The organism is Vibrio sp. M260112, from assembly GCF_036533775.1.
Lineage (GTDB): Bacteria > Pseudomonadota > Gammaproteobacteria > Enterobacterales > Vibrionaceae > Vibrio.
In genome coordinates this window covers 1-115,343 of sequence record NZ_JATABH010000005.1, presented here as the reverse complement: position 1 = coordinate 115,343, position 115,343 = coordinate 1, and the positions used below count along the sequence as shown (strand labels likewise).

The 115,343-nt window shown below is 45.4% G+C and carries 104 protein-coding genes and 1 pseudogene (1 of these 105 running past the window's edge); 85 read left to right on the top strand and 20 right to left on the bottom strand.

The genetic code is table 11. The features are described 5' to 3' along the window. The 12 genes from fliH to flhB all read left to right on the top strand — a co-directional run. Window positions 1-297, top strand: the 3' end of a protein-coding gene (gene fliH, locus QTN95_RS04000) for a flagellar assembly protein FliH (RefSeq protein WP_331416426.1). The gene continues 504 nt to the left of window position 1, outside the view; 297 of the gene's 801 nt are visible here — the last part of the coding sequence; the start codon falls outside the window, past its left edge; the stop codon is at window positions 295-297. Beyond that, window positions 297-1,619, top strand: a complete 1,323-nt coding sequence (gene fliI, locus QTN95_RS03995; RefSeq protein WP_331416425.1) for a flagellar protein export ATPase FliI — start codon at window positions 297-299, stop codon at window positions 1,617-1,619. The genes fliH and fliI overlap by 1 nt, the downstream gene beginning before the upstream one ends. 5 nt (window positions 1,620-1,624) lie before the next feature. Next, complete coding sequence (fliJ, locus tag QTN95_RS03990; RefSeq protein ID WP_138973746.1) at window positions 1,625-2,065, top strand: flagellar export protein FliJ; 441 nt, start codon at window positions 1,625-1,627, stop codon at window positions 2,063-2,065. Between the two features lie 143 nt (window positions 2,066-2,208). Next, window positions 2,209-4,239, top strand: coding sequence for a flagellar hook-length control protein FliK (locus tag QTN95_RS03985; protein ID WP_331416424.1), 2,031 nt, complete (start codon window positions 2,209-2,211; stop codon window positions 4,237-4,239). A 35-nt stretch (window positions 4,240-4,274) separates the two neighbouring features. Continuing rightward, entirely contained in the window at window positions 4,275-4,772 is a 498-nt protein-coding gene (gene fliL, locus QTN95_RS03980) for a flagellar basal body-associated protein FliL (RefSeq protein WP_331416423.1), read from the top strand. Between the two features lie 7 nt (window positions 4,773-4,779). Then, on the top strand, window positions 4,780-5,829 hold the full coding sequence (gene fliM / locus QTN95_RS03975) for a flagellar motor switch protein FliM (RefSeq protein ID WP_331416422.1): 1,050 nt from the start codon (window positions 4,780-4,782) through the stop codon (window positions 5,827-5,829). Between the two features lie 21 nt (window positions 5,830-5,850). Further along, on the top strand, window positions 5,851-6,261 hold the full coding sequence (fliN, locus tag QTN95_RS03970; protein WP_331416421.1) for a flagellar motor switch protein FliN: 411 nt from the start codon (window positions 5,851-5,853) through the stop codon (window positions 6,259-6,261). A gap of 13 nt (window positions 6,262-6,274) precedes the next feature. Beyond that, a complete protein-coding gene (gene fliO / locus QTN95_RS03965) occupies window positions 6,275-6,679 on the top strand; it encodes a flagellar biosynthetic protein FliO (RefSeq protein WP_331416420.1) in 405 nt (134 codons plus the stop codon). Further along, a complete protein-coding gene (gene fliP / locus QTN95_RS03960; protein WP_331416419.1) occupies window positions 6,663-7,538 on the top strand; it encodes a flagellar type III secretion system pore protein FliP in 876 nt (291 codons plus the stop codon). The genes fliO and fliP overlap by 17 nt, the downstream gene beginning before the upstream one ends. 13 nt (window positions 7,539-7,551) lie before the next feature. Continuing rightward, the gene (fliQ, locus tag QTN95_RS03955) at window positions 7,552-7,821 is read left to right on the top strand and encodes a flagellar biosynthesis protein FliQ (protein ID WP_138973753.1); all 270 of its coding nucleotides are present in this window, start codon (window positions 7,552-7,554) and stop codon (window positions 7,819-7,821) included. A gap of 8 nt (window positions 7,822-7,829) precedes the next feature. Beyond that, on the top strand, window positions 7,830-8,612 hold the full coding sequence (gene fliR, locus QTN95_RS03950) for a flagellar biosynthetic protein FliR (protein ID WP_331416418.1): 783 nt from the start codon (window positions 7,830-7,832) through the stop codon (window positions 8,610-8,612). Window positions 8,613-8,620: 8 nt separating this feature from the next. After that, complete coding sequence (flhB, locus tag QTN95_RS03945) at window positions 8,621-9,751, top strand: flagellar biosynthesis protein FlhB (RefSeq protein ID WP_331416417.1); 1,131 nt, start codon at window positions 8,621-8,623, stop codon at window positions 9,749-9,751. 18 nt (window positions 9,752-9,769) lie between these two features. Here the strand turns inward: flhB and smrB are convergent, their stop codons facing one another. After that, the gene (gene smrB / locus QTN95_RS03940) at window positions 9,770-10,300 is read right to left on the bottom strand and encodes an endonuclease SmrB (protein ID WP_331416416.1); all 531 of its coding nucleotides are present in this window, start codon (window positions 10,298-10,300) and stop codon (window positions 9,770-9,772) included. Between the two features lie 63 nt (window positions 10,301-10,363). Here smrB and prmB point away from each other — a divergent pair, with 63 nt between their 5' ends. Then, on the top strand, window positions 10,364-11,296 hold the full coding sequence (gene prmB, locus QTN95_RS03935) for a 50S ribosomal protein L3 N(5)-glutamine methyltransferase (RefSeq protein ID WP_138973757.1): 933 nt from the start codon (window positions 10,364-10,366) through the stop codon (window positions 11,294-11,296). A gap of 188 nt (window positions 11,297-11,484) precedes the next feature. Continuing rightward, window positions 11,485-12,570 carry a chorismate synthase gene (gene aroC, locus QTN95_RS03930; protein WP_331416415.1) on the top strand — a complete coding sequence of 362 codons (1,086 nt, stop codon included), beginning with the start codon at window positions 11,485-11,487 and terminating at the stop codon, window positions 12,568-12,570. A gap of 109 nt (window positions 12,571-12,679) precedes the next feature. Here the strand turns inward: aroC and QTN95_RS03925 are convergent, their stop codons facing one another. Further along, window positions 12,680-13,303, bottom strand: coding sequence for a trimeric intracellular cation channel family protein (locus QTN95_RS03925; protein ID WP_138973759.1), 624 nt, complete (start codon window positions 13,301-13,303; stop codon window positions 12,680-12,682). A gap of 220 nt (window positions 13,304-13,523) precedes the next feature. Between QTN95_RS03925 and QTN95_RS03920 the strand changes: the two genes are divergently transcribed. Next, window positions 13,524-14,054 (top strand): elongation factor P hydroxylase, encoded by a 531-nt coding sequence (locus tag QTN95_RS03920; RefSeq protein WP_331416414.1) that lies wholly within the window; start codon window positions 13,524-13,526, stop codon window positions 14,052-14,054. A gap of 7 nt (window positions 14,055-14,061) precedes the next feature. On the opposite strand, the gene QTN95_RS03915 is transcribed toward QTN95_RS03920, so the two are convergent. From QTN95_RS03915 to QTN95_RS03905, 3 genes are read right to left on the bottom strand one after another with little or no spacing between them, the layout of a single operon-like run. Beyond that, window positions 14,062-14,379, bottom strand: a complete 318-nt coding sequence (locus QTN95_RS03915) for a hypothetical protein (RefSeq protein ID WP_331416413.1) — start codon at window positions 14,377-14,379, stop codon at window positions 14,062-14,064. Continuing rightward, window positions 14,369-14,692, bottom strand: a complete 324-nt coding sequence (locus QTN95_RS03910; protein WP_331416412.1) for a DUF6923 family protein — start codon at window positions 14,690-14,692, stop codon at window positions 14,369-14,371. Before QTN95_RS03910 ends, QTN95_RS03915 begins: the two co-directional genes overlap by 11 nt. Before the next feature lie 23 nt (window positions 14,693-14,715). Next, complete coding sequence (locus QTN95_RS03905) at window positions 14,716-15,096, bottom strand: hypothetical protein (RefSeq protein WP_331416411.1); 381 nt, start codon at window positions 15,094-15,096, stop codon at window positions 14,716-14,718. 112 nt (window positions 15,097-15,208) lie between these two features. Between QTN95_RS03905 and QTN95_RS03900 the strand changes: the two genes are divergently transcribed. After that, a complete protein-coding gene (locus QTN95_RS03900) occupies window positions 15,209-15,472 on the top strand; it encodes a YfcL family protein (RefSeq protein WP_138973761.1) in 264 nt (87 codons plus the stop codon). Between the two features lie 135 nt (window positions 15,473-15,607). Further along, window positions 15,608-16,132 carry an NADPH-dependent FMN reductase gene (locus QTN95_RS03895; RefSeq protein WP_331416410.1) on the top strand — a complete coding sequence of 175 codons (525 nt, stop codon included), beginning with the start codon at window positions 15,608-15,610 and terminating at the stop codon, window positions 16,130-16,132. Between the two features lie 65 nt (window positions 16,133-16,197). Here the strand turns inward: QTN95_RS03895 and mnmC are convergent, their stop codons facing one another. After that, entirely contained in the window at window positions 16,198-18,216 is a 2,019-nt protein-coding gene (gene mnmC / locus QTN95_RS03890; RefSeq protein WP_331416409.1) for a bifunctional tRNA (5-methylaminomethyl-2-thiouridine)(34)-methyltransferase MnmD/FAD-dependent 5-carboxymethylaminomethyl-2-thiouridine(34) oxidoreductase MnmC, read from the bottom strand. Window positions 18,217-18,345: 129 nt separating this feature from the next. On the opposite strand from mnmC, the gene fabB reads away from it, so the two are divergent. The 10 genes from fabB to purF all read left to right on the top strand — a co-directional run bounded on the left by fabB (window position 18,346) and on the right by purF (window position 32,879). Further along, window positions 18,346-19,557 carry a beta-ketoacyl-ACP synthase I gene (fabB, locus tag QTN95_RS03885; RefSeq protein WP_331416408.1) on the top strand — a complete coding sequence of 404 codons (1,212 nt, stop codon included), beginning with the start codon at window positions 18,346-18,348 and terminating at the stop codon, window positions 19,555-19,557. A gap of 264 nt (window positions 19,558-19,821) precedes the next feature. Then, window positions 19,822-20,955 (top strand): 4-phosphoerythronate dehydrogenase, encoded by a 1,134-nt coding sequence (locus QTN95_RS03880; RefSeq protein WP_331416407.1) that lies wholly within the window; start codon window positions 19,822-19,824, stop codon window positions 20,953-20,955. Beyond that, window positions 20,952-21,965, top strand: coding sequence for an aspartate-semialdehyde dehydrogenase (locus QTN95_RS03875; RefSeq protein ID WP_138973766.1), 1,014 nt, complete (start codon window positions 20,952-20,954; stop codon window positions 21,963-21,965). Before QTN95_RS03880 ends, QTN95_RS03875 begins: the two co-directional genes overlap by 4 nt. 201 nt (window positions 21,966-22,166) lie before the next feature. Then, on the top strand, window positions 22,167-26,930 hold the full coding sequence (locus QTN95_RS03870) for a FimV/HubP family polar landmark protein (protein ID WP_331416406.1): 4,764 nt from the start codon (window positions 22,167-22,169) through the stop codon (window positions 26,928-26,930). Between the two features lie 97 nt (window positions 26,931-27,027). Continuing rightward, window positions 27,028-27,822, top strand: coding sequence for a tRNA pseudouridine(38-40) synthase TruA (gene truA, locus QTN95_RS03865; RefSeq protein WP_331416405.1), 795 nt, complete (start codon window positions 27,028-27,030; stop codon window positions 27,820-27,822). A gap of 175 nt (window positions 27,823-27,997) precedes the next feature. After that, window positions 27,998-28,924, top strand: a complete 927-nt coding sequence (gene accD, locus QTN95_RS03860) for an acetyl-CoA carboxylase, carboxyltransferase subunit beta (RefSeq protein WP_138973769.1) — start codon at window positions 27,998-28,000, stop codon at window positions 28,922-28,924. 44 nt (window positions 28,925-28,968) lie between these two features. Further along, a complete protein-coding gene (gene folC / locus QTN95_RS03855; RefSeq protein ID WP_331416404.1) occupies window positions 28,969-30,234 on the top strand; it encodes a bifunctional tetrahydrofolate synthase/dihydrofolate synthase in 1,266 nt (421 codons plus the stop codon). Beyond that, window positions 30,235-30,774: an SPOR domain-containing protein gene (locus QTN95_RS03850; RefSeq protein ID WP_138973771.1), complete on the top strand. Its 540-nt coding sequence runs from the start codon at window positions 30,235-30,237 to the stop codon at window positions 30,772-30,774. It begins immediately after the preceding gene. A gap of 63 nt (window positions 30,775-30,837) precedes the next feature. After that, window positions 30,838-31,329: a CvpA family protein gene (locus tag QTN95_RS03845; RefSeq protein ID WP_138973772.1), complete on the top strand. Its 492-nt coding sequence runs from the start codon at window positions 30,838-30,840 to the stop codon at window positions 31,327-31,329. 35 nt (window positions 31,330-31,364) lie between these two features. Continuing rightward, window positions 31,365-32,879 (top strand): amidophosphoribosyltransferase, encoded by a 1,515-nt coding sequence (purF, locus tag QTN95_RS03840; protein WP_331416403.1) that lies wholly within the window; start codon window positions 31,365-31,367, stop codon window positions 32,877-32,879. Between the two features lie 127 nt (window positions 32,880-33,006). Here purF and znuB read toward each other — a convergent pair whose 3' ends face one another. Further along, window positions 33,007-33,792 (bottom strand): zinc ABC transporter permease subunit ZnuB, encoded by a 786-nt coding sequence (znuB, locus tag QTN95_RS03835; RefSeq protein ID WP_138973774.1) that lies wholly within the window; start codon window positions 33,790-33,792, stop codon window positions 33,007-33,009. Next, on the bottom strand, window positions 33,785-34,570 hold the full coding sequence (znuC, locus tag QTN95_RS03830) for a zinc ABC transporter ATP-binding protein ZnuC (RefSeq protein ID WP_331416402.1): 786 nt from the start codon (window positions 34,568-34,570) through the stop codon (window positions 33,785-33,787). Before znuC ends, znuB begins: the two co-directional genes overlap by 8 nt. 81 nt (window positions 34,571-34,651) lie before the next feature. On the opposite strand from znuC, the gene znuA reads away from it, so the two are divergent. From znuA to QTN95_RS03805, 5 genes are all read left to right on the top strand, one after another. Beyond that, window positions 34,652-35,530 (top strand): zinc ABC transporter substrate-binding protein ZnuA, encoded by an 879-nt coding sequence (znuA, locus tag QTN95_RS03825; protein ID WP_331416401.1) that lies wholly within the window; start codon window positions 34,652-34,654, stop codon window positions 35,528-35,530. 205 nt (window positions 35,531-35,735) lie between these two features. Beyond that, window positions 35,736-39,038, top strand: coding sequence for a helix-turn-helix domain-containing protein (locus QTN95_RS03820; RefSeq protein ID WP_331416400.1), 3,303 nt, complete (start codon window positions 35,736-35,738; stop codon window positions 39,036-39,038). A 513-nt stretch (window positions 39,039-39,551) separates the two neighbouring features. Next, a complete protein-coding gene (locus QTN95_RS03815) occupies window positions 39,552-39,779 on the top strand; it encodes a FeoA family protein (protein ID WP_138973777.1) in 228 nt (75 codons plus the stop codon). After that, window positions 39,779-42,055: a Fe(2+) transporter permease subunit FeoB gene (feoB, locus tag QTN95_RS03810; protein WP_331416454.1), complete on the top strand. Its 2,277-nt coding sequence runs from the start codon at window positions 39,779-39,781 to the stop codon at window positions 42,053-42,055. Before QTN95_RS03815 ends, feoB begins: the two co-directional genes overlap by 1 nt. Beyond that, entirely contained in the window at window positions 42,052-42,282 is a 231-nt protein-coding gene (locus QTN95_RS03805; RefSeq protein WP_331416399.1) for a FeoC-like transcriptional regulator, read from the top strand. Before feoB ends, QTN95_RS03805 begins: the two co-directional genes overlap by 4 nt. A 70-nt stretch (window positions 42,283-42,352) precedes the next feature. On the opposite strand, the gene QTN95_RS03800 is transcribed toward QTN95_RS03805, so the two are convergent. Beyond that, on the bottom strand, window positions 42,353-42,781 hold the full coding sequence (locus tag QTN95_RS03800; protein ID WP_331416398.1) for an HIT family protein: 429 nt from the start codon (window positions 42,779-42,781) through the stop codon (window positions 42,353-42,355). A 146-nt stretch (window positions 42,782-42,927) separates the two neighbouring features. Next, entirely contained in the window at window positions 42,928-44,661 is a 1,734-nt protein-coding gene (argS, locus tag QTN95_RS03795; protein ID WP_331416397.1) for an arginine--tRNA ligase, read from the bottom strand. 245 nt (window positions 44,662-44,906) lie between these two features. Between argS and QTN95_RS03790 the strand changes: the two genes are divergently transcribed. Further along, window positions 44,907-45,506 carry a VOC family protein gene (locus QTN95_RS03790; RefSeq protein ID WP_331416396.1) on the top strand — a complete coding sequence of 200 codons (600 nt, stop codon included), beginning with the start codon at window positions 44,907-44,909 and terminating at the stop codon, window positions 45,504-45,506. Here the strand turns inward: QTN95_RS03790 and QTN95_RS03785 are convergent. Further along, a complete protein-coding gene (locus QTN95_RS03785; protein ID WP_331416395.1) occupies window positions 45,498-48,272 on the bottom strand; it encodes an insulinase family protein in 2,775 nt (924 codons plus the stop codon). The two genes, QTN95_RS03790 and QTN95_RS03785, sit on opposite strands and share 9 nt — an antisense overlap. 312 nt (window positions 48,273-48,584) lie before the next feature. Between QTN95_RS03785 and sixA the strand changes: the two genes are divergently transcribed. The 23 genes from sixA (at window position 48,585) to QTN95_RS03670 (ending at window position 69,870) form a co-directional block, all read left to right on the top strand. Beyond that, on the top strand, window positions 48,585-49,049 hold the full coding sequence (gene sixA, locus QTN95_RS03780; RefSeq protein WP_331416394.1) for a phosphohistidine phosphatase SixA: 465 nt from the start codon (window positions 48,585-48,587) through the stop codon (window positions 49,047-49,049). A gap of 191 nt (window positions 49,050-49,240) precedes the next feature. Further along, window positions 49,241-51,334: a flagellar biosynthesis protein FlhA gene (gene flhA, locus QTN95_RS03775; protein WP_331416393.1), complete on the top strand. Its 2,094-nt coding sequence runs from the start codon at window positions 49,241-49,243 to the stop codon at window positions 51,332-51,334. Between the two features lie 29 nt (window positions 51,335-51,363). Next, on the top strand, window positions 51,364-52,839 hold the full coding sequence (flhF, locus tag QTN95_RS03770; protein WP_331416392.1) for a flagellar biosynthesis protein FlhF: 1,476 nt from the start codon (window positions 51,364-51,366) through the stop codon (window positions 52,837-52,839). 13 nt (window positions 52,840-52,852) lie between these two features. Then, the gene (locus tag QTN95_RS03765; RefSeq protein WP_269377827.1) at window positions 52,853-53,740 is read left to right on the top strand and encodes a MinD/ParA family protein; all 888 of its coding nucleotides are present in this window, start codon (window positions 52,853-52,855) and stop codon (window positions 53,738-53,740) included. Further along, the gene (locus tag QTN95_RS03760) at window positions 53,733-54,467 is read left to right on the top strand and encodes an RNA polymerase sigma factor FliA (RefSeq protein WP_331416391.1); all 735 of its coding nucleotides are present in this window, start codon (window positions 53,733-53,735) and stop codon (window positions 54,465-54,467) included. The genes QTN95_RS03765 and QTN95_RS03760 overlap by 8 nt, the downstream gene beginning before the upstream one ends. Window positions 54,468-54,512: 45 nt before the next feature. Then, window positions 54,513-54,881: a chemotaxis response regulator CheY gene (cheY, locus tag QTN95_RS03755; protein WP_006879571.1), complete on the top strand. Its 369-nt coding sequence runs from the start codon at window positions 54,513-54,515 to the stop codon at window positions 54,879-54,881. Between the two features lie 39 nt (window positions 54,882-54,920). Further along, complete coding sequence (locus tag QTN95_RS03750; RefSeq protein WP_331416390.1) at window positions 54,921-55,640, top strand: protein phosphatase CheZ; 720 nt, start codon at window positions 54,921-54,923, stop codon at window positions 55,638-55,640. A gap of 9 nt (window positions 55,641-55,649) precedes the next feature. Further along, window positions 55,650-57,851 carry a chemotaxis protein CheA gene (locus QTN95_RS03745; protein ID WP_331416389.1) on the top strand — a complete coding sequence of 734 codons (2,202 nt, stop codon included), beginning with the start codon at window positions 55,650-55,652 and terminating at the stop codon, window positions 57,849-57,851. Window positions 57,852-57,875: 24 nt separating this feature from the next. Continuing rightward, window positions 57,876-58,994 (top strand): protein-glutamate methylesterase/protein-glutamine glutaminase, encoded by a 1,119-nt coding sequence (locus QTN95_RS03740; protein ID WP_331416388.1) that lies wholly within the window; start codon window positions 57,876-57,878, stop codon window positions 58,992-58,994. Between the two features lie 9 nt (window positions 58,995-59,003). After that, complete coding sequence (locus QTN95_RS03735; protein WP_138973790.1) at window positions 59,004-59,780, top strand: ParA family protein; 777 nt, start codon at window positions 59,004-59,006, stop codon at window positions 59,778-59,780. Then, window positions 59,773-60,780 (top strand): chemotaxis protein CheW, encoded by a 1,008-nt coding sequence (locus QTN95_RS03730; protein ID WP_331416387.1) that lies wholly within the window; start codon window positions 59,773-59,775, stop codon window positions 60,778-60,780. Before QTN95_RS03735 ends, QTN95_RS03730 begins: the two co-directional genes overlap by 8 nt. A 37-nt stretch (window positions 60,781-60,817) precedes the next feature. Then, the gene (locus QTN95_RS03725) at window positions 60,818-61,312 is read left to right on the top strand and encodes a chemotaxis protein CheW (RefSeq protein ID WP_004413313.1); all 495 of its coding nucleotides are present in this window, start codon (window positions 60,818-60,820) and stop codon (window positions 61,310-61,312) included. Next, a complete protein-coding gene (locus QTN95_RS03720) occupies window positions 61,312-61,806 on the top strand; it encodes a DUF2802 domain-containing protein (RefSeq protein ID WP_331416386.1) in 495 nt (164 codons plus the stop codon). The genes QTN95_RS03725 and QTN95_RS03720 overlap by 1 nt, the downstream gene beginning before the upstream one ends. A 193-nt stretch (window positions 61,807-61,999) precedes the next feature. Beyond that, window positions 62,000-62,620: a cytochrome c biogenesis heme-transporting ATPase CcmA gene (ccmA, locus tag QTN95_RS03715; protein ID WP_331416385.1), complete on the top strand. Its 621-nt coding sequence runs from the start codon at window positions 62,000-62,002 to the stop codon at window positions 62,618-62,620. Window positions 62,621-62,622: 2 nt separating this feature from the next. Then, the gene (gene ccmB, locus QTN95_RS03710) at window positions 62,623-63,291 is read left to right on the top strand and encodes a heme exporter protein CcmB (RefSeq protein WP_331416384.1); all 669 of its coding nucleotides are present in this window, start codon (window positions 62,623-62,625) and stop codon (window positions 63,289-63,291) included. A 102-nt stretch (window positions 63,292-63,393) separates the two neighbouring features. After that, window positions 63,394-64,146 (top strand): heme ABC transporter permease, encoded by a 753-nt coding sequence (locus QTN95_RS03705; RefSeq protein ID WP_331416383.1) that lies wholly within the window; start codon window positions 63,394-63,396, stop codon window positions 64,144-64,146. A 2-nt stretch (window positions 64,147-64,148) separates the two neighbouring features. Further along, complete coding sequence (gene ccmD, locus QTN95_RS03700; protein ID WP_331416382.1) at window positions 64,149-64,355, top strand: heme exporter protein CcmD; 207 nt, start codon at window positions 64,149-64,151, stop codon at window positions 64,353-64,355. Then, entirely contained in the window at window positions 64,352-64,837 is a 486-nt protein-coding gene (ccmE, locus tag QTN95_RS03695) for a cytochrome c maturation protein CcmE (protein ID WP_269377811.1), read from the top strand. The genes ccmD and ccmE overlap by 4 nt, the downstream gene beginning before the upstream one ends. After that, a complete protein-coding gene (locus tag QTN95_RS03690) occupies window positions 64,834-66,792 on the top strand; it encodes a heme lyase CcmF/NrfE family subunit (protein ID WP_331416381.1) in 1,959 nt (652 codons plus the stop codon). The genes ccmE and QTN95_RS03690 overlap by 4 nt, the downstream gene beginning before the upstream one ends. Continuing rightward, window positions 66,792-67,346: a DsbE family thiol:disulfide interchange protein gene (locus QTN95_RS03685; RefSeq protein WP_331416380.1), complete on the top strand. Its 555-nt coding sequence runs from the start codon at window positions 66,792-66,794 to the stop codon at window positions 67,344-67,346. Before QTN95_RS03690 ends, QTN95_RS03685 begins: the two co-directional genes overlap by 1 nt. Beyond that, window positions 67,343-67,825 carry a cytochrome c-type biogenesis protein gene (locus QTN95_RS03680; protein WP_331416379.1) on the top strand — a complete coding sequence of 161 codons (483 nt, stop codon included), beginning with the start codon at window positions 67,343-67,345 and terminating at the stop codon, window positions 67,823-67,825. The genes QTN95_RS03685 and QTN95_RS03680 overlap by 4 nt, the downstream gene beginning before the upstream one ends. Then, window positions 67,825-69,042 (top strand): c-type cytochrome biogenesis protein CcmI, encoded by a 1,218-nt coding sequence (gene ccmI / locus QTN95_RS03675; protein ID WP_331416378.1) that lies wholly within the window; start codon window positions 67,825-67,827, stop codon window positions 69,040-69,042. Before QTN95_RS03680 ends, ccmI begins: the two co-directional genes overlap by 1 nt. A 66-nt stretch (window positions 69,043-69,108) precedes the next feature. Further along, a complete protein-coding gene (locus tag QTN95_RS03670) occupies window positions 69,109-69,870 on the top strand; it encodes an MlaA family lipoprotein (protein ID WP_331416377.1) in 762 nt (253 codons plus the stop codon). A gap of 71 nt (window positions 69,871-69,941) precedes the next feature. On the opposite strand, the gene QTN95_RS03665 is transcribed toward QTN95_RS03670, so the two are convergent. The 4 genes from QTN95_RS03665 to QTN95_RS03650 all read right to left on the bottom strand — a co-directional run bounded on the left by QTN95_RS03665 (window position 69,942) and on the right by QTN95_RS03650 (window position 74,436). Next, window positions 69,942-71,249, bottom strand: coding sequence for an outer membrane protein transport protein (locus QTN95_RS03665; protein WP_331416376.1), 1,308 nt, complete (start codon window positions 71,247-71,249; stop codon window positions 69,942-69,944). A gap of 317 nt (window positions 71,250-71,566) precedes the next feature. Continuing rightward, a complete protein-coding gene (locus QTN95_RS03660; protein ID WP_331416375.1) occupies window positions 71,567-72,874 on the bottom strand; it encodes an outer membrane protein transport protein in 1,308 nt (435 codons plus the stop codon). Between the two features lie 265 nt (window positions 72,875-73,139). Then, on the bottom strand, window positions 73,140-73,868 hold the full coding sequence (locus tag QTN95_RS03655; protein WP_331416374.1) for a DUF3379 domain-containing protein: 729 nt from the start codon (window positions 73,866-73,868) through the stop codon (window positions 73,140-73,142). Further along, window positions 73,861-74,436: a sigma-70 family RNA polymerase sigma factor gene (locus tag QTN95_RS03650; protein ID WP_269377902.1), complete on the bottom strand. Its 576-nt coding sequence runs from the start codon at window positions 74,434-74,436 to the stop codon at window positions 73,861-73,863. Before QTN95_RS03650 ends, QTN95_RS03655 begins: the two co-directional genes overlap by 8 nt. 599 nt (window positions 74,437-75,035) lie before the next feature. Between QTN95_RS03650 and fadI the strand changes: the two genes are divergently transcribed. From fadI to QTN95_RS03635, 3 genes are all read left to right on the top strand, one after another. Continuing rightward, the gene (fadI, locus tag QTN95_RS03645; protein WP_331416373.1) at window positions 75,036-76,343 is read left to right on the top strand and encodes an acetyl-CoA C-acyltransferase FadI; all 1,308 of its coding nucleotides are present in this window, start codon (window positions 75,036-75,038) and stop codon (window positions 76,341-76,343) included. Continuing rightward, window positions 76,343-78,463 carry a fatty acid oxidation complex subunit alpha FadJ gene (gene fadJ / locus QTN95_RS03640; protein WP_331416372.1) on the top strand — a complete coding sequence of 707 codons (2,121 nt, stop codon included), beginning with the start codon at window positions 76,343-76,345 and terminating at the stop codon, window positions 78,461-78,463. The genes fadI and fadJ overlap by 1 nt, the downstream gene beginning before the upstream one ends. A gap of 101 nt (window positions 78,464-78,564) precedes the next feature. Next, on the top strand, window positions 78,565-79,113 hold the full coding sequence (locus tag QTN95_RS03635; RefSeq protein ID WP_138970999.1) for an NAD(P)H nitroreductase: 549 nt from the start codon (window positions 78,565-78,567) through the stop codon (window positions 79,111-79,113). A gap of 42 nt (window positions 79,114-79,155) precedes the next feature. Here QTN95_RS03635 and QTN95_RS03630 read toward each other — a convergent pair whose 3' ends face one another. After that, window positions 79,156-80,031, bottom strand: coding sequence for a LysR family transcriptional regulator (locus tag QTN95_RS03630; RefSeq protein ID WP_331416371.1), 876 nt, complete (start codon window positions 80,029-80,031; stop codon window positions 79,156-79,158). Window positions 80,032-80,276: 245 nt separating this feature from the next. On the opposite strand from QTN95_RS03630, the gene QTN95_RS03625 reads away from it, so the two are divergent. The 6 genes from QTN95_RS03625 to recR all read left to right on the top strand — a co-directional run bounded on the left by QTN95_RS03625 (window position 80,277) and on the right by recR (window position 85,966). Further along, window positions 80,277-81,377 (top strand): response regulator, encoded by a 1,101-nt coding sequence (locus tag QTN95_RS03625; protein ID WP_331416370.1) that lies wholly within the window; start codon window positions 80,277-80,279, stop codon window positions 81,375-81,377. Between the two features lie 346 nt (window positions 81,378-81,723). Next, the gene (locus tag QTN95_RS03620; RefSeq protein WP_138971003.1) at window positions 81,724-82,080 is read left to right on the top strand and encodes a YbaN family protein; all 357 of its coding nucleotides are present in this window, start codon (window positions 81,724-81,726) and stop codon (window positions 82,078-82,080) included. 173 nt (window positions 82,081-82,253) lie between these two features. Beyond that, window positions 82,254-82,799: an adenine phosphoribosyltransferase gene (gene apt / locus QTN95_RS03615; RefSeq protein ID WP_138971004.1), complete on the top strand. Its 546-nt coding sequence runs from the start codon at window positions 82,254-82,256 to the stop codon at window positions 82,797-82,799. Between the two features lie 29 nt (window positions 82,800-82,828). Next, window positions 82,829-84,946 carry a DNA polymerase III subunit gamma/tau gene (gene dnaX / locus QTN95_RS03610; RefSeq protein WP_331416369.1) on the top strand — a complete coding sequence of 706 codons (2,118 nt, stop codon included), beginning with the start codon at window positions 82,829-82,831 and terminating at the stop codon, window positions 84,944-84,946. 74 nt (window positions 84,947-85,020) lie between these two features. Next, the gene (locus tag QTN95_RS03605) at window positions 85,021-85,350 is read left to right on the top strand and encodes a YbaB/EbfC family nucleoid-associated protein (RefSeq protein ID WP_138971007.1); all 330 of its coding nucleotides are present in this window, start codon (window positions 85,021-85,023) and stop codon (window positions 85,348-85,350) included. 16 nt (window positions 85,351-85,366) lie between these two features. After that, complete coding sequence (gene recR, locus QTN95_RS03600; protein WP_331416368.1) at window positions 85,367-85,966, top strand: recombination mediator RecR; 600 nt, start codon at window positions 85,367-85,369, stop codon at window positions 85,964-85,966. Between the two features lie 56 nt (window positions 85,967-86,022). On the opposite strand, the gene aqpZ is transcribed toward recR, so the two are convergent. Continuing rightward, window positions 86,023-86,715 (bottom strand): aquaporin Z, encoded by a 693-nt coding sequence (aqpZ, locus tag QTN95_RS03595; RefSeq protein WP_331416367.1) that lies wholly within the window; start codon window positions 86,713-86,715, stop codon window positions 86,023-86,025. A gap of 210 nt (window positions 86,716-86,925) precedes the next feature. After that, the gene (locus QTN95_RS03590) at window positions 86,926-87,174 is read right to left on the bottom strand and encodes a YkgJ family cysteine cluster protein (protein WP_331416366.1); all 249 of its coding nucleotides are present in this window, start codon (window positions 87,172-87,174) and stop codon (window positions 86,926-86,928) included. Between the two features lie 714 nt (window positions 87,175-87,888). Between QTN95_RS03590 and QTN95_RS03585 the strand changes: the two genes are divergently transcribed. The 17 genes from QTN95_RS03585 (at window position 87,889) to QTN95_RS03505 (ending at window position 110,169) form a co-directional block, all read left to right on the top strand. Then, entirely contained in the window at window positions 87,889-88,896 is a 1,008-nt protein-coding gene (locus QTN95_RS03585) for a sel1 repeat family protein (RefSeq protein ID WP_331416365.1), read from the top strand. A 246-nt stretch (window positions 88,897-89,142) separates the two neighbouring features. After that, the gene (gene tssB / locus QTN95_RS03580) at window positions 89,143-89,640 is read left to right on the top strand and encodes a type VI secretion system contractile sheath small subunit (RefSeq protein ID WP_138971014.1); all 498 of its coding nucleotides are present in this window, start codon (window positions 89,143-89,145) and stop codon (window positions 89,638-89,640) included. A 49-nt stretch (window positions 89,641-89,689) separates the two neighbouring features. After that, a complete protein-coding gene (gene tssC, locus QTN95_RS03575) occupies window positions 89,690-91,165 on the top strand; it encodes a type VI secretion system contractile sheath large subunit (protein WP_331416453.1) in 1,476 nt (491 codons plus the stop codon). A 5-nt stretch (window positions 91,166-91,170) separates the two neighbouring features. Continuing rightward, entirely contained in the window at window positions 91,171-91,608 is a 438-nt protein-coding gene (gene tssE, locus QTN95_RS03570) for a type VI secretion system baseplate subunit TssE (protein ID WP_331416364.1), read from the top strand. Window positions 91,609-91,613: 5 nt separating this feature from the next. Next, entirely contained in the window at window positions 91,614-93,383 is a 1,770-nt protein-coding gene (gene tssF, locus QTN95_RS03565) for a type VI secretion system baseplate subunit TssF (RefSeq protein ID WP_331416363.1), read from the top strand. Next, a complete protein-coding gene (gene tssG, locus QTN95_RS03560; protein ID WP_331416362.1) occupies window positions 93,347-94,363 on the top strand; it encodes a type VI secretion system baseplate subunit TssG in 1,017 nt (338 codons plus the stop codon). Before tssF ends, tssG begins: the two co-directional genes overlap by 37 nt. A 2-nt stretch (window positions 94,364-94,365) precedes the next feature. After that, on the top strand, window positions 94,366-95,850 hold the full coding sequence (gene tagH, locus QTN95_RS03555; protein ID WP_331416452.1) for a type VI secretion system-associated FHA domain protein TagH: 1,485 nt from the start codon (window positions 94,366-94,368) through the stop codon (window positions 95,848-95,850). Between the two features lie 2 nt (window positions 95,851-95,852). Next, window positions 95,853-96,332, top strand: a complete 480-nt coding sequence (tssJ, locus tag QTN95_RS03550; RefSeq protein ID WP_331416361.1) for a type VI secretion system lipoprotein TssJ — start codon at window positions 95,853-95,855, stop codon at window positions 96,330-96,332. Window positions 96,333-96,337: 5 nt separating this feature from the next. Further along, window positions 96,338-97,672, top strand: coding sequence for a type VI secretion system baseplate subunit TssK (gene tssK / locus QTN95_RS03545; RefSeq protein ID WP_138971022.1), 1,335 nt, complete (start codon window positions 96,338-96,340; stop codon window positions 97,670-97,672). Window positions 97,673-97,675: 3 nt separating this feature from the next. Beyond that, entirely contained in the window at window positions 97,676-98,449 is a 774-nt protein-coding gene (icmH, locus tag QTN95_RS03540; RefSeq protein ID WP_331416360.1) for a type IVB secretion system protein IcmH/DotU, read from the top strand. A gap of 113 nt (window positions 98,450-98,562) precedes the next feature. Continuing rightward, entirely contained in the window at window positions 98,563-101,082 is a 2,520-nt protein-coding gene (gene tssH, locus QTN95_RS03535) for a type VI secretion system ATPase TssH (RefSeq protein WP_443088848.1), read from the top strand. A 2-nt stretch (window positions 101,083-101,084) separates the two neighbouring features. Further along, window positions 101,085-102,680: a sigma-54 interaction domain-containing protein gene (locus QTN95_RS03530; RefSeq protein WP_331416358.1), complete on the top strand. Its 1,596-nt coding sequence runs from the start codon at window positions 101,085-101,087 to the stop codon at window positions 102,678-102,680. Beyond that, window positions 102,677-103,321, top strand: a complete 645-nt coding sequence (gene vasI / locus QTN95_RS03525) for a type VI secretion system-associated protein VasI (RefSeq protein WP_331416357.1) — start codon at window positions 102,677-102,679, stop codon at window positions 103,319-103,321. The genes QTN95_RS03530 and vasI overlap by 4 nt, the downstream gene beginning before the upstream one ends. Window positions 103,322-103,323: 2 nt before the next feature. Further along, window positions 103,324-104,739 (top strand): type VI secretion system protein TssA, encoded by a 1,416-nt coding sequence (gene tssA / locus QTN95_RS03520; protein ID WP_331416356.1) that lies wholly within the window; start codon window positions 103,324-103,326, stop codon window positions 104,737-104,739. Window positions 104,740-104,799: 60 nt separating this feature from the next. After that, the gene (gene tssM, locus QTN95_RS03515; RefSeq protein WP_331416451.1) at window positions 104,800-108,297 is read left to right on the top strand and encodes a type VI secretion system membrane subunit TssM; all 3,498 of its coding nucleotides are present in this window, start codon (window positions 104,800-104,802) and stop codon (window positions 108,295-108,297) included. 52 nt (window positions 108,298-108,349) lie between these two features. Next, complete coding sequence (locus QTN95_RS03510; protein ID WP_331416355.1) at window positions 108,350-109,606, top strand: type VI secretion system ImpA family N-terminal domain-containing protein; 1,257 nt, start codon at window positions 108,350-108,352, stop codon at window positions 109,604-109,606. Window positions 109,607-109,731: 125 nt separating this feature from the next. Continuing rightward, on the top strand, window positions 109,732-110,169 hold the full coding sequence (locus QTN95_RS03505) for a YcgN family cysteine cluster protein (protein WP_331416354.1): 438 nt from the start codon (window positions 109,732-109,734) through the stop codon (window positions 110,167-110,169). Window positions 110,170-110,228: 59 nt separating this feature from the next. Here the strand turns inward: QTN95_RS03505 and QTN95_RS03500 are convergent. After that, window positions 110,229-110,514: pseudogene (locus QTN95_RS03500) on the bottom strand (PAAR domain-containing protein). A gap of 455 nt (window positions 110,515-110,969) precedes the next feature. Here QTN95_RS03500 and QTN95_RS03490 point away from each other — a divergent pair. The 3 genes from QTN95_RS03490 (at window position 110,970) to QTN95_RS03480 (ending at window position 114,272) form a co-directional block, all read left to right on the top strand. Continuing rightward, a complete protein-coding gene (locus QTN95_RS03490; RefSeq protein WP_331416353.1) occupies window positions 110,970-111,560 on the top strand; it encodes a response regulator transcription factor in 591 nt (196 codons plus the stop codon). Window positions 111,561-111,691: 131 nt separating this feature from the next. Beyond that, entirely contained in the window at window positions 111,692-112,039 is a 348-nt protein-coding gene (locus tag QTN95_RS03485; protein ID WP_331416352.1) for a hypothetical protein, read from the top strand. Window positions 112,040-112,565: 526 nt separating this feature from the next. Beyond that, the gene (locus QTN95_RS03480) at window positions 112,566-114,272 is read left to right on the top strand and encodes a hypothetical protein (RefSeq protein ID WP_331416351.1); all 1,707 of its coding nucleotides are present in this window, start codon (window positions 112,566-112,568) and stop codon (window positions 114,270-114,272) included. Window positions 114,273-114,369: 97 nt separating this feature from the next. On the opposite strand, the gene QTN95_RS03475 is transcribed toward QTN95_RS03480, so the two are convergent. Continuing rightward, on the bottom strand, window positions 114,370-115,086 hold the full coding sequence (locus QTN95_RS03475) for a sugar isomerase domain-containing protein (protein WP_331416350.1): 717 nt from the start codon (window positions 115,084-115,086) through the stop codon (window positions 114,370-114,372). Between the last annotated feature and the right edge of the window lie 257 nt (window positions 115,087-115,343).

The following is a 115,343-nucleotide window of genomic DNA, read 5'->3' as shown; positions in this document are numbered from 1 at the left end:
CAGACTAATCCTCAGGTCATCCTCGATACCATTAAGCAATCGGTAGAATCTCTACCGATATCTGGCCATGCCATCACCTTAAAACTCCACCCAGATGATGTCGATATCATTCGTTCTTCTTACGGAGAGGAACAACTGAGTTTTCGCAATTGGACTTTAATGAGCGAACCTGCTCTCAATCGTGGTGATGTTCAGATTGAGGCTGGGGAGTCGAGTGTTAATTATCGTCTTGAAGATCGCATTCGCAGCGTAATTCAAAGCTTCTGTGGGGTGAATCGCCACCAAGGTGGTGAGTAGTGCTGGCTCTTGCAGAACGCCTATCTCAATACAAAACCAAAGGTCTGACTTGTCGTCCGGTTGCGTCAGGTAAGTTGGTGCGAGTGGTTGGCCTGACGCTGGAAGCTACCGGATGCAGAGCGCCAATTGGGAGCATATGTAAAGTTGAGACCATGCACGGCGAAATGGAAGCCGAGGTAGTGGGCTTCTCAGGTGACAATCTCTTCTTGATGCCTAGCGAGCAGATCACAGGTGTGCTCCCTGGTGCTAAAGTGACACCGATGACGAGCGAAACGGGTCTGCCAGTTGGGATGGAGTTGCTCGGTCGGGTTATTGACGGCGTAGGTAACCCACTGGATGGTTTAGGGCCGATCTACACCGAAAAACGCGCCTCCTTCAATGCGGATCCCATTAACCCATTAGCACGTAAACCGATTTCTGAACCTCTTGATGTCGGCATCAAAGCCATTAATGGATTACTCACCGTTGGTAAAGGCCAGCGTATCGGTCTATTTGCAGGTTCCGGTGTCGGTAAGTCGGTGACACTAGGCATGATGACGCGAGGCACAACGGCTCAAGTTGTCGTCGTGGGCTTGATTGGTGAGCGTGGACGAGAAGTTAAAGAATTCATCGAAGAAATCCTCGGTGTCGATGGTCGACAGCGCTCTGTCGTTGTCGCCGCACCAGCCGACTCGTCTCCACTAATGCGTTTGAAAGGGTGTCAGACCGCGCTAACCATTGCTGAGTACTTTCGTGATCAGGGCTTAGACGTCCTGTTGCTGATGGACTCACTAACCCGTTTCGCGCAGGCACAACGTGAAATCGCTTTATCGGTAGGAGAACCTCCGGCAACCAAAGGTTATCCGCCTTCCGTGTTTGCCAAATTACCTGCTTTGGTAGAGCGAGCGGGTAACGGTAGTCCGGAGCAAGGCTCGATTACCGCATTCTTTACCGTTCTGACCGAAGGGGACGACTTGCAAGATCCAATCGCAGACGCCTCACGAGCCATTTTGGATGGTCACGTGGTGTTGTCGCGTGAGATGGCGGACGCAGGGCACTACCCCGCGATTGATGTTGAAAAATCGGTCAGTCGAGTAATGCCACAGATCACCTCCGAAGAACATGTCCTAATGTCGAAAGCGGTGCGCCAAGTTCTCTCTATCTGTCGTAAGAATCAAGACCTAGTATCGATTGGTGCATACAAGCTGGGTACCGATCCGGCGATTGATGGTGCGTTCACTCTCAAGCCTAAGCTTGATATTTACTTGCAACAAACAATGAAAGAGACCGTACCTTATGACATGTGTATCAATATGCTACGTGGTCTGCTGCAGGGTGATTAACGCTTATGGATAATGCACTGGAGTTTTTGTTAGAGCAGGCCAAAGAGCGCGAAAACCAAGCAGTATTGGCGTTAAACCAAGCTCGCAATGAGCTTGAAAGCTACTATCAGCAGCTCGAGCAAATTGAAAAGTATCGCCTTGATTACTGTCAGCAGTTGGTTGACCGTGGACAACAAGGTTTGACCGCTAGTCAGTACTCGCATTTAAACCGTTTTTTAACCACTTTAGATGAGACCTTGTCTAAGCAGAAGCAAGCCGAGTCGCATTTCAAAGGCCAGGTTAATAACTGCGAGCATAACTGGTTAGAGAGCCGAAAGCAGCGTCGTTCATACGAGTGGCTTATTGAGAAAAAACAAACCGAAAAGCAGCGTCTGCAAAATATCAGGGAGCAAAAGCAGATGGATGAATTTTCTACCCTTCAGTACTCACGTCGAATTTCTAACTAACCTCTCACTTCTGTGAGCGAAGTCATTCTTTGATTATCGTTGGCGTGTTTCTTGCAAATATCTATTCCAACTTGTATGCAATGAATCGGCGTCTTTGCCGCGTAGAGCCTTCTCGGCGTGAAGCAACTGAGAGTGAACCTGGTATGAATATCAATTTATCATCGGTATCGGAAAGTCCAAAAGTGACTAAGACCACCACTGACGGTGGTGACGCGAGTGTCGAAAGCTCCGAGTCTGGCGGTTTCTTTGCCAAATTAGCGGCGTTAATAAAAGGTGAGACTAGCACCAAAGAGAGCGCAGGTAAGGTAGAGGGTGCAGAGGCCAGTGCCGAGCAAGCATCGGTATCTAAAGGTGAGTCGGGCGTTAGCGACGTAAAAGCGCAAGCGACAGAGAGCCAAAGTGTCGATGAACTTCTCGTGTCTGATGAAAGTGAGGCGGAAGACGCTGACACAGCTACGGTCACGAAAGACGTTGCTCAAAGTGCCAAGCCTGAGATCTCACAACAAGACGAAAACTCTCATTCAGCGGCGAAAATTGTCTCTGAAAATGACGAAGTATTGCAGCGACTTGATACTGCGAATAAAGCGCTACAACCGGCTGACGGCAAAGAGTTGCCACAGGATCAGATTGATACTCAACACCATGTCTCACAAAAAATCTCGGCTGAAGAAGAGCAACAAAACGTCTCTTCTGACGCCACTAAAGTGACTGCAACTGACAGCCAGTCTAGACAAGAGATAGCCCCGAGTGGTGAACCAACCTCAAAAGTCAGTGACAGTGATAGCCTAAAGCAGCAAGTTGTTATGAAGGCGGATGGGGAAGACGTTATCGTACCCGCTTCAGCACAAAAATTTATTCAGCAAGACAGTCAGGTGGTTGCTGACGAAGAGAACAGCAGTCAGTTGGCGCAACAAGCCGCAGTGTTAAGTGCCTCTGTTGCAAAGGTTAACAAAGACAACGCGTTACCACAGGAAACGGCAGAACTGTCTGAGGTTGCCCTTGATGAGACAGCGCTCAGCGCAGAAGTCACGACGAAACAGAGCCCAGCAGACGGCTCTGAAGAAGAAAATGATGCCTCAGCTAATGATGTGGGGCTAGCGGCAGGGGCTATTGCCGCTAGCACAGTGGCGGCGACCAAGGTGACAGATAAGCCAAGTAAATCTTTAGCCACCGCACTAGACAGTGCACAGCCAAGCAACCAAGTGATGATGTCTGCGAGTGATGTGGCAAGTGAGGCACCGGCGGATGTAACCATTGCTGCCGCGGCCGTTACGGCAGGGGCGATTCCTTGGGCTTCCACCAATGAACCCGCGTTAACTGATGAAGTGTCGATCAAGCCAGAAACGCCACCAAAAGCGCAACAAGCGGCGGTGGCTCAGTCGGTTCATCAGGCACTTACCACACAGCAAGCTCAAGCCCAAATGGCCCAGACAGCGGCACAAATGTCGCAACAACAATCCGCTGTTTCTGCCATGCCAACGGACTTGATGGTAAGCCAGATGCAACAAGTGGCAGCAACGCCTCACGCGGCGCTTACACAGGATCAGGCAGTGCTTAAAGCGGCACTGGGTGCAAAAACGGCAGGTTCGCTCGGTAAGCTAGTCGGCGGTAAAGAAGGTGGTCAGCCCGCCTCGGAGTCGAGTTCGGCTTTTGCTCAGCAACTCGCGCAGGCATCGGGGCAGCAAGGCCCTAACTCGTTAGGTCAGATACGCGCAGAGCAAGCGGCGGCACAAGTGCCATTGCAACTGACGCGAGAAATGGCTGGAGAACAAGTGGCAGAGCGAGTTCAGATGATGATGTCGAAAAACCTAAAGAACATCGACATTCGCTTAGATCCTCCTGAGTTGGGTCGTATGCAAATTCGTATGAATATGAATGGAGATGCGGCCACGGTTCATTTTACCGTCGCCAATCAGCAAGCTCGCGATGTGATTGAACAATCAATGCCAAGATTACGTGAGATGCTTGCCCAGCAGGGTGTACAATTAGGTGACAGCTCAGTTCAGCAGCAGGCTTCCGGTCAGCAGCAGAGACGCTATGCAGATAACGGACAGGGTAATTCTGGTCAGGGAAGCAGCGGTCAGGGCTTGTTTGGTGAAGAAAACCTTGAACCAGACATCAATCTTGATTTGAATGTCGCTGCAAAGCGTGATGGAATTAGCTATTACGCTTAAACTGTAAAAAACAAAGAGATAGAGAATGTTAAGTTATGGCAGTTGAAGAAATCGAAACGGAAGCGCCCAAAGGCAAAGGTAAGCTGATCATTATCATCATTGCTGCCGTGGTGTTACTCGCGGGTGGCGGTGGTGCTGCATTTTTCTTGATGGGTTCGGATGATTCTGCGGAAACCGCTCAGACGACCCTGCCGCAAGTGGCTGCGTCTGTCGATCCAGTCGCTTACGTTAATATTCCCCAACCGTTTTTATTTAATGTCACAGGCGACAAAAAAGATCGCTTAGTACAGATTAAGGTACAGTTGATGGTTCGTGGCTCAGAGAACGAAAATCTCGCCCGCTACCACTCTCCTCTGATTGAAAGTTCATTATTGAGTACGTTTGCGTCGGCGACCGTTGATCAATTGCGTACTGCCAATGGCCGTATCGAACTGCGAGAAAAAGCGACCGACGACATTAAAGCAAGCTTGAATCGCGCGGTAGGTCAACCAGTGATTGAGCGTGTGCTATTTACCGATTTTGTAATGCAGTAGGTGATGCGTGACTGATCTATTAAGCCAAGACGAAATTGATGCCCTGCTCCACGGAGTCGATGACGTTGATGATACAGAAGACGAGTCGCCCGAGTCGGATGCCAGTGCTGTAGACTTCGACTTCTCCTCGCAAGACCGCATTGTTCGTGGTCGTATGCCAACGCTCGAATTGATCAATGAGCGTTTTGCCCGCCATTTGCGGATTAGTCTGTTTAATATGCTAAGGAAGACGGCAGAAGTCTCTATCAATGGCGTTCAGATGATGAAGTTTGGTGAGTACCAAAATACGCTGTATGTGCCTACCAGCCTTAATATGGTGCGCTTTAGACCGTTGAAAGGTACGGCTCTGGTTACCATGGAAGCACGTCTAGTCTTCATTCTAGTAGAAAACTTTTTTGGGGGTGATGGCCGCTTCCATGCCCGTATCGAAGGTCGAGAGTTTACACCGACCGAGCGTCGAATTGTGCAGCTATTGCTGAAGATCGTTTTTGAAGATTACAAAGAAGCTTGGTCTCCAGTTATGGGAGTCGAGTTTGAATACCTCGATTCGGAAGTGAACCCGAGTATGGCTAACATTGTTAGCCCGACAGAGGTGATAGTCGTCAGTTCATTTCATATTGAGGTTGACGGTGGTGGTGGTGATTTCCACGTGGTTATGCCGTACTCTATGGTTGAGCCAATTCGTGAGTTGCTCGATGCCGGTGTTCAGTCTGACAAAATGGAAACAGACGTTCGTTGGAGCACGGCGCTTCGTGAGGAAATCATGGGTGTGCCAGTCAACCTCCGTGTCGATTTACTAGAGCAAGATATCTCATTGCGTGACTTGATGGAGCTACAACCGGGTGACATCATTCCGATCAATATGCCAGAACATGCTGTGATGTTTGTTGAAGAACTGCCAACATTCCGAGTGAAAATGGGGCGCTCAGGTGAGAAATTGGCAGTTCAGGTATCAGAGAAAATTAAACGCCCTGATGTGGTTAAAACGGATATCGCCTTCCTCGGAAAAGATGTTATTTCTGAGTTAGAAGAAGACGATGTCGAAATCGAAGATTAAGAGAATAAATAGGTAACAGGTATGGAACCGAGTGAAGACCAAAAACTGGCGGACGAATGGGCTGCGGCGTTAGGTGAAGATCCGAATGCGCCAGATATTGATGTAGATGAAGTGATGTCTGCTCAGCTTGATGAGCTAAAGGACACTTCTTCGCCGATCTCAGACGATGAGCGTCGCAAGCTGGATACGATCTTAGATATACCAGTGACGATTTCCATGGAAGTGGGTCGCTCTCAAATCAGTATTCGTAACTTACTCCAGTTAAACCAAGGTTCGGTTGTTGAGCTAGAGCGCTTGGCGGGTGAGTCATTAGATGTACTGGTGAATGGCACCCTAATTGCGCACGGTGAAGTGGTTGTGGTTAACGATAAGTTTGGTATTCGTTTGACCGACGTAATCAGTCAGACAGAGCGTATCAAGAAACTGCGATAATGTTAGGTAACGTATGACTTTCAAAGTTAGAGAGTACTTACTTTACTCTCTCATTGTACTTTCTCCTTCCGCACTGGCTGCCGCTCCAGGCAGCCAACTAGACTGGGCGACCACTTTTGGGTCGCTCGTGTTCGTTGTGGCCTTTATTTTGTTGCTAGCTTGGCTATTGAAACGCATGCGAGTCCCCGCATTGATCAATCAGAAAGGTCTGAGCGTTGTGCGCCAAATTGCGGTTGGGCATCGAGAAAGGATTGTGATTGTTCAAGCGGGTGAAGAGCAGTTTTTAGTGGGGGTGACACCTCAATCAATTCAACTTATCTCAAAGCTGGATAAACCTTTGTCTCAGGAGGAGATGGCTAACGGTCCGTTTGCAAGTCAACTGACTCAGCTGTTGAAGAAGAATGATAAAAACAACTAATTTGGCGACCATTGTTCTGACGTTTGTACTGGCCCTTTTTTCTGGGTTAGCGTTAGCGCAGCAAGAGATAGATACCTCGATTCCTGCCAATATCGCTCCGAGTGACTCGGTGACCGTAACGGCAATGGAGAAAGAGCAGGGCGCGTCTAAAACCATCTCAACCGGAAGTTTTACAGGCGGTGGTGGCGGAATTCCAGCCTTTACCATGACCACTAATGCGGACGGCAGTGAAGACTACTCAATCAACTTGCAAATCTTAGCCTTGATGACCATGCTCGGCTTCCTGCCAGCCATGGTTATTTTGATGACGTCGTTCACGCGTATTGTTGTGGTGATGTCTATTTTGCGTCAGGCCATGGGTTTGCAACAGACACCATCGAACCAAGTGATCATAGGTATCGCCATCTTCCTAACCTTCTTCATCATGTCGCCAGTACTGAGCAAGATTAATGATGATGCGATTCAGCCTTACATCAATGAGCAGATAACCGCGCGACAAGCGTTTGACTTAGCTCAAACGCCAATGAAAGACTTTATGCTCAAGCAGACTCGGGTAAAGGACTTAGAAACCTTCGTCAATATCTCTGGTTCGACAGCGACAGCGCCGGAAGATGTGTCAATGGCGGTATTGATCCCAGCTTTCATCACCTCAGAACTCAAAACTGCATTCCAAATTGGTTTTATGCTGTTCTTACCGTTCTTAATCATTGACCTTGTGGTGGCTTCGGTTCTGATGGCAATGGGTATGATGATGCTATCGCCAATGATTGTCTCGTTACCTTTTAAATTGATGCTGTTCGTGTTGGTCGACGGCTGGAACCTGATATTGTCGACGTTAGCCGGCAGTTTCGCTTTGTGACGGGAGGAAGCCAATGACTCCTGAAATGTTTGTCGAGCTGTTTCGTGAATCGCTATGGATGGTTCTCATCATGGTGTGTGCGATCATTATTCCCAGTCTACTGATTGGTTTAGTGGTCGCTATCTTTCAAGCCGCAACGTCCATTAACGAACAAACACTGAGCTTCTTGCCACGTTTGATTGTGACACTACTGGCTTTGATGCTGTTTGCTCACTGGATGACGCAGATGCTGATGGAGTTTTTCTTTAGCATGATCGAGCGTTTACCCCAGGTTCTCTACTAGGTCTGACTATGGAGTATCCGACTAGCCTAGTTTTAGATTGGATCGCCAATTACTTTTGGCCCTATACCCGCATTGCTGCCATGCTGATGGTGATGTCGGTGACGGGAGCGCGATTCGTGTCTACTCGGGTACGTCTCTATCTAGGTTTAGCGATCACTTTTGCGGTGATGCCAGCCATCCCCGCGGTGCCAGACAATATTGAACTAGTCTCTTTTGCGGGTTTTATGACTTTGCTAGAACAGATCATTATCGGTGTCGCGATGGGGACTGTGACCCAATTTATGATTCAAACCTTTGTTATTCTTGGTCAGATCCTCGGTATGCAGGCGAGTTTGGGTTTTGCCTCAATGGTTGACCCAGCGAACGGTCAAAACACCCCATTGCTTGGTCAATTGTTTATGTTCCTTGCAACCATGTTTTTCCTCGCGACCGATGGTCATCTCAAAATGATAATGCTAGTGGTGATGAGTTTTAAATCCATCCCAATTGGAACGGGTTCATTAACGACTGTGGATTTTAGAGAACTGGCGTTATGGCTTGGAATTATGTTTAAAGTCGCGCTGAGTATGTCATTGTCTGGAATTATTGCGCTGCTAACGATCAACTTATCCTTCGGCGTGATGACACGTGCTGCCCCGCAGTTGAATATTTTCTCGCTCGGCTTCGCTTTTGCTTTGATGGTGGGGCTATTGCTTTGTTGGTACATCATCGCCGGACTCTACAACCACTATGAGCTATTCTGGTTACAAGGTGAACAGCAGATCTGTTCCTTTATCAGGCTGAATTGTTAGGAGGCTGAATGGCAGAGTCAGACGGTCAAGAACGCACAGAAGACGCCACGCCCAGGCGCTTGCAACAGGCTCGAGAAAAAGGGCAGGTTGCAAGGTCTAAAGAATTGGCGTCGGTTTCAGTACTGGTAATTGGTTCAGTTGCACTGATGTGGTTTGGAGAGAGCTTAGCTCGCGCTCTATTAAATGCTATGGGGCGGTTGTTTACTTTGTCACGTGAAGAGATATTTGATCAGGTTAAGCTGTTCGATATTGCGCTCGGATCATTGTCGAATCTGATTCTTCCCCTTCTGTTGATCCTGATAACACTATTTGTGGCTGCGCTGGCTGGAGCCGCTGGGGTCGGTGGCATTAACTTTTCAGTTGAAGCGGCGATGCCGAAGTGGTCTAAGATGAATCCACTGAGTGGCCTCAAACGAATGGTTGGCCTGCAAAGCTGGGTAGAACTGATTAAGTCTATTCTCAAAGTAGCTTTAGTGTCTGGGATGGCCTTTTATCTCATTAATGCCGCCAAACAAGATTTGTTCCAACTCAGTATGGATGTTTACCCACAGAACATCTTTCACGCGCTCGATATTCTGCTTAATTTTATATTGCTGATTAGCTGTACCTTGTTGCTGGTGGTAGCGATCGATATCCCATTTCAGATTTGGCAACACGCCAACCAACTTAAAATGACCAAGCAAGAGGTTAAAGACGAGTACAAGGAAACAGAGGGTAAGCCGGAAGTGAAAGGCCGTATTCGTATGCTCCAGCGTGAAGCTGCTCAACGACGTATGATGGCCGAAGTGCCTCAGGCTGATGTTATCATCACCAACCCGGAGCATTTCTCTGTAGCATTGCGATATAAACAAGATAGTGACCGAGCGCCAATTGTTGTGGCGAAAGGTACGGATCACATGGCGCTCAAGATTCGTGAAGTGGCACGTGAACACGATATCTACGTGATTCCAGCGCCGCCTCTTGCACGTGCTCTATACCATTCAACCGAATTAGAGCAGGAAATACCGGATGGCTTGTTTACTGCGGTGGCACAAATTCTTGCCTACGTATTCCAATTGAAACAGTATCGAAAACGCGGTGGACAAAGGCCAAATCTTAAAACCTCCGAGCTACCTATTCCTCCAGAACTGAGAAAGTAGCAGGTTAGAAGCAAGGGGCTATTTTTCGGGGATAGAGAGGAGTACCAACAGAGCGCCATTTCCACCGAACTCGAGTGGAGCCTGATGGAAAGCCATCACATCTGGGTGCTGAGCGAGCCATAGTGGTGCTTTTTGTTTGAGTATGTGTTTACCGATGCCGTGTTGAACACACGCACAGGAAATTTCGTTCTTTATACAGTAGGCGATCATCGCCCCCAGTTCGCGTTTGGCTTCCTGTTGATTCATGCCGTGCATATCGAGAAAAACGTCAGGGACATAAACGCCTCGACGTAGTCTTTTTACTTCATACTGCGACACGTCATCGCGAGCATAACGCGTTGGTCCTTCTTCATTCAAAAGTGGAACAAACTCGTCAGAGAAATAGAACTCAGCATCGCTCGCTTCTCTAGAAGTTCGCTTAATTTCTTTTTGCTTAGTATTTTTTTTTGGCTGCTGGACTATGGTATCCTGTGACAACTTTTTTACGCCTTGTACTGCATCCCTAAAAAGGGCGAAGTCATCATCCATATCGGTGTCTTTTTTGCTCATGGGATTATTCATTAATACTTTAAAATGTAATGAGCAGTATTGTAGCGCTTTTCGGAGGCAATTTTGGATAAGATTTTTGTAGAAGAAGCGGTGTCAGAACTTCATACGCTTCAAGATATGATTCGTTGGACCGTCAGTCGTTTCAACGCCGCAAACCTATTTTATGGTCACGGTACTGATAACGCATGGGATGAAGCGGTACAGCTAATCCTGCCAACATTGTACCTGCCAATCGATGTGCCTCCGCATGTATTGAACTCGCGCCTGACCACCAGTGAGCGTATGCGTATCGTTGAGCGCGTGGTGAAGCGTATCAATGAGCGTACGCCTACAGCCTACCTAACTAACCGTGCTTGGTTCTGTGGCTTAGAGTTTTTCGTTGATGAACGTGTACTTGTACCTCGTTCGCCAATCGGTGAGTTGATTCAAGCTGAATTCCAACCTTGGTTGATCGAAGAACCGACACGTATCATGGATCTTTGTACCGGTAGCGGCTGTATCGCCATCGCCTGTGCACATGCGTTCCCTGAAGCGGAAGTTGATGCGATAGACATCTCTACTGACGCACTACAAGTTGCTGAGCTTAACGTTCAGGATCACGGTATGGAGCAGCAAGTTTTTCCAATCCGTTCAGATCTGTTCCGTGATCTACCAAAAGAGAAGTACAACCTGATTGTCTCCAACCCACCGTACGTTGACCAAGAAGACATGAACAGTCTGCCTGAAGAGTTTACTCATGAGCCTGAGTTAGGCCTAGCTGCGGGTACAGATGGGCTTAAAATTGTTCGCCGTATCCTAGCGAATGCGCCAGATTACTTAACGGATAACGGTATTCTTATTTGTGAAGTGGGTAACTCTATGGTTCACATGATGGAACAGTACCCACATATTCCATTTACTTGGATTGAGTTCGAGAACGGTGGTCACGGGGTATTTATGCTAACTCGCGATCAGATGCTAGCCGTCAAAGATGAGTTCTCAATCTACCGAGATTAATGCTTAAAGTTTGAGCAAAACTTCATAGCGCCAAGTGGTTTGATCTTTGATTCACGACTTGGCGTTTTTTTATGCGCGTAAAATGGTCTTTAGGGGTTTACATCAAACCGCAATAAGGCGACTATGAAATAACTAATAATTGAAGTGTAAAGCTCTGTATACAAGGGCGAAACAAATTTGAGGAAGTAATGGCAGGAAACAGTATCGGGCAACATTTTCGAGTGACAACATTCGGAGAAAGTCATGGTATCGCACTAGGATGTATTGTCGACGGATGCCCTCCGGGTCTTGAAATCACCGAAGCAGATATTCAAATCGATTTGGACCGCCGTCGACCAGGCACTTCTCGTTATACCACCGCTCGTCGTGAACCAGATGAGGTGAAAATTTTGTCTGGCGTATTTGAAGGTCAAACCACAGGGACTTCTATCGGTCTTTTGATCGAAAATACCGACCAGCGTTCCAAAGATTATTCGGAAATCAAAGATAAGTTTCGCCCAGGGCATGCAGACTACACTTACCATCAGAAATATGGTGTTCGTGATTATCGTGGTGGTGGCCGTTCATCTGCCCGCGAAACAGCGATGCGTGTTGCGGCGGGATCAATCGCTAAGAAATACCTGAAACAAGAATTTGGGGTAGAGATCCGTGCTTATCTATCGCAAATGGGCGATGTGGCGATTGATAAAGTGGATTGGGATGAAATTGAAAACAATCCATTTTTCTGTCCTGATGTCGATAAAGTTGAAGCGTTTGATCAACTGATCCGTGACCTCAAGAAACAAGGTGATTCAATCGGTGCAAAACTGCAAGTCGTCGCAACAAATATTCCCGTTGGTCTGGGTGAACCGGTATTCGACCGCCTAGATGCGGACATTGCGCATGCACTTATGAGCATTAACGCGGTGAAAGGTGTAGAGATTGGTGATGGCTTTGATGTTGTTCGTCAAAAAGGCAGCCAGCACCGTGATGAACTGACGCCAAGTGGCTTTGCGAGTAACCACGCTGGCGGTATCTTAGGTGGCATCTCAACAGGGCAAGATATTGTAGCCAACATTGCGCTTAAGCCGACCTCAAGCATCACTGTTCCTGGTGAGACGATTACTAAGCAGGGTGAATCGACTCAACTGATTACCAAAGGTCGTCACGACCCATGTGTTGGTATCCGCGCTGTTCCGATTGCTGAAGCTATGCTGGCAATCGTAGTACTGGATCATCTGCTGCGTCACCGTGGTCAAAACCATGGTGTGACCACAGAAACACCGCAGATATAAGCTCTGATTGATAAAAGCCCCGACATGTGAGTCGGGGCTTTTTATATGCGATAAGGAAATGGTAAAAATCGAGCCGGTTACCGTTGTGGCTATCGAATTGCTGGCGTGATCAGTGCAATGAGCCTTCAGCTTCAAGGTTGAATGAAGGTAAGCGCCATTTGAAACGCACCGCAGCCATACGAAGTACATAACCAACAACGAGAGTTGAAATGGTCGCAGTCACATCATCAATGCCGAGCTCTAAAAGTCCTAAATACAAACCAGAAGCTACGAGAGCGACAGATGCGTACAGTTCCTCATGCAGTACAAGTGGTGTTTGACGACAGATTAGGTCACGCAGTAGGCCACCAAACACGCCAGTTACGAGCGCTGATACCATACAAATCAAGACATGATGCCCCATACCCATTGCCACTTTGGTACCAATGATACTAAAAACGATCAGTCCTAGCGCATCCAATCGAATGAACAGGCCTTTAAGTTTAATGACCCACTTAGCTAGCCCCGTTGTCAGTACGCCTGCGATACAAGTGATCGCAAGAAACTCGGGATTCTTTACCCAGCCTAGTGGGTAATGACCGAGAAGAATATCGCGTACTGTGCCGCCACCGATGGCCGTGGCACTTGCAACCAGCATGACTCCAAACCAATCCATTTTTCGACGACCCGCACTTAGTGCTCCCGTCATCGCTTCCGCTGTGATACCAATAATATATAAAACACTGAGCAGCATAATGAATTCTCAAGAAGTGGCCGGAAATGCTCGGCAATGAAGATGAAATTTAAGGCGTGAGTGTAGTGGGAAATGTGATCTATGACGAATGAGTTTTTATGAATACGAAAACGTTTTTTAGATTACTATTTCTAATATCAATATATTAAGTAGGGTTTTGCATTTTTCAGCAAAAATGAGAGAATGCAGAGCGCGATAGTACCAGCCCGTTAATTTAGCTATGACCCACGAGTATCAAGACTTAATCAATATCTTTAACACGACTTTTTTTCACTCATACAACACCAAGTTGGAGTTAGGGGGAGATGAGCCAATCTATCTTCCTGCTGACAATGACTACCCCTATCATCGCATTATTTTTGCTCGTGGTTTCTATGCGTCAGGAATGCATGAGATTGCCCATTGGTGCGTGGCTGGGCCAGAGCGTCGCTTAGTGGAAGATTTTGGTTATTGGTATGAACCTGATGGACGCACTCAAGCCGTGCAAGCTGAATTCGAAAAAGTAGAAATCCGCCCGCAAGCATACGAATGGATATTATCCGCCAGTGCAGGCTTTCCGTTCACTGTCAGTTGTGACAATCTCAATGGTAGCTTTGAACCGGATCGTTTGGCGTTTATGGCCAAAGTTCACGCTGAGGTGATGTCAATTCTTCAGGTGGGATTACCGCTCAGAGTTCAAATGTTGTCTGATGCGCTACGTGAATTCTACAGTATCGCGGAACTCACGCCTGCGCAGTTTAAAGTTAAGTAGCCTAACGCTACTGAATAAGCCAAGTATTCTCTTTCTGGCCGCTGTAGTCGAACGTGTAGACGAGTGGAGTCTGATCCGGCTCCATCACCCAAATGACGGCAATCAGTGAGTCGCAATGATTGACTACCTTTAAATCGAATTCTGCCAGCCCCCCAGTCAACGATGATTTGACCAAACAGCTCTCGTAGTCGACGAGGTCAGCATCACCCTGAGCGAAGCTATTGTCGCATATCGATATATAGGCCTGCTTGTCAGCCAGTTGGCTCAGAATGACATCGACATCAACGCTATAGACAGATTTGAGACTGTTGTCGTTAGCTTCCACCTGGTGCGTCGCCAAAGTCGGTCAACTCTGCGGCTTCGACAGGCGCTGACGCACATCGAGCACCATCATTCGAATTACTTGATGGACCGTAAGCAGTCAGGTTCGCACTAGGCTGCCATGACGAGTAGTCTGACGTCCCTGGTATATGAGGATTGTTCAGGGTGACTTTGAAAATATAGCCATTGCTGTTATTACTGGCGTAGAGGTATCCATCCACATCAAAGTAAATCGCACCGAAGGTAAAGTTGAAACCAAGTTGAGCTTCATTGAGCACCTGATTCATACGCGTGGCAGTGCCTTGTGTAGCATCCACGACCCAGAGATAACCGTCGGCGTCTAGGCTATAGGCAAGGTTATTGTTGGCGTCGATGCGAGCGTTCCGAGTTCGCCATTAACATCATAGTCCCAGCCATAAATGAATCGGTCATGTTCACTAAAACCTATCCCATTTAGATTGGCTAAACCCAGAGTAGAGGGCATGACGCGATAACTGCCTAAATCGATGTTCACACCAAACGCGACAGGAGTTCCTGTGGGGTTTTGGATAAGGAATGCCTCTGTGGGACATTCACCAAAGCTGACGTCTCCAGCATGGCTGGATGGCGCGTAATAAATGCTGTAGCTACAACATGCAAAGAGTAGTAGGAAGCGCTGATTTATACGTTTAATTTTATTGTCATTCCCTATTTTGGCTGAGCGATATAAGGGAAACTGCATTGTCCATACCACACTATCAGGCCTTGCTGTATATAGGGTTTGCGTTGAAATTCTCAATGTGAGAAGCTTGGCGTTCTTTTTGAGAAGCAAACTGATTAGGCGACATCGCAAAATGATTATTGAATTTGAAGAGCAGCTACTTGAGCTAATAGATGCACGTATTTCGACGGCGTCAGATGATGAACTTTTTGCTGGTGGTTATCTGCGTGGTCATATTTCGCTTTCTGCCGCTTCGTGCGAAGAAGATGGCATTAATGATGTGGAAACATTAAAGAGTCGTATTCAGGAAAGTTTGGATGCAGCACGTTCGGAGCTGACGCCGGCAGACCGTATTATCGTCAATGATTTGTGGTTAGAGCTGGTAAACAACGCTTAACCAACGGCGACGTCAATCTATCGTCTAAGAGGTTGTTCGAATTTTTCGAACAACCTCTTTGTATTTTTGCGCTTGTTGCGTGATTGGCTGCTCGATATTCTAGTGCTCATACTGAGACACAACAGGATAGCAGTTATGAAGATCATAGCATTTGGGGCATCAAACAGTTCAACATCAATCAACAAAGCGTTAGCAACCTATGCCGCTCAACAAGTGGAAGGTGCGCAGGTACAAGTCTTAGACATCAACAATTATTCAGTTCCGATGTTTAGTGAAGACAAAGAAAAAGAAATTGGACAAGCTGAAGGCGCAAGAGAGTTTCTCGCTGATCTTGCTGAAGCGGATGCCATTGTTGTTTCTTATGCTGAACATAATGGCTACTACCCAGCGGCATACAAAAACCTATTTGACTGGGCGACTCGCATTGATCGCAGTGTGTTCCAAAACAAGCCCGTTGTTTACTTGGCGACATCTCCTGGCCCTGGTGGTGCACAAACGGTTCTTGCTGCCGCCACAGCTTCGGCTCCTTACTTTGGTGCTGATGTGAAGGCGTCGGTATCCGTCCCAAGTTTCTATGATAACTTTGACTTTGAAACTGCGGCGATTACCAACCAAGACATTGCAGATGAAATCAAAGCCGCGGTTGCTAAGCTAGCCTAACCAAGCTCAGTGACTACAGATAAAAAACGCAGTGTAAGAGACTGCGTTTTTTGTTCTGAGGCTAATTACAGTTCCGTAATGGCTTTGCCTTTTCTCAATTTGCGAACCCACATTCGACTAGGGTGTAAGCTTTCCAAAACATCCACAGGTAGAGGCAGCGGATCACCACAGATCTGAGAGGCGAGCGTTTCCGCTAGCAGCGGCGCTGAACTTAGCCCTCGTGAGCCTAAACCTAATAGGCAGAACAAGTTTGGATATTGTGGTACTTGTTCAGCACTATCAATTGTTGTTTGTTGAAGGTTTTGATAGCAAGCTTTGATTTTTTCAAACTGACCAAGGTTGCCAACAAATGGCAGATGGTCTCGACTTACACAGCGTATGCCCTGACGCGACTGATTCGATGACGTATCAACTTGGAGTGGCCAAGCTTGGTTTGGTACGCATTTGCGCAGTTTGTCACCATTGTCTTGTTGCGCCACAGGGTCAAACTCATTGTTGAGATGAGAGCGATCATAGCTAGCGCCAATGCAGTGATGGCGGTTATTCGGGTTCACGGGGGTCATGTAGCCGTCATAGCACAATACGGTCTTGAGTTTCTCCAGCGTCTCTGTCGTTGGAATGTGACTGACTTGACCTTTGACCTTCCCTAATGGGACATGCGCAGCTTGAGTAAATTGGTCAAACAGATGGCCGTTGGCAATGACGACGGTATCGTGTTGGAATGACGCGTTATGACTTACCAAAGTCCAGCTCTGGGAATCTTCCTGCCAGTCTAGCTGTTCAATTTTGCAGTTGAAGTAAGAGGCAAATAAAGGGTTTTCCGCGAGTTTATCCAGTAACCCTTTGGTTAGCTGAGCAGGGCTTAACCAACCACCAAGCGGGTAGTGAACGCTTTCCATATCGAGAGGAAGGCCAACAACGTCGTTGGTCTGTTGAGCATCGAGTTTACGAATGAGCTGACTATCAAAGTTACCTTCAAGCATTTTGTTAAGCTTAACGTTGGTTGTTTGATCCCACATTAGCTGCGTTACACCACACCATTGGTGGTCAAACTCTATTTGCTGTGCAGCTTGTTCAACAAATTGACGGGCAAACAAGAATGCTGGCGCAAATACTCGGGACACGCCTTCGTGTGTACCATTCAGTAAAGGATAGACTGCGCCTTGTCGATTTCCTGAAGCGCCTTCAGCAGGTGCACTATCTTGACAGTAGAGCGTGACTTTTTTTCCGCGTCGGACAAGGGTAGTGGCAAGTGTGGCACTGGCGATGCCACCACCAATAATAGCGACGGATTCACCACTCTGACTTGGCTGACGAGCAAACCAAGGTATCATGTTCGTGTGTGGCTGCTTCTCTAAAAGTGCGCCCGCGATCATCTCTCGTTTGGTGCCAAAGCCTTTGACTTTCTTCATTGCGAAGCCCGCTTCAATGAGACCTCGACGTACAAAACCCGCAGCCGTGAATGTCGCGCAAGTACAATCACGTTTCGCTAATTTTGCCATACCGTTAAATAAGTCTTGGTTCCACATTTCTGGGTTTTTGCTTGGTGCGAACCCATCTAAGAACCAAGCGTCGACGAGACCTTGCTCAGAAACAGGCACTTTTGGCATGCAATCTTTAATGTCACCAAACCATAAATCAAGCGTTATAGCTCCATCGTCTAGTACAATTCGATGACATTCTGGTACCGCGATAGGGTAGTGTTTTTGCAGCTTTTCCGCATACTCTGCCAGTTCAGGCCACGATTGGTGAGCCTTGATGAGATCGTTTTTACTCAACGGATATTTTTCAAAGCTCACGAAATGCAGCTCTTGTAATGGCGAAGTTGGATTTTGTTGCCTAAATTGAGCAAACCATTGCCAAACGGCTAAGAAATTAAGTCCAGTTCCGAAGCCAGTCTCTGCGATGACAAATCTACGTTGATCACATTCTTGCCATCTTTGTGGCAGATGATTCTGGTGTAAGAACACGTAGCGAGTCTCTTCTAGTCCATTGACGTTGGAGAAATAGACATCATCAAACTGGTCGGAAACAGGGGTTCCAGCTTCGTTCCAGCCTAGTTGGGCATTAGTAATCGAGGTCATAGTGTCGGAAATAATGTGAATAAAGACGATAATACGATTGCAATTGTACGGTTTTAGAGGAAAGCTGACCACTTTTCCCCGCTATCTTAGTTATTATCAGGCGGATTTTTGAATTATAGGAATGTCATAATGAAACGAGTCGTAATCACCGGTATGGGTATTGTTTCAAGTATCGGTAACAACGTCGAAGAAGTTTTAGCGTCTCTTAAAGCAGGTAAATCTGGTATTACTGCCTCTGAGCAGTTTAAAGAACACGGCCTACGTTCTCAGGTTTGGGGTGACTTAAAGATTAACCCAGCAGAACACATTGACCGTAAACAGATGCGCTTTATGGGTGATGCGGCTGCTTATGCATACCTATCAATGCAGCAAGCAATTGAAGATGCAGGTTTAACCGACGAACAGGTATCTAATGACCGTACTGGTATTGTTGCAGGTTCTGGCGGTGCATCGGCACTAAACCAAACTGTCGCAACTGACACTATGCGTGAAAAAGGCGTGAAACGTGTTGGTCCATATATGGTACCTCGTACTATGTCTTCAACCGTATCTGCGTGTTTGGCGACACCATTTAAAATCCGTGGCGTGAACTACTCTATGAGTTCTGCGTGTGCGACGTCAGCACACTGTATTGGTCATGCGATGGAGCTTATCCAACTAGGCAAACAAGACATCGTTTTTGCTGGTGGTGGTGAAGAACTAGATTGGTCTCAAACTATGATGTTTGATGCTATGGGAGCACTATCGACTAAGTACAACGAGACTCCAGACCAAGCTTCTCGTACTTACGATGCTGACCGTGACGGTTTTGTTATCTCTGGCGGCGGTGGCATGATGGTGATCGAAGAACTCGAACACGCATTAGCACGCGGCGCGAAAATCTACGGTGAAATCGTAGGCTATGGCGCGACTTCAGACGGTTATGACATGGTTGCTCCTTCTGGTGAAGGCGCAGTGCGTTGTATGAAAATGGCGATGCAAGATGTGGATGTTATTGACTACGTCAACACACACGGCACATCAACACCAGTTGGTGACGTTAAAGAACTGGGTGCAATCCAAGATCTATTCGGTAACAACAGCCCAGCTATTTCTGCAACTAAAGCAATGACAGGTCACGCACTAGGTGCTGCTGGTGTGCACGAAGCAATTTACTCAACGTTAATGCTGACCAATGATTTCATCGCTCCAAGCATTAACATTGCTAATTTAGATGAAGCGGCTAAGGGCCTAGATATCGTGACTGAAAAGCGTGATGTCGAGCTAACGACCGTGATGTCAAACAGTTTTGGCTTTGGTGGTACGAACGCAACATTAGTGATCAAGAAGTACCAAGGCTAGCTGAATTTGCTGAGCAGATGATGCTTCGCAATCCAGTTTCCAGAGCTGGTTAATCTTTATTAGTAAAGATTAACCTAACAGACGCAGACTTTAGCCCATGGAGAGCGGGTTAAGATCCTTTTGTTCTGGACTATTGCCCGGCTATTTAGCCGGGCATTTTTCTCTTTATCCTTTATCGCTACCTGAGTGCATTATTACCTCGACACTGAGGAGCCTTTTCTGCACAATCAATCCCATTGCAATTCAACCCCACTCTACAGACAGATGAAAATCCTTATTGATGAAAATATGCCTTATGCAGAGCAGCTTTTTAGCCAGCTTGGCGAAGTGGTTCTAAAATCTGGTCGCACACTAACTGAAGATGACCTTGTCGATGTCGACGCCTTGATGATTCGTTCTGTTACTAAGGTCAACGCAAAACTGCTATCAAAAGCGAACAAACTCAAATTTGTCGGGACGGCAACCGCGGGGATGGACCATGTGGATCAGGATTTACTTCGAGAGCGAGGAATATTTTTCACCGCGGCACCAGGTTGTAACAAAGTAGGGGTCGCAGAATACGCGTTCAGTGTCATGATGGTACTGGCTCAACAACACGGTTTTTCTGTTTTTGATAAAACGGTTGGTATCATTGGTGCCGGGCAGGTTGGCAGTTACTTGCAACAATGTTTGCAAGGTGTAGGAATCAAGGTATTGATTAACGATCCACCTAAGCAAGATGCGGGGGATTCGCGTCAGTTTACACCTCTTGAGGCGCTGTTGAGTCAAGCCGATATCATTACTCTCCACACACCGATTACTCGGGGTGGTAAGCATCCTACTCATCATCTGATCGATGAAGAAGTCCTCAATACGTTACGCGGTGACCAAATTTTAATCAATGCTGCTCGTGGTCCAGTCGTTGACAATTCGGCTCTAAAAGCACGTTTACAGCGCAACGATGGCTTTATTGCAGCGTTAGATGTGTTTGAATTTGAGCCAGAGGTTGATATGGAGCTTCTGCCTCTGCTAGCATTCGCAACCCCTCATGTCGCTGGGTATGGTCTAGAGGGCAAAGCTCGCGGAACAACGATGATTTTCAATATCTACTGTGAGTTCTTAGATAACGAATTACGTGCGCACGCCAGTGACTTGCTGCCAACCGCTCCTGTACCTAAGCTGGTATTGGATCGTGATTGGGATGAAGCTACGCTGCATAACATCACTCAGCTCGTCTACGATGTGCGTAAAGATGACGCCTTATTCCGTCGCGAGATCAGTCAGCCAGGTTCATTCGACCTGATGCGTAAGAACTACTGGGATCGTCGAGAATACAGTGCCGTCACATTGGTCGGTGATGACAGTTGTCGTTTATCACCCCTAGAAAAATTAGGTTTTCAGGTTGAGGTAAGTCAATGAGCCAACAATATAACGTTGCCGTATTAGGTGCGACCGGCGCGGTCGGTGAAACTATTTTAGAAGTGCTACAAGAGCGCAAGTTTCCAGTCGGTGAGCTATATCTGCTAGCCAGTGAACGCAGTGAAGGAAAGACTTACCGTTTTAACGGTAAAACCGTACGTGTGCAAAACGTCGAAGAATTTGACTGGTCACAAGCTCATATCGCTTTATTCTCTGCCGGTGGTGAACTGTCGGCAAAATGGGCTCCGATTGCAGCGGACGAAGGCGTAATTGTGATCGATAATACGTCACAGTTCCGTTATGAGTACGATATCCCACTTGTTGTACCTGAAGTGAACCCTGAAGCCATTGCAGAGTTTCGCAATCGCAATATTATCGCCAACCCAAATTGCTCAACGATTCAAATGCTGGTAGCTCTGAAGCCAATTCATGATGCGGTTGGTATTGAGCGTATTAACGTATCGACTTATCAGTCAGTTTCTGGTGCGGGTAAAGCTGGCATTGATGAACTCGCTGGTCAAACGGCAAAACTGCTTAACGGTATGCCAGCTGAGAACAGTGAATTTTCACAGCAAATCGCATTCAACTGTATCCCACAGATTGATCAGTTCATGGAAAATGGTTACACCCGTGAAGAGATGAAGATGGTGTGGGAAACCCAGAAAATCTTCAATGACCCAGCGATTACCGTGAACCCAACTTGTGTTCGTGTACCTGTCTTTTACGGTCACGCGGAAGCCATTCACGTTGAAACTTGTGCGCCAATTGATGCTCAAGAGGTGATTAACCTATTGGAACAAACGGAAGGCGTAGAAGTATTCCAAGGTGAAGATTTCCCGACTCAAGTTCGCGACGCTGGTGGTAAAGACCACGTCATGGTTGGCCGTATCCGTAACGACATTAGCCACCATAGTGGTGTAAACCTATGGGTTGTTGCTGACAACGTTAGAAAAGGTGCAGCGACCAATGCTGTTCAGATTGCTGAAGTATTGATTCGCGATTACTACTAATCTCGAAATTAGATTGTTATTGAAGCCTCGTTTTCAAGTGGGGCTTTTTTCATCGAATCGAGGAAATTTATGTGAGATTAATGCGAATATGGCGTTGGACACACATTTTTTACCTCTATACCTATAGTTTTGGTGGGTTTATCCGATATATTTAACAGATCATTGTCTTTAAATTTAATTGAGCACATAGCTGAGCCTTATATGCGTCGACTTTTACAGCGTCTACTATTGCCATTAGCAATGGTTGCCGTGACTCAAACATCATTAGTAAGCGCGGAGAGCATTCGCCTTAAAGGACCTAACGGCGAGATCCAGTCATCTCCCCAGTTCTCAGAGCCTCTTTCACGTAATTCACGCGCTACAACCGAGCCTTCTCGTTTTTATGGCCCCACTTCTGAGCAGGAAACACTTTGGAGTATTGCTACGCAGTTGCGTCCTTCTCCGTCGGTGACTGTGCAACAAACGCTATACGCCATTTTTCAATTAAACCCTCAAGCGTTTGACAATCAGAATATCCATGAGCTTATTCCAAGCAGTACCATTCGTATCCCATCTTTAGAACAGGTTCGCGCTGTAAGCACGCAAGAAGCCATTAATGTCATGGCTTCTCATCAAGCACGTTTGGGCAAAAACGTTACCCCAGTCACCGCTGAGAAGGTAAAACCTACGGTTACTGCTCGCCCACCTGTGACAGAAACGACCACTGAGCCATCTGCGACGAAGCCTGAACAAACAGAAACCAGCAGTGAACTAAAAGTTATCGCAGAGCAAGAAAAGCAAAAACAGGTCAGTTCTCTAGAAAACCAGCTTGAAAGATCTGAAACTGAGCTACTTGCACTCGAAGAAAAAAATCACAAATTGCGCCTAATGCTTGCTGAAGTTCAGTCAGAAGTCGATGTACTAAAAGATGAACTGGGCGACGAAAACCGTATTCGCAATGAAGTAGAGAAACTGCTTGAAGCGGAACGTCAACGAGTGGCTGAAGAGCAGAAAATGGCGCCTTCAGCGATGGACCAGTTATTCTCGAATACTTGGTTGGTTGCGGCGTTAGCGATCATTCCAGGTTTATTAATTGGTTTGTTTGTGGTGATGTTACTTGGACGTCGTAAGAAAGAAGACGCTCAACAAACCGTAGCTGAACAGCAACCAGTTCAGCCTGTGGCACCGATTGTCCCAGAAACCCTCAACGATGATATTGATGATGATTTGTTGCTGGATGACGATCTCTTCGGTGACTCGGATAGCGAGCAGCTATTTGGTGACGACAGTGACATTGATGGCAAACAGGCTGATGAAGACAACGTATTTGCTGACTTAGATGACAGCGACCTCGATTTCAACTTAGAAGGCGAGGATGGAGATGATCCATTTGCCGGAATTGGTGATGATGGTGATCTTGACGAGTCGTTAACTGATGTAGACATGAGCTCAAATGGCATCAGCGTGAATGGCGATGAAAAAGCGCTTGGTCTCGAAGAGATGGAACGTGCTTTAGATGAAGTCATTATTGATGACCCAGACGATGATGAAGGGTTTGACTTATCCGACGATGGTGAATTCTCACAAGACGAGTTTGACTCTTTACTGGCCGGAGATGGTGATAGCGAAGATCTCGGCTCAACGGAACTGGATCAATCTCTTCTTGATGACCTATTTAGTGAGGTGCAGGGCGAGAGCAGCGATGATCTTGATTTCGATAGCTTACTTGACGAAGGTGCCGAATCGTTCGATTTGAGTGATGAATCGAGTAAAGACCTGAGTGAGCCAAATTTCGCGTCTGATGATGAAATTGATGACATATTTGCTCAGATGGAAGCGCAGGCCGATCTAGAGGCGCTAGAAGCAAATTCCATTGATGAGACAGCACTTCTTGATGAGTTGTTAGACGAGGAAAGTGTTGAAATAAGCTCGGAAAGCAGCGAGTTGCTCGATGAGCTTGTTGAAGATAGCTTGAATGAAGCACCGCAACCGAGCACTCAATCCGATGTATTTGATCAACTGATTGGCGCTGATGAAGAGTTTACGCAAGACAGCACGGATTTACGGGATGACATCGTCGATGGTGCTGAGGGTGAAGATGAGTTTGACCTAGATGCTGAGCTTGATGAACTGATTGGCGGAGACCTAGATACGGAAGAGGTGAATCTTTCACAAAGCACCGAACTGATTGAGGAGCTTGTCGAATCAGATTCATCCAAGACTGAATACGAACTGGGTGACGACGCGACTGACCTGTTTGAGCAGCTACTTGAAATTGAGAGCACCGAGGTTGAGGCGCAATCAGACGTTCTGCCAGAAGAGACAGTTGTAGAGCCACAAGTTGAAAAAGTCTTCTCTAGCAATGATTTTATTGATGACATGATCAATTCTGCTCCTGAAGCGGATCCGTTACTTGATGAGTTAGACCTAGATGGCTTGCAAGAACCTCAGCTTGTGGATGATGTCGCTATTGACACTGAACAGCAGATATCTGAGCCTGAAGAGCCAGAGCCAGAGCCAGAGCCAGAGCCAGAGCCAGAGCCAGAGCCAGAGCCAGAGGATGAAGATGATTGGTTAACGTCAGCCATTGAGGAAGTCGAAAACCCACAATTTGATATCGACGAACTTGAAGATGAAGCGCTGGAATCCGAACTGGATCCTGTTGGTGAATCTGCGGTTACTGACGCGGCGGAAGTGACGTCTGATGAACAAGACTCTGATGAAGAAGATGATTGGCTGACGTCTGCGATTGACGAAGTTGAAGGTCACACGCCAGAACAAGAGACCGTCAGCGTTGAGCAACAACCTAGGGTTGAACTCGATGAGTTTGAGTCTGAAGCGGGATCAGAACAGCCGCAAATTGAGCAAGAAGATGTACTTGCGCAGCAGGAGCTTAACGAAACACTAAAAGAGACTTCAGAGACTTCAGAGACTTCAGAGACTTCAGAGACTTCAGAGACTTCAGAGACTCCAAAAGAGTCCAGCGCACCAATGCCAGAAGCTATCGAGAATGAATTTGGCATTCCACAAGATGATGATTGGTTAATTGATGATGGGCAACCAGAAACCATCCAGTCGGAAGATGTGCTGGCTTCACTTTCTGCGGATGAAAATATCGAGCAGGAAGAGTTAGATCTAGCCGATATTGCGCAGCATGATGAGCTGGAAACAGAACAAAATGCACTAGCCGATGCAGAACCTGTACAACAGCTCACAGAGCCACAAGCAGAAGATGAAGCGTTTGAATTCGATGACCTAGACTTGCCAGAGTTTGGTGAGGAAGAGGCATTGGCTGACGTGGCAGAAGCCCCAGCGCTCGAACCTGAAGCGCTTGTTGCTGAGTCTGTTGAAGAGCCGTCGCTGGAAGAGCCAGCCATGGCGTTCGATGAGCTTGAGCTGCCGGAATACAGCGAAGAAGACGCATTAGCGGATGCAGAGCTTGAACCTGTACAACAGCTCACAGAGCCACAAGCAGAAGATGAAGCGTTTGAATTCGATGACCTAGACTTGCCAGAGTTTGGTGAGGAAGAGGCATTGGCTGATGTGGCAGAAGCCCCAGCGCTCGAACCTGAAGCGGTTGTTGCTGAGTCAGTTGAAGAGCCGTCAGTGGAAGAGCCAGCCATGGTGTTCGATGAGCTTGAGCTGCCGGAATACAGTGAAGAAGACGCATTAGCGGATGCAGAGCTTGAACCTGCACAAGAGCTTGCAGAGCCTCAAGCAGAAGATGAAACGTTCGAGTTGGATGACCTAGATTTACCAGAGTTTGGTGAGGAAGAGGCATTAGCGGACTCAGAACTTGCATCAGAGAAGCTTTATCAATCACCACAAGTGGATGATGAAAACATCGAACTGGACGACTTTGAATTGCCAGAATTTGGCGAGGAAGAAGCGTTAGCTGAGATGAGTGAATCGGACGGTCTGGCAAGCGAAGAACAACTTCAACAGCCTGCTGAAGAGCAAGAGATTGATTCCCTTGAGCGACCAGAATTCGGTGAAGAAGAAGCCATTGCTGATGTTGAACTCGAATCGGAAAGTGTTCATCAAGCTCCGCAAGTAGATGATGAAAACATTGATCTGGATGATTTCGATTTACCTCAGTTTGGAGAGGAAGAAGCGCTTGCTGCACTGAATGTATCGGAAGCACCAGTGAGTGAACCGCCATTTGAAGAGCCTGTTGGCGAGCAAGCGATTGAGTTTGATACACTTGATTTGCCTGAGTATGGTGAAGAAGAGGCGTTAGCGGATCTGGATTCATCGGCTGAAGATCTCTCAGAGCAGCATGATGACTTTGCACTTGAACCCGTTGAACTGCCAGATCTCGAAGAAATACCAGCAGAAAGCGCTGCACGTGTTGATGCACAGGATATGGCACATCAGCAGTTCGATGAAAAAGCTTTTGATGAGCTGCTGGCGGAAGATGATCAGCCACACGGTGGATTCTCATTTGACAAGCCGATTGATGCGGTGACTTCTGACAGTGCAGGCATGGATATCGACGCGATGCTTGAAATTGGTGAAGACTGGAATGGTTTTAGTCTTTCACCAGAGCAGCAGGCTACGATTTCGGACGAAATCCCTGATGATGAAAAAGATATCTGGTCTGTCGACAATACCCTTGAGCAGGCACTGGACGAGGATTGGGAAGATCAACCAGACCTTGACGAGTTTAATCCTCAGGAGCATACATTCCGCACCATCGACGAATTGATGGCGGAAGTCGAGTCAGAAGAACAGCAAGAGATCGATGACGAACTCAAACTTGATGTTGGTCTACATGATTTTCCTGATGTTATTGGTGATATCGGCGATCACACTGATGTTGATGCGAACTCCGAGGCCGCGGGTAAACTCGATTTAGCCAAAATCTACATCGAAATGAGTGATTCACAGGGCGCGATTAAATTGCTTGAAGAAGCAATAGTTGACGGCAGTGATGAAATTCGACGTGAAGCGAAGAGTTTGATTGATGCGATAAACAATCGCTAATTGGTGAAATGACTAAGGGGGCAGTTTAGCCCCCTTATTTTTTGGTATATACTTCCCGCCCCATTCTTAGGTCAATCAATCCTGTGAGAACATCCCGATGAGAATTGCTTTAGGCATCGAATACAATGGTACTCAATACTATGGCTGGCAACGCCAAAGAGACGTGAATAGTGTTCAAGAGAAGTTAGAACACGCATTAAGTATCGTTGCTAACCATCCAATTGAAGTCCAGTGTGCAGGACGGACCGATGCAGGTGTTCATGGGACAGGTCAAGTTGTCCATTTTGATACAACCGCAACACGTAAAATGGTGGCTTGGACAATGGGAGCCAACGCTAACTTACCCGATGATATCGCAGTACGTTGGGCTAAAGAGGTACCGGACGAGTTTCATGCCCGTTTTTCCGCTACAGCACGCCGCTACCGCTATATCATTTTCAACAGCGCACTGCGTCCGGGTATATTGTCTTCGGGTGTGAGCCACTATCACGGTGAGCTTGATGAAAAGAAGATGCATCAAGCCGCACAGTATCTGTTAGGCGAAAACGACTTTACCTCCTTTAGAGCGACACATTGCCAATCTCGCAGCCCATGGCGAAACATGATGCACATTAATGTGTCGCGTCATGGTCAGTATGTTGTTATTGACATCAAAGCGAACGCATTTGTTCATCATATGGTGCGCAATATCACTGGAAGTTTGATTTGTGTTGGTCGAGGAGAGCAGGAGCCGCAGTGGATCGAGTGGTTGCTTGCAGCCAAGGATCGCAAGTTGGCGGGAGCGACGGCGAAAGCGGAAGGTCTGTACCTCGTTGACGTTGATTACCCTGATGGGTTTGAATTACCAAGAGTGCCGATTGGGCCACTATTTTTGCCTGATAATCTGAACTAATTCGTGATAAATTGTCGAATGAATCAGGTCTTTAGTGTGTGAGAAATTGAGTCAGGAAATAGGTACAACCAGTTTTTTGTCTACACTTGGCATTTAATATGCTTTAATCCTCACGCGTAAATTCAGAATTTGTATCCTTCGCATTGAGCGCAGGAGTAGAGAGAAAAGGTCTTCCATGAGTTGGCTTGAAAAGATTTTAGAAAAAAGCAACATTGTTAGTTCACGTAAAGCGTCTATTCCTGAAGGGGTTTGGACCAAATGTACTTCATGTGAGCAGGTGCTTTACCACGCTGAACTAGAGCGTAACCTAGAAGTATGTCCGAAATGTGATCATCACATGCGTATGAGAGCACGTCGTCGCCTTGAAACATTCCTAGACGAAAATAATCGTGTAGAGATTGCTGACGAGCTTGAGCCGCAAGATAAACTGAAGTTCAAAGACTCGAAAAAGTATAAAGACCGCATTTCAGCAGCTCAGAAGAGCAGCGGTGAGAAAGACGCGCTGGTTGTAATGAAAGGCGAACTATTAGGTCAGCCTATCGTAGCTTGTGCATTCGACTTCTCATTCATGGGCGGTTCAATGGGTTCAGTGGTTGGTGCTCGTTTTGTTCGTGCAGCTGAAGCGGCAATGGAGAACAACTGTGGTTTAGTTTGTTTTTCTGCCAGTGGCGGCGCGCGCATGCAAGAGGCATTAATGTCTCTAATGCAAATGGCGAAAACCAGTGCTGCGCTAGAGCGTCTGTCAGCGAAAGGTCTTCCATTCGTATCGGTAATGACTGACCCAACTATGGGTGGTGTTTCGGCAAGTTTAGCGATGCTTGGTGATATCAATATTGGTGAGCCAAAAGCATTGATCGGTTTTGCTGGCCGTCGAGTTATCGAGCAAACGGTACGTGAAGACCTACCAGAAGGTTTCCAGCGTAGTGAGTTCCTGCTTGATCATGGTGCAATTGATATGATCGTTGATCGCCGCGAAATGCGTCAGCGTATCGGTGGCTTAATGGCGAAGATGAACAATAAACCATCACCATTGGTGGTTTCTGTTAACGATTCACCAAATGAAGCTGCTTATTCTGTACCAGAAGCGGACGAAAAAGGGTAAAGTAACTCACTAACAAGCAACCACAATTTATTGGTTAAAGTTAGATGAGTCTAAGCCAAATTCCTCAAGCCACATCTCCACTATCGATGTGGCTTGATTATTTATCAAACATTCATACCTCTGCGATCGACCTCGGTCTGGACCGTGTCCAAACTGTTGCCAAAGCAGCAAATCTTACCAAACCTGCACCGACCGTGATTACGGTTGCCGGAACTAACGGCAAGGGATCAACCTGCGCATTGATGGAAGCGATTCTATTAGATGCGGGTTATTCTGTTGGCGTGTATAGCTCTCCACATCTTATTCGTTACAACGAACGCGTTCGTATCAATGGTCAGGATCTATCCGATGAAAAACATGCTCAAGCATTTGATTTCATCGAGAAGCAGCGTGGCGAAGTCAGCTTAAGCCTATTTGAGTATGGGACGCTTGCAGCTTTGCGTCTGTTTCAAACTGAGAAAGTCGATATTGTGTTACTTGAAGTTGGGCTAGGCGGGCGCTTAGACGCCACCAACGTGGTTGATCATGATGTATCGATTATCACCAGCTTGGCCATTGACCATGTAGATTGGCTGGGTGACGACATCAATGTTATCGGTTACGAAAAAGCAGGCATCTATCGCAGCGGAAAGCCCGCAATCTGTGGGCAACCAAAAGCACCTGCCACCGTTGCAGCGCATGCAGATGATATCGGCGCTGAGCTGTATCAGGTTGGGATTCAGTACGACTACCAGTTGACGGATCTAAACACATGGCGCTGGGTACATGGCTCTTATCAGTTAGATGATCTACCAGTACCGGGTTTACCACTACAAAACGCCGCTACAGCACTAATGGCACTTGCAACAGCAAACCTTGAGCTAAGTGATGTAAACATCGTCAATGGTCTGCAAAACGCTCAATTGCCTGGTCGAATGCATATTCTAAGTGATGAGCCAACCATACTGCTTGATGTAGCGCATAATCCGCATTCGGCACAATATCTCGTTTCTCGTGTTGCAGAGCAATATCAGAATAAGACGATTCACACTGTGGTAGCGATGCTGCATGATAAGGATATTAAAGCGACTCTAGAAGCGTTGATGCCGGTTGCCTCTTATTGGTACCCTGCGTCACTGACGGGGCCTCGTGCTGCTTCGGCGCAGGAGCTATGCCAGTACCTACCAAAGGGGATTGCCTATTTTGATGCGCCAGTTGCAGCATTTGAATCTGCACTGACAAAAGCAAAGGCGCAAGATGTCATCCTAGTTGTGGGCTCTTTCCATACGGTTGGAGAAGTCCTCGAGCATTGGCAGAACAAAGGAGAATAAATGGCAAGCAAGTTTCAAAATCGTCTAGTCGGTACCATCATCTTAGTAGCTGTTGGTGTCATCGTTTTGCCGGATGTACTAGACGGCAAGAAAACCCATTACAAGGAAGAGATAGCGAGTATTCCTCTCAAGCCCGAGTTGGATAGTGAGCTTGAAAGCTTCGAAATCCTTGATCCTGTTGATGATTCGCAAAGCCTTCCTCAAACCCCTGTCGAGGTCGTCGAAACGGGCTCTGATGGTGTCGCTGAAGATAAGCCGTTACCCGTTGTCGTGAAAGAAATACCTGAGCGCAATGAGTATCAAGATACGGCATGGATTGTTCAGCTTATGGCTCTCAAAAATGCCGACAATGCGAACAACTTGGTTAAAGACCTACAGAAGCGAGGCTACCAAGCGCATACTAAGCCGGAAAATGGTTTTACACGAATTATTATCGGCCCAGATGTGTCTAAGAGTAAATTGGAGCGTCAGATCCTAGAACTGGAAAAAATTACCGGTTCAAAAGGTCAATTGCTCAAATTTAAACCGCTAAACCCATAAGAAAACGTTTGCGTCAGCGTTTTTTCTGTTAAAATGCGCGCGAACTTAAGATGTAAGTACAGAATGAATCCGTTAGATATTGTCATTTTAGGTGTGGTCGGCCTGTCGGCTTTGATCAGTTTAGTGCGTGGTTTCGCTAAAGAAGCACTCTCATTGGTTATTTGGTTTGGCGCTTTTTTTATCGCCAGTCAGTATTACGCCAAGTTGGCGGTGTACTTCACCAATATTCAAGATGAGATGATTCGAAATGGAGCCGCAATTGCAGCCTTGTTTATTGCTACGCTTGTGGTTGGTGCAATCGTTAACTATGTGATTGCCCAGCTAGTACAGAAAACAGGGTTGTCGGGTACAGACAGAGTGTTAGGTGTCGTTTTTGGCGGTCTACGTGGCGTTCTGATTGTGTCAGCAGCACTATTTTTTATGGATGCGTTTACATCGTTTCCAGACTCTGAGTGGTGGAAAGGATCTCAATTGGTGCCGGAATTTAGCCGCGTCATTGCCCCTTTCTTTGAACACTTGCAAGCAACGTCTAGTTTCTTATCTGGCGCGGTATAACGCGCCAGCCATTGTCGAAAATCGAGGGTTAAGACATGTGTGGTATTGTTGGAATCGTGGGCACTACGCCTGTAAACCAGTCTATCTATGATGCATTGACGGTATTGCAGCACCGTGGCCAAGATGCCGCGGGTATTTGTACCATAGAAAGCAATCGTTTTCGTCTGCGTAAGGCGAACGGTTTAGTTAAGGATGTGTTTGAAGCCAAACATATGCAAAGACTGCAAGGTAGCGTGGGTATTGGCCATGTTCGTTATCCAACGGCGGGTAGTTCGAGCGCGTCAGAAGCACAGCCTTTCTACGTGAACTCGCCATTTGGTATCACTCTGGCACACAATGGTAACTTGACCAATGCAGCAGAAATACGTGAGAAATTGTTTGAGAAAGATCGTCGTCATGTGAACACGACTTCCGACTCAGAAGTGTTGCTCAACGTGCTTGCACACGAGATTGATACCGTAAAAGGAAATGTTGCAGCGGAAGACGTGTTCCGTGCAGTGACCAATGTGCACCGAGCTATTCGTGGTGCGTACGCGGTAACAGCAATGATTATCGGTCATGGTATGGTGGCATTTCGTGATCCAAACGGCATTCGCCCTCTATGCCTTGGAAAACGTGAAATCGGTGGTAGTACAGAATACATGGTTGCCTCTGAATCCGTGGCGTTGGATGCGGTTGGGTTTGACTTCATCCGCGATATCGCACCGGGTGAAGCAATCTATGTTACTTTCGATGGTCAACTTCATACTAAGCAATGTGCTGACAACCCAGTCCTTAACCCATGTATTTTTGAATTTGTTTACTTTGCTCGACCAGATTCGTTTATCGATAAAATCTCGGTATATAGCGCGCGCGTTGAAATGGGTAAAAAATTGGGTGAGCGTATCCGCGATGAATACAGCCATCTGGATATTGATGTGGTTATCCCTATCCCAGAAACTTCTTGTGATATCGCGCTGCAAATCGCACAAGCGATCGACATTCCTTACCGCCAAGGCTTTGTGAAGAACCGTTACGTCGGCCGTACCTTTATCATGCCTGGTCAACAGCAGCGTAAGAAATCTGTGCGTCGTAAGCTCAACGCAATCCGCTCAGAATTTAAAGATAAGAATGTATTGCTGGTTGATGACTCTATCGTACGTGGTACCACATCAGAGCAGATTATCGAGATGGCGCGTGATTCCGGTGCGAAGAAAGTCTTTATGGTTTCAGCGGCACCAGAAATCCGTTTCCCGAATGTTTACGGTATCGATATGCCGAGTGCAAGCGAACTCATCGCGCATGGTCGTGACAACGATTCAATCTGTAAACAGATTGGTGCTGATGAACTGATTTTCCAAACACTGGAGGATCTTGTCGCAGCAGTTGGTATGGGTAACAGCGACATCGCTAAGTTTGAAACGTCAGTATTCAATGGTGAATACGTGACGGGTGATATCGATCAGAACTACCTTGATTTCCTTGAATCACTGCGTGGTGATGATGCAAAGACTCAGCGTGAGATTCAGCTAGATTTAGCGAACCTAGAACTGCATAACGAAGGCGCTTAAGAGGGCGCTACGCCCTATGGGAGAGCTTGAATGTTGCGTAAGCAACTCAAGTTTTCTCGTTCTTTACTCCAAATAAATAAGGGTTGGCGCCAAGCGCCAACCCTTATTTATTGAATTCTTCAAGCGTTTAACTTCTCACACGCATTAGTTGGCTTAACATAAACATCGCGGTAGCGCTGATCACGACAGAAGGGCCTGCTGGAGTGTCGTAGTGCCATGATAGAGTTAGACCAAGTAAAACAGCAATAGAGCCAATCAGTGATGCGAACAAGGCCATCTGTTCTGGTGCTTTGGCAAATCGACGAGCCGTCGCCGCTGGGATGATTAACAGTGAAGTCATGATCAGGGCGCCAACAAACTTCATACCAATTGCGATCACTAAACCGACCATTAACATCAGAATCAAACGCATTAGATCGACGTTGTGTCCCTCGACAGCGGCAAGGTCCTCATTGACGGTGGTTGAGAGTAACGAGCGCCAGAAAAAGCCCAATACAGTGGCAACGACGATAACGCCGAGATAAATATATGCGAGGTCTTGCGCTGTTACCGCTAACAGATCACCAAAGAGATAGCTCATTAAATCAATTCGGACGTTATCCAAGAAACTTACAGCAACCAGACCAAGTGATAACGAACTGTGGGCGAGAATGCCCAGCAAAGTGTCAGTAGCGACTTGCTGCTGACGCTGAAGTGTTACCAACAGGATTGCCAAGGCAAGGCAGCAAACCGTTAAGGCTAAGTAGAGATTGACGTCCAGTAAAAAGCCCAAGGCAAGCCCCATCAACGAGGCGTGAGCGAGCGTGTCACCGAAATAGGCCATGCGACGCCAAACAACAAATGAACCTAGCGGGCCTGCGATCGCTGCGATCCCTAAGCCTGCAAGTATGGAAGGTAGCAAAAACTCAATCATGATGATGGCCGTGTGTATGATGGGAACATTGAGCGCCTTCACCGGCTACGGGTTGACCTGCTAAGTCATGATGATGGTGATCATGCTGATGGTGATAGAACGCAAGGGATTGTTGCTGGGTATGTCCAAACAGCGCAATATAGCTTGGGTGCTGAGCGATGTCTGCGGGTGCGCCAGAACAGCAAATATGATGATGTAAACAGATAACATCATCGGTTTTTGCCATGACTAGGTGCAGGTCATGGGAGACCATAAACACGGCACAGTTAAAGCGGTGGCGAATAGTATCGATCAAATCATACAAATCGATCTGACCCTGAACATCAACACCTTGGGCTGGTTCGTCGAGAACCAACAAATCAGGTCTTTGTAGCAATGCTCGCGCAAGCAAGACGCGTTGATTCTCTCCGCCAGACAACGAATGCATATTACTCTTCGCCAAATGCTCAGCGCCGACTAATTTAAGGGCATCATTGAGCTCTTGTCGGCTGTACTTGCCAGCCAAACGCAGAAAACGTTCTACGGTAAGTGGCAGGGTGTCATTGAGTTTAAGTTTTTGTGGTACGTAGCCAATTTTGATTCCCTTGGCTTTGGATAAAGTACCGCTATATCGGCGCTGTAGTCCGAGTAAGACTTTTACCAGTGTCGACTTTCCCGCGCCATTAGGTCCGATAAGTGTAGTGATTTCGCCTCTGTTGAGGCGTAGACTTACCTTGTCGAGGATGGTTCGGTCTTCGAATTGAACGCAGATATCAGTAAGTTCGACCAATGTCGGCATGAATGGAACTCATTTGCAATTGTTTATTGTTATAATGTAACATTTGTCATTCCTTTAAACCAGTCTGTAATCTCGCTAGCTATGAAACGTTTTCTAATCGCCTGTACACTTTGGTTTGCAAGCCACTCTGTGGCTAACGCAACACAAGTGTTAACTAGTATTAAACCCATTCAACTGATTGCCATTGAAATCATGCAAAATACCTCATCTCCAGAGGTTATCTTGGCGTCTAATACTTCACCACACGACTATGCTCTGCGTCCGTCAGACGTGAAGCGCATTCGCAATGCTGATGTGATTATTTGGTTCGGAAAGGATCTAGAACCCTTTCTGAGTAAGGTGGTAGAAGGGCAGAGCAATGTCCTCACACTGAGCAAAATTGAAGGTCTAGAACTGAGAGAATACCAAGGTGATCATCATGATCATGATGGTCACGACCACGGCAGTCATGACCCCCATTTTTGGCTGGGTTATAAACCCACGATGCAAGTGGCAAAGGCTATTGCGGATATGTTAGCAGGGATGGATGCTGCTAACGCTCAAGTCTACGCTGATAATCTAAAAGTATTTGAAGACAAACTGGCTGCTCAGCAGCGAGCGATCGAAAAGCAACTTACTCCTATCAAACAGGATGGGTATTTTGTTTTCCACGATGCCTATGGTTACTTTGAACAAGATTTTGGTCTCAATCAGTTGGGTTTTTTTACGGTCAGCCCTGATCGCAAACCGGGTGCCAAAACGTTGATCTCAATTCGTAAAGCATTAGCCAGTGAGCAGGCGAAATGTGTATTTTCTGAACCTCAGTTCACACCCGCAGTGGTAGAGTCTGTGACCAGAGGCAGCAATGCAAAAGTAGGTGTCCTTGATCCCATTGGCAGCGATGTTCAAGCCGTTTCTGGTGGCTACTTTGTCTTAAAACAGAACTTGGCGGATAGCTTCAGCCACTGCTTGCAGCGTTAACTTTACCGAAAGCCAAAGAGAGCGATTCTCTTTGGCTTGATTGGCATCTGTGAACTGATTGGAAAAGTCACGAGTTTTTTGCCATACGCGCTTGTTAATCTTGATAAATTTCCGATAATTATTGGCACAAAATAAATCAAAGTTCATGCCTTGTGCTGAACGTCCAATGTTAGCCTATTGATTCTTGCTGCTAGGGATAAGCCAATTGAATAAACTCTCGTCGATACTGTTGCTACTACTGCTGTTTTCGGGAGTTTCGCTAGCATCCAATTTCTCTCCCACGGTTTTCTATCCGTTGCCTATGCAGACTCAGGGAAAAGTGTTTGCGGCGAAACAGCTATTTACAGCTCAAGGCGGAGGGATATGGCTGCAAGACGTGCGTAATCAAATCTTATTTTTTGATGGTCAGGCGATTACCCCTGAGATGGGTTCAGCACTTGACGAGGATACCGAGCAGGTCGCTTTCGTTGACAATGCCTTCTGGACATTTTTTCAGAACGAAATCTATCGCACCGTACCCAATCGAGAAAAAGAGCTGGTTTTCAGCTTAACCCCAGGAACCGAATTACTTCGAATTGGTGCCACAAAACGCTACATCTGGTTAGCTGATGAGAGCCACTTTTACACCTACCATGTTGATAGCGGTGAGTTTCAAACCTTTTCGTTGATGCAGTTGTACCAATACAACCAGTCAGCGAAGATCACGATTAATGATGCGGCGTTTATTAAATCTCGTTGGGTGATTGCGACCAATGCGGGGGTTTACTTGTCGAATGGAGACGTTTACGAACACATATCAAGCTCTGCTAGCTATTACGTAGAGAAGCTGCACTATTCAGAAGTACGCGATGAGCTGGTGATCGGCTCGCTAGACGGCATTTTGATTTTTGATCCTGATCAGCCCCAGCAGCCGATCCAGCGGATTGCAGGGAATCACGTATTAAGTATCGCAGAGACGGCGCAAGAGTACTGGATAGGTACCAAAAATGGGCTGTTTGTCTATGACTTTGTAACAGGTGAAATTCGTCGTTTTGAGCAGGGAGTGTGGGCAGGAAATGGGTTAGCGGGGGAAAAAATTTATTCTCTTCTTAATGACAATGCTGGTGGTATTTGGATTGCGACTGATAGGGGAGTCCGTTATTTCTCCCAATTTTCGGACAATTTTGAGCGTTACCCACACCAATATCTATCGTTCAGTGACAGCAAAGAAAAGGTAACCAAGCTCCTGCGCAGTAAGAGCCGTGATGGTTACTGGATGTTAACCAATAAGAACGTCTATCGTGTTGAGCTTTCTAGCGCAGGGACACGCGACCTACTATATCAAGGCGTCGTCTATGATCTCGAAGAGAGAAATGGCGTCTTATGGCTTGCGACGGATAAAGGCATTGTTTGTATCGATGCAGGAAGTGGAGAGGTCATTGTTGACAACTTACCTCCGTTCCTAAAACAAACGAGTGTTCGCTTCATCGAAATGGGTCGAGACAATACCGTTTGGGGAGCAAGCAGCAACCAGTTGTGGAGCTATAACACCGCTAGTGAGCAATTGATCCAGTTTGGTTCTGAGTGGATGATCGAAAAGTTTCTGCCTGCTCAGCTCACACACATTTATGAGACATCTCAAGGTTATCTGAGCCTAGGTACTGAGCATGGCATCTACCTTCTAAAAGATGGTCAGGTTCGTTTTGTTGGGGAAAGTATTCCCTATGGCGAGGTCATTGATGTTGAGCAAGTCGAGGATAATCAATTATGGGTCGCGGGTCGATATGGCCTGTATCGCTTGAACTTATATAAAGAGCAAGTTCAGCCAATTACAATGGTTGATGGCCATGTAACTCCCAAGTGTTTGTTAAAAACCGAGCAAGGTATTTGGCTCACTTCATCGGGCGGGCTATCAAAATACGCGAACAATGGCAGCTTAATACAGCATTACGGTGAGCCGTTTGGCTTGATCAGCAATGAGTTCCTTCCTGGATTTTGTAGCTACAGCACGGATAGTGAGCGTGTACTTCTGCTTGGCTCACGAACCAGTTTGGTCAAAGTGGACACCAACCAGCTTATCGCCAGCAAGCTGCCGGAAATTCAGGTGGTATTTAGTCAAATCAAGCGCAATCAAAAACTCTATTCGTTGGCGAATACGGAAAGTGATCCGCTCCAGTTGAGTTACAGTGAGTCGGTGTTTTTTCAATTTGGTGTGATGCCGAGAGCCAATGATGTAACGCTTGAATATCGTCTCAATGATGATTCAGATTGGCAGATGCTCGATGGCAGTACCTTAACCATGGAACATATGATGCCCGGAAGCTATCAGTTGGAGGTAAGGGCATTGCATAACGGCACATTACAAAGTCGCAGTGCCCGCTACCAGTTTACGGTGGAACCACCATGGTTTTTGAGCGTGTATGCCATCGTAGGCTATATAGTGCTCGGCATTTTATTGTTGGCATCAACTGCGTATTGGCGTTCAAGAGTGATGTCAAAAGCAAACCGAGCACTAAAAGCTCAGGTCGCGCTCAAAACCAATCAAATGCGCCATCAAAGTCGTATCTTGCTCAGTAACAACCAACAGCTACGTAAGCAGTTGCAGGTAAGAAAACTGATTTTTACTCAATCAGTGAGTACGTTAAAAGATAGACTCGAAGCACAGGCAAAAAATGACAACAGCGATCCTCAATTGCTTGCTTTCTTGAATAGAGAATTAGAACTGCTGGTCAATGTGCGCTCGACTAATGGACAAGCGCTTCCAGTTTATAACCTGACACTTATCGTTGAATCGGTGCTGCGCGGCTGGCAAGACGAGTTGCTAAAGGCGGGAGTTACCGTTCAGATTGAGGCGGATACAGATCTGTACGTTAGCGTCGATACTTTTAATCTTGATGAAATCTTTAACTTGTTGTTCGATGGTATTGTTCAGCGTTGCTACCGAAACCAAACAGTGATGATTCAGTTAACGTTGAGGAAAGGTCAGGTGGCATTTTCTATGCTAGACCAAGGCAAAGCGATAGAGGGCAGTAATACCACTTCAACAATGATGCAGAATATTCACTCTCTGGTCGAAAAGAGTGGCGGTAAGTTGGTTATCCACTCTTCTGAGGAGCGTAATCTGCTTGAAATGACGTGGAACGCCAGTGAAGCCTTCGCAGAAAACTCAATCGTTACTGACGATGATATCGAATTTCAGGATAACGATCCTTGGTTTGAAAAGGTCATTCTCCTCGTGAGTACCCACTATGCTGATCCTGATTTTAGCACTTCATCCGCAGCTAAAATGCTGTTCTTATCCGAGCGTAGCCTACAGAGACGCTTTAAATCCACTTTAGAAAAAACGTTTACAGAATATCTGACCGAAGTTCGATTGGACAATGCATGCCGTCGCTTACTTGCTGGTGAAAAGGTATCTGATGTCGCTTTTGAATGTGGTTTTAATGACCCTTCTTACTTTAGCCAAAGATTTAAACATCGATTTGGCATGTCTCCAACTCAGTTTATTGAAGAGCAAGAACGCTTTTAAACTATCAGATTAAGATCGGTGAAAGTACGAGTAGCTGGTAGTGGTGGAATGCGGGCTAAAAGAAGCCGAAGAAAAAAAATATCGTGGCATAGCCGGGGGACTATACCACGGGTGTCAATGACACCTTCGCTTGCTGCCGGAGTGACGCTTTATGCGTCACCTCTGGAATTCAATGTTGTCTTTGGGATAGCCCTTCGACATGAGTAACTATATCCACTCCGACTTATTTTACTTATAAAATTAACGCCATCTTCCATGATAAAAACGACAGCTTTGTTAAATTATTGTTTATCAATGTTTTATATGCCGTTCGGTATGTGTGGGAAGAATGACTTAAGTCGTGGCGGTGTAGGAAATGGTGAGTTTTGACGAAATTAACGTTAGTTTTTTTGACGTTTTGAACATCGCTATACTTGAAAACATTGATTTCAGACAAGATCTGTTACATGTATGAGAGATAGTATTGAGATCGGTAATAAAAATATTTCTCATTTATATATAGACGGCCTGTTTATGAAACTCTCACAATTACAACAAGGGCAAAAAGCAACCATCAAAGGTTTTTCTGAGCTTTCCAACGACGTAAGAAAAAAGCTGATGGTTATGGGGTTACTTCCTAAGACAGAGATTACCTTAATACGTAAGGCGCCAATGGGTGACCCACTGCAAGTTGAAGTCCGTGGTGTCTCTCTAGCGGTACGCACCAAGATTGCAGACGCAATCGCAGTGGAGGTGGAATGATGGAGTATAAAATCCTAACGGTCGGTAACCCAAATAGCGGAAAAACCACCCTGTTTAATGGATTGACTGGTGCCAAGCAGCAAGTGGGAAACTGGGCGGGTGTAACTGTTGAGAAAAAAACAGGTAAGTATTCCCATTCTAGCGACGATTTTCTTCTCACGGACTTGCCAGGTATATATGCGCTTGATAGTGGTAATGATGGCAACAGTATTGATGAGTCAATTGCGTCTCGCGCGGTTCTAACCCACCCAGCCGACCTGATTATTAACGTCGTTGATGCGACTAGCCTCGAACGTAGTCTGTATATGACATTGCAGCTGCGCGAGTTGGGTCGCCCGATGATTGTTGTGCTAAATAAAATGGATGCGTTAAAGCGTGAACGACAAACGATAGATTTGAAAGCGCTAGAAAAAGTGCTCGGTTGTCCGGTGTTTGCGATTTCTGCCAACAATAAATCACAAGTTCAGTCTCTCAAAGAACGTCTCCACAAAGCGCTCATTCAGGGCGTCGCCCTTGACGAACTTCGCCTTAACTACGGCGAAGCATTTGAAGCGTCCATTGCGAGTCTAGAGCCGATGTTTGCAGATCAAACAGAAGTCTCTCCTCGAGCGTTGGCAATTCGAGCGCTTGAAAACGATCTGTTGGTGCTCAACTCATTACCACAACTTAGCCGCGAGACCATCGTTGCAGAGCAGCGCAAAGCTGGGCTGGATATCGACTTGTTGGTGGCGGACGTAAAATATACGTTTCTTCACCAGCAATGTCAGAAGGTGCGCCGTAGTGAAGGTAAATTAAGTCATAGCTTCACTGAGCGAGTCGACAAGGTTATTTTGAATAAATGGATCGGCGTTCCTTTCTTCTTTGTTGTTATGTACTTAATGTTCATGTTCTCGATAAACATTGGTAGTGCTTTCATTGATTTCTTTGATATTGGCGTTGGCGCACTACTGGTTGATGGTGGGCATTACTTGCTTGATGATCACTTGCCGGTTTGGTTAGTGACGTTGATTGCTGACGGCGTAGGTGGCGGTGTGCAAACCGTAGCGACCTTTGTCCCAGTCATCGCCTGTCTCTATCTGTTCCTCGCCGTGCTAGAGAGCTCGGGCTACATGTCTCGAGCAGCATTCGTACTTGATAAAGTGATGCAAAAAATAGGTTTGCCGGGTAAGGCATTTGTGCCTTTGGTGCTTGGCTTCGGCTGTAACGTACCGTCTATTATGGCAACCCGTACCCTCGATCAGGAACGTGAGCGTAAGCTAGCGGCATCAATGGCTCCGTTTATGTCATGTGGTGCTCGTCTGCCCGTATATGCACTTTTTGCCGCTGCATTCTTCCCTGAAAGCGGTCAAAACGTGGTGTTTTCACTATATCTATTAGGTATTGTCGCGGCAGTTATTACCGGGCTTGTGCTTAAAAACACCCTCTACCCAGGTTCGAGTGACAGCTTAGTGATGGAAATGCCTGACTACGAATTGCCAACAATGCGTAATGTGGTGATTAAAACGTGGCAGAAGTTGAAGCGTTTCGTTATGGGGGCGGGGAAAACCATCGTGGTTGTTGTCACAATTCTAAGCTTCCTAAACTCAGTTGGTACGGATGGAAGCTTTGGCAACCAAGACAGTGAAAATTCGGTGCTATCTACCGTATCAAAAGTAGTCACGCCAGTCTTTGCGCCAATTGGCATCGAACAAGACAACTGGCCTGCAACCGTTGGTATCATTACTGGCATTTTTGCAAAAGAGGCCGTGGTCGGTACGCTGAACAGCCTATATGCGCCAAGCAATGAAGAAGCGGGTGAATACGACTTGATGGCTAGCCTTGAGGAAGCCGTGATGTCGATTCCCGAAAATCTTGCTGGACTGAGCTTCTCAGACCCATTAGGTATTGAAGTTGGCGATTTGTCTGACAGCAATGCAGTTGCAGAAGAACAAGAGGTGGATGTGTCTATCTTTGGTAACTTAAAAGGACACTTTGTGTCCGGTAATGCAGCGTTTGCTTATCTTATCTTTATCCTGCTTTACACTCCATGTGTTGCTGCCATGGGCGCATACGTTCGTGAGTTTGGGGTGAAGTATGCTCGTTTTATTGCTGTTTGGACCATGGGACTTGCTTATGGTAGCGCTGCTCTTTATTACCAAGTGACACACTTTAGCGATCATCCGGTCATGAGCGCAGCATGGATCTCAGCGATTATTTTGGCTGGCTTTGTTACGTACCGAGCGCTAAAAGTTGTGGGTAAGAAGCAAGTACAACAGTTAGAGGTGCAAATTGCATGATACTGGCAGAGTTAAAGCAGTTTATTGATCAGCAGGGCAGTGTCTCCCAACACGAACTGGCAAAAAAGTTCGGATTAAGTAAAGATGGTGTTGACGCCATGCTATCTGTTTGGATTCATAAAGGGGTGATTTCTCGCCTTGTTGATACTAACGCGGCGAAGCATGTTATGAGGGTTAGGTATACGAAAGTGGATCCTAATGCGCTCGCTTTGACTGTGACCATGTAGACGATACTGAGTGACAATAAAAAACCGTTCATAGCGAACGGTTTTTTTGTATTCGAAACGATTTGAACGTTTAACCGCGCTGGAACAAGCTACTTAGTGATAATACATTGCCGATGCGTGTTTGCAGATCTGCTTGCTCTTCTTCGCTGCGAAACTGACCAGAAGTGTTCCCCCAAAGCGGGCCAGGCCAAGCAACATCCTCTTTAAAACGGGCGATATGATGGATATGCAGTTGAGGTACTATGTTTCCCAATGCACCCAAGTTGAGTTTATCCGGCTGAAACGTTGCCTCCAAAGCTTGGCTAACGGCTTGAGATTCTAATAGAAACTGCTGTTGTTCTTGCATCGGGAGGTGATGCAGTTCTTTGAGATGGGCGCGTTTAGGCACCAAAATAACCCAAGGTACGGCATTGTCGCGATGTAAAAGTGCCACACACAGAGGAAAGTGACCAATGACTGTGGTGTCCTTTGCCAGTTGAGGATGAAGTTCGAAGCTCATTGTTGTTGTCCGATATTGTGTTAACGACATCAGTATACGTCAGATAAAACAAAAGGTTGACGCTTTCACGTCAACCTTTCAAATTTATTCGAAACTCGAAACTCGAAACTCGAAACTCGAAACTCGAAACTCGAAACTCGAAACTCTTACATACGTTCTAGAGTTTCGATACCTAGTAGCGATAGACCTTGCTTAATTGTCTTAGCCGTTAATGCGGCTAGCTTCAGACGGCTCTGTTTAACAGATTCGTCTTCAGTGTTAAGAATTGGACATGCCTCGTAGAAACTAGAGAACTGACCCGCTAGTTCGAACAGGTAGCTACACATGATATGTGGTTGACCTTCTCGAGCAACTGACTGCACCGCTTCATCAAACTGAAGGAGTTTCGCGATCAGGGCTTTCTCTTTCTCGTCGGTGACTTTGATTTCGCCGCCTAGGTCATCCATAGAGATGCCTGCTTTAGCGAAGATCGAAGATACACGAGTGTAAGCATATTGCATGTAAGGCGCAGTGTTGCCTTCAAACGCTAGCATGTTGTCCCAGTCAAACACGTAGTCTGTAGTACGGTGCTTAGAAAGGTCTGCATACTTAACAGCCGCCATTGCAACAGTCGTAGAAATTTTTTGCTTCTCTTCTTCTGCTAGGTCAGGGTTTTTCGATTCAATCAGGTTCGCTGCACGCTCTTCTGCTTCATCAAGGAGGTCAGCAAGGCGAACAGTACCACCGGCACGAGTCTTAAATGGCTTACCATCTTTACCCAGCATCATGCCAAACGCGTGGTGCTCTAGAGTGACCTCTTCAGGTACGTAACCGGCTTTGCGAACGATCGTCCAAGCTTGCATTAGGTGTTGATGCTGACGAGAGTCGATGAAGTAAAGCACGCGGTTCGCACCAAGCTCTCCGTAGCGGTATTTAGCACATGCAATGTCGGTAGTGGTATATAGGAAGCCGCCATCGCGTTTTTGGATGATAACGCCCATTGGGTCGCCATCTTTGTTTTTGTACTCTTCTAGGAATACAACTTGTGCGCCGTCATCTTCGACAGCCAAACCTTTTTCTTTTAGGTCTGCAACGATGCCAGGAAGCATGTCGTTATACATACTTTCACCCATAACGTCATCACGAGTCAGTGATACGTTTAGGCGGTCATAGTTACGCTGGTTCTGAATCATTGTGATATCAACCAGTTTCTTCCACATTTCGCCGCAGAATTCATCACCACTTTGTAGTTTAACTACGTAGTTACGAGCCTTAACTGCGAACTCTTCGTCTTCATCGTACAGTTTCTTAGATTCACGGTAGAACGCTTCTAGGTCAGCAAGTTCCATTGACACTTCGCCCGCGTCTTTCTGAACACGCTCAAGGTTAGCGATAAGCATACCGAACTGAGTACCCCAGTCACCGATATGGTTAGCGCGAATAACTTTGTGACCTAGGAATTCTAGTGTACGAACAACAGCATCACCGATGATGGTTGAACGTAGGTGGCCAACGTGCATCTCTTTAGCAACGTTAGGCGCAGAGTAGTCGGCAACAATAGTCTGTTGCGCTTCAGCAGCAACACCAAGACGGCTATCCGCTAGTGCTGCGTCAGCTTGCTTAGCCAGAAAATCTTCGCTTAGGAAAATGTTAATAAAACCAGGACCAGCGATTTCAGTCTTGCTCGCGATACCTTCAAGATCCAGAACATCCAATACTTTCTGTGCAAACTCGCGTGGGTTAGTACCAAGTTTTTTTGCAACGCCCATTACGCCGTTTGCTTGGTAATCACCAAACTGAGGTTTTGCAGATTGGCGAACAGCCGCAGGACTTCCTGCAGGTGCGCCAGCGGCTTCAAGAGCCTGAGATACTTTGTCATTAATAAGTGCTTGGATATTCACACGCGCTTCCTTCAATTCTGGGAATTGGTTGGCTATGCATTCTTAGTTATCCGGATGCTTAACGCACAATCACTGGATAATATCCACTGAGTGGAATGAATGCATATCTCGATCTAGTTCATAAATTTGGCGCACATAATACCAACTTTATTGCTGCGCTTATAGGGAGTGAACTGGGAAATTTTCTACTTTTCCTGACGATCTTGTTAGTATTGGGGGAAAATCAACGCATTGGATACCCAAAAATGTCACAGCAGCTGAAAAACGCGCAATTAATGCCTGCGCAGATGAAACTGAACCTCGAAAAATTTATGCATAAAATTCAGAGTTTAAGCGATATCTTGCATATAAATCTTGCGCCTTTCCAAGCGGATCATATCGCGTTACGTATTAACGACCGCGAGTTAGCCGAATTAGCACATCAAGAGTGGCAAAAAGAGGGAAAAGTTATCTCTGAAGCTGAGATTAATGGTCGTCCGATCATCGTGATTCAGTTTGATACACCTGTGAAAGGTTTAGATTGGACGATTGAGTGTTTGGAACTGCCATATCCTGCTGAGGGTAAGACGTATCCTGAGCAGAGCTGGGAACATGTAGAGTTTGTGATTCCGTCACAAGCAATGACAGCGGAAGAGTACTTAGCCGATATTCAGCAACAATTTCCTCAACTAAGTCTTGCTTGGGACAGCCTTGCAGATAAGGGCGTGAAAGTGAAACTCTCAAGCCCGAAAGGCGAGGGGGAGCGCTTAAATAACCCAACAGTAGCATTCAAATATCAAGGGGTGTGCATCAAGTTACACCCGCATTCATTAAAGAGCATTGTTGAGTCTGAACAATCAGCCTAACTCGACATCTTTAGGCCTGAGTTGAAACTCTTCGATCGAACCAATCTCTAGGCCTAAGTCTAGCTTCTCGGACTCATGATGCGCATTACCTTGTGTGTGCATTATGAGCCTATTTGCGGTTCTTGGTTTGAGTTCATTGACCACGAACCGAATCATGTCTGTTCTGGTTAGTCTCTTCAACTCATCAAGGACTAAGTCTCTTTGATTGAATTCAGTATCTTTATTGCCAATCGCTACCCATAGTCGCTGAGCGCGACCGCGCAGTGTTGTGTCAGGCATGGCTATCTGGTTCCACAAGCCTCGCTTGCTGCTATGCCATTGATATTCATTGAGTTCTAACAACACCATGTAAAATGCATTGAGGAACTCATCAATGGAACGAATCAGTTCCGCAGGTGCTGCATTGGGTGATTGTACATATAGCGCGATACCTGGATGGCGATTAAGTGGCAGGTTGCCCGTCCCAACCATATATCCTAGCTGCTGCTTCGTGCGAATTTCATGGAAGAAGGTCGCAGACATCAAGTGATTTGCAAGTGAATAAAGTGCAATGCTGCGAGGGCTGGTGTCGTCGCATTGGTAGTAAAGAACGGTGGCTGAATCCTCTTGGTCACAAAACACTTCTCGTTGGAATGAGCCATTCTTGCCTAACATGACCAATGGTCTCAGCGCTTCTTCATACTGCTGATTTTGCACTCTCAAAGCATCTTTTAACGTCGTACCAAGAGACAAAGCGTCTGCCTTGGTCCAATCCCCATAAACAAACATTTCAACATGCAGCTCAGCCAGAATCGAATCAACGAAACTAGACAGTTCATCGACATTGATGGTTTCCAACGCTTCTACCAGAACAGCATAGGGGGGATTGTTTGGCTGCAAAATGCCAGTTAATGCATTGAATAGTTGCGATATAGGGCGATCTTGAGCCGAATTTAACCAGTTTCTTAAAAGCTGTTGTTTTATGTTGTCAAAGCGAGTTTCGCTAAAGTCCCGTTGAGCGAAGCGACTGAGGATCAATCTCATCAATTCAGGCTGCTTTTGACTAAAACCAGAAATGGTGAGGGTCACGCCACCTTGATGGGCATACATGTTGTAGCCCATACCCGCGATCTCAGCTTGGTATGTGTTGGTTGCTAGGCTATCGAGGAACATCTCGACGCAAAGGCGCGTTTTAACAATGTTACGTGGATTGGCGACCGCATGAGGGCTGTCTATCGCAATGTAGATGACCCCTTTAGGCACACGAAATTCCGTGTCTTGCAGGTGCCAGAGTTTGAACCCGGGTAGCTCTTCCAGCACCTGTGGCGTTTTGTGCGGTGTCTCTAACGGCTTCGGATCTAAATCAAAGCAAATAAATGGGTTTTTATCCGGTAGAGCAAAGCTTAGGCTGCTGTTTTCTCTGAAAAACGCTTTTTGTTCGGCTGAGAGTGGCGTAACACCGTAGGGCGTAAAATACCATTTTGCTCTATTTGGGTAGTCATAACCCTTTGCGACGAGAGTCGCTCGTAAATTCTCAGGCGTAAAATAGTCAAACAGTGAGGTCAGAAGCTCAGGATCATAGTGATTCATCATGAAGTCACCATAGATCACATCCTGCTCACGATAGTGCTGCATGTTTATCACTAAATGGCTGACTAAATTGAGCGGTCGAGTCGGTTCTTGGAAACGGAAGGCGGACTCAAGAACGGCCTGTTTCTCAAGGTAGCGCCACTCTGCCATCCCATGTTCCTTAATCAGTGCAAGGTAACTGAATACCGCTTGGATAATGTCGTCGGTATGATCGAGTCCTTTTGGCGTTAACGCACAACTCACTGAAAACTCGCGATAGTTACTACCACTGGTACCGCCACCAGCTGATAAAGAGGTAATCCAACCTTGCTCTTTGAGAGCCATCATTAGGCTACCGCTGCCTTCGTAACCCAATAAATGGGCGAAATAGGAGAGGGGTTTAGATTGGTAATACTGATCCATGCTTGGCATTGGGAACGTCAGTATGAGTTTGCGTATCTCTTTTATCGGTTCAATGTTAACCAAGATGCCCGTCGAATCCTCTTGGCAATAAGGAGCGGTAATCTCTTTATTGGCGAGTTTATGATTCGGAATGGCTGTGAATTTTTCAATACACCAAGATTCGAGTTGGTCGAGACCTTGAGGCCCCGTGATAGCTAGCGTCATCAAATCGGCTGAATACTGCTCGAAATGAAAAGCGACGATCTCATCTCGAATTGATTTGCCCTCTCTATCTCCCAGAGTTTCGAGGTTACCCACCGAAAATTTACTAAAGGGATGCTCGGGATTGACCAACTCCTTTTGAACTTGATAAAGACGGCGAGAATCGTCATTTAACTTGAGTTTGTACTCTGATTCAACGGCTTGGCGCTCTTTGTCCAAGGCTTCCGGATTAAATAGCGGGGCGGTAAAAAATTGACTGAACCTATCGAGACTGGTTGCAAAGGCATTGGGTGAAACGTCAAAAAAGAAACACGTATGTTCCGTTCCCGTCCAAGCATTGTTGCTGCCGCCATGCTGGTTAATATAACTTTGGAATTCGCCAACTTTCGGGTATTTTTCTGTGCCGAGAAATAGCATGTGTTCGAGATAATGCGCCAACCCTTCTCGTTCGACGGGGTCGTCGAAGTGACCAACATTGACTGCTAATGCCGCTGCGGATTTCTGCGCACAGTTATCGTGGATCAATAATACTCGAATGCCATTAGTCAGAGTTAAGTAACGGTATTGATTGGTATCATTTGGACTAATGTGCACGATACATTCTCCGGAAATTAAGCGATGCTACTATGAGCGATAGGGTAATTATGACTCGGATACCGCTGACTGCAAACTATCTGTTTGAGAAATATGAGCAAAATGAGTGATAGAAATAGAATGATCTGACTTTAAAGAGTGTTAAGAAAGTCAGAGTCTTTCATCTTGGAGTTGATATAATTATTCATAGCTCAACAAACTATCGTGGCTAAGAAACATCGTCACACAATAATAAATCAAGCTGCCATACAAGCAGCCACATAACAATAACCGCATCGATGTGTAATGCGGGGATAGCATTAGGAATAAGCCATGAAAATTTTCATTATGCGTCATGGAGAAGCGGAACATTTTGCTGAAAGTGATGAGCAACGAGAGCTGACGGAGCGCGGCAGAAGTGCATCTCTAGCGGTAGCCCGAGTCTGTGCGGATAAAGGTTTTGCTCACTTTGATCGAGTACTTGTAAGCCCTTACATTAGAGCGCAGCAAACTTGGCAAGAAATCTCAGCTTGCTTTACAACTGATCATGTAGAAACATGCCCAGACATCACCCCTTACGGTGATTCTGAACAGGTAGCCGATTACGTTGCTGCATTGGTTGAACTAGACAAATTGGAGAGTGTTCTGATTGTTTCGCACCTTCCTCTCGTTGGTTATCTAACCGCTGAGTTTGTTACGGATATGATTCCGCCAATGTTTCCGACATCGGGTCTCGTGTCTATTGACTACTCGCCACAGAAATTAACTGGCGAGTTGATGTTTAATATCCATCCATAGTTCGTTTGTGGCGTACTTCAGCCCGGTTTTTTTTGAATTTGGTCGCTGTGTATGCCTAACGTCTCTTCGCGTCAACCTGGTAGGTGTTTGGTTGCCCATTCCTCAGCCATAAATTTGACAGGATTAATGGACTGGATATTGCATAGTCAAACCAAATTGTTCTTTTTATCTAATATTGTAGCTACCTAACTATGAAGTTTTCCCTGCCGTTTGCTGACAAGCTGCCTTCGATTCCACAACGTGCTATGCCAGCGATTGGCGCACCAGTCATGGTTTTGGCTACGTTGGCGATGGTTATATTGCCAATTCCTGCCTTCCTGCTCGACTTGTTTTTCACCTTCAACATCGCGTTGGCCATGGTGGTACTACTGGTAACGGTTTACACCCGCAGACCGCTCGATTTTGCTGCTTTTCCTACCGTACTGCTGATTGCAACCCTCTTGAGGCTTGCTCTTAACGTAGCTTCAACTCGTGTTGTTCTACTCTATGGTCACGAAGGTGCTGGCGCCGCAGGTAGCGTCATTGAAGCGTTTGGTAGTGTCGTTATCGGTGGTAACTATGCGGTTGGTTTGGTGGTGTTCCTCATTTTGATGATCATTAACTTTATGGTTGTTACTAAAGGTGCGGGACGTATTTCAGAAGTTAGTGCTCGTTTTACCTTGGACGCGTTACCGGGTAAACAAATGGCAATCGACGCCGATCTTAATGCAGGCCTGATTGACCAAGACCAAGCAAGAACAAGACGTCAGGAAGTCACCAAAGAAGCAGACTTCTATGGTTCGATGGACGGTGCGTCAAAATTTGTTAAAGGTGATGCGATAGCGGGTATCTTGATCTTATTCATCAACATCATCGGCGGTTTGTCGATTGGTATGGTGCAATACGGACTTGGCTTTGGTGAAGCGATAGAAATCTATACGCTACTGACGATCGGTGATGGTTTGGTTGCTCAAATACCGTCGCTATTGCTCTCTATCGGAGCGGCGATTATGGTGACGCGCCAAAATACCGATGAAGACATGGGCCAACAGGTCGTGTTCCAGATGTTCGACAACCCTAAAGCACTAATGATCACCGCTGGTATTCTTGGTGTGATGGGGATTGTACCGGGAATGCCGCACTTTGCTTTCCTGTTATTGGCATCGTTGGCTGCGGGCGGCGCATACTGGATTAATTACAAGCAGAAACGCGCTGCGGAAAAAACATCACTTCCAACCACGACCGAACAAGACTCGCCAACGCCTAAGGAACTGTCATGGGATGACGTTCAGCCCGTCGATATTGTTGGGCTTGAAGTCGGCTATCGTTTGATCCCGCTTGTTGACCGAGACCAAGGTGGTGAGCTGTTAGAACGAGTTAAAGGGGTAAGAAAAAAACTCTCTCAAGATTTTGGTTTCTTAATCCCAGCAGTACATATTCGTGACAACCTTGAGCTGACACCGAACAGCTATCGAATTACCCTTATGGGTGTCGCGGTAGGTGAAGCAGAAATCAGACCGGATATGGAACTGGCAATCAACCCTGGCCAAGTTTATGGAATGATTGACGGAGAGCCGACGATTGACCCAGCGTTCGGCCTCGAAGCGGTTTGGATTCGTGAAGAGCAACGAGAGCATGCACAGGCGCTCGGATATACCGTTGTCGATTCGTCAACCGTACTGGCGACTCACTTGAGTCAACTACTCACCAATAATGCATCTCAGCTCATTGGTCACGAAGAAGTGCAGAATCTTCTCGAAATGCTCGGACGCAGCACGCCTAAACTGGTGGAGAGTTTTGTACCAGACCAGCTTCAATTGGGTGTTGTCGTAAAAGTGCTGCAAAATCTACTCAATGAGGCGGTACCGATCAGGGACATCCGAACCATAGTTCAAACCTTGTCCGAATACTCAAGTAAGAGTCAAGAACCTGACATCCTGACCGCTGCTGTTCGTATTGCACTTAAGCGACTAATTGTTCAGGAAATCAATGGCATAGAACCAGAGTTGCCCGTAATTACCCTTATTCCTGAGCTGGAACAACTCTTGCATCAGACCATGCAGGCGTCTGGAGGAGAATCCGCAGGAATTGAGCCAGGTCTCGCAGAACGACTACAATCTTCTTTAAGTCATGCAACACAAGAGCAAGAACTTAAAGGCGAGCCAGCAGTCCTTCTGACATCAGGTGTACTACGCTCTACATTAGCCAAATTTGTCAAAAATACGATTCCTTCGTTAAGAGTACTCTCTTATCAAGAAATCCCTGACGAGAAACAAATTCGCATTGTTCAAGCTGTCGGCAACTAGTTCTAATGCGTTGATATACGGAATATAATTTGAAAATTAAACGATTTTTTGCCAAAGACATGCGCACAGCCCTGCTCCAAGTCAAAGGAGAACTTGGTGATGATGCGGTAATCATGTCGAACAAAAAAGTCGCGGGTGGAGTAGAAATCGTCGCCGCGGTTGATGGCGATGGAGCGAATCGTTCTAGTAACAGCTACAACTCGAATCCACGGCATACACCCGTTCGTCAGGCTCCGGCGAGTTTGCCTGCTTCGAATAGAACGTTAGATGAAGACCGAGTCAGCCTCCAATCGCAAGCAGATTCTGGTCGATCCATGACCAAGCGTTTTGCTAGCATGCTAAAACAATACAGCAATGGTAAATCGGCAACGGATGGTCGTGATGAGGAGAGCAATCCAGACTCCCTATCGGCGTTGCTACAACGTCAAAATGCAGCGCGTTATGGTGATCGCGAAAATGTTCAAATTCAGCAAGATTCGCCTTTAGCAAGATTGATTGCTGAAGACCGCAGAATTCAAAAGCCAGCGGCAAAGCTCGATCCAACTCGTTATGAGCGTTCCCGACAGCCTGAAAGCGTCGTCGCCAACGAAGACCTAGAAGAGATGAAAGAAGAGATGACCTCTATTCGTCGTCTTTTAGAACATCAGGTTTCGGGACTTATGTGGCAAGAGGTCGAACGTAGAGAACCTTTGCGTGCTATGTTGATCAAACGTCTTGAACGCATGGGCGTGTCATCTGATCTTGCTGACCAGTTAGCTTGCTATATCCCAGAAGATACGCCACCAACCAAGGCATGGAAGGCGTTACTGGGGCTAGTGTCCGATCAAATTCCTATTGCTAAGCAAGATATCCTTAAACGAGGAGGCGTTGTTGCTCTGTTAGGTCCAACAGGTGTCGGCAAAACAACCACAGTGGCCAAGCTAGCTGCGCGAGCCGCGATGGAATACGGCGCAGATAACGTTGCGTTGGTTTCAACGGATACTTACCGTATTGGTGCGCATGAGCAACTTGCGATTTATGGAAGAATTATGGGATGTCCAGTAAAAGTCGCTAAAGATTCCAAAGAGTTAGCCGATGTAATATATCAGTTAAGAAATCGTCGCCTAATTCTTGTTGATACGGCGGGTATGGGTCAGCGTGATGTAAGACTGTCGGAACAATTAGACACCTTGATGCATGAGAGTGGAGAGATGATCCACAGCTACCTAGTTTTACCTGCTACTGCACAGCGAAAAGTACTGCAGGAAACGATTGATCACTTTAAACGTATCCCGTTGTCTGGATGCATTATGACTAAGCTAGATGAGTCACTGAGTTTAGGTGAGTTTGTCAGTGTCACAGTGCAAAACGCGCTGCCAGTGGCTTATATCGCGAATGGACAACGAGTGCCTGAAGACATTGTTATAGCGCAACCAAAATATATGGTCGCTAAAGCAAATGAATTACTTGAGAAGTCGACAGATGATGAACCTCACTACTGGAATAGTGAAGCGGAGAGGTTCTAGGCGGCGGACGATTATGACGAAGAATATGATACAAGACCAAGCTAGCGGATTGCGCCGTTTAACGCAGCCTTCTTTAACAAAGGTCATTTCAGTGACGGGTGGTAAAGGCGGTGTTGGTAAATCAAATGTAACGTTGGGAATGGCTATTTCGATGGCTCGCCAAGGTAAGAAAGTCATGGTACTCGATGCGGACCTTGGTCTGGCTAATGTCGACGTAATGCTTGGCATTCGACCTAAGAAAAACCTTGGCCACGTTCTTGCTGGTGAATGCGAACTCAAAGATGCGATTGTAGAAGGACCGCATGGAATTAAAATTATTCCAGCAACCTCCGGTACCCAATCGATGACAGAGTTGTCGCACGCACAACATATTGGACTGATCCGAGCATTTGGTAGCTTGGAAGATGAAATGGACGTGCTACTAATTGACACCGCAGCAGGTATTTCCGATATGGTTGTCAGCTTTTCTCGTGCAGCGCAAGATGTGGTTGTGGTTGTTTGTGATGAACCCACATCGATCACTGATGCTTATGCTTTAATTAAACTATTGAGCAAAGACCATCAGGTACAACGATTTAAAATTGTTGCAAATATGGTCAGAAGCTACCGAGAAGGAAGAGAATTGTTCGCAAAGTTGACCTTGGTCACAGAGCGATTCTTGAATGTGAGCCTTGAGCTCGTAGCATGTATTCCGTTGGATGATAAAGTTAGACAAGCAGTGAAAAAGCAAAAGATTGTTGTCGACGCATTTCCAAGATCTCCAGCGGCATTAGCAATCGGCTCATTGGCAAGCAAAGCACTAACTTGGCCAATTCCGAAAACACCGAGTGGACATCTTGAGTTTTTTGTCGAACGCTTACTGAATAGACCAGAGATGTTAGAGGAACCATTTGGTGAATAAGGCGTTGACCTATGAACAGTACGCAAACCAAAACAGTCAGCGGGTATTTTTAGAGAAATACTCGGTGTTGGTGAAACGTATTGCTCATCATTTGCTAGGGCGATTACCGCCAAGTGTGCAGGTAGAAGACCTTATTCAAGCGGGTATGATCGGATTGCTCGAAGCCCAGAAAAACTACGACGGTAGTAAAGGGGCGAGCTTTGAAACTTATGCGGGTATCCGAATTCGCGGTGCGATGCTCGACGATATTCGCCGTGGAGACTGGGTTCCTCGGTCAGTGCATAAGCACAACCGAGAAGTAAGCCAAGCCATTGCAGAGTTAGAAGGGCAATTAAACCGTGACCCCAGCGATACAGAAGTCGCTCAGCACATGGGCATTAGCCTAGAGCAATACCATACGATATTAACGGATATTAACTGTTCACGTTTGGTCGGGATTGAAGACCTTGGAGTTTCAGAAGACGTCATTACTTCCGATGATAGTGACGAAGAGAATGCACCTTTTCAGGGTGTCGCTGATGAATATTTCCGCAAGGCCTTGATAGACTCGATTAAATCTCTACCAGAGAGAGAAGCTTTAGTACTTTCGCTTTATTACGATGAAGAGTTAAACTTAAAAGAGATCGGTGAAGTAATTGGTGTTAGCGAGTCACGCGTTAGCCAAATACTAAGCCAATCAATGCAGCGTCTACGCACAAAGTTGAGTGCATGGACAAATAATGAGTAAAAATCACTGATCTCGAACTCAGTGGAGGCAATTTTGAATAAAAACATGAAGATCCTTATTGTTGATGACTTCTCAACAATGCGCCGTATCGTTAAGAACTTACTTCGTGATTTGGGTTTCAATAATACCCAAGAAGCGGATGACGGCTTAACGGCGTTACCTATGTTAAAAAAAGGTGAGTTCGACTTTGTCGTGACAGACTGGAATATGCCAGGTATGCAAGGTATTGACCTTCTAAAGCATATTCGAGCTGACGATGAGCTAAAACACTTACCAGTGTTGATGATCACGGCTGAAGCTAAACGTGAGCAAATCATTGAAGCTGCTCAAGCGGGCGTTAACGGCTACATCGTTAAACCGTTTACTGCTGCTACATTAAAAGAAAAACTAGATAAGATTTTTGAGCGCTTATAGTCAAGGTATTGACTGAATAGCGTGAAAGGCCAATTCAGAATGATTTCATTAGAACAGGCAAAGCAGCTCGTCGAGCTATTAGAAGATGGTCAACAACAAGAAGCGGATCTTCTTGTTAAAGGCATATACGAAAACATCTCAAATCCGATGCTACAAGAAATTGGGGAATTGACTCGTGACTTACATGAGTCAATTAAACACTTTAGCGTTGATGAGCGAATGAGCGAGATCGCCAATGACGAAATCCCAGATGCAAGGGATCGCCTCCAGTACGTCATTGATAAGACCGAAGTCGCCGCGAATAAAACCATGGATGCAGTAGACCGTTGTCTACCCATCGCGGACAACCTGCATAATGGGCTTTTGCAAGTTCGTCCTCAATGGAATGAACTTATGCATGGTCGAATAGAGCTCGCCGAATTTAAAGCTCTGTGTCACCGAATCGACGACCTGTTAGGGGAAGTGGAAGGTGATAGCTCTGAACTTAGGGGACAGCTAACAGAGATTCTAATGGCTCAAGATTTTCAAGATCTAACCGGGCAGATCATTCGACGTGTGATTACCTTAGTCAACGAAGTTGAAGGTAGATTAGTCGAAATTCTGACTGCGTTTGGTTCTAGTCAGCTGGAACAAAGTGCACATAACAAGAACAAAGCATCGACAGACCCTGAGGGACCTATCCTTAATCCTCAAGAAAGGGATGATGCGGTTTCATCACAAGACGAAGTCGACGACTTACTCTCAAGTCTTGGGTTTTAGAGGTAACATATGAGCTACGATTTAGACGAAGACATTCTTCAGGACTTTTTAGTCGAAGCGGGAGAAATTCTAGAACTACTCTCAGAGCAGTTGGTTGAACTAGAAAATAATCCTGAAGATAAAGATCTATTAAATGCCATTTTCCGTGGTTTCCATACTGTTAAAGGTGGTGCCGGGTTCCTGTCGTTGACTGAACTCGTTGATACTTGTCACGGTGCAGAAAACGTGTTCGATATCCTGCGTAATGGCCAGCGTCACGTTGATGCTAGCCTTATGGATACAATGCTTAAAGCGCTGGATACGGTCAATGAACAGTTCCGAGCTGTACAAGATAGAGAACCGTTGCCACGTGCAGAACAAGATCTGTTGGATGAATTGCATCGCTTAAGCAAGCCTGCATCCGCTGATGAAGCAGTCTCCGCTCCCCCTGTTATTGAAGAAACCGTTCGAGCCGAGCCTGTTATCCCTGAGCCCGTCATTGAAACATCGGCACCTAAAGCTGACGTCTCTGCGGGATCTATTGATGAAATTACTCAAGACGAATTCGAAAGACTGTTAGATGAGCTTCACGGTGCAGGAAGTGCTCCAGGCACATCTGCCAGCAAACCAGCCGCACCAGCGACACCACCTCCTGCGGTGAGTGCAGATATGAGTGGTGATATCACCGATGATGAATTTGAGAAACTGCTCGATGAATTACACGGTGTAGGTAAAGCGCCAGGAGAGAGTGATGCTCCGACCCCACCGCCTGCGCCTGTACCAGCAGCCCCATCTATGGCTGGCGATAGCGATCTAATGACCGATGAAGAGTTTGAGAGACTTCTTGACGATCTTCATGGTTCAGGCAAAGGCCCGTCAGTTGAAGAGCTGGATGCGGCGACTAAGCCTGCTGCCGTTAACCCTGCACCGGCTGCCCCAGTTAAACCAGCTGCGGCGCCACAACCAGCGGTAGCGACTGCGCCAAAAGAACAACCTAAACCGCCAGCGAAGAAAGAAGCCGCAGTTCCGGCGACTCAAGCTAAAAAGCCTCAGGTAGAAGCGACCGTTCGTGTTGATACCTCGACACTAGACATCATCATGAACATGGTGGGTGAATTGGTATTGGTACGTAACCGACTGCTCAGCTTAGGTTTGAATAGCAACGACGAAGAGATGTCTAAAGCGGTAGCAAACCTAGACGTAGTGACTGCTGACCTACAGGGCGCAGTCATGAAAACGCGTATGCAGCCAATCAAAAAAGTATTTGGCCGTTTTCCACGCGTTGTCCGCGACTTAGCACGTAGCTTGAACAAAGACATCACGTTAGAGATGCGTGGAGAAGAGACGGATCTTGATAAAAACCTTGTTGAAGCGCTAGCGGATCCATTGATTCACTTGGTGCGAAACTCAGTTGACCACGGCATTGAAATGCCAGAAGCGCGCGTTGCTTCAGGAAAACCAAGAACAGGTAAAGTGATCCTATCTGCATCTCAAGAAGGTGACCATATTGAACTGGCTATCGTTGACGATGGTAGTGGTATGGACCCTGATAAACTTCGTGGCATCGCCGTTAAACGCGGAATGATGGACGAAGACGCAGCGTCACGATTGACGGATAAAGAGTGTTTCAACCTCATCTTTATGCCTGGTTTCTCGAGTAAGGAGAAAATCTCCGATATCTCGGGTCGTGGTGTAGGTATGGACGTAGTAAAAACGGCGATCAATACCCTCAATGGCTCTATCGATATTGACTCAGAAATGGGCAAAGGCACCAAGATCACTATCAAGGTACCGTTAACACTGGCGATTCTACCAACTCTAATGGTAGGCGTTGCGGGTCACCCGTTTGCCCTACCGTTAGCGAGTGTGAATGAAATTTTCCATTTAGACCTGAGCCGTACAAACGTCGTTGATGGTCAGTTGACAATCATCGTTCGTGAGAAATCTATTCCACTGTTCTATCTACAAAATTGGCTGGCACCTCGAGCGGATAAAGTTGAACTGCGTAAAGGCCATGGTCATGTGGTTATTGTGCAAATTGGTAGCCAGCGTGTTGGTTTTGTCGTCGACACCTTAATAGGTCAAGAAGAAGTCGTGATTAAACCTCTAGATAATCTTCTACAAGGAACGCCGGGTATGGCGGGTGCGACAATCACTAGTGACGGTCACATTGCACTTATTCTAGATGTACCAGATTTGCTTAAGCAGTATGCTGCTGCTTCGCGAATCTAAATCGCGAGATATAGAAGGACAAATATGGCGATCAAAGTATTAGTAGTTGATGATTCGAGTTTCTTCCGTCGTCGCGTGAGTGAGATAATTAACGCTGAGGCAAGGTTGGAGGTCATCGATGTTGCCACTAACGGTAAGGAAGCGGTTGAAAAAGCGTTAACTATCAAGCCAGATGTCATAACGATGGATATAGAGATGCCGGTCATGGACGGCATCACCGCCGTTCGAGAGATTATGGCTAAGTGTCCTGTACCTATCTTAATGTTTTCATCGCTGACTCATGACGGTGCGAAGGCAACGTTAGATGCGCTTGAAGCGGGAGCGTTAGATTTTTTACCTAAAAAGTTTGAAGACATTGCGCGTAACCGTGACGAAGCCGTCGCCTTGTTACAACAGCGCGTCATTCAGATTGCTTCTAAACGCGCTTCAATGCGACGTGCGGTTGTTAGACCAGCGGTGACGAAGCCGACAGCTCCGGTTCCGGCAGCAGGACGTACACCACTTCGTCCAGCTCCGACGGCAGCGGCAAGACCTTCGGTTGCAACGCGATTTAAAGCGAGCGGTAAGAAGTATCAATTGACGGCGATAGGCACCTCCACGGGTGGCCCTGTCGCGCTGCAAAAAATATTGACACAATTACCTGGCAATTATCCTCATCCCATTGTTCTCATTCAGCATATGCCAGCGACATTTACTACCGCTTTTGCTAGCCGATTGAACTCGCTATGTAAGATTCAAGTGAAAGAAGCGGAAGATGGCGATGTATTAAAACCGGGTGTCGCTTATTTGGCGCCAGGTGGTAAGCAGATGATGATTGAAGGTCGTCCTGGATCCGCCAAGTTACGTGTCATTGATGGTGGTGAGCGCATGAACTACAAACCATGTGTGGACGTCACCTTTGGTAGCGCAGCTAAGATTTACTCTAACCAAGTTCTGTCAATGGTGTTGACTGGGATGGGTGCGGATGGTCGAGAAGGTGCACGAATGCTGAAAAGTGCAGGCGCTACCATCTGGGCTCAAGATGAAGAAAGCTGTGTTGTTTATGGCATGCCACAAGCCGTTGCAAAAGCGGGGATCTCTACCGAAGATTTACCGCTGGATCGAATTGCTGAGCGTATGTTAGTCGAAGTCGGTCTAGCATAGAGGTCATTCATGATTGTATGGAGCATAGCAAACCAAAAAGGCGGAGTTGGTAAAACGACAACCACCATTACGCTGGCTGGTTTGCTAAGTAAACAAGGCAAGCGAGTTCTCTTAGTTGATACAGACCCTCATGGGTCTTTGACCACTTACCTTGGTTACGATTCAGACACCGTTGCCTCAAGCTTGTTTGATCTGTTTCAGCTAAAAGAGTATACCGAGCAAAGTGTGATGCCGTTAGTGATGAGATCAGATATTGAAGGTATCGATTTGATCCCTGCGCACATGTCTTTGGCGACATTGGATCGTGTGATGGGCAACAGAAGTGGTATGGGATTGATTCTCAAACGCGCGTTGTTGGCAATCAGAGGGCACTATGACTATGTGCTAATAGATTGCCCACCGATTCTTGGCGTTATGATGGTCAATGCGCTTGCGGCAAGTGATCGTATTTTGATCCCGGTGCAAACTGAATTCCTAGCGATGAAAGGGCTAGAGCGCATGGTACGTACGCTGGCGATTATGCAAAAGTCACGCAATAAGTCATTCAAGGTCACCATAGTTCCGACCATGTATGACAAACGTACCCGCGCCTCACTTCAGACGCTACAGCAGTTGAAAAAAGATTACCCAAGTCAGGTTTGGTCATCGGCAGTACCGATAGACACTAAGTTCAGAGATGCCAGTTTAAAACACTTACCGGTGTCGCACTTTGCTTCAGGTAGCCGTGGCGTGTTTGCTTACAAGCAGTTGCTCATTCATCTAGAGAGGTTGGCCATCGATGACTAACCACTCATCGCTCTCAAGCGAACAAGCGCTAGATGATTACTTCTCTGCTCTCCTTGAAGAGAGTATGGAAGGCGACGAGCAACAAATTGATACGCAGGAATCAATACTATCCGTTGTCCCTGAACCTGATTTAGAGCCAATAGAGTTAGAACCGTTAGTTCAGTCTGTGGAAGAAAAGAGTTACTACCGTCTTCCAATAGAGGAAATTGAAGTACCAAAGTTAGATGATGTCGAGCGTCTGCTTAAACAGCTTGAATCGACCAACCCTGTCGCTGAGTTAGAACTTGAAGAAGTGATGGAGCAAAATACGCTCAACATCGCTCAAGTACAAACCAAACCACAGATCGAAGAAGTTCAAGAATGGGACATCGAAGAGGTTGCGGTTGAAACTGTTGCCGAGCCCGACATTGTTGTTGAGCAAGAGTTTGACGCTCCTCAAGTAGAAATTGAACAGCCACAAGTGGATGTTGAAACCGTCGCTGAAGTTGAACCTCAACTTGAAACACAGTCTGGCAATCGTGGATTAGGCACTTGGCATTCGACTCAGCGGGAAAGCGATTTTCAGGTTCTGTATTTTGACGTGAATAATGTCACTTTTGCCGTTCCACTTGATGAACTTGGCGGTATCCACCGCATTGCTGAACTGAACCATCTTATCGGTCGCCCAGACTGGTATTTAGGCCTTCAGACCAGTCGTGAAGCTCAGCTTGATGTTGTGGATACAGCAAAATGGGTGATGGCTGAAAAGCTGAAAGACGATAGTCACAAAGAAAAGTATCAGTACATAGTCATGCTCGGTGAGAGCATGTGGGGCTTGGCATCCACTGAGTTGATGGGTACCGAGTCATTGAACCCTGAGATGGTACGCTGGCGAGAAACCGCGGGTAAACGCCCATGGCTTGCTGGAATGGTTAAAGAAAAAATGTGTGCTTTGGTCCATGTTGAAGCATTGATAGCTATGCTTAATGCAGGGCTTGATGTCAAAGCACTAGATAGTTAGAACATTTATGCCGATTTAGGCTTAGAGAGGATAAGGTATGTCTCAAACTAATGAAGTAGAAGTAAGAAAAGAGCAGTCTAACGACGAAGTGCTTCAGTGGGTGACGTTCCAACTAGAAGAAGAAACCTACGGCATCAATGTAATGCAAGTACGTGAAGTACTGCGTTACACTGAAATCGCGCCAGTACCAGGTGCACCTGATTACGTGTTAGGTATTATTAATCTACGTGGTAACGTTGTAACAGTTATTGATACCCGCTCACGCTTTGGTTTGATGGAAGGCGAGATCACGGATAATACACGTATTATCGTTATCGAATCTGAGCATCAAGTCATCGGTATTCTGGTTGATAGCGTGGCTGAAGTTGTTTACTTGCGTTCATCTGAAATTGACACTACGCCAAGCGTTGGTACAGATGAAAGTGCTAAATTCATCCAAGGTGTCAGCAACCGTGATGGCAAGCTGCTTATCCTAGTAGACCTTAACAAGCTACTGACCGATGAAGAATGGGATGAGATGGCTCACCTATAATGGATACGAGTTGGATGACCAGTGCTCCGGTGATTGCCGGAGCGATAGCCTTAATATTGTTGTTTTTAGGCTTAGCGTTATTACGACTAAAGCGTGGACAAACGCGCTCGTCTGAGCATCTTCGTCAACAAAACCGCCATTTAGATAAAGAGCTGCAAAAAACCAATAAACAGTTGTTGGAAGTAAGATCCGTTGTGGTAGGACTTGGGCAACGTGTCAGTGAGCAGCAGGATATCATTCAGCATTTAAACGAGCGTATTACCGAACTAGAGCAAGCGGACAATGATGGTCGCCTGTATTCTCGGGCGAGTAAGATGGTTCAACTCGGTGCTGACGTCAACGAGTTGATTGAAGAGTGTGAACTGCCGAAAGCCGAAGCGGAACTTATGATGTCGCTACAAAATAAAATCGCTGGCAAGGAAAAGGTACCACCGCTAGAAAGCAGTCCCGAAAGACGAAAAACAGCGGAACGAAAGCGCAGTAGCAGACGATAACAAAAAACGAAAAAGTGCCTAAGGGCACTTTTTTTATGTGTGTTTGTAACCATTTAGTGGTATTTACTAAGAGTTATGCTTAATTATTAACAGATTCTTACTTAGTTTCGTGATTCGTATAGGTCTAATTCTGTTTTGAGATGAAAAGGGTGTGGTAAGATACACCTTCGTAGTTTATCTAGTGATCCCACAAATGTTAGAAGTATCTCAATTGACAGCGATAAGAGACGAAAGAGTTCTCTTTGAATCTTTGTCTTTTACGATTAATTCCGGAGAGTTAGTTCAAGTTGAAGGAAGAAATGGTACAGGCAAAACCACGCTGCTTCGTATTATTACCGGACTTGGTGACCGCGATAACGGCAGCATAAGCTGGAATGGTGAAGAGATTGAATCGAGTCGGGATCTATTTCACCAGGATTTACTCTTTCTCGGTCACCAGACTGGGGTGAAACGCGAGCTTACTGCTTACGAAAATCTACGTTTTTATCTAAGCATTCATTCACGTCAACCTTATGACAAAAACACAATTTATAACGCGTTAACAAAAGTGGGTCTGGCTGGGCGTGAAGATGTTCCTGTCGGTCAGCTTTCTGCCGGACAACAACGACGCGTAGCGCTAGCAAGATTGTGGTTAAGCGATCATAAACTTTGGATTCTGGATGAACCACTCACTGCAATAGACAAGCAGGGCGTAAAGGTGCTTGAATCACTGTTTTTGCAGCATGCGGATAGTGGCGGCATTGTTATGCTTACCACGCACCAAGACATGTTCGCAGACAACCCAAAACTTAGAAAAATTAAATTGGGTGATTAACCATGTTTGGCACTATTAATAGCATTATCAGACGTGAGCTTCTTATCGCTTTTCGCCGACAAGCCGATATTTTTAACCCGCTGTGGTTTTTTATTATCGTGATTACTCTATTTCCTCTCAGTATTGGTCCTGAGCCAAATTTATTAGCCCGAATAGCCGCAGGTATTGTTTGGGTTGCAGCCTTACTTTCTGCTCTTCTTTCACTCGAGCGATTATTCCGTGATGATTTCCAAGACGGTGCATTGGAACAAATGATGCTAATGCCTGTCCCATTGCCTATCGTAGTGATATCTAAAGTGGTTGCCCATTGGCTATTGACAGGGTTGCCTCTGATATTGATTAGCCCGTTGTTGTCTGTTCTCTTGTCGTTGGATTTCAACACTTGGTCAGCGGTTGTTTTAACCTTGTTGGTCGGTACGCCAACATTGAGCTTTATCGGCGCGATTGGTGTAGCGTTAACGGTGGGTTTACAAAAAGGAGGGGTTTTGTTGAGCTTATTGGTTCTTCCTCTCTATATTCCGATCCTTATTTTTGCGACATCAGCGATAGATGCCGCTTCATTGGGAATGGCGTACAACGGTCAATTAGCAATATTAGGTGCGATGTTTATGGGAGCAATGACACTAACCCCGTTTGCAATCAGTGCCGCACTTCGAGTAAGTGTAAATTAGATGATTTCGATCAAGCACGAGTTTTCCCCTTTATATAAATTATAAAACTAATAATTGTTTAACAAATAGTTAGACAAACCTGAAGTAAGAGTGAGATCAACAATGTGGAAATGGCTCCATCCTTATGCCAAGCCTGAGTCAGCTTATCAGTTATGCGGTAAGCTCTTGCCATGGTTCTCTGTACTAGCACTACTATGTTTATCTGTCGGTACTGTATGGGGGCTTGCCTACGCACCTTCTGATTACCAGCAAGGTGATAGCTTCCGAATTATTTATATTCACGTACCAGCCGCGATTTGGTCTATGGGTGTCTACATGTCGATGGCGATAGCCGCATTCATCGGCATTGTGTGGCAAGTACGTTTATCGGATATGGCAGCATCGGCCATGGCACCAATCGGTGCAGTGTATACCTTCATTGCTCTGATTACTGGCGCAATTTGGGGTAAGCCGATGTGGGGTACTTGGTGGGTATGGGATGCACGCCTTACCGCTGAACTGATCCTGCTATTTTTGTACCTAGGTGTGATTGCTCTTTACCATGCATTCGATGACCAGAAAACAGCGGCTAAGGCTGCGGGCATTCTTGCCATTGTTGGTGTCGTCAATCTGCCTATCATTCACTTCTCAGTAGAATGGTGGAACACGCTTCACCAAGGCGCAACGATTACAAAATTTGAAAAGCCATCGATTTCTAACGATATGCTTTGGCCACTATTACTGAACATTATCGGTTTTGCCTTCTTCTTTGGTTCACTGGCTATGATCCGCTTACGTAACGAGATCATAAGCAAAGAGACCCATCGTCCTTGGGTGGTGAAGCTGGCGGCGGATAAACCTCAGAGAGGGAGTTAAAAATGCATTTTGAATCTTTGAGTGACTTCTTTGCTATGGGTGGCTATGCAGGATATGTGTGGACAGCGTTTGGTGTGACGTTTGGTGCCATGCTGATTTTACTGGTTGTCAGCCTGCGTCGTGGCCGTTCGCTACTTAATGAAGTTCAAGCAAAAGTGGATAGACAAGCTCGTATAGAAGCAGCTAAAAATTTGGAGAACACACTATGAACCCAAGACGTAAAAAGAGACTCGGCATTGTTGTCGCGATCTTTGTTGGTATCAGTGCAACCATAGGTTTGATGCTGTACGCACTTAATCAGAATATGGATCTTTTCTATACACCGACTGAACTTGTTAATGGTAAACCCGACGGCACCAAACCTGAAGTCGGCCAGCGTCTCCGTATTGGTGGCATGGTTGTCGTAGGGTCAGTGAAACGTGATGCAGAATCTCTGCGCGTTTCATTCGATTTGCATGATGTAGGCCCTAAGGTAACGATTCTGTACGACGGTATCCTGCCAGATCTCTTCCGTGAAGGGCAGGGCATTGTTGCACAAGGTGTACTGAAAGATGCGACGACTATCGAAGCATTTGAAGTTCTCGCTAAGCACGACGAAGAGTACATGCCACCTGAAATTGCGGAAGCAATGAAGAAAACGCATGAGCCACTTCAATACACTGAACAACAAAAACAAGGAAGCGATCAATGATTGCTGAAATTGGACATTTTGCCCTAATTGTCTCGTTGGCATTAGCTGTCTTGCTAAGTATTTTGCCATTGGCTGGGGCATCACGTAACAACATTCTATTGATGAACAGCGCCAGACCTCTGTCTTGGGGCATGTTCTTACTTCTCTCCGTTTCATTTGGTGTATTGCTGTGGGCATTTTATACCAATGACTTTACGCTTAACTATGTAGCCAGCAACTCCAACAGCCAGCTACCATGGTACTACCGTCTGACGGCAGCATGGGGTGCTCATGAAGGCTCGCTTCTACTTTGGGTATTAATTCAAGCTGGTTGGACAGTCGCAGTGGCTTCGTTCAGTCGCGGGATGCCTCAAGAATCAGTGGCGCGCGTTTTAGCGGTGATGGGAATGATTACTGTGGGTTTCCTACTGTTTATTATTCTGACATCTAACCCGTTCTTACGTACATTGCCATTCTTCCCTGTGGATGGCCGTGACTTGAATCCACTTCTTCAAGACCCTGGCTTAATCATTCACCCACCAATGCTATACATGGGTTATGTAGGCTTCTCGGTTGCCTTCTCATTTGCAATTGCATCGCTAATGACAGGTCGTCTTGACACGGCTTGGGCGCGTTGGTCTCGTCCTTGGACTACAGCCGCATGGCTATTTTTGACGCTAGGCATCGCACTAGGTTCTTGGTGGGCGTACTACGAACTTGGCTGGGGCGGCTGGTGGTTCTGGGATCCAGTAGAAAATGCTTCATTTATGCCATGGTTAGCGGGTACGGCGTTAATGCACTCACTGGCTGTGACAGAGAAACGCGGTACCTTTAAAGCGTGGACTGTACTGCTTGCAATCTCAGCGTTTTCATTGAGTCTGCTTGGCACCTTCTTAGTTCGTTCGGGCATCTTGGTTTCGGTACATGCGTTTGCATCCGATCCCGCTCGCGGTATGTTTATTCTAGGCTTCTTAGTCTTTGTGATTGGCGGTTCGCTGCTACTGTTCGCAGTGAAAGGGGCATCAGTGCGTGTCCGTGGTAACTTTGAACTTGTATCTCGCGAGAATGCTCTGCTTGCGAATAATGTGCTGCTTATTGCGGCGCTAGTTGTCGTACTTGTTGGTACGTTACTGCCACTCGTTCACAAACAGCTTGGATTAGGTTCAGTATCGATCGGTGCGCCATTCTTTGACATGTTGTTTGCTTGGTTAATGATTCCATTTGCGTTCCTGTTAGGTATCGGTCCTCTGATCCGCTGGAAGCGTGACAACTTGTCTGGGCTAGTTAAACCGATGCTCGTGTCGGGTGTGGTATCACTGGTCTTTGCTGCTGTGTTTGTTGTTCTTCTATCAGAACGTTTCCAGTTTATGGCTTACCTAGGTTGGGTCATGTCTTTGTGGATCCTGTGTCTACACGGTTACGAACTTCACCAACGCGCGACACATCGTCATTCGTTTGTCGAAGGGGTGAAGAAACTGCAACGCAGCCACTGGGCGATGATGCTTGGTCACCTTGGTTTAGCCGTTACTGTGATTGGTATTGCGATGGTGCAAAACTACAGTATCGAGCGTGACGTAAGGCTTGCACCAGGCGAACACTTTGAAATCCAAGGTTATGACTTCTACTTCCAAGGTCTACGCGACAAAGATGGTCCTAACTACGATGGTTACATTGCTGACTTTGAAATTACTCGCGACGGCAAGTACATCAACACCTTACATGCTGAGAAACGATTCTATACCACCGCACGCTCTATGATGACTGAAGCGGCGATCGATCGTGGAATCACGCGAGATCTTTACATAGCGATGGGTGAACGCTTAGACGATAACAAGTCTTGGGCGGTACGTATTTACTACAAACCGTTTGTTCGCTGGATTTGGGCTGGTTCGTTATTGATGGCTCTTGGTGGAGCAATTGCGATCAGTGATAAACGTTACCGCTTTAGAAAGAGTGCGAAGAAGCAGGAGGCATAATGAATAAGAAGTTTCTGTTTATTCCCCTAGTGGCGTTCTTGGGCTTGGTGGCAGTCTTTGCCATCCAGCTAGTAAAAAACCAACATGGTGATGACCCAACTAAATTGGAATCTGTTTTAGTTGGCAAAGAGGTGCCTAAGTTCAAGTTAGAAGACCTAGCTGAGCCGGGTAAACTTTATGATCAGGCAATCTTTAAAGGTGAGCCGCTACTACTTAACGTATGGGCGACTTGGTGCCCTACTTGTTATGCAGAGCACCAATACCTGAATGAACTGGCGTCTCAAGGCGTCAAGATTATTGGTATGAACTATAAAGATGATCGAGAAAAAGCGGTCGGCTGGCTGAATGATTTAGGCAATCCGTATTTGATCAGCTTGTTCGATGGCAACGGTATGCTTGGGTTAGATCTTGGTGTTTACGGTGCTCCTGAAACATTCCTAATTGATGCAAATGGCATTATTCGCTACCGCCATGTTGGCGATGTGAATACGCGTAACTGGAATGAGAAGCTTAAGCCAATGTATGAAGCAATGTTGGCGGAGGCGAAGCAATGAAAAAGTGGATACTCGCTATCACGACCAGTTTGCTGTTTGCGCTGACTGCCCATGCTGCAATTGAAGTGTATGAGTTTGATACATTGGAACAAGAGCAGCAATTTAAAGAGCTTGGAGGCACGCTTCGTTGTCCTAAATGCCAAAACAATACCATCGCGGATTCGAATGCCGAATTGGCTGTCGATTTACGTCAAAAAGTCTATGAAATGACCAAAGAAGGTAAATCAAAGCAAGACATCGTCGATTATATGATTGCTCGCTATGGTAATTTCGTCACTTACAACCCGCCGTTTACAATCGCGACTTCAATCTTGTGGTTAGGTCCAATTGCCGTGGTAATGTTTGGTTTTGGTTTCATTCTTATTAGAAGCCGCAAAACCAAGACCAACACAAAAGCCGACAGCCAGCAGTGGGATGCCGATAAAGAAGCACGCCTAAAGGCTCTGCTTAATGAAAAGAATGATGGAGACAAGCAGTAATGACACTATTTTGGATAGCTTCAGTCATTCTTATTGCAATCAGTATTGTCATGATTGCTATGCCTTTCATTAAAAGAAAGAACAACAACGATGCTGAATTGCGTGATGAACTCAACAAAGCGTTTTATAAAGATCGTCTTGAAGAGCTGGAAGAAGAAACCGATGAAGGTTTGGTCGACAACCAGCAAGACTTGATTGAAGATCTTAAGCAATCATTGTTGGACGATATTCCAGCAGATAACGTCAAACAGCAGGAGAGTAACACCTCTGCGCTGGCCGTTATTGTGCCTTCAGCCTTATTGGTTATCGGTCTCTCTTATGGCCTTTACTTTAAGTTCGGTGCTTCGCAAGACGTTATGCAGTGGCAGCAAGTTAGTGCTAACTTACCCGCCTTGTCTAAGAAACTGATGTCTCCTGAAGGCACAGCGTTAAGTGATGACGAGATGGCTGATTTGACGTTAGCATTGCGTACCCGCCTACATTACCAACCAGATGATTCTACTGGCTGGCTGCTGTTGGGACGTATCGCATTGGCGAACCGAGATATCGATACGGCGATTGGTGCGATGAAAAAAGCGTACAACCTCGAAGCTCAGAATACCGACATCATGCTCGGTTACGCGCAAGCGTTGATGCTTTCACAGGATGATGTCGATCAGGATAAAGCACGCAATATACTCGGTAAGCTTGTTCAGCAAGATTACGTCGATTTGCGCGTCTTCTCCTTACTGGCGTTTGACTCATTCGAGCGTAAAGATTTTGCTGCTGCGGTTCGTTATTGGAGCATTATGCAACAGATGATTGGTCCTGAAGACAGCCGTTATGAAATGCTAAGCAGAAGTATCGAAAATGCACAAAAGCAGATGGGTCAACAAGCTGGTACTGGCAAGTCTGTTGCGGTAAGCATTTCGCTTGGTGCTGGTGTGAACGCTGATCCGAACTCATCATTGATTGTGTCTGTGCATTCTGCCGATGGTTCACCAATGCCGGTCGCCGCTGCTCGTTACCCATTAGGCACTTTCCCAAGAACGGTAGTGTTGGACGATGGTAACAGTATGCTCCAAGACAGAAAGCTCTCTTCCCTTGATTCTTTAATGGTTCGCGTGCGCATCGATAGTGATGGAAACGTTGCAACGAAAGAAGGGGACTGGTTTGGTGAGAGCGAAGCCGTTAAAATGGGTGAACCAGTTGAAGTTATGATTAATAATCAGTATTAATGGCTGTAGGTTATTCATTGCAGTAGGCCGGTGTTTTCACCGGCCTTTTTTATGGAAATTATAATAATGAAGAGTATCAACTCGCGGTTAGGGATTTTACTATGCGCAGTGTTAGCTTTGTCAGGATGTGCCAGCACGCCTCCCGATGATGAGCAAGGCTTAAGCCAGCAACAAGCCTATGATCCTATTGAAGGTTTCAACCGTTCAATGTGGACCATTAACTATGATTATCTAGACCCATATTTCGTACGACCTGTCTCTTTGGCCTACGTAAATTACGTGCCAACTCCGATTCGCAGTGGCATCCGTAACTTTTTAGGCAACCTCGATGAACCCTCTAGCATGATTAACAATCTGTTGATGGGTAATGGCAGCAAAGCGCTTGACCACTTTAACCGCTTTTGGATTAACACCACGTTTGGCTTAGCGGGTTTAATCGATATCGCATCAGAGGCGGGCATCACTGACTATAATGAAAAAGCGTTCAGTGACGCAGTGGGTCATTACGGGGTAGGGAATGGCCCTTACGTTATGGTTCCGGGTTACGGCCCATGGACTGTCCGTGAAGCGACAGATGTTGTCGACGGTATGTATGTACCTTTGTCCTTTCTTAATATCTGGGCAGGGCTAGGTAAATGGGCATTAGAAGGAATGGAGACTCGTGCAGTGCTCGTTAACCAAGAAGTGCTGCTTGACAACTCGCCTGACCCGTATGCATTGACTCGTGATGCTTATATCCAGCGTCAGAACTTCAAAGCTGAAGTCGTAACAGATGACTACGATGAGGATCAAGAAGCGTTTTTGGATGAGTATCTCGAAGAGTTCTAAAGCGCTGGATATTGTTGATAAAAAAGGGCTTGGTCATCGACCAAGCCCTTTTTACTAAATATTTCTAATGGTTAGAACGTGTAGTTCGCTTGTACACCGATTAGCCAGATGCTGCCGCTCACTTCACCAACAAACTCTCCCGCGACCATCTGCGCAGCGTTGTCTGACTCATAACCACGTGACTCTTTAATAGGAGCGTCTTTAGCAAGAATGTAAGTTAGACCACCATCTAGAGTGAACTGCTTTGTTACTTCGTAACTAGCACCAAGGCTTAACCACGTACGATCTGTCTCTGGGATTGTGATTGTACGGTTTTGATCACTTACCGCTGATGTATCGTATGCTGCACCCGCGCGCAGTGCTAACTTAGAGCTCATCATGTAGGTTGCGCCTAGTGCGAAACGGTAGTTGTCTTCCCAGTTTTCTTCCTTCACCATCTTGGTACCGTAAGTATTAAGCTCAGCTTCAAGCTTCTCGAAGCTGCTCCAATCAGTCCAATTGATACTTGCGTGGATGGCAAGTTTATCATTTAGTTGATGGTAACTTGCCAGTTCAGCTGTTGCAGGCAGTTCTAGGTTCATAGAACCGTTGTCTCGCGCGGTAGCTAAAGCAGGAGTAAAGCCTAAACCTGTCGCGTAACCTTCAAGGTTTAGTTTAACGGCTGATTTATATGCGAAGCCTATACGGTGATTATCATTAATTTGCCATGCGGTGCCTGCTTGCCAGCCGAATGCAGTGTCGTCACCTTCCATGTACTTGAGAGTCGTCCCTTGAGGTACAGAAAGTACGTTGTATTCAGGTGCTTTCGCGCCAAAACTACCTTCACCCATGACATAGCGAAGACCACCACCAAAGCTCCATTGCTCATTGAGTTTGTATGCAACATTTAGGTTGGCTTCCATAGTCATAACACTCGCTTCGTTACCAAAGTGAGAGCCAGCAAAACCATCACCTAGGTTAGTTTCCATGCCATAGTTGGTGCCTAGTGCAAAGCCTACTGCAATTTCATCAGAGTAACGGTGTGAAATGTATAGATTAGGAATGACTGCATCGTGTGCAAAGTCAGATGACGAAGCATTTGAAGTTGGTAGCAAAGGGCTAGCAGACTTAGAACCATCAACACTGCCGTTAACATCAATGTTTGGATTTACATAGATCGCACCAGTAGAAACCTGAGTACCTTCTAGATACGTCAGCATGGCTGGGTTACGCCACTGTGCACTTGCGTTGTCAGCCATTGCTGCTTCACCAGCGTAAGCGCGACCAAGGCCTGTCGCTGAGTATTCTGCTAACTGGAAGCCTGCTGCGTTTACTGCCGCTGATGTTGATAATAGGCTACCCGCCACTGCGATAGATAGGAGAGTCTTATTCATTTTCATTGTAATGTTCGCTGAGTTGATTTGATATCAGTCGAGCGATCATAGGGTTAGAGTTATTACTTTAAAAATTAAAAACAATGTACAGATGGATTTTAGAGTTAAATGCTAACTATAATGCGTAGGCAGATTAAAATGCTGGATGTTAAGAGTGTGTTTCCAAAACTCAGCGAACACATGTGTTGTAGACAAACGTTTTTCGGATACAGGTGTAAGCTTAAATCGGCGTGGTTAATTGATAAAGTGTTACCAGAGTGGAACTTAACGCAATAAAAAGGGCCAGTAATTACTGACCCTTGATATTAGTGCGTTAGCTTAAATTAGAAGCTGCGGCTGTATTGTAGACCCATTAGGATCGCATCCGCGTGTGTAGTGCCTGATACAGAAGTAAATCCATAGCCAGTTGGGCTAGACGTGCTAGGTAAAACTAGAGATTCGTTTACTTGAGTATCTTTACCCATTAAGTAAGTGAAACCAAAGTCTACATTAGACGACGAGTCAATTTGGTAAGTGAAACCTGCCGAGAACCATTGACGATCTGAATCTGGTACAGAGATAGACGTTAGGCTATCTTGAGCGCTTGTGTCATACATATAACCTGTACGTAGAGTCCAGTCGTTGTTTAGGTAGTAAGTACCACCAATCGCGTAGCGCCAGCCATCTTGCCATTTGTAGTCTTTTTGGTAAGTAGAGCTAACGGCAGCAAGTTGAGATTTTGAAGCATTCAAGTCTTCAAAATCGATCTTGTCCATTGAGCTCCAACCAATCCACTGAACGCTGTAGTGAACCGCAAATTTGGTGTCTTCAATTTTGTGGAAACCTGAGAACTCGACCATGTCTGGTAGAGGTAGCGTTACTTTTTGACCAGCGTCATCTTTTGCTGAAAACTCTGGACTGTAACGGTACGCTAAACCGAAGCGATTGTTCTCGTCAAGTTCATATACAGAACCTAGGTTGAAGCCTACAGCCCAGCCATCGGCTTTATCAACGTTTAGCAGGTATGCCGCACTGTTAGTGCCAGGAACTGCTCGTTTAAATGTGCCTTGACCATAAATTAGATCTAAACCAGCACCAAAGCTTAGTTGTTCGTTTACACGGTAAGAAGCAGCTAAACCAAGGTTAAAGCTCTTAACATCTGTTAAACCACCGTACTCAGATGCAACATAGTTGCTGTCAAACTCAGTTTTAGTCCCGAAGTTTGAGTATGCGTTTACACCCCATGCGAACTTTTCGTTCACCGGAACAATCAGGTGGATATTAGGTGCAATAGATGTATCACCAGCATCATCATAGTTAGCTGAGCTAGAAGATACAGGTGTTGATTGACCAGTAGCCGGATTGTAAACGTCACTTGCGTAAGTCGCATCATTTACTTCAATCATTGAAGTAATGCTTTCGAAACCTAGTGATAGTTCCATTTTATCAAATAGAGCCATTGCAGCTGGGTTACGAGCCATAACAGCAGCATTATCAGCAATTACTGCATCACCGGCGAATGCACGGCCGATACCTGTTGCTGATTGAGCGTTAAGTTGGAAGCCTGCAGCGAGAGCGTGTTGCGAAGCTAGAGTTGCGGTTGTGATAGTCACTGCTAAAAGTGATTTTTTAAACAGACGCGTCTTGTTCATTTTTGCCTTTCCTTTTTGGTTCGTCTCTAGTGGACGATATTATTTGAGCAAAAGCTCAGTAGTGGCTGATACTAGACCCAAGTATATGATATAGAAATCCGACCATTAGGCACTTTGGCAATAAAATTGTGTAAATGATGGCTATCTGGCAGGAAAGTACTGACAAATGCACCTTTTTAGAGTTTGTGCTCTACTTTTATGCTAAAAAAATGGCCTGAGCGCGTTGCTCAAGCCATGATGTAGGTCACAAATTGTTACCAGTTTGTTAATTTTGGGGTTTGATGATATTTGACAGACTTTCAGCGATCTTAGCCACGTTTTCACCCTCTTCACCGACAAGGATTAAACTGTTTTTTCCCATAGGCTCGACAATCCCAGCCATACCATCTTTTTCAAAGTTGATTGCTTTATCTGATGCGATGCCTGTTAAGAACATCGTGACTTTGCCTTTTTCACCTTGAAATACCATGTGTACCGCGTTTGATTTACCGAACCCACAGTGGTTAAGGTAATAAACGTGATAAGGGAAGGTGTCAGACAGTTGATGGTCAAAAGGCATCATCTTGGCGTTGATCTGTGAGGACTCGACGCGTTCATCCAACTTAGCGACAAACGGCTTTTCGTCGATCACGTGTTTAATCGCTGTATTAGCCAGACTAGCTTGCGCTGGTGTGATGATAAGATTACCCCAGTTTAGTTGTCCCACGAGCAGGCCCGCAACAAAGGCGACTGAAGCGGCCATTGCCATCGCTTTGCGAGCGAAATTCGGTCTAACAATCTTGTCTTCCAGTGCAGAGCTTTGGTTGAACAAGATTCTATCAGCCAAATCTTCAGGAACTTCAACCGCCATTGCTTTTGCAATGCGTTTATCAAGATCAAGAATCTCATCAGCAAATTGGCGGTTTTGATCGCTTGCTGAGATAGCCGCATTAATTGACTCATCTCGCTGTTTAGGGTCGGACATAATGCGTCGACGGAATTCGAGTTCATCCATTTTGCTGCCCTCTTTGTGTATTGTCTGAATCTAATAACTCTTTCAGTTGATTGCGTGCCCTAAAGAGGCGTGTCATAACGGTATTCTTATTAAGGCCAAGAATGTCACCGATTTCTTCGCCACTAAATCCACCAACAACTTGAAGAAACAGTGGCTCGCGGTACTCTTCTTCAAGCTTCATTATCTGTGCTTGAACCCATTGAGTTTGATGATGGGGATCATCAGAGGTCTTGGCATCATTACCATGATCTTCGATATCAACCAGATCAAATTGTTTACGTTCGAAGCGGCGCGCATTCTCTCGTCTCAAAATCGTAATGAGCCAAGACTTAGCGGCTTTTTCATCTTGTAAGCTATCGAGTGACTTCCAGGCTCTTAAGCAAGTCTCCTGAACCAAATCTTCAGAAATAGTGGGATCTTTACACAGCCAATATGCGTATCGATATAAGTCACGGTGATAGGCTCTTACAAGAGCTTCATATTTTCTTTGCTTGTCCATATCCGAGTTGACCGGATCTTTGGACTTTTTCTTTCCAAAAAATTGAATAATTGACACATGTGCCTCCATTGTTGCCATGTGATTTCTTATTTTTGTTTTATCCATGCCACAATCATGTCCAATGAGCGGTTACTGGCCACTGCGTTTTTACCGTAATTGCGCATGTTTGGTGTTATTCATCGCCGGATTAGACGTGACCTCACAACTATATTGGGAGATATATAAGTCCAACGACATAGAAATCGAACTAAAATTGATCTACTTCAAAATCTAGCTAACTCTAACGGTTATAGTAACACCTGTCATCTAGTCGGTGTTTACATCGACAAGTTGAGCAAGATGACACTTCCTTATGAAGGCTGACTTTACTTTCTCCTAATCAGGAAACTGATTATTTCAATTGGCGTAAGTTAATTGCTTTTTTATATATTCCAACCACACAGTTTTGTGTGGTTTTTTTTGCCTAAAACCTTAGTCAGAGATGGCTGTTAGCTTTGATTTCACTTGGCTCTGACTTATCGACCTACCTATGCTGTATTAATTGTCTCATCTAAACACGGTGAATGTGGAATCTGGCTTGAGTCACGTTTATTCAAACGAGCGTTTGATTGAATTAACAATCTCGTTACAATGAATCTGGTCAGACCTCTATCTATTAAGGAGCAACAATGGGCAAGCAGGAAGTGAAAACTCGCTCAGGAGAACGCGTGGCGATTGTCGCAGGATTGCGAACGCCTTTTGCACGTCAAAGTACAGAATTTAGCCTAGTTCCAGCGGTGGACCTAGGCAAAATGGTGGTGAGCGAAATGCTGGCCCGCACTGAAATCGATCCTAAGCTGATTGAGCAAGTGGTGTTTGGCCAAGTGGTGCAAATGCCAGAAGCGCCAAATATCGCTCGTGAAATTGTATTGGGTACCGGTATGCACATCCATACCGATGCTTACAGTGTCACTCGAGCATGTGCGACAAGCTTTCAGTCTGCGGTGAATGTTGCCGAAAGCATTATGGCTGGCACAATCGATGTAGGTATTGCTGGTGGTGCCGACTCTTCATCTGTCTTGCCAATTGGTGTGTCTAAGAAGCTAGCTACAAATCTACTCGCTCTGAGCAAAACCAAAACGCTTAGCCAGAAGCTCAATATCCTAAAAACTCTTTCTCTTAAAGACTTGATGCCAGTACCGCCTGCCGTTGCTGAATATTCGACGGGTTTGTCTATGGGCCAGACTGCCGAACAAATGGCAAAATCTCATGGTATTACACGTCAGGCACAGGATGAGCTTGCCCATCGCTCTCATACCTTAGCTGCGCAAGCTTGGAATGAAGGAAAAATTGCCGGTGAAGTGATGACCGCTTTCCCTGAACCTTATAAAAAGTGGATCGCGAAAGATAACAATATCCGTGAAGATTCTACGATTGAAGGCTACGCGAAGCTGCGTCCCGCTTTTGACCGCCAATACGGTAGTGTTACAGCGGCGAACAGTACCCCTCTAACGGACGGTGCTGCCGCCATCATGTTGATGCGTGAAGGCAAAGCGAAGGAGCTTGGCTTAGACATCATGGGTTATATTCGCTCATATGCTTTCTCTGCAATTGGAGTTGAAAGCGACATGCTGATGGGGCCATCTTATGCGACGCCAATGGCACTCGATAGAGCAGGAATTCAGCTTTCTGATCTCACCCTAATTGATATGCATGAAGCATTTGCAGCTCAAGCGCTATCCAATGTGAAGATGTTTGCCAGCGATAAATTTGCTCAACAAAAGCTAGGTCGATCTAAAGCAATCGGTGAGATTGATATGGATAAGTTCAACGTACTTGGCGGTTCAATTGCTTATGGTCACCCATTTGCTGCAACAGGCGCACGTATGATTACTCAAACTTTGAGAGAACTGCAACGTCGTGGTGGAGGTCTTGCTCTTAACACCGCTTGTGCTGCAGGTGGTTTGGGCGCGGCAATGGTATTGGAGGTAGAATAATGAGTGAACAAACCGCATTTAACTTATCAATTGATGAACAAAGCATTGCTTGGTTAGCTATCGACGTACCGGGCGAAAAAATGAATACACTTCAAGCGGCGTTTGCTGAAGAAATGGAGTCAATATTCACGCAGTTGGCTGAAAAACAGTCGTCACTGAAAGGTCTGATTGTTCACTCCCTCAAGCCAGACAACTTTATCGCGGGTGCCGATGTCCGCATGTTGGACGCGTGCACCAGTGCGGCAGAGGCGCAAGCGTTGGCTGAAAAAGGTCAGCAAATGTTTCAGCAGCTCGCTGATCTACCTTATCCGGTAGTGGCGGCGATTCATGGCCCGTGTTTGGGAGGGGGGTTGGAACTTGCGTTGGCGTGTGATTATCGCGTCTGTACCGATTCTGATAAAACGCGCCTTGGTCTACCCGAAGTACAACTTGGCTTGCTACCAGGTTCTGGTGGTACTCAGCGTTTACCTCGCCTGATTGGTTTGCTGCCTTCATTAGATTTGATCTTAACGGGTAAGCAGTTAAGAGCGAAAAAGGCGAAGAAGCTAGGTGTCGCTGATGCCGTTGTGCCGAAGACGGTTCTGTTAGACGTTGCAAAAAGCTTTGTTGAGAAACATACAGGCAAAAGCAAGACAAAACGTAAAGCGTCAACCAAAGAGAAGTTGATGGCAAATACGGGTCTTGGCCGTAAAGTGATCTTTGAGCAGGTAGCAAAGAAAACACGCGCGAAGACTCGTGGCAACTACCCAGCTGCTGACGCCATCCTAGAAGTTATTCGTTTTGGCCTAGAAAATGGCTTTGAGAAAGGTCAGAAGAAAGAAGCTGAGCGTTTTGGTGAACTGGTTATGACTCCAGAGTCAAAAGCACTGCGCTCAATATTCTTTGCCACAACAGAGATGAAAAAAGAGCACGGTAGTGACGCTGAACCGAAAAAACTACAACGTGCGGCGGTACTGGGTGGTGGCTTAATGGGGGCTGGTATTAGCCACGTAAGCGTAGCCAAAGCAAAAGTACCGGTACGTATTAAAGATGTGTCTAACGACGGTGTATTGAACGCACTAAAATACAACTACAACTTGTTTGAAAAGCAGAGAAAACGCAAGATTTTGTCGAAAGCTCAGCTTCAGGACAAGATGCTACAGTTGTCTGGTGGTACAGATTTCACCACATTCAACCATACTGACATTGTTATTGAAGCAGTATTCGAAGATTTGCAACTTAAGCAGCAGATGGTTGCTGATGTTGAAGAGAACGCGAAAGATAGCACCATTTTCGCCACTAATACTTCTTCATTGCCGATCCATCAAATTGCTCAGAAGGCGGCGCGACCTGAAAATGTTGTTGGTCTCCACTACTTTAGCCCAGTAGAGAAGATGCCTTTGGTAGAGGTTATCCCTCATCAAGGGACGTCGGATGAAACCATCTCTAGCGTAGTTGAGTTCGCTCGTAAGCAAGGTAAAACGCCGATCGTTGTTAAGGACTGCGCAGGGTTCTATGTAAACCGCATTCTCGCTCCTTACATGAACGAAGCTGCACAAGTTCTAATGGCTGGTGAGCCTATTGAACAGCTTGATACAGCACTGCTTAATTTCGGCTTCCCAGTTGGCCCAATTACACTTCTTGACGAAGTTGGTGTCGATATTGGCGCTAAAATCATGCCTATATTGGTCAAAGAGCTGGGTGAGCGCTTCCAAGGGCCTGATGTGTTTGACAAGCTACTGAATGATGGCCGTAAAGGACGTAAGAGTGGTAAAGGCTTCTACACCTATAAGGGTAAGAAGAAAGAAGTCGATAAATCGGTGTATAAATTGCTCGCACTCAAGCCAGAATCCAAACTGGCTGAAAGAGAGATGGCTCTACGCTGCGTGTTACCAATGCTCAATGAAGCGGTGCGCTGTCTTGATGAAGGCATCATCCGTAGTCCAAGAGATGGCGACATCGGCGCGATATTCGGCATTGGTTTCCCTCCATTCTTAGGTGGTCCATTCCGTTACATGGATCAAATCGGCATTAAGAAGCTGGTTGAAATCATGAACGAACACGCACAGAAATATGGCGATCGCTTTGCACCGTGTGATGGGCTGCTCACACGAGCGGGTCTTGACCAAGCATTCTACTGATTATCAAGAAATTTACGCTAGGCGAACCGAGAGGTTCGCCTTTTTTATTTGTGAGAGTTATTATCAAGAAGAAAAAACAAAAACGCTAAAAAGGATGTCAAATGGATGCTCTAGATTTACTGCTCAACCGTCGCTCAATTGCCAAGTTGTCAGAGCCCGCTCCAGAAGGTAAAGCACTAGAAAACATTATTCGCGCTGGTTTACGTGCCCCTGATCATGCAGGGTTGACACCATGGCGCTTTGTTATTGCCCAAGGTGAAGGGCTTGGAAAGCTGTCCGAAATTCTGCTCAAAGCGGCGCAAGCAGAGCAAAGCGATCAAGCGGTGATCGACAAAGTAAAGAACGCACCTTTTCGCGCACCTATGGTGATCACTGTTATTGCGAAAGTAACAGAGCATGACAAAGTCCCAGCTTTTGAACAGCATCTATCTGCGGGTTGTGCAGTACAGGCGATGCAAATGGCGGCAGTCGCGCAAGGTTTCCAAGGTTTCTGGCGCTCTGGCGAATGGATGTTCCACCAAGAGGTGCGTAATGCGTTTGCTCTTGAGGGTGAAGATCAAATAGTCGGATTCCTTTATCTAGGAACCGCAGGCTGTACACCAATGAAGGTGCCTGACAGAGATTTGAGTAAGTTTGTTGAATACCTTTAACCGATAAAGAGAGAGCTTGGTTTATGCCAAGCTCTTTTCTTTTTAATGGATGTTGTAAGCAATAACAAAATCGATAAACAGACGTACTTTCTCAGGGAGGTGATCTTTGTGGTTGTACAACATATAGATGTCACGAGGGTTCGCACTCCAATCTTGAAGCACACGAACCAAGCTCCCATCTTCAATATATTCACGCAGCATAACGTCTGGCATCAGAGTGATGCCTAAGCCTTCCGAACAAGCACTTCTGACCACGTTCAGCGTGTTCGCTTGAAAACGTCCTTTATCGTTATTGATGACGGTTTCGCCACTGTTGTTCGACAATTGCCATTTGAGCAGTGGTGACCCTTTTAGTAGCGAGTGCTGATGCAGTTCCTCCGCATGCTTCGGCGCAGGATGGGCTTTGAGATATTTGGGGCTCGCCACCAAAATATCCGCCACTGAGCTAATTTTACGCGCGATAAGGCTTGAGTCACGTTGAGGGCCGACTCGGAAAATAACGTCCCACTCGGTTGGGTCAAGTTGCTCTGAGTGATTGCTGGTGGTGAGCTCGATGTTAATGTCCGGGTACTGGCACATAAACGCGTTAAACATCGGCATCATCATTCGTTTGGTCAAGTTTGACGGTGCAGTGATGCGAATTCTACCCGCAGCACCGCGGCACTCATCGGTGATTTCTTCCGCAGCGAGTGTTAGACGGTTGAGTAGAGGTGAACACTCTGCATAAAAACGTGCGCCAGCTTCTGTCAACGAGAGTTTACGCGCGTGGCGGTTAAGCAAACGAAGGTTTAAAGATTCTTCTAATGCCTGAATACGTCGCGTAATTGTTGCAACAGGAATCATTGTTTTACGCGAAGTTGCTGTATAGCTCCCATTTTCGACTACTAGTCTAAACAGGTTTAGGTCATCTAATTTCATTGTGCCAGACACATATTTTTACGAATTCGATTAATTTATATCTATATCAAATGCTAAAGTTTGAGTCATATCAACAACTACAGCGAAATTTGATATCCCATACATATAGTATGCAACTCAGGTCAAAAGTGGAAGATTTGTATAAACAGCCTTTCGCGACTACTTTTTAAAGAGTGTTTGAAACAACTGACAACAATAAAAATAACGAAACGTTGTACCCCATGCAGTTTGTGAGGCGAAGGTTTATGCATAAGACAATCGAAGTTGGGACCAATGCGACAGTACCAGTCTCTGGTGGACAAAAAGTGATTATGCTGGTGGATGACGACCCGATTTTTCGTCGCATCACCTCAGGTTTTTTGCTTGCCCAAGGATACAAGGTCATTGAAGCAGAAGATGGTCTAGATGGCTTACAAAAATTACGTACTGGTGAACCAGATTTAATACTCTGCGACCTCTCTATGCCGATTCTTGATGGAATAGAGTTCGTTGAAGAGGTGAGTTTGGAATATCCATCACTCCCTTTAATCGTCGTTTCTGCGACGGATGAGATATCGGATGTGGCCAAAGCGCTCCGGTTTGGCATCAAAGATTTCCTCGCTAAACCGATCAGCAACCACGCGCATCTTGCATGTGCGATTGAAAATACACTCGATGATTCGGATAACCATCTGAGCGATCAACGTGACTTTTCCAGTCAGTGGTTCAGAGTGGATAGTGGGGATATGCAGGAAGAACAAGAGTTACACTGGCATTTAGAGTATTTGGAAGACAATCCAAGTGCTGCAAAAGACCTGCTTCATGCTCTGTTGCCGGATAAAGATACTTCCCAAGGTAATTGGAAATGCAGCTACCGACTGCTTCAGTCCACAGATGTGATGCCGCTGGTTTTTGACTATGCGTGGTTGATGAACGGTCAGTTCGCCTTTTATCTAGTGGATTCTGACAGCGAAGGTCAGCATGGTGCGGCAACCACCCTGATGATCAGAGCTCTTTTCCACGATTATCTACGTAACTTGAAGTGCTTTAATGCTGACTTGAAGGATATCGCATCTCTATTGGAGAAGGGCATTAAATGTACGGGGTGCAGCACGCCAGTTCGGGCGCTATTTGGTATCGCTGACTTATCTGAAGGTGCACTCTCTTTGCTGCCTGCGGGGTTAGATGCCCAATGGTCAAATGGATATATCAATCAGCATATTGCGGCCGGAGCTTTGTTAGGACAGAACTGTGGTAAGAATTTTATCACTTCAGATTTACCCATTCAGTCTGCCTGTCAGTTGATGTTAAATTGCCTCGGTTCAAGCAGTTTTAGTCTCGATATTTATCAAGGAGCGAAAGCGTAGCGCAGAGCATCACAGTTTCCAAAAACCCTAATCTTAGTCAGTGTTTGTCACCGTCTGATTAGGGTATAGTCCGCCATAAACAAAAATAGCCCATTTCATTAACATTCAGTTAATGGTTTGGGCAATAAGTCGTCACCTACAATTTGAGAAGTGAGCTCATGGCAGACAAAGATTTTAAAGAACCATATAATATTTTTTACTTTCTAGGATTTATAGCAGTACTACTTATCCCGACGCTTCCAGCGACTCTTACCTGGATTCGCGTGTTAAATGGATACGCGGGCTTCTAAACCAGACTTCGGAGCATGCCATCAATATTCGTAAACTCTTTCTCAAATTTGTTGGTATGCTCAGCCTAGTTTTAGGCATCATCGGTATATTCCTTCCTCTATTACCTACCACCCCTTTTATTCTGCTGGCTAGTGCGTGTTTTATGCGCAGCAGTCCACGCTTCCACTATTGGCTAAGGCACCATAAAACGTTTGGGCCGATGCTAACTAACTGGCACAAAAATCGCGCTGTTACCGCGAAAGTTAAAAAGCGTGGAGCGGTATGCATCTTGCTGAGTTTTGCGTTTTCAATCTGGGTAGTACCGCATTTCTGGTTAAAGATTATGCTAGTTTTGATGCTGATAGTTTTGCTGAGTTGGTTTATTCGTTTGCCTGTGATGGAGCACCTTGCCGACAGCGAAGAAAATCACTAAGATTGCTAGGAAGTGTGCCCGCTTTTAGAGTGGGCGTTTGTTTTTAGGCACAATAAACTTGGTGACTGTTTCGGTTATAGCCTTAGTTTAGATTGTGCTGAGAACCATGCTAATCGTTGGTTATCGTTACCTGTAACTTGGTCAACCAACCTAGCCAATCTAAGTAAAGAGTTATGACAACTGAAACAATTGCGCAGATCAAATCTAGCATCAAGAGCATTGCTGACTACCCAAAACCAGGCATTCTTTTCCGTGATGTAACCAGTCTTATGGAAGACGCAAGTGCTTACCAAGCGACGATTCAACTACTGGTTGAAAAGTACAAAGATATGGGTTTTACCAAAATCGTTGGTACAGAAGCACGCGGTTTTCTATTTGGAGCGCCTTTAGCTCTTGAGCTTGGTGTCGGTTTTGTACCAGTGCGTAAGCCAGGTAAACTGCCTCGTGCGACCGTTGCTCAATCATACGAGCTTGAATACGGTACAGATACCCTAGAAATTCATACTGATGCAATCAAAGAAGGTGACAAGGTACTGGTTGTTGATGACCTTTTGGCAACTGGCGGCACTATCGAAGCGACAACGAAACTAATCCGTCAACTCGGCGGTGTTGTTGAGCACGCTGCATTTGTGATTAACCTTCCTGAAATCGGTGGTGACAAACGTCTTGAAGGCCTTGGCCTTAACGTTTACAGCATTTGTGAGTTTGAAGGACATTAATCGGGTAGGTTATTAGTGAGTATAGTTTCATGAGTTATCTTGCCTTAGCGCGAAAGTGGCGACCAACTAAGTTTAATGAAGTGGTTGGTCAGGCCCACGTTTTAACTGCATTAGAGAATGCTTTAGCAAAGAATCGTCTCCACCACGCTTATCTATTTAGTGGAACGCGAGGCGTCGGTAAAACGACGATTGGACGTCTGTTTGCTAAAGGTCTGAACTGCGAAACAGGCATTACAGCCACACCTTGTGGGGTTTGTGATACTTGTAGAGAGATCGATGAAGGACGATTTGTTGATCTGCTCGAAATCGATGCGGCGTCTCGTACTAAGGTTGAAGATACTCGTGAACTCCTCGACAACGTGCAGTACAAACCTGCACGCGGTCGTTTTAAAGTCTACCTCATCGATGAAGTACACATGCTGTCTCGCCACAGTTTCAATGCCTTATTGAAAACACTGGAAGAGCCGCCTGAGTATGTGAAGTTCTTGTTAGCGACCACTGATCCACAGAAGCTGCCAGTAACGATTTTATCGCGCTGTCTCCAGTTTCATTTGAAGCCGATCAGCGTCGACAACATTCATCAACAGCTCGATCATATCCTACAGCAAGAAAAAGTTGTTTCAGAGGCACGAGCCTTGGGAATGATCTCGCATGCTGCTGATGGCAGTATGCGTGATGCGTTGAGTTTGACTGACCAAGCTATCGCACTGGGCAATGGACAAGTCTTGACTGACAGTGTCGCTCACATGCTGGGTACGCTAGATACAGATCAAGCCTTACACCTGCTCGAAGCGATTAGCTCCAAACAGCCTCAGGTCGTGATGGATTGTGTTACAGCACTTGCACAAAATGGTGTTGAGTGGGATGGTTTGCTACAGCAGTTAGCTGCGCAACTGCATCGTTTAGCCATGTACCAAGCGTTACCTGCCACCTTAGACTTATCTCAGCCTGATGCAGAGAAAGTGGCGCTATTGAGCCGTCAGCTGTCGCCACAAGATGTTCAACTTTATTACCAAATTGCGCTTAAAGGGAGACAAGACCTTCCTTTAGCACCGTCGGAGAGAACTGGCTTAGAGATAATTCTGTTGCGTATGATGGCGTTTAGACCTGCATCGCAAATACAAGCAAACTCTATTTCTGTTGCTGTAGAATCCCAAGTGCAGATGACGACGCCTACGCAAAGTCATGCCTCATCTCGCTCTGCCACATCCTCAATGCAGCCGACTAATCAAACTGCTGAGCGTGTCCTTCAGGCGAGCCCTAGTCAACCAGAGATGCCACCAGTGGCACACTATGATGCTCCTCCGGCTGCCGATTACATGCCTGATCCGCCGAACTATGATGAAGTACAGCAGTATTACGAACAACAAGGCAATCAGCCAAGTTCTGCCGCACCGATTGAACAGCCTTCTCAGCCACAACAAACAAGTGCACCTTCTCGAGTCGCTGGATTGAGGCATCAACTCCGCTCTCAACGCAATGGGGTGAATTCAGGGCAAGGGAATACGCCAAAAAAGGCTAATGCGACATCTGCAAAACCAGAATCTGTTCTAGAACGTGTAGCAAGAAAACACGCAGGAATCGAGCAGGTGTCGCCATTGTCTAACCCGAATGTCAATGCAACACCTGAGGCAGACGATGAACCGTATCGCTGGAAACCGTCGCTGCCACAGATAAACACGGTTAAAACTGAGCTGACGCCAACCTTACTAAAGCAAGCGTTAGAGCATGAAAAAACACCAGAAATGGTGGAGAAGCTGGTACAAGAAAGTCTAGAACAGAGCGAGTGGGCTAAGTTAATCAGCCAACTGTCGACGGGCAAGCTGACTGAGCAGTTGGCGTTAAACTCACATTTCCAGAAGAGTGACGCGTCCATTTCCTTAGTGTTGAGAGCATCGCAAGCGCATCTAAATACAGATCGAGCACAAAGTGAGTTGCTTGGGGAATTAAACCGGGTTCTTAACCAAGAGTGTCACTTGAGTGTTGAGATTGGTGAAAGTGGCGAGACGCCTCTAGAGTTAAGAGACAAGTTGTATCAAGGGCGTTTACAGCGCGCTTTTGACAGTCTGGAAAGTGATCCGAATATCCAGTTCATCCAAAAAAGGTTTGCAGCTGAACTCGACAGTGAAAGCGTCAGACCGATTTGATTTTACGGGGTTGAATCGTAATGAGCCAGCCCCCATCTAATAACGAAACAAGCTAAATAACCAGAGAGATTAACATGTTTGGTAAAGGCGGTATGGGCAATCTAATGAAGCAAGCCCAGCAAATGCAAGATCGCATGCAAAAGCTTCAAGAAGAAATCGCAAATATGGAAGTAACAGGTGAGTCTGGCGCTGGCCTTGTGAAAGTGACCATTACTGGTAGCCACAGTGTACGTCGCGTTGAAATCGACGACAGCTTGATGGAAGACGATAAAGAGATGCTTGAAGACCTTATCGCCGCCGCTTTTAACGACGCTGCACGTCGTGTTGAAGAAACTCAAAAAGAGAAAATGGCAAGTATTACCGGTGGCATGCAACTTCCACCTGGTATGAAAATGCCTTTCTAATCAACAAGGTTAGATAATGCGCACCAGTCATATGCTGGAGCAATTGATGGAGGCCTTACGTTGTCTGCCTGGGGTTGGCCCTAAGTCGGCACAGCGTATGGCCTTTCATTTGTTACAGCGAGATAGAAAGGGCGGCTTACAATTAGCCGATGCACTGAGTCAGGCAATGACCGAAATTGGGCATTGTAATGAGTGTAGAACCTTCACGGAAGAAGACGTTTGCCACATCTGTACCAATCCTAAACGTCAGGAAAATGGTCAACTTTGTGTGGTAGAAAGTCCGGCAGATATAGCTGCGGTAGAAGCAACAGGTCAGTACTCAGGTCGATACTTCGTATTGATGGGGCACTTGTCGCCTCTAGACGGTATTGGTCCGAGTGATATCGGCCTTGATGTTCTGGGCTATCGACTACGTCGAGGTGACATTTCGGAAGTTATCTTAGCCACAAACCCGACGGTTGAAGGTGAAGCGACGGCTCACTATATCGCGGAATTGTGTAAAGAAAGCAACGTGTTAGCAAGCCGTATTGCTCATGGTGTTCCTGTTGGTGGTGAGTTAGAGCTCGTTGATGGTACGACACTCTCTCATTCGCTACTTGGCCGACATAAGCTGTAATCGTTCCAAATAAAAGCAAAGCCGCGATATCTATCGCGGCTTTTTTATAACGTCTGTTACTCTTGAGAACCTGCAAACGAACGGTAGGCGAGAGCGCCAAGAGCGGCACCGACGATAGGTGCTAACCAAAACAACCAAAGCTGAGCGGTAGCCCAGTCACCGACGAAAACAGCAACAGCTGTACTACGAGCAGGGTTTACTGACGTGTTAGTAACAGGGATGCTGATCAAATGAATCAGTGTCAAACCCAATCCGATCGCAATCGGAGCAAAACCTTGAGGAGCACGTTTGTCTGTCGCACCCATGATGATAATGAGGAACATCATCGTCATCACGACTTCGGTGAGCAGTGCAGCTGTCAATGAGTATTGACCTGGAGAATGGTCGCCGTAGCCATTTGCCGCAAAACCTGACGCCGCGACGTCAAAACCCGACTGTCCTGTCGCAATAAAGTAAAGAACCGTTGCTGCGATAAGTCCGCCAATCACTTGAGCCACGATGTATGGAAGAACGTTTCGACCTTCAAATCGACCACCTGCCCACAAGCCGATAGTTACCGCTGGATTTAAGTGACAGCCAGAAATATGGCCGATAGCGAATGCCATGGTTAATACAGTTAAACCAAACGCAAGAGATACGCCAAGTAGTCCGATGCCAACATCAGGGAAGCCTGCTGCCAAGACTGCGCTGCCACAGCCGCCAAGCACTAGCCAAAAAGTGCCAAAAGATTCTGCAAAGTATTTATTCATTAGGTTATTCCTAAAGTTTGATTGGAAACACATATAGAACATAGGCAACAAATGTCATGATTGTGTGAGCCAAACAGCGAACGAAAGGAATAGTTTTATGATTCTAAAAACTGAAACGAAAATTTGTAGGAAAGTGAGATAAACACTCACTATTTGGACTAACGAGAAGGTGCGATTGACGATTTCAAATCGATATTCTAGAGACTCGATCTATGTTAATGCTTCTAGTTCAGTAATATGGCTTATCGCTTCGGCGTTCGTCGAACCACAAACTACCGGGCAAGGCTTAAAGTCGTGACAAACCTTAGGACGTTCTTTTTGACCAAATAACCGACATAGATTGTCGTCATTGAGTTGAATGCAGCGAACCCCCGCGGGCTTACCATTTGGCATGCCTGGTATTGGCGACGAAATACTCGGAGCGATACAACATGCCCCACAACCTAAGCGACATTCCATAACTGATTAGTCTTAACGTAATTTGGCAGCATGTTAGCAAGAAATGTGATTTTCATCACTAATATATTTGAAAATAGTGTCAACTTGATAAGCAAAATCTATCGCATAGGGAGAATTTTTTTAGTGAATTGGATGATGTTAATGGAATAAATGCTCTAGAAAATGCGCCAACCTGAGTGGATTTTCGTGGCTCATGACTATTTATTCTTTCATAATTTATTTGCTGGTTTTGTTGAATTAAAATCACCATGATGCAAGTTAAATTTGAACCAATGCATCGGGTGAAAAGGATTTTAATAATAGTAATGTTAATAATTATATTGTATTCATCATGCCATTCATTTGGAGCTATATACTGTATAAATAAAATAATGCTATTTTATTAGCCACTTTATTGTTAATGATATAAATGGCGAGCAAGAAATTGCTTGATCTACGGGCTGTCATTTGCATAAAATTAGCGAATGATTAATTTGGTATTTATTTTGATATTTGATGCTCAGATATTTCCTAATATCACGTAAGTTTATTCTTAGTTATTTTTTTTGAAATATTATGATTAAGTAGAGTTATTTTCGGCCTCTAGAAACCGTGGGTGATGGAATGTAACTCATGCCTTAAATAGCAGGTTCTGGTACGGTAAAATATTATAATAACCTGCGGCGAGAGTAGGGAAACTGATCGGTTATGATGTCGAGTCACAGGGTGGTAGTCGTGCCAAAGTTCACCAAACTGCTGTCCATTATTCTAGCCACTGTTACGTATAGTTTCAGTGCGTTGGCCATTGAAAATTATGATGTCGAGAAAATGTCTGCGGCAGAGGCTTATGAGTATGGCAAGCTACTTCGAGCGCAGTTTCGCAACACAGAAGCGAGAGCTTATCTCAAGTATTCAGCAGATAATGATCATCCTGATGGCGCCTATGCGTACGCGATGGAGATGATGGGTTTCCAAGACAGTGTAAGAGCTACGGGCTATGCAAGAGACTACTTGATAAAAGCTGCGCAAGCAGGGAGCAAACCCGCTCTTAAGTACCTGTATCGTTATGGGGACTGGTTAAGCGTTGCAAAGCGCGACAAATATAAGACTCAGTACTATAACAGCCTGATTGAGATGGGGGCTAAGTCACCGGGTCTCGCATATTTATATTTATCAGACTATTTTCACGCTTCAGACGCCGACCTATCTGAGTATTACTTAGATAAGGCTATGGCGTTCGAAATACCTAACGCTTACATGACTAGTGCGCAAAGGCTGGAAAATGGGGAAGGTGATTACTTCTTCGCAAGTGAACGATTCGAAAAGTCGCGCAGCCTATACTTAAACGCAGCGACTGCGGGGTATATTCCTGCGATCAAGCGGTATGTAGCTATCTTGGAGTCTAATGACAAGTTTCAGGAAGCTCTTGAGTGGAGAGAGGCTGGTCTGACGCAAGGAGACATTACCTCTTTAGTTACGCTAGGCAATATCTATAGTGGCAACAGTCTCCGATACAGCTTTGTCACGACCGATTTGGTAAAGGCAAAGGCATACTATGAACTCTATTTAGAAAATGCCGGACAAGACAGATTCAGTAGTATATACCGGCAGGTTGAGGCTAATTATCAACAAACCTTAGATCGAATCACAGACGTTCAAATTCCTCACTCCGAAGCATTTAAAAATGAACTGTCTGAAATCAACTATTTTTACCACTATGACTATCTTTGGAATACTTATTAATAAATTATCTATCGCAGACGGTGTTCGGTAATTTAGTGTGCGATGGGTGTTTGATGGATTGTGATCTTAATATGAGAGATAGCGAACACTCAATTAGTGAACTGTTAAATTAGCTGCTTATAAATTTGTAGCCTTTATCTGGCAGGAAATTATTCGGCCTGACGTTCGTTGCGGACAATCGGCAGATTACTTTATTGTCAATATAAATACCATTCCCTTTAAATTTAATATCGGAGAACTTTGATTATGTCTAAGGAAGGAAGCGTAGCTCCTAAAGAGCGGATTAATATTAAATATATTCCGGCTACAGGAGACGCTCAAGCTGAAGTTGAACTTCCACTCAAAACATTGGTTGTTGGGGACTTTAAGGGCCACACCGAAGATACCCCTGTTGAAGAGCGCAGTACCGTTTCAGTGGATAAGAACAATTTTGAATCTGTAATGCGTGAAAGTGAGTTGCGTCTAACGACTTCAGTGAAAAGCAAGCTTACTGAAGATGAAAATGCAGAACTGCCTATTGAATTGAATTTTAAATCATTGGCTGATTTTGCACCGGACTCCATTGCTGGTCAGGTTCCTGAACTTAAGAAGCTTATCGAACTTCGTGAAGCATTGGTTGCGTTAAAAGGTCCACTAGGCAACATTCCAGCTTTCCGAGATCGCTTACAAGAGTTGCTGCATTCACAAGACTCGCGTGACAAGCTTCTCGAAGAGCTAAACCTTGTCAGTGAAGACGCTAAATAAAACAAAATACTGACCAATAACATTCGTCATTTAATGGATTAGGAAAAACCTGATGTCTACAGAAACGGTACTTGAAAGACCCCAGCTGGCTGAAGGCGGCTTACTGGATGAAATCATGGCGCAGACTAAGATCGCGCCAACTGAAGATGGCTACGATATTGCCAAAAAAGGCGTAGCGGCGTTCATCGAAAACTTAATTGGTTCTGAACAAGCGGAAGAAGCGGTCAATAAGTCTCTTGTTGATCAAATGCTGGTTGAGTTAGATAAAAAAATTAGCGCACAGATGGATGAAATCTTGCACGATAGCCAGTTTCAACAAATGGAGTCTGCTTGGCGTGGTCTGAAACTGCTCGTTGATCGCACTGATTTTGGTGAAAACAACAAGATTGACCTGCTGCATGTGACCAAAGAAGAGTTACTTGAAGATTTTGAGTTTGCACCAGAAACGACACAATCAGGTCTATACAAGCATGTCTATTCTTCAGGTTATGGTCAATTTGGTGGAGAACCAACGGGCGCAATTTTGGGTAACTTTACTTTTACGCCTTCTACACCGGATATGAAGCTGCTTCAATATATGGGTGCACTTGGTGCTATGGCTCATGCTCCATTTATTTCAAGTGTCGGTCCTGAGTTCTTTGGTATCGACTCGTTTGAAGAGCTTCCAAACATTAAAGACGTTAAATCGATCTTTGAGAGCCCGAAATACACCAAATGGCGCTCAATACGTGAGTCTGAAGATGCACGTTACCTCGGTCTAACTGCCCCTCGTTTTCTTCTGCGTGTTCCTTATGAGCCAGCAGAAAATCCAATCAAATCATTTAACTACACAGAAAGTGTTACAGAATCCCATGAGCACTACTTGTGGGGTAATACGGCTTTCGCCTTTGCAACACGTCTTACAGACAGCTTCGCTAAATACCGTTGGTGTCCAAACATTATTGGCCCGAAAAGTGGTGGTGCCGTTGAAGATTTGCCAGTACACCTATTTGAGTCTATGGGTGCGTTGCAAGCGAAGATTCCAACGGAAGTATTAATTACTGACCGCAAAGAATTTGAGTTAGCTGAAGAAGGCTTCATTGCACTGACGATGCGTAAAGGTAGCGACAACGCTGCGTTCTTCTCTGCAAACTCTATTCAGAAGCCAAAAGTCTTTCCCAATACTAAGGAAGGAAAAGAAGCGGAAACCAACTATAAACTGGGTACTCAGTTACCTTACATGATGATCGTCAACCGTTTAGCCCACTACATTAAGGTTTTACAGCGTGAGCAAATTGGTTCATGGAAAGAACGTCAAGATTTAGAGCGTGAGCTAAATACGTGGCTTAAGCAGTACGTTGCTGATCAGGAGAACCCGCCGGCAGACGTACGCAGTCGTCGCCCACTTCGCGCCGCGAAGATTGAAGTTGCTGACGTAGAGGGTAATCCAGGTTGGTACCAGGTTTCTCTGTCTGTCCGTCCTCACTTTAAATACATGGGTGCGAACTTTGAACTGTCCTTGGTTGGTCGTTTAGATCAGGCGTAATAAATATGGCGTACTTTGCACCGGAAGAAAGTACGTTTGGTGTTGGCTTCTTCGAACGTTTAGAAGCCAACTCTAATAACGTCTCTTTAACTCAAGGACCTGATGCCAGCGATGTGCTCCAGTCAATCAAGCTGAATGTTTCGAGAATTTTAAACACACGTGTTGGTGGTGCTCAAAGCTCACGAGAGTTAGGCCTTATCGACTTCAATGATGCGACGCTAGATACGCTTGATTTGTCTCTTAAAATCACCCTCGCTATTCAGGATTGTCTGAATAACTTTGAGCCTAGGCTACATAAGGTCGAAGTTGTGCCTGAAACCGATAGCTACAGTCCCCTGTCGTTGAAATTCATAATTACAGCGGAAATCAACAGTGAAGCAATACATGATCGCGTTCAGTTCAGTTTGCTGCTCGACCAAAACAGAAAATATCGAGTGATTTAGGGATTATGACTCAAGATAAGTACTTCAGAGAGGAACTGGCTTTTTTAAAGGAGCAAGGGCGAGAGTTTACGGAAATTCACCCTCAGCTTTCTCGTTTTCTCCATGGCAGAACCATGGATCCGGACGTTGAACGTCTACTAGAAGGCTTCGCTTTTCTGACCGCGAGACTGAGACAAAAAGTGGAAGATGAGTTCCCTGAACTGACTCACTCAATGATTAACATGTTGTGGCCTAATTATCTAAGGCCGATCCCTAGCATGTGTATATTAGCCTTTACTCCAAAGACGGGTATCAGCGAGCAACACGTTATCGCTAAGGGGACCAAAGTCGACAGTAAGCCGGTACTTGGCACGAAATGCCAATTTCAAACTTGTCGCGAAGTGAAGCTTTATCCATTGGGCTGTCATGATGTCAAAGCCCAGCACACCAGAGAAGCCTCTACGATTGATATTGAATTAAAACTCATTGGCGATGTTAACGTTGGTCATTCGCTGCTGGATAGTCTCCGCTTTTACTTAGGTGGAGATCAGTACAGTTCACAAATGCTTTACCTTTGGTTAAATCACTACCTTGATAAAATCAGCATCGATGTTGCCGGCACTGAGTTTCCTCTCGCAAAAGAGCATTTCAAACCCGTAGGTTTTGATAGTGAGGATGCGTTGCTGCCGTATCCGACCAATGTGTATGAAGGCTATCGAATCCTACAAGAATACTTGTCCTTTTCTGAGGCGTTCCATTTCTTTGATCTATCTGGTCTCGATAAGGCGATCCCTAAAAATGTGACAGGACAGTTCACGCTTAAGCTGCATTTCTCCAAAACGCTTCCTGTCGACGTAAGGATCACAAAAGAGAATTTTCAGCTGTATTGCACACCAATCATTAATCTGTTTCAACACGATGCAGACCCTATCTCGCTGACTGGTCGTCAGTCGGAGTATAGAGTGGTGCCGTCAAGCCGTAAGCCATCCCACTATGAAATATTTAACATAGAAAGTGTTTCGGGATGGCAAGACACCACATCTCAAGGAAAAAGAGTTCGCGGAACTGAGCGTATTTATTCATCGTTTGAAAGTTTTCAGCATGAAGTTGAAAGGGTAAGAAATCGAACGGCTCTCTATTACCGGTTACGTGTCAAAGAGAGTATTCGCGCTGATGGTTTTGAATCCTTTATCTCATTTGTCCGAAGCGATGAAACGACATCGTTTGATGTTGATGAAGCGGTCTCAATTAAGCTCAACTGTACCAACAGACTGCTACCACTCGAGTTGGGTGTGGGGGATATCTGTATGATGACGGATACCTCACCACCGTTTGCTACCTTCACCAATATTTCTGTGCCTTCGCAATCACTACGCCCCGTTTTAGATGGCAGCTTGCTATGGACACTCATCTCTAACTTGTCACTGAATTATTTATCGTTGCTGTCAAAAGATGCCCTTAGCAGTGTACTTAGAGCCTACGATTTCAAAGCTTTGGTTGATAGGCAGGCAGAGATGGTATCGAGACAGAGGTTAGATGCGATTCACAAGATAGAGTCTAAACCAGTAGATAAGATTCTAAGAGGGTTACCGGTTCGTGGTCTTCAATCGACGCTGCATATGGAACAATCAGGATTTGGTTCAGAAGGTGACTTGTTCCTATTTGGGACAGTGTTGAGCCATTTCTTTGCCTTGTACGCGAGCATTAACTCATTCCATGAATTACATGTGGTCAATATCACTAATCAAGAGAGGTACACATGGGGTACTCAGGCAGGGATGCAGCCACTGATTTAGTGGAACGAGTAGAGCTGCCTGAAATGGTAGCAATGCCAAATGATGTCCACGAATACAATTTCTATCAGCTTGTTGAGTTGCTACAAAAACTGAATGAGATGAATCCAGAAGAGGATATCTGGGAGCGCCAGTGCAAATTAGTGTTTAGTGCCAACCCAAGCCTAGGCTTCTCTCCGTCGGATGTGAATCGATTGGAACTATTCAACGACGAGAGAATGGTCATGATGACCAATTTCTTTGGGCTGTCAGGCGCGCAGTCACCGCTTCCCGGGTACGTGGTTGAGCAGTTATTAAATGAAGAGCCTGGTGGAGCCAAGCTGCCGTTTGTGGATTTTTTTAATAACCGCCTGATCAATTTGGTTTATCGAATCTGGAGAAAATATCGCTACTTTGTGCGCTTTCAGCCAGATGCGCAAGATGACTTCTCAGCGCAATTGCTGTCATTGGTCGGTCTAGGATCGCCTGACCTCCGAGGGGATACACCAATTAACTGGTGCAAGATGTTGGCTTATTCGGGAACACTCGCCGGACGTAGTCGCTCGCCTCAAGTGGTGTCGGGAATCATTGCACACTGCTTTGATCTCGAAGAGGTCGAGATTAGGCAGTGGACGCGACGTACAGTAAGAATTGACCCCTCGCAGCAAACTCGCGTGGGGAGCGCCAACTCTCAACTTGGGGTGTCATCAATGGTTGGGGAATCAGTGGTCGATTGTAACGGCAAATTTACTATTTGTATTAGCCGGTTATCGAGGAAAAAATTCTCCGACTTTTTACCTTCAGGTCAAGAGTTCGGACCTCTGTGTAAATTGGTCGAGCTCATTTTGCGTGAGCAGATGGCTTATGACCTAGAGCTGACGATGGACGATAACGAAGCTCCTGATTTTGTGTTAGGTGGATCTGCGGACATAGCGCTTGGTTGGACTTCCTTTCTTGGAACCAACGAAAAAGACAAAAGCGTACTCATTCAGGTAAGGCAGTAATGATGGAAACGACTGAAAAACTCAATTTAAACCTTTTGATTATCAATGCTCAGAAGTTGGAGTCGGGCTTATCTGTGCGAATGGATTGGGATGCAAACGGAGGCGTAATAGGTTCGTCATTGGATTCCAAATGGGTGCTTAAAGACACTAGTGGTCATATTTATCCGCAGCATTGTGAAATCGTAGTGCACGATGGCGCGTTCTGCCTCAAAGATCTATGTGGCGAGACTTATATCAATGGTACAGAAATGCCGATTGGCAAAGATTTGCTGGCGAAACTGGTTCACAAAGATCACATTCAAATCGGCCCCTACCAAGTGCGAGTTGCCTTAGGTGATCTAGAAGCAGACAACACCACGGGTTCTTTAGCAAGTATGTTCGAAACGACGAACGATGATCTGCTTTCTGATGAAGTGCCCGATGGCGACTGCGATGAGCAAAAGGAGCAAATTGAAAACTCAGACCCAATCGCCGCTTTGGATAAGCTGATTTCGCCCAACAAGGAAGAGTCTTTGATTGATGGAGAATTGGCGGACGTTAATGCGGAAATTAACACACAAGGACTGGTTCCTGAAAACGACCTCACGTTAAGGGATCCTAACTTCACCGTGCAAGCTGACAGCGACAACGAAATTTCATCTTCGATGTCACTGAAAAGAATTCTTAGCTTTGGGTTTGGCGGCAAAAAGCAGTCTAAGCGTCAAAGTGCGAAAGCAGAACAACCCACATTAAAATCAGACCGAGCGGTGCAGCTTGAGTCTCAACAAATAGCAGCTAACAACGTTTCAGAGGACTTTCAAATGGATGAGCAAACACTAGATTTGCTAGAGGAAGAAGTAGCAAAAAGTATTCAGTCGGAGCCGGCAGCCGTTAAAAACCTTGCCAATACGGGAGGGCACCTATTAACAGGGCCAATGCTTAATGGGCTAGGTGTGAACGTCAACCATACCGATGACATTGAACGTATGCATATGCTGTCCCAAGAGATGGGGGAATCATTACAAGCGTGTATACAGGGCATTTTGGATCTTCACCAACATGTGAGTGAAGGACGTTTTGGTACCTTAAATAGAAACCTTCAACCGATTGAAGATAACCCACTACGTCTTGGTTTGTCATATGAAGAAACCATTAAGACTCTGTACGACTCTGAGAAAAGTGCCGTGCACCTTTCGGCTCCTGCAGCGATTGAAGAGAGCTTAAAGAATGTTCAAGCCCACAACGAAGCGATGCAGCATGCGACGGGAGAAGCGTTAACGCAAGTTCTGAACGCGTTTTCACCACAAGTGCTGTTGCGCCGATTCCAAAACTATAAACGTCCCCACCAAGATATTGGCCAAAATAACGATGCTTGGGCTTGGAACATGTACTGCAACTACTACCGAGAGCTCGCCTCACATCGCCAACAAGGTTTCGAAAAACTGTTCTGGGAAATTTTTGAGCAGGCGTACGACAAGAAAATCCGTGAGAAACAGCTGGAGTTCTAAAGGTGAGATATTTGCTATGGATATGCGCTTTCTCGATGTTTCTCATTGGCTGTAGCAGTGAACCTCAGCCTTATGATCCGACTGAGTTGCCGACCAAGGTCACCTTTAGCATTGTCGCGCGAGAGGAAGTTAACCCAAGTATTTTGGGGCAAGCTTCTCCAGTGGAGATCCAAGTATTTGAGCTGGTGGATGACTCGATGTTTATGTCCTCTAGTTACGACCAGATGGAAGAAGACTACGAGAAAGCGTTGAAAAGTAACTTTGTTAAAAGTTACGACTACGTTTTGTTACCCGGTCAGTTCAAGTTCGTCAACGCCATTGAGGTCGATGAAGAGACGAACTACATCGGGATTATGGCGAAATTTTCTGACATCGAACTGAGCGAATGGAAGAAGGCCGTCAAAGTAATCAATAAAGGCAGAGAGTATCACTTACTGATGCTTCTTAGTGACTACGACGTTAAGTTGGAAAAGGTGGAATAGATAAGATGTTTTCACGAAATCGTGTTATTTGGAATGAAGGTTTGTTTATCAAACCACAGCATTTCCAGCAACAACAACGCTATACGGAATATTGCATCGATGAACGTTTGAGTTCGGTAAGTCGTTATCTGTATGGTGTATCTGAGTTTTCGCTCAATCCAGAATATTTATCGTTTGGTCGTATCGCTATCGAGCGAGCAGTTGGCATCATGCCTGATGGAACGGTTTTTCGTATTCCGCAAGAAGATACCTTGCCTGATGCATTGGATATTGATGATGCGTCACTCGCAAACCAGTTGGTTTATTTAGCGATTCCTCTTCGCAGTGAGTCACTGATGGAAATTAACTGGCCAGATGCTCAAGGTACTGGACGTTACGAAAGCCGTCGGCTTGAGGTTCGCGATGTCCATACTTTGCAGGGTGACATGACAACGATTGATGTTTCCCCGATGCGTGTCCAACTGATGTTGGAGAAAGAGGATAGAAGTGCTTATGCATCGATGGCGGTGGGGCGCATATTGGAGAAGCGACCTGATGGCAGTGTCGTGATGGATCCTGATTTCTTCCCTTGTCATGTTAATGTGGCTGGAAACTTGGTATTGCACCGTTTTGTGAATGAAATATCAGGTTTAATGCGTGAGCGAGCGAAGAACATTGCGCAACGTATTAGCTCTCCATCTCAAGGTGGTGTGGCGGACGTTTCTGACTTTATGCTTTTACAAGCGTTAAACCGATTACAACCTCAGATCCAACACCTCGCTGAGCTGGGAAGCCTCCATCCTGAACGCCTGTTTGAGTGCTTGTCTACGATTGCCGGAGAGTTGGCGACCTTTACCGACGAAAGTCGCTTGCCACCTAAAACGGAGAGTTACAACCACGATATGCCAACGGAATCGTTTTGGCCGCTTATTCGCAATTTGCGTCAGTCACTCAGCGTTGTTCTAGAGCCTAGAGCAGTCTCAATTCAACTAGACAAACGTAAGTACGGCTTAATGGTTGCGGCGATTCAGGATCCTCAGTTGATGGATACGGCTGACTTTATCATTGCTGTTAAAGCTCGTATGCCTATGGATGAATTGCGTCGTCAATTTACGCAACAAACGAAAGTGTCGTCGGTTGAGAAAATACGTGAGCTTATTTCACTTCAACTGCCGGGCATCCCATTGGTGGTCTTGCCCGTCGCTCCTCGACAACTGCCGTACCACGCAGGTTATACCTATTACCAACTTGATAAAACCAGCACTGAATGGGGAATGCTAGCGCATTCTAGTGGTTTCGCTTTTCATGTGGCCGCTGCTTTTGAAGAACTTGATCTCCAGTTCTGGGCGATTAGGAGTTAATCCATGGATAACAATAAGAAACAGGGTGAATTCAGCGGCTTACTCTACGACGGTGTAGAAAAAATCAACCATGACCAAGATTATTGGTTTCAGCTTAGGGGGAGTGTCTCTAACCCTCTGATTGATGCGGCGACGCCACTTCTCGGTTTATCACTGCGAGTTCGACAGCTGTCTGAATGCAACAATATTAAAGCGATTTACGCTCAAACCATCGAGGAAATTAAGACCATCGAAATCGAGCTAACGGAGCAAGGTTATGAGCATGCAGTGTTAATGGCTTATCGCTATATCTTGTGCACTTTCCTCGATGAAGCTGTGATGGGGACGGCGTGGGGTGCTTCGACTGTTTGGGCTGAACATTCCATGTTGTCACGCTTTCACAATGAAACCTGGGGTGGAGAGAAAGTGTTTACCATTCTTAAGCGACTTGAAACTGAGCCTCAACAATACAAGCCCTTGCTTGAATTTATCTACCAGTGTTTGGTTTTAGGTTTTGAAGGTAAGTACCGTGTTATTGAGTCCGGTAAGTTGGAACGGGAAAAAGTCATCTCACAGTTACACAAGTTGATCAATCAAGATCATGAGGTGGACATCTCTCACCTAACCAGTGCGACAGAGCACGTCGTGCGTTCCAAATACAAGCTCAGTAAGCAAATCCCATTGTGGTCGGTATTTACCGGTTTCATATTGCTTTGGGGAGGAACCTTCCTTGTCTATAGCTACCTGTTACACGTCAAAACCAGTGACGTAATCGAACAATTAAAACAAATCTTATAACTAGAATAATTAAAGGCTAGGTGATTGCCGTGATACGCATTGAACTACCAACACTCATCTCGAAACTAAATCAACAGAGCAAGCTCGCCCTTGAACAGGCTGCAACTGTTTGTATGGAGCGCCAGCACAGTGAGATTACGTTTGAACACTATCTTGAGGTTCTTTTAGACAATCCACTTTCGGATATTCGAGTCATTTTAAAACAGTCTGACTTAGCCCTAGATGATGTTAAACAGGCGATATCCAGTAGTTTTGTACGGGGTCAGTATTTAGATGGCTACCCTGCGTTTTCTCCGTTACTTGTCGAGCTTGTTCAAGAAGCTTGGTTGCTCTCCACCACGGATCTGAATCAAACAGAACTGCGCTCTGGCGCGATTTTACTCGCAGCGCTCACTCGTGCAGACCGTTATATGGATCAGAAACTCGTTCGTTTGTTGGACGTGATCAATCGTGAAAACTTGAAAAAGCACTTTGATGTTATCTTGTCTGATTCTTCAGAGACACAAGTCGCAGAACAGCCGAAAGCGCTTACTACGCAAAACTCCGATACATCTCTGCTGACCAAGTACTGCACTAACGTAACAGAACAAGCGCGTCAGAACGAACTCGACCCAGTGTTATGTCGAGAAAGTGAAATCAATTTGATGATTGATATTCTTTGCCGTCGCCGTAAAAACAACCCGATTGTGGTCGGTGATGCAGGTGTTGGTAAGAGTGCCATGATTGAAGGTTTAGCGCTTCGTGTTGTCGCGGGCTCCGTTCCGTTGCCGCTTCAAGGTGTCGAACTCTACTCTTTAGACCTAGGATTGCTCCAAGCGGGTGCATCTGTGAAAGGAGAATTTGAGAAGCGTCTAAAAGGCGTCATTGAAGCGATTAAGCACTCGCCAAAACCGATCATCTTGTTTATTGATGAAGCTCATAATCTCATTGGAGCGGGTAACCAAGAAGGAAGTGGGGATGCGGCGAATTTGCTCAAGCCAGCTCTCGCTCGTGGTGAACTGTCAACGATTGCTGCAACCACATGGAAAGAATACAAAAAGTACTTTGAGAAAGATCCAGCGCTTACACGTCGCTTCCAACTCGTTAAGTTAGATGAACCTAGCGTTGAACAAGCGGTCGATATCCTGCGAGGATTGAACTCCGTCTATGAGCAAACTCATAATGTGCTGATCACAGATGATGCACTGAAGGCGGCGGCTGAGCTTTCGGCACGCTACATCTCTGGTAGACAACTGCCGGATAAAGCGATTGATGTTCTTGATACTGCTTGTGCACGTATTGCCATCAACCTTACCGCCCCACCAAAGCGTTTAGCATTTATCGAAACCGCTTGCCATCAGCGCCAACTTGAAATTGATATGCTTGAACGCGCTCAGTTATTAGGCAAAGAGGTTAATCAGCAAAGGCTTGATGAACTTAAGGCAGAAGAGGTTGCAAACGAGCAAGAGCACAATCGCTTAACTGAGCAATGGCAACAGCAAAAGCTATTAGTTGAAACGATCATTGAACTTAGAGCTTCTCTAACGCAAGGCAATGACGAAGCCCCTATTAGTGATGAGCAACGCCGCGAAACTCTAGCGCAAATTCGCGTTAAGTATGAAGAGTTAGAGTCCATTCCTCATGATCACCGTTTGATTTATGCCCAAGTTGACGCTCAACAAGTAGCAGAAGTCGTGGCGGACTGGACCGGTGTTCCGGTTGACCAGATGAACAGCGACGAACTGCACAAGATCACTCATCTAACCACGATACTTGGTCAAGCGATTAAAGGTCAGGATGTTGCGATCAAACGCATCCACAAACATCTTCTCACTGCGCGCGCTGATTTACGCCGGCCGGGGCGTCCGAAAGGGGCTTTCTTACTTGTTGGGCCAAGTGGTGTAGGTAAAACCGAGACAGTGGTTCAGCTTGCTGAAAGCTTGTATGGCGGCAGACAGTTCTTGACGACGATTAACATGTCTGAATATCAAGAAAAGCATACAGTCTCGCGTTTAATCGGCTCACCCCCAGGCTATGTGGGTTACGGAGAGGGTGGTGTGCTGACGGAATCCATTCGTAAGATGCCATACTCTGTTGTGTTACTTGATGAAGTTGAAAAAGCGCACCCTGAAGTACTTAACCTTTTTTATCAGGCGTTTGATAAAGGGGAGCTCGCAGACGGTGAAGGGCGCTTAATTGATTGCCAAAACATCGTATTTTTCCTGACATCGAATTTGGGCTTCCAAACGATAGTTGACCATGCTGAGAGACTAGATCAACTTGATGATGCCCTCTATCCTGAGTTAGCCGCATTCTTTAAACCTGCCTTACTTGCACGTATGGAAGTGATTCCTTACATGCCACTTACCCCAGAAGTGCTGGAGCAAATTGTTCGCAGTAAATTAGTTCGTTTAGAAAACCTGTTTAGTGAACGTTATGACGCTGAAGTGGTGATCGAGGACTCATTGATTGATGAGATTTTGTCGAGAGCAACACGCTCTGAAAATGGCGCGCGTATGCTAGAAGCCATTATTGAAGGTCAATTGCTTCCGCCAATCTCTCTCGCACTACTGAACAAGCTCTCCGCACAGAAACCCGTGAAACGAATCTATCTAGCGGCTCAAGATGGTGAGTTTATTGGTGAGGTAGAGTAGCTATGTCGAATTGGCTAGAACTGGTGACGGAGTTGATCGCTACCCGCAGTAAATTTGAGCTGACGGAAAAGTTTACTCAGATTCTTAGTACTGAACTCGGTCTATCAAAATGCTTGCTTCTAATGCCAACATCAGATGGTCGTGAACTTGTGCCGCATGATCCGCAAGTGGAAGCGTCTTGGGGGGTGAATGATTTAAATAATCCCTTTGCACACGTACTCCAAAACGCGAGTCAGATGTCCCTGACGGCAGAGGAGTTGCTGTTTTGGCGAGGAGATACAGCTTTCACTGAGTTGGTATCGAATACTGGCACGTTTGAATGTGTGTTCATTTGCCCTTTGCCTTTTCATTCCAATCAAGTGCAATTGATCCTCTTTATGCAAGGTGCAAAAACAGCAGTAACTGACGTCTTTAACAGTGATGATGGCGCTAAGTTTATCGACATTTTCACTAAGCAGTGGGGGCTACTGGGAGAGAAGGAGCGTGAGCAGCGAGATATTCAAACGCTCGCTGAATCTTTGAGTGATATACAAAGAGACACTAAGCGAAGGGATCTCGCCGATCAACTTTCTTACTCTTTGATTGGCAAAAGTTCGGTGATGCAAAGGCTACGTCAACAGATAGTCAGCGCGGCGGACTCTCAGTTGTCCGTTATGGTTCAAGGCGATACAGGTACAGGTAAAGAGTTGGTGGCTCAGGCGATTCACCAAATCTCAAGTCGCAGTGCGCAACCTTTAGTTGCCATTAATTGTGCCGCTATCCCAGAGAACTTACTCGAAAGTGAACTGTTTGGTTACTGCAAAGGTGCCTTCTCTGGCGCTGAATCTGACAGAGATGGTCTGATTGCACAGGCGAATGGTGGAACGCTCTTTTTAGATGAAATTGGTGATATGCCGCTCGCTTTGCAGGCTAAATTGCTACGAGTGCTGGAAACGAAAAAGTTCAGACCTATCGGCGGTAAGAATGAGCTGAGCTCTGATTTTCGTTTGGTATCTGCAACACATGTCAATTTGCTTGCTCAAGTGAGAAACAAACTATTTAGACAAGACCTTTATTACCGATTGTTTCAGTTCCCTTTGACTTTGCCAAAATTGTCGGAGCGATTGGAAGACATTGAGCTATTAAGCCAACACTTTGTTGCCGAGTTCAATTCACAACACGGTACTCAGATTCGGGGACTGCACTACAAAGCGTTGGATTGCCTTAAACAGTACTCATTTCCGGGCAATGTCCGTGAGTTGAAGCTTTTGGTCGAGTTTGGCTGTGCACAGTGTCGCGATGAGTTGGAAGTGAGTGAAGGCAGCTTGGCGAATCGGATTGCGTGTCTTGATTTCGAACTGAACAGGGTCGAGCAACGCGGGACCTCACCGCAGAGCACTCAGTCGAGCGGTATGACGGATAACCCTTATCTTGCCGCACAGAGTGATTTATCGACGATCAAAGACCTTAAACAAGCCGTCAACGAATTTGAAGAATTTATCATTCGTGAGCGCTTGATCCTTTTTTCTGGTGATCGAGGTAAAACGGCGGAAAGCTTGGGCATTCCTAAACGAACACTGGCTTATAAATGCCAGAAATTGGAGATCAAAGCAGGATGAACAATTTGAGATCTCTCATTTTATTGTCGACTTTGGCCGCTTTTTCTCTCTCAACGAATGCGGCTCAAGAGTCCGTTAGTTCTGAACTGATTAGGGGTAAACAATGCACCTTAATTTCTGAGCGATTAGAGCGCCTGAGCTGTTTTGATGACGTTTTTCGGACGCCGACCACTTCGAATCGTCAATCTGTATCTGATGATAAGCCGCAAGCTTGGCACATCGCTTTTGAGACTTTAGATAGTCATGCGCCATTGAACGTGATTGAAAGTGGTACTGAGCAAGAGGGCGACGTCTGGTTAACCTTAGCATCCCGACATGCCGAGGGTGAACTGGCGGCGGTGTTAATGATGAGCTGCATTAATAAGATCAGTCGTGTTGAGTTAGCGCTACCTGAAGCGATAGAAGATGGACGAATTCGAGTGTCTATTGCTGGTGGTCCGAGTCAGAGCTGGAGAAGCGATGATATTGGAGTGTTGTTCTCTTCGGCTAGAGGTTTACCTGCAATATCTATGATGAAGGTGATGGCGTTGGATACAAGGCTTGTTCTTCGTTCTAATTCGCAGACGGTGGATGGGTTGCAGTTTGATACGACAGGATTGAACCAAGCTTTAACACCACTTAGAGCAAGGTGTGGGTGGTAGCAATGGAATTGACTCAATATCGAACCAGTATCGTTAGACCAATTAGTGGCGATTCACCGGTAGGAGAAAGACTATTAGATGAGCCACTGTTTGATTTTGTTGAAGACCAAATGATGAAAGTCGGTTCTCTTTCTCACGCCACAGTTCAGTGGCAAGAGGTTGAGCACAGTGCGATTACTTTGCTTAATGAGAAGAGCAAAGATATTAAGTTACTGGTTTATTTACTTCAGTGTTTGCATAACCAATTGACACCAAGCCGTTTGATAACCTCGTTTGGTGTGATGAGCGACTTCATTGAGCACTATTGGAATGATTGTTTCCCAGCACCCGGAAAGAGAGGCAACTTACCGCGCAGAAAGTTTTTCAGTCAGATGTGTCAACGTTTCTCAATGGCTGTGGATAAGTTTGATTTCACGACTCTCGATAGCCAAGACAGAGACGAGTTGCAAACGGTGGTTCAAGGGTGGCAGAAAACAATACAAGCCAATCAACTCTCTTCAGATGTTGCGGATTCTATCGCGCTAACGATTAGCACCCAGCTTAAACGAGCTCAAGAGCGAGAGGAGTCACAGCACAGCACGGTACAAGCAAAAGACTCAGAGACAGAGACGTCACAAAGCACAGCGGCATCCTCCTCTTATTCTTTATCCGTTGACAATTCCAGTGATAAAGCAGCAAAGCAAACCCTGCTTAAAGTCGCGGAATATCTCTCTGATCAAGAGTCGGGTGCGGCATTAGCAATACGAGTACGTCGCCACGCGCTTTGGGGTTCTATCACGACGTTACCAGATCATGATCATCTCGGAAAAACGTTACTGCGTGGCATGCAAGTGGAGCGAATTAAAGAGTATCAAGACCAGTTACATCAACCTGATCTCGCTCTGTGGAGAAAGATTGAACAAAGTTTGACGATTGCTCCTTATTGGTTTGATGGTCAGCTCATGAGCCACGATATCGCAAAGTCGCTTGGTCAACAGAGCTGGTGTCAGGCCATTCGACAAGAAACTCAGTTTTTTGTCGAACGTTTTCCAAACGTGTTTGAACTCAAGTTTAAAGATGGTTCGCCATTTGTAACTGACATGGTGCGTGATTGGTTAGCGAGTGGTGACATGGCCGCTTCAGGTGGCAATGTTTCAGGTAGTTGGAGTGAACAACGTGAAGAAGCTTTCAAGCTCGCTCAAGAGGGGGGGATCGCCGTTGCGATGTCGATGCTCAATGATGGCCTTGTTGCCGCGACAGAGCCACGCGATCGCTTTTATTGGCGTTTGCTTTGTGCCGATCTTTTGCGGCATAGCCAGTTAGAAGCGATGGCGAAAGAACAGTATCAAACCTTAAAGCAAGAAATTATCCAGGCGAGCGTCACTGAGTGGGAGCCGTCTTTAATAGAACAACTAGAACGATATATAGCGTTAGATTAAGCAAAGGGACTATCCATGTGGAAAAGTATCATTGGGCTTGTTAAGAAACTTAAGCCGGGCATAGCAGCGGCCCTTCCTATTTTGCTGTTTACTCTATTTATACTACTCAACGTTGCCATTTGGTGGGCAGGTCCTTGGCTGGAAATTCTCGGGACGAAACCTTTAGAGTCCGTGATGGCTCGAAGCATCGCGAGTGCACTGTTTGTGTTGCTCTCGTTGTCAGCGTGGGGTATTTGGCAGTGGCGTAAATTGCAAGGTTTTAAGAGTCAGCAAAAACGAGAAGAACAGCGAAAACTCGATCCAATTGCGAAATATGAAGAGCGTCAGGAAGTCGAACTGAATAACGTAATGAAAGAGATGAAGCAAAGCCTCAATACGCGTAACTATCTCTATTCATTGCCTTGGTATCTAGTGTTGGGTGTTGAGAACGCAGGTAAAACAAGCTTAATCAACCGTTCAGGACAGAACTTTGCGCTTTCTTCTGTTATGCGAGCCTCGGGGCAGAAAAGTGATAACCCTTACTATTTCGACTGGTGGATTGGTGATGAGTCAGTACTGATTGACCCTGATGGTGAGTTACTTACTCAACGTAATCGTAAAGACGAGGAAGCCGCTGAAATACAGCGCCGCTTATGGCTTCATTTCATCAATTGGTTGGAAAAAACGCGCAGTAGAAGGCCGTTAAACGGTATTGTTCTCGCGCTTGATATCGCTAATCTTGCCGTCTCTACTGCGTCAGAGCGTAAGGCTTATGCAAACTTGCTGCGTGCGCGTATTCGCGAATTAATGGAAACACTGGCGACTCGCTTACCAGTCTACATTACGCTGACAAAACTTGACTTGTTGTATGGTTTCGAACCTTTCTTTAAACATTATTCCAAGTCACAGCGGGATGAAGTATTAGGTTTCACCTTCTCTCTAGAATCGGTCGATAATTTAGATCACTGGTTAGAAGAGTTTTCTAAAGACTATGGGCAGTTTGTATCAAGAATCAACGAACTCTTTCCCCATGCGGTGGCAGAGCCGTTGGAACAAGCCGAGCGTGATGCTATCTATAGCTTTACGCGTCAAATGTCAGGGCTGCAAGATATTCTCAAAAACTTTTTCCGAGATGCACTCTCAAGTGATCAGTTCTCTACTTCTGCGTTAGTTCGTGGTGCTTACTTTACGTCGGTTTATCAGCAGGGAGTACCTAGCAACGCCTTTGGAGATTCCGCCTCTCGTCGCTATGGTCTATCGCATGCGGTGAACGAAGCTCAAAATGCCAAGAACTCAACGGTATATTTTACTCAGAAGTTATTTAGCAACATTATCTACCCAGAGGCAGGATTGGCTTCGGATAACTTCCGAGTGGCAAAACACAAACGTCGTTTAATGGGCCTTTCCATTACCGCTTGTATGGTGGCAACGGTGCTTTTAGTGGGGACGTGGCATCGCTATTACCTAACCAATGTTAACCAGTCTGATGCGGTACTCACTAAGGTCAATGAGTACAAAACTCAATACCCATCTAATCTTTATCTGGCTTCTCAGAAAGACATTCTTGAGCCGTTAAACAAGATTCGACAAGCGACATTGGAGTTCGGTTTTTTCCGTGACAAGCCACGCTACTTATCTGATCTAGGTCTATATCAAGGGCATACTATTGGGCCAATGGTAGAAAATACCTACCTTAACTTGCTCGAAAACCGTTTCTTGCCACTTCTAATGGCGGATGTCGTTGTTGCGCTTAAACAGGCTGAGAATGGGGAAGAGAAACTGGCAGTTTTACGAGTTTATCGCATGCTGGTAGATAAGAGTGGTCGCTACGAAGATTATGTGCTTGATTACTTTGGTAAATATTGGCAGAGCACGTTTGTCGGGCAAAAACAGGTTCAGGGTGAACTGTTAGAGCACTTAGATTATGCGATGCGTCATACCGATCTCGCTGGAAAAAGGCAGCAAGGTGACGAGTTCGCAGAACGAGTGATGAAGCCATACGATCGCACCATCGCCAGCGCTCAAGCAGAACTTAGCACTATGCCTAACGATCAGCGTGTTTACCGAAATTTGAAGCTGAACGCGCAAACCGTGTTAGGCCCTTCGATCAGTATTCGTAATTTAGTTGGTCCAATCTTTGATGTTGTGTTCGAAGAGCGTGTGGCTAATAGCAGCTTGTATATACCACAAATGCTGACAAAAGCCGGCTTTGAAAACTATTTCATGCCGAGATCCGAGTCTGTCTCGGAGTTAGCTCTGATCGATAGTTGGGTATTAGGCCAATCTAAAACGGCGCAGTTTAGTGAAGCAGATAAACAAGTACTTCGTGAAAAGATTCGCAATCTGTATGTTGCAGATTATGTGAACACTTGGCGTGCAGCATTGAATGATATCAACATGAAATATTTTGGTGACATCAATGATGCGGTGATGGTGCTAGAGAGTTTGACTGGAAACGTCGAGCCAATGCAGCGATTACTCAGGACATTAAAGAACAACACTCAGGTCATTGAGGGATTAGACCCAGATAATGACGCAGCAGAAGAACTGCTAAAGAGTGCTAAATACAAAGTCGCGTCAAGCATTCAATCTCCATTTGCTGAGTTAAACTTAATGCTTAAACCCGTTGGAGAGCAACCTGCGTATATCAATGAAGTCCTTGAATCGGTTGATGAACTGAAGACTTATTTGAAATCGATTCAAGAATCACCAGATGTAGGTATGGCAGCGCTTGACGCAACGAAGGCGCGAGTAAAGTTAGTAAGTGCGGATCCTATCTATACCTTGAAGCGCATCTCTTCTGGTTTACCAAGACCATTGGATAGCATGATCGCTAAGCTGGCAGATGAAAGCTGGTATGTGGTGAAGCAAGAAGCGATTAGACATTTAGAAGTGCGTTGGACTGAAGATGTTTACAGGCCGTACTATACCAGGCTTGCGAGTCGCTACCCGTTTAATCCTGCTTCCACAAAAGATGTGGCACTGGAAGATTTCGAATCCTTCTTTGCTCCTAATGGCACCTTGGATAACTTTTACACTAATCAACTGAAAATTTTTATTGAAGAGAACATTGCCGTTGATGATTACGATAACGCTCAATCGCTCATCCGCCCTGAGGTACTAGCGCAGATTGAACAAGCACAAAGAATTCGTCAGGCGTTCTTTAACCGTAAAGGTATCTTAGACGTAAACTTTTCTGTAGAGCCTCTTCAGTTAAGTGGGAATAAACGCCGCAGTGTACTTAATGTTGATGGTCAGTATCTCACATACAGCCATGGACCGCGTGAAGGTGTTGAGCTGATTTGGCCAAATACCTTGCGTGATTCTGCCGTGTCTAAAGTGACTTTGGTGCCAACCAAGTCCAACTTGTCGCCTAGAAGTATTAACGAGAAAGGACCTTGGGCATTTTTCCGACTATTGGAGAAGGGTAACGTTATGTCAGCGGGCAAGACGTCGGTTGATTACCGATTTGATGTCGATGGCGGAGACATGATTTATCGCATTAATGCTGAATCGGATGCCAATCCATTTACTGAACGTCTGTTTAAGTCGTTCAAGCTATCTAAGACTCTTTACTAAAACACTAAAAGGAGCGAGGTGACTCGCTCCTTTTCTACAGGACGAAGTATCTATGTCCAATACAGTATTACTTGACCAAGTTGTTTATCGTGTAACAGCCGATTCTGACTCAATCAGACATCTCGAAAGTTATCAAAAAATCAGAGATGAGATTAATAGTCGCTATAATCCCCTGTCTGGTGGAACTAATTGGCAAGAGGTATATGAAGCGTGTGAACACCTTGCTAAGGGACCAGGTGTTGACTTACTCATGTGTAGCTATCTAACCATAGCCAAGCTGAAAATTGAGGGGTTGGCGGGTTATGCCAATGGCTTAGAGCTCCTAATACAATGCTTGAGTTTGCTATCCAAGCCGGACTCAAAATCGGCCAAAATGCGCAAAGAAGTTTTAGATTGGGTCAATGGCAAGGCCATTCCTGAGTTAAAGAAAATGAAACCCTCTCAAGATCAGTTGCGAGATCTTTATCGCAGCGAGAGAGTATGCGAAAGAATCCATCACTGGATGACACTTCAACAGCCTCAAGTGGACGTTGACTTTGAAGGGGTTGGATTTGTTCTGTTTGAACATATTGATCAAATAGAAACGCGTTATCATACGGCGATAAAGCGCCAAGAAAAACAGCTAGAAAACGACAATAGAGTCACGCGTCGCCGTTACTACTGGGGTTTGACTGGCACACTTGTATCGACGCTTGTCGTGAGTGGTGTGTGTGGGTGGCTCTATTACAATCCGAGCTTCATCAATCAATATCAGTTCAAGCAGTCGGTCGAAGTCCCCGCACTCAATACAAGCAACCTTGATCGTTATGTTGAGCATACTAAACCGACAAAATTAGCCGCTGTTCAAGCTGAGCTGATCCCTCTGTATCGCACGTCGATTGGGGAGAAAACCAAAGTCTCAATTGAGCAGCCTTACTTAAAGGCGTTAGAACAACTCAATGTTTTGCAGAAACTGTATGCAGGAGACGAGCAAGTTGAACAGATAAGCCAGACCCTATATCAAGACCAACAGTTCGCGCTCGATCAGGCGAATGAATCCATCGCTCGGTTTAGTGAAATACGCACAAAGATGGCAAATATTGCGCTGCTCGCTAAGAAACAGCGTTGGCAACAGGTCGCGAATGAAACCAAATCATTGGAGGACTTTGCAGTCAGCCTATCGCCAATCTATGGTCGAGTAGGCTATGTAGAAAACTTGATTGAGCAACGCCAGTACGAGCAAGCCCAGCAAGAGTTTGATGAATTGAAAAGACGTCTGAATAATTTAAGTTGGAAAGTGGCCGAACTAAATCAAAGGCTTGAAGAGTAGAGCCTTGAATAACATAGATGCATATCGGTTAACCCCTAGAGGAATCACTTGCACTTTGGACAAAGGATCTATATAAATTCCGCTTTCCTTTTCCACGATGATATTTGAACACTTGGGGTTATCATATGACGCAGTTTTGGCAGCAAAAAGCTCTCGAAGAGATGACCGAAAATGAATGGGAGTCGCTTTGTGACGGTTGTGGAAAATGTTGCTTGCACAAACTGATGGATGAAGACACCGATGAGATCTACTACACCAACGTGGCGTGTAGTTGGTTAAACAGTAAGACCTGTTCGTGTAAAGACTACCCAAACCGTTTTAGCTCAGGTGAAGAGTGTACCAAGCTAACTCGTGAAGATATTGATGATTTTACATGGCTTCCGCACACTTGTGCTTATCGTTTACTCGCTGAAAAGCAACCTCTTCCTGAATGGCACCCGTTAATCACGGGCTCTAAGTCTGCTATGCATGCTGAAGGGGAGAGCGTACGTAATAAAGTGGTGTACGAAATCGATGTTGTTAACTGGGAAGACCATATCCTCAATCACCCAAACAGAGATTAAAATCAATAGGCTGTAACCGATAGGTCTACAGCCTATTAGACGATGGTGAGGTTGGAATATTATCCTATCTCGACATCGGATGATGCCGACGATATTGTTCCTCCGCAGTCTATCGAATCCCCAAAACGTGCTGCGAAATATGCTCGACGAACCTTCCGCTACACTTCTAGGGTGATTACCATGAGGGGTCTTATCACACGGGCAGCCATGATCTTGCAGTGGATCACCTTGGCGAACTGCTGGCTGAAAGTTAATCATCACACTTGGACTCCCTGCAATGATTGGTGTTGGTGGGAAGCAATCGTGCTCCGATCCGGTATCACCTAGCCTTGCTGCTTTTGGCATATAGCCTCATACTATTAAATGGACATTATGCCCATCGATATTTAAAAAATGACGAGCACATGAAGCGATGTTATGTCATCTCTCAGAGCTTACTCATATCGCCGAGAAAACCCTTGGCGCTAAGGTCAAACCAATATTGAACAGTCTACTCAAAGGCGAGTTATTCATTATTAATCAAGTACTGTGCCAATTTTAAAAATTCAATATTTTCAATGGCTGTTCCCTTGGCTTTTGTCTTGAACGCGACGTTAACTGTTTGATTTGCTTCCATAGCTGAATGGCTTCTTCATCAATCCAAAATGTCAGTGAGCCTAGATTAATTAAAGCTTGGTTATAGTGTTTCCAATTTGGAATTGATGACTTTCCATACTTTCATAAAAAAATTTCTTATTATATAAAAACTAGGAATACATCCAGGGGGGATTATCATACAAACCTATTTGTAGAGGCTTCCAATGAACTCAATTAAAACGCTTATATTAGATAACCAACCAATTATTAGACGTGCTCTTGCATCAATGCTTAATGGCATTACTATTAATACTGAGATTTTTCAATCAGATTCAATAAAGGATGCACACCGTATTCTTCGTGGACAGAGTATTGATATGATCATACTTGATATCGTTTTGAATGATGGAAATGGCTTAGATTTCATTCAGCGTATTCGAAAAAGTGGTTATAAAGGCAGGGTTTTATTTGTTTCTTCAAATAATTACCCTCTCTTTAACCATACCGCTAAGAAAGTAGGTGCTAATGGTTACATACTTAAGACAGAAGACACTTCACTAATTAATGAAGCCATTTTAGTAACCTATCGAGGGTTTTATGCATTCAAAGAGAGTTTGGCTACAGAACATGAACTCCCTGATCTAACAGAGCGTGAATCAGTAGTATTTGGCTATTTATCTCTAGGCTACTCAAACAAGAAAATCTCAGAACTATTATCTTTGAGCTCAAAGACGATTAGCACTTACAAATCTAGAATTCTAGAAAAATTCAACGCTAATTCCATTGTCGAGATAATGGAGTTTCAACGCGTATAACACTGTTACTAACGCCGTCAAACATGAATAAAACTTTCCCAATTGGAAAGAGTACTTTTGACCAATTCATTCACTTTACTACAAGCATGGAATAACTGAGCACGGATTCTCACTATCTACATTGAGAGAAATTGACGATGCTATTACCTAAGAACACCTTCGAAGCGCTGCAAATTCCAAATATGATGTTACATAATATGAGCATTAAACTACTTGAGGACCAGGGATTTAGCGAGTCTGAAGCAAGAAAGATCATTGAGGTAGAAGTTTATTTATTAAGCCTAAGAGACACACGTAAGGTTCGTAATCAAGTGAACCGACACGAATACACTTTCGAGCAAGCGATGCTCCAGCTTCTGAAGCAAAAACAACGTCAATATTTCTTCATATTGTTACAACAATTTTGGGAAGCTCAAGTCCGAAAGCACAAAGAAAGCGCCAAACCATCTTTGTTCCTTAACTACGATATCAAAAGCTAAAGTGAAAACTAAAAGAAGTTCATATAAACATGTAAGGGCATTCTGATGTGTACAGATACAATAAAAATGTTGGTAATGAACCGGTTTCACCCAGTAAGAGAGCCTTATAAACATGTATCTTGCTGTGCGCAACGCTCAATAATGTTGACACGCTATTATTCTAAAGGGCAAAACTTTTACTGGTTTTGTTTAAGTTGTCACTCTATTACCCTTGCTCGGACAGTGCATTATTAGTCTGACTTTACACTTCTGAATTATTCACTCAATTTGGTAGTGATTGAGTGAATGATTTTAGTAACTATACCCGGCTTTGATTCGTGTTTTCTTAGTTGTCATTGTCCACCTCGTTAGTGAATGTACTCACTTAACACAGTGTCTTCTGGAGCGGTTCGGCAGGGATTCACACATAAAAGCATTATAAAATAAAAGTGTAGGAAAATTCCTATTTCCTTTGGTTAATCTTGAGTACACAAGTAAGCCGCAATACTATTCACCATCTTTTCTGTACAGTATATAGGTTTCATTAATGAACGTGAATTTTAACATAATGCTTTTTATTTTAGTTATTATGTTATCGGCATGCAGTGAGGAAAGTGATGTTAAGCAACTATCTATCGATGGTGATAATAACCCTTCAACAGATGGCGGAACCCCTCCAGTTGTAATGCCAGATTATCCATGGACTTTAAACGATGGTGGGGAGTTTTTAAGTGTAAATAGCATTGATTATAAAACTAATGATAGCTTAACATTAATTGATGCTACAGTCTTACAAACCGAAAGTTTTGTTAAGTTGGATTCAAATGGAAAACAAGTCTATAGATTTGATGACGTTGATATTATTGATTTAGGTTCAAATCAGTTTGAAGTGATAAATAATACTCCTGATAAAATTAACAAAATGTTGGTCAATACAAATGAGCATGACAACCCTATTTTGGTTTCAATGGATATCACGCTTCAACCATTCAGTAAGTCTGAGGTATTATTTAGTGAAAATATTACTAGTGTTTCTTTCTATAATACGTTAAGGATGTTTTTACCCCAAATAACTTTGGCTGGAGAAATGTCCTCTGAGGAAGGTAAGTTATGTTCAACGCCTTGCTATTCAGACCCAGATGCTCAGCAAAGCAGTGTGTATTGGGTGCTTTCTAGTAACTTACATAAAGCGCTTAACCACAAAGCTCTCTTACCTGAACTATTACGATACTATCGTGAAAATGGATGTACAGATTATCCGAGCGCTTGTGCTAGTAATGGTGAAAGTGTTGCGAATATAAACTATATGAAAATGGGAGTTAAGGGGCATAAACTTACCTTGAAAACGCTTTCAGGTCCTTATTCTAATGAGGGGGTTGGGGCAGGAGGTACGCCTAATCTAGAAGAGATTCAAACCAATAGTTCGGGGTGGGCGTCAATTTGGACCGACTATATTACAGCTGGTGTAGCATCTTTTAGACCTTTTGACCTAAGAACTCAGAAAACCTTATTCCATGAAAGTGCTCATGGATATGGTTATAATCATAATTCAGGTATGACATATGGTTTTGCAGATTATTATGGTCAAGAGTTTTTAAGTAAATATTTTGATGATAAAGACATAACGGGTGTAAGTTATTTAAATCCGGCATCTATTGTCCCAGTATTAGTCGAGTCCAAAAATAATCATTTGAAGTACAAGATTTTTACTCTTGAGGAAAATTATGATTACACTAGTGTTTCTTCTCGCGTTATTACGGAAGAGAAAATTTCTAGAAAGGATAGATTTTTCGTAGAAAACGGCTCTCTTTACTATGAACTTATTTTAAATGAATCTCCGACTAGCTCTGTGGTCATGCAATTTTATGATGATTCGAGTAACTTTGTGTTTAGCACAAGAGAAATATCTGAATTTCACCAACCTAAACCGATTATTGTTGATGGGGTTGATTTGAATTACTATGAACTATCTAATAAGGTAACTCAAGGTCGAAACTTTATTCACGTCAATAGTATTTGTAGTAAATACATTCCAGGAAGTATAGGGGCTACAAAAAACAACTATAGCGAACTTTGGAGTTCAAATAATTTTGACGCATCCTTACTAAATTCCACTTATTATATTTCTAGTAATATGTCTCAAACCAATAAGAGATGGAAAATTAATATGAAGGATACCTTGACATTGAACATGACTAGCGAAGATAGATATACTCCTTTTGGGATGGAGGATAGCTTACTCTGTGTAAATTGATTGGTAGGAGATCACCATCGTTTCTGGCATCCGACCGCTAGATTACGAGGGTGACCTCTTTGCCAAAAGTGGTTAATTGACGAAAAGAACATTTGTGTTACATGGATTTTAATCGAGATCCAAAATGCTGATACACATAATCATTATCGAAACCATCAACATTTTGGCTAGAGAAGATAAGTGGTGTTACGCCTTGTTTTAGCGCTTCTTTCTGAGACTCTACAACCAGCATATTCATGATCACCATGCCTGCTATGCTGGAAAATGCTCCTGTCACTTTACCATTAACAAGACACAACCCATCACCGGCGGGAACCTGATTGTCGATGACGACATCTGCAATATCCATTAGTTTCAGACCTGAACTATGGCGGCTTGGGTATTTGGATGACTGCTCTACTGAAGTTATCGCGATAACCCGATGACCTTTAGCTATTGCAATTTGGGCAAATTCAATTGGAAGCGCATTGCGCCCAGAATTAGAAATAACCATCACCACATCATCAGGGTGAATATTCTGATTATTCCAAATGACTTCAGCCAACCCAGGTAATTTTTCCATTGCCGACCCTCTTAGTGCGCCATCATTGGTGAGCAATACTGAGTCTAAAATTGCATTGATGTTGCCAAGACCACCTGCACGAATAAAGCCCTCTAAACCAATCATATGAGAATGACCAGTACCTAATACTTGTATCATATTGTCGTTAACAATAGCTTGAGCGAACAACTCTGTTGCTAGCGATAATGCTTCTTGGTTTGCTTCTACAAGAGAGTCGAGCTTTGGCATTAAGCAATTAAGATATTCGGACATTGTTTAGTTCTCCTACACTGTGTGCTGATTAATTAACTTTACCAGTTCTATCTTTCGTTGTTGATATTATTGCCCACTGTCGACTCGATATAATAGAACTTGTTGAAGGTAAGCGTTCACCAGCAGTCCATTGACAAAAAGTGTGAGTTAACGCAATTGATCCAACATTCCTAATTGAGTGATCATTTCTAGCCGTCATGCTTAATGCATGAAAAAGAAAAAATCTAAATTCTCATCTTCGCCGCCCGTGGCCTCAG

Bases quoted from the DNA above. Each gene is read 5' to 3' on its own strand.
- fliJ (WP_138973746.1), top strand. From the start codon at position 1,625: ATGGATAATGCACTGGAGTTTTTGTTAGAGCAGGCCAAAGAGCGCGAA.
- QTN95_RS03985 (WP_331416424.1), top strand. From the start codon at position 2,209: ATGAATATCAATTTATCATCGGTATCGGAAAGTCCAAAAGTGACTAAG.
- fliL (WP_331416423.1), top strand. From the start codon at position 4,275: ATGGCAGTTGAAGAAATCGAAACGGAAGCGCCCAAAGGCAAAGGTAAG.
- fliN (WP_331416421.1), top strand. From the start codon at position 5,851: ATGGAACCGAGTGAAGACCAAAAACTGGCGGACGAATGGGCTGCGGCG.
- fliO (WP_331416420.1), top strand. From the start codon at position 6,275: ATGACTTTCAAAGTTAGAGAGTACTTACTTTACTCTCTCATTGTACTT.
- fliP (WP_331416419.1), top strand. From the start codon at position 6,663: ATGATAAAAACAACTAATTTGGCGACCATTGTTCTGACGTTTGTACTG.
- fliQ (WP_138973753.1), top strand. From the start codon at position 7,552: ATGACTCCTGAAATGTTTGTCGAGCTGTTTCGTGAATCGCTATGGATG.
- fliR (WP_331416418.1), top strand. From the start codon at position 7,830: ATGGAGTATCCGACTAGCCTAGTTTTAGATTGGATCGCCAATTACTTT.
- flhB (WP_331416417.1), top strand. From the start codon at position 8,621: ATGGCAGAGTCAGACGGTCAAGAACGCACAGAAGACGCCACGCCCAGG.
- smrB (WP_331416416.1), bottom strand. From the start codon at position 10,300: ATGAGCAAAAAAGACACCGATATGGATGATGACTTCGCCCTTTTTAGG.
- aroC (WP_331416415.1), top strand. From the start codon at position 11,485: ATGGCAGGAAACAGTATCGGGCAACATTTTCGAGTGACAACATTCGGA.
- QTN95_RS03925 (WP_138973759.1), bottom strand. From the start codon at position 13,303: ATGCTGCTCAGTGTTTTATATATTATTGGTATCACAGCGGAAGCGATG.
- QTN95_RS03920 (WP_331416414.1), top strand. From the start codon at position 13,524: ATGACCCACGAGTATCAAGACTTAATCAATATCTTTAACACGACTTTT.
- QTN95_RS03905 (WP_331416411.1), bottom strand. From the start codon at position 15,096: ATGCAGTTTCCCTTATATCGCTCAGCCAAAATAGGGAATGACAATAAA.
- QTN95_RS03900 (WP_138973761.1), top strand. From the start codon at position 15,209: ATGATTATTGAATTTGAAGAGCAGCTACTTGAGCTAATAGATGCACGT.
- QTN95_RS03895 (WP_331416410.1), top strand. From the start codon at position 15,608: ATGAAGATCATAGCATTTGGGGCATCAAACAGTTCAACATCAATCAAC.
- mnmC (WP_331416409.1), bottom strand. From the start codon at position 18,216: ATGACCTCGATTACTAATGCCCAACTAGGCTGGAACGAAGCTGGAACC.
- fabB (WP_331416408.1), top strand. From the start codon at position 18,346: ATGAAACGAGTCGTAATCACCGGTATGGGTATTGTTTCAAGTATCGGT.
- QTN95_RS03880 (WP_331416407.1), top strand. From the start codon at position 19,822: ATGAAAATCCTTATTGATGAAAATATGCCTTATGCAGAGCAGCTTTTT.
- QTN95_RS03875 (WP_138973766.1), top strand. From the start codon at position 20,952: ATGAGCCAACAATATAACGTTGCCGTATTAGGTGCGACCGGCGCGGTC.
- QTN95_RS03870 (WP_331416406.1), top strand. From the start codon at position 22,167: ATGCGTCGACTTTTACAGCGTCTACTATTGCCATTAGCAATGGTTGCC.
- truA (WP_331416405.1), top strand. From the start codon at position 27,028: ATGAGAATTGCTTTAGGCATCGAATACAATGGTACTCAATACTATGGC.
- accD (WP_138973769.1), top strand. From the start codon at position 27,998: ATGAGTTGGCTTGAAAAGATTTTAGAAAAAAGCAACATTGTTAGTTCA.
- folC (WP_331416404.1), top strand. From the start codon at position 28,969: ATGAGTCTAAGCCAAATTCCTCAAGCCACATCTCCACTATCGATGTGG.
- QTN95_RS03850 (WP_138973771.1), top strand. From the start codon at position 30,235: ATGGCAAGCAAGTTTCAAAATCGTCTAGTCGGTACCATCATCTTAGTA.
- QTN95_RS03845 (WP_138973772.1), top strand. From the start codon at position 30,838: ATGAATCCGTTAGATATTGTCATTTTAGGTGTGGTCGGCCTGTCGGCT.
- purF (WP_331416403.1), top strand. From the start codon at position 31,365: ATGTGTGGTATTGTTGGAATCGTGGGCACTACGCCTGTAAACCAGTCT.
- znuB (WP_138973774.1), bottom strand. From the start codon at position 33,792: ATGATTGAGTTTTTGCTACCTTCCATACTTGCAGGCTTAGGGATCGCA.
- znuC (WP_331416402.1), bottom strand. From the start codon at position 34,570: ATGCCGACATTGGTCGAACTTACTGATATCTGCGTTCAATTCGAAGAC.
- znuA (WP_331416401.1), top strand. From the start codon at position 34,652: ATGAAACGTTTTCTAATCGCCTGTACACTTTGGTTTGCAAGCCACTCT.
- QTN95_RS03815 (WP_138973777.1), top strand. From the start codon at position 39,552: ATGAAACTCTCACAATTACAACAAGGGCAAAAAGCAACCATCAAAGGT.
- feoB (WP_331416454.1), top strand. From the start codon at position 39,779: ATGGAGTATAAAATCCTAACGGTCGGTAACCCAAATAGCGGAAAAACC.
- QTN95_RS03805 (WP_331416399.1), top strand. From the start codon at position 42,052: ATGATACTGGCAGAGTTAAAGCAGTTTATTGATCAGCAGGGCAGTGTC.
- QTN95_RS03800 (WP_331416398.1), bottom strand. From the start codon at position 42,781: ATGAGCTTCGAACTTCATCCTCAACTGGCAAAGGACACCACAGTCATT.
- QTN95_RS03790 (WP_331416396.1), top strand. From the start codon at position 44,907: ATGTCACAGCAGCTGAAAAACGCGCAATTAATGCCTGCGCAGATGAAA.
- sixA (WP_331416394.1), top strand. From the start codon at position 48,585: ATGAAAATTTTCATTATGCGTCATGGAGAAGCGGAACATTTTGCTGAA.
- flhA (WP_331416393.1), top strand. From the start codon at position 49,241: ATGAAGTTTTCCCTGCCGTTTGCTGACAAGCTGCCTTCGATTCCACAA.
- QTN95_RS03765 (WP_269377827.1), top strand. From the start codon at position 52,853: ATGACGAAGAATATGATACAAGACCAAGCTAGCGGATTGCGCCGTTTA.
- cheY (WP_006879571.1), top strand. From the start codon at position 54,513: ATGAAGATCCTTATTGTTGATGACTTCTCAACAATGCGCCGTATCGTT.
- QTN95_RS03750 (WP_331416390.1), top strand. From the start codon at position 54,921: ATGATTTCATTAGAACAGGCAAAGCAGCTCGTCGAGCTATTAGAAGAT.
- QTN95_RS03745 (WP_331416389.1), top strand. From the start codon at position 55,650: ATGAGCTACGATTTAGACGAAGACATTCTTCAGGACTTTTTAGTCGAA.
- QTN95_RS03740 (WP_331416388.1), top strand. From the start codon at position 57,876: ATGGCGATCAAAGTATTAGTAGTTGATGATTCGAGTTTCTTCCGTCGT.
- QTN95_RS03735 (WP_138973790.1), top strand. From the start codon at position 59,004: ATGATTGTATGGAGCATAGCAAACCAAAAAGGCGGAGTTGGTAAAACG.
- QTN95_RS03730 (WP_331416387.1), top strand. From the start codon at position 59,773: ATGACTAACCACTCATCGCTCTCAAGCGAACAAGCGCTAGATGATTAC.
- QTN95_RS03725 (WP_004413313.1), top strand. From the start codon at position 60,818: ATGTCTCAAACTAATGAAGTAGAAGTAAGAAAAGAGCAGTCTAACGAC.
- QTN95_RS03720 (WP_331416386.1), top strand. From the start codon at position 61,312: ATGGATACGAGTTGGATGACCAGTGCTCCGGTGATTGCCGGAGCGATA.
- ccmA (WP_331416385.1), top strand. From the start codon at position 62,000: ATGTTAGAAGTATCTCAATTGACAGCGATAAGAGACGAAAGAGTTCTC.
- ccmB (WP_331416384.1), top strand. From the start codon at position 62,623: ATGTTTGGCACTATTAATAGCATTATCAGACGTGAGCTTCTTATCGCT.
- QTN95_RS03705 (WP_331416383.1), top strand. From the start codon at position 63,394: ATGTGGAAATGGCTCCATCCTTATGCCAAGCCTGAGTCAGCTTATCAG.
- ccmD (WP_331416382.1), top strand. From the start codon at position 64,149: ATGCATTTTGAATCTTTGAGTGACTTCTTTGCTATGGGTGGCTATGCA.
- ccmE (WP_269377811.1), top strand. From the start codon at position 64,352: ATGAACCCAAGACGTAAAAAGAGACTCGGCATTGTTGTCGCGATCTTT.
- QTN95_RS03690 (WP_331416381.1), top strand. From the start codon at position 64,834: ATGATTGCTGAAATTGGACATTTTGCCCTAATTGTCTCGTTGGCATTA.
- QTN95_RS03685 (WP_331416380.1), top strand. From the start codon at position 66,792: ATGAATAAGAAGTTTCTGTTTATTCCCCTAGTGGCGTTCTTGGGCTTG.
- QTN95_RS03680 (WP_331416379.1), top strand. From the start codon at position 67,343: ATGAAAAAGTGGATACTCGCTATCACGACCAGTTTGCTGTTTGCGCTG.
- ccmI (WP_331416378.1), top strand. From the start codon at position 67,825: ATGACACTATTTTGGATAGCTTCAGTCATTCTTATTGCAATCAGTATT.
- QTN95_RS03670 (WP_331416377.1), top strand. From the start codon at position 69,109: ATGAAGAGTATCAACTCGCGGTTAGGGATTTTACTATGCGCAGTGTTA.
- QTN95_RS03665 (WP_331416376.1), bottom strand. From the start codon at position 71,249: ATGAAAATGAATAAGACTCTCCTATCTATCGCAGTGGCGGGTAGCCTA.
- QTN95_RS03660 (WP_331416375.1), bottom strand. From the start codon at position 72,874: ATGAACAAGACGCGTCTGTTTAAAAAATCACTTTTAGCAGTGACTATC.
- QTN95_RS03655 (WP_331416374.1), bottom strand. From the start codon at position 73,868: ATGGATGAACTCGAATTCCGTCGACGCATTATGTCCGACCCTAAACAG.
- QTN95_RS03650 (WP_269377902.1), bottom strand. From the start codon at position 74,436: ATGGAGGCACATGTGTCAATTATTCAATTTTTTGGAAAGAAAAAGTCC.
- fadI (WP_331416373.1), top strand. From the start codon at position 75,036: ATGGGCAAGCAGGAAGTGAAAACTCGCTCAGGAGAACGCGTGGCGATT.
- fadJ (WP_331416372.1), top strand. From the start codon at position 76,343: ATGAGTGAACAAACCGCATTTAACTTATCAATTGATGAACAAAGCATT.
- QTN95_RS03635 (WP_138970999.1), top strand. From the start codon at position 78,565: ATGGATGCTCTAGATTTACTGCTCAACCGTCGCTCAATTGCCAAGTTG.
- QTN95_RS03630 (WP_331416371.1), bottom strand. From the start codon at position 80,031: ATGAAATTAGATGACCTAAACCTGTTTAGACTAGTAGTCGAAAATGGG.
- QTN95_RS03625 (WP_331416370.1), top strand. From the start codon at position 80,277: ATGCATAAGACAATCGAAGTTGGGACCAATGCGACAGTACCAGTCTCT.
- QTN95_RS03620 (WP_138971003.1), top strand. From the start codon at position 81,724: ATGCTCAGCCTAGTTTTAGGCATCATCGGTATATTCCTTCCTCTATTA.
- apt (WP_138971004.1), top strand. From the start codon at position 82,254: ATGACAACTGAAACAATTGCGCAGATCAAATCTAGCATCAAGAGCATT.
- dnaX (WP_331416369.1), top strand. From the start codon at position 82,829: ATGAGTTATCTTGCCTTAGCGCGAAAGTGGCGACCAACTAAGTTTAAT.
- QTN95_RS03605 (WP_138971007.1), top strand. From the start codon at position 85,021: ATGTTTGGTAAAGGCGGTATGGGCAATCTAATGAAGCAAGCCCAGCAA.
- recR (WP_331416368.1), top strand. From the start codon at position 85,367: ATGCGCACCAGTCATATGCTGGAGCAATTGATGGAGGCCTTACGTTGT.
- aqpZ (WP_331416367.1), bottom strand. From the start codon at position 86,715: ATGAATAAATACTTTGCAGAATCTTTTGGCACTTTTTGGCTAGTGCTT.
- QTN95_RS03590 (WP_331416366.1), bottom strand. From the start codon at position 87,174: ATGGAATGTCGCTTAGGTTGTGGGGCATGTTGTATCGCTCCGAGTATT.
- tssB (WP_138971014.1), top strand. From the start codon at position 89,143: ATGTCTAAGGAAGGAAGCGTAGCTCCTAAAGAGCGGATTAATATTAAA.
- tssE (WP_331416364.1), top strand. From the start codon at position 91,171: ATGGCGTACTTTGCACCGGAAGAAAGTACGTTTGGTGTTGGCTTCTTC.
- tssF (WP_331416363.1), top strand. From the start codon at position 91,614: ATGACTCAAGATAAGTACTTCAGAGAGGAACTGGCTTTTTTAAAGGAG.
- tssG (WP_331416362.1), top strand. From the start codon at position 93,347: ATGGGGTACTCAGGCAGGGATGCAGCCACTGATTTAGTGGAACGAGTA.
- tagH (WP_331416452.1), top strand. From the start codon at position 94,366: ATGGAAACGACTGAAAAACTCAATTTAAACCTTTTGATTATCAATGCT.
- tssK (WP_138971022.1), top strand. From the start codon at position 96,338: ATGTTTTCACGAAATCGTGTTATTTGGAATGAAGGTTTGTTTATCAAA.
- icmH (WP_331416360.1), top strand. From the start codon at position 97,676: ATGGATAACAATAAGAAACAGGGTGAATTCAGCGGCTTACTCTACGAC.
- tssH (WP_443088848.1), top strand. From the start codon at position 98,563: ATGGAGCGCCAGCACAGTGAGATTACGTTTGAACACTATCTTGAGGTT.
- QTN95_RS03530 (WP_331416358.1), top strand. From the start codon at position 101,085: ATGTCGAATTGGCTAGAACTGGTGACGGAGTTGATCGCTACCCGCAGT.
- vasI (WP_331416357.1), top strand. From the start codon at position 102,677: ATGAACAATTTGAGATCTCTCATTTTATTGTCGACTTTGGCCGCTTTT.
- tssA (WP_331416356.1), top strand. From the start codon at position 103,324: ATGGAATTGACTCAATATCGAACCAGTATCGTTAGACCAATTAGTGGC.
- QTN95_RS03510 (WP_331416355.1), top strand. From the start codon at position 108,350: ATGTCCAATACAGTATTACTTGACCAAGTTGTTTATCGTGTAACAGCC.
- QTN95_RS03505 (WP_331416354.1), top strand. From the start codon at position 109,732: ATGACGCAGTTTTGGCAGCAAAAAGCTCTCGAAGAGATGACCGAAAAT.
- QTN95_RS03490 (WP_331416353.1), top strand. From the start codon at position 110,970: ATGAACTCAATTAAAACGCTTATATTAGATAACCAACCAATTATTAGA.
- QTN95_RS03480 (WP_331416351.1), top strand. From the start codon at position 112,566: ATGAACGTGAATTTTAACATAATGCTTTTTATTTTAGTTATTATGTTA.
- QTN95_RS03475 (WP_331416350.1), bottom strand. From the start codon at position 115,086: ATGTCCGAATATCTTAATTGCTTAATGCCAAAGCTCGACTCTCTTGTA.